The following is a 112,726-nucleotide window of genomic DNA, read 5'->3' on the forward strand; positions in this document are numbered from 1 at the left end:
AATAGCTCACTGGTCAAGTGATTTTGCGCCGACAATGTAGCGGGGCTCAAGTACACCGCCGAAGCCGCGGCACTCACATGTATCCCGTCCATCGTCTGCGGATGGTGGGCCAGGTGTGTGGGTGGGTAGGGGAGCGTCGTGTGGCCGGGGAAGCGCCGGAGTGATCCAGGTGTGGAGGCCACGCGAGTGAGAATGCAGGCATGAGTAGCGAAAGACGAGTGAGAAACTCGTCCGCCGAATGACCAAGGGTTCCTGGGCCAGGTTAATCCGCCCAGGGTGAGTCGGGACCTAAGGCGAGGCCGACAGGCGTAGTCGATGGACAACGGGTTGATATTCCCGTACCCGTGTATCCGCGCCCATGACGAATCAGGAGTACTAACCGTCCAGATCTTCCGTGAGCACCTTCGGGTGCCTGGTGGAGTGATGCACGGGACCTTTCCTGGTAGTAGTCAAGCGATGGGGTGACGCAGGAAGGTAGCTGGGCCAGTCAGTGGTTGTACTGGTGTAAGCCTGTAGGGCGAACGGTAGGCAAATCCGCCGTTCACATGAGCCTGAGAGGTGATGCGTAGCCGAATGAGGCGAATTCAGTGATCCTATGCTGCCGAGAAAAGCCTCTAGTGAGTTGGTACACGGCCCGTACCCCAAACCGACACAGGTGGTCAGGTAGAGAATACCAAGGCGATCGAGAGAACTATGGTTAAGGAACTCGGCAAAATGCCCCCGTAACTTCGGGAGAAGGGGGACCCCTGCTGGTGATCACTCTTGCAGTGTGAGCTGGTGTGGGTCGCAGAGACCAGTGAGAAGCGACTGTTTACTAAAAACACAGGTCCGTGCGAAGTCGTAAGACGATGTATACGGACTGACGCCTGCCCGGTGCTGGAAGGTTAAGAGGACCGGTCAGCCACCCTCGTGGTGGCGAAGCTGAGAATTTAAGCCCCAGTAAACGGCGGTGGTAACTATAACCATCCTAAGGTAGCGAAATTCCTTGTCGGGTAAGTTCCGACCTGCACGAATGGCGTAACGACTTCTCAGCTGTCTCAACCATAGACTCGGCGAAATTGCATTACGAGTAAAGATGCTCGTTACGCGCGGCAGGACGAAAAGACCCCGGGACCTTCACTACAGCTTGGTATTGGTGTTCGGTTCGGTTTGTGTAGGATAGGTGGGAGACTGTGAAGCATGCACGCCAGTGTGTGTGGAGTCGTTGTTGAAATACCACTCTGATCGTATTGGATACCTCAACCTCGGACCATGATCTGGTTCAGGGACAGTGCCTGGTGGGTAGTTTAACTGGGGCGGTTGCCTCCCAAAATGTAACGGAGGCGCCCAAAGGTTCCCTCAGCCTGGTTGGCAATCAGGTGTCGAGTGCAAGTGCACAAGGGAGCTTGACTGTGAGACTGACAGGTCGAGCAGGGACGAAAGTCGGGACTAGTGATCCGGCACCGGCAAGTGGAAGCGGTGTCGCTCAACGGATAAAAGGTACCCCGGGGATAACAGGCTGATCTTCCCCAAGAGTCCATATCGACGGGATGGTTTGGCACCTCGATGTCGGCTCGTCGCATCCTGGGGCTGGAGTAGGTCCCAAGGGTTGGGCTGTTCGCCCATTAAAGCGGCACGCGAGCTGGGTTTAGAACGTCGTGAGACAGTTCGGTCTCTATCCGCCGCGCGCGTGAAGAAACTTGAGGAAGGCTGTCCCTAGTACGAGAGGACCGGGACGGACGAACCTCTGGTGTGCCAGTTGTTCCACCAGGAGCACTGCTGGTTGGCTACGTTCGGAAGGGATAACCGCTGAAAGCATCTAAGCGGGAAGCCTGTTCCAAGATGAGGTTTCTCACCCCCCAGAGGGGGTAAGGCCCCCGGCAGACCACCGGGTTGATAGGCCAGAACTGGAAGCCCAGCAATGGGTGCAGGTGACTGGTACTAATAGGCCGAGGACTTACCACGAAGAAGCTACGCGTCCACTGTGCAGTATCTGAAACAACACACCACCCCCACCGACACCGGGGGATGTGACAGTTTCACAGAGTTACGGCGGCCATAGCGGAGCGGGAAACGCCCGGACCCATTCCGAACCCGGAAGCTAAGCCCTCCAGCGCCGATGGTACTGCACCCGACAGGGTGTGGGAGAGTAGGACACCGCCGAACAACCATTCCACCGAACCCCCCGACCACACGGTCGGGGGGTTCAGTGCGTTTCAGGCCTGTTCGTTGGAGCACCACCACGTGGTGCGGCCGCCGACCGTTCCACGCGACATCGGAGCCCCGCACCGCGGGCACGTGGCGTCGGCCTTCCGGAACGGAATGATCTCCCCCGTGTGCACGCCTCCCTTGGCGATCGCGGACCGGATTGCGCGGCGCAGCACCACCCGGAGCTCGTCGACGGTGTCGTCGTCGAGGGTTTTCGACCGTCGGGACGGGGAGATGCTTGCGCGCCACAGCACCTCGTCGGCCAGCAGATTGCCGATGCCGGCCACCACGGACTGGTCCAACAGACGCGCCTTGATCGGCGCGGTGCTCGCCTGGATCCGCGACCGGAACTCCTCCCGTCCGACCTCCGCCGCGTCGGGCCCGAGTGCGTCGACGTCGGGGTCGAGACGGACCCGTCCCAACCGTCGCTTGTCGAACAGTCGCAGCTGTCCGCCGTCCTCGAAGGTCAGGGAGAACCGCGTCCATTCGGGTTTGTCGGTCTCGCGCTCGCCGACGTGGGGATCGCCGCCGCCGTAGCGTGAGGTCGATTCACCGTCGGGTGCGGTCACGATGATGCGGCCACCCATCCCCAGGTGGATACCGAGTGCCGGCCCTGCGTTCCCGTCGGCGTCGACCGTGTCGCACCACATGGCCTTGCCGCGCCGATGCGCCGCGACGAGCTGCCCCCCTTCAGCGCGCCGGCGATATCGCCGGGCAGGTGCGGACGGCATTCGAACTCGTCGCGGTCGTCGACGTCCGTGATCACGCGATGCAGCGCCTTCTCGACGACCTGGCGCGCGTTCTCGACTTCGGGTAGTTCCGGCATGGGGTGGGGGTACCCCGCGGCAGCCTCCGCCTACGCCGGCTCGAGCCGGTCCGAGCGGAACCAGTGACCGCACGTCCGACAGGCCAGGTCGGGCCCGCTCGGGTCGAGAACGCATCCGCCGATGGGGACGTCGTCCGGCACCGGACCCGGGGGCATCCCGTAGAGAATCTCGACCGTGTCGCGGCTGCCGCACCGGGGACACACGGGCGCGTGATGGGCTGCCAGGCCGGCGACGGTCGGTCCGAACGGATGGTGCAGCGTGTCGTGGCAGCGGTCGCAGACGAAGGACAGGGCCGCACCCTCGAGGTGGGGGTGTGTTATCGACAGCGGGCGACGACAGACTGCGCACCGGCCGGTGTCCGCGACGTCGCCGTCCTCGAGGACGGCCCGCTGGATGCGGGCGGGATCGGTGCATGCGGACGCGTCGAGAACGGGCCAGGGCGCGGGGAGGTATCGGAGCCGCTCCAAGTCGTCCAGCCATCGCTCGCCGTCGTGCAGGATCACCGACCGGGTGGGGAGCGCGCGGGCGGTCGCCCGCCAGAAGGTCGTGTCCACGACCGGCCGCGACAGCAGGTCCTCGTGCGCGTAGTAGGCAGGTTCGCCTGCGCGCCGGACGACCGTGGCCACGCTGACCACCGCCGTTCGTCGGCCGCGCGCGACGTGCACGACCACGTCGCCGTCCTGCAGGTCGGCCGGGAAGTGCCACGCCATCCCGTCGAACGACAGGTCGCCCGTCGCGAGATCGAGAACGGGCTCGCCTTCGGACGCATGGGTCAGCAGAACGCGGGACGTGGTCATGGCCCGGATCATGACCCGGGGGTCCGACAACCGGGGTTCACGACGTTCGCGTTCTCCTGCGGCCCCGCCGTCAGCGACTCGGGTTACTCTCACCCCACCATGCCGCAGAAACCCCGCCGTTCCATCGCCCCGCTGGGCAGCCCGTTGCTGGGCCACACGGACGAATCGCCGCGCCGCCGCCGCATCCGCGTGCAGGTCCTGCTGACGGTGTTCCTGCTCGGCGCCAACGCCATCGGCGCGGTGATCGTCGGGGCGCTCATCAGCGTGGTGGTCCCCGGACCGAACGTGGTGACGCCACGGGAGTACTGGTGGGTGAACTTCATCCTCATCCCGACCTATCTGCTGGTGGCTTTCCTCATCGGTGTGTTCTGGGGGACCAAGCGCACGGTGAAGGGTCTGCGGTGGGCGATCGAGGACCGTCCGCCGACCCCCAAGGAACAGCGCCGCACCCTCGCGATGCCGTGGCGGTTGACGCGGCTGCAGATCGGCCTGTGGATCGTCGGCCTGATTCTGGTGACGACCGCGGACGGCATCATCGATCCCAACTCGATCCCGAAGGTGGCGTTCACCATCGCCTTCGGCGGCGCCACCGTGTGCGCGTTCAGTTATCTGCTCACCGAATTCGCTCTGCGGCCGGCCGCCGCGCGCGCCCTCGAGTACGGCGACCCCCGACGCATCCGGATCGCGGGTGTCATGGGGCGGTCGATTCTCACCTGGCTGCTGGGTACCGGCGTTCCGGTGGCGGGGTTGATGGTCATCGCGATCGCGTCGTTCATCCGGAACGACACGACGGCGACGCAATTCGCCGTGGCGATCCTGGCCCTCGGGGGCATTACGCTCGTCTTCGGGTTCGCACTCTCGTTACTCGGGGGTCTGGCGACGACCGCGCCGATCGACAACGTGCGCGCCGCGATGGCCGAGGTCGAGCGGGGTGATCTGGACGTCCGCGTCGAGGTCTACGACGGCACCGAGCTCGGTGAACTGCAGAGCGGGTTCAACCGGATGGCGGAGGGGCTGTCCGAGCGGGATCGCATCCGCGATCTGTTCGGTCGTCACGTCGGCATGGAGGTGGCCGAGGCGGCCCTGGCGAAGAATCCGGAGCTCGGGGGCGAGGAGCGTGACGTCGCCGTGTTCTTCATCGATCTCGTCGGGTCGACGGAGCTCGCCGCGTCCCAGCCGCCCAAGCAGGTCGTCGACCTGCTGAACCGTTTTTTCGCCGTGGTGGTCGAAGAGGTGGATCGTCACCGGGGCTTCGTCAACAAGTTCGAGGGCGATGCGGCGCTGGCGGTCTTCGGTGCTCCCGGCGCACTCGACGATCACTGCGGCGCGGCGCTGCGGTCCGCGCGAGCCATCATGGACCGGCTCGACCGCGAGGTACCGGACTGCACGGCGGCCATCGGCATCGCGTCGGGTCGCGCCGTCGCCGGCAACATCGGTGCCAAGGAACGCTTCGAGTACACCGTCATCGGCGATCCGGTCAACGAGGCCGCGCGGCTGTCCGAGCTGGCCAAGAGTGCCGACGGGCGACTGGTCGCGTCGGCGCGAACGGTGGAGCACGCGACGAGCATCGACGGGGACGACTGGAGTTTCGGCGAGTCCGTGACGTTGCGGGGACGTGCGGAGGAGACCAGGCTGGCCACCCCGCGAACATGACGTGCCGGGCAGGCCGGAGGCCGGTCGTGGGTTTCCGGGCAGGCCGGAGGCCGGTCGTGAGTATCCGCCTCGATAGGGTGATCCGGTGCGTCTGGTCATTGCTCGGTGTCAGGTCGACTACGTCGGACGGTTGACGGCCCACCTGCCGTGGGCGAAGCGTCTGCTGCTGGTCAAGTCCGACGGGTCGGTGAGCGTCCATGCCGACGACCGCGCCTACAAGCCGCTCAACTGGATGAGCCCGCCCTGCTGGCTCGAGGAAAGTGTGCCGGATCCGTCGACGACCGACGAGGATCTGGTGCCCGCCGACCGGCGCCTGTGGGTGGTGACCAACAAGGCGGGCGAGGAGCTGCGCATCACGCTCGAGGAGGTCGAGCTCGACACCAGCCACGACCTGGGCGTCGATCCCGGTCTGGTCAAGGACGGGGTCGAGGCGCATCTGCAGGAGCTGCTGGCCGAGCACGTCCACACGTTGGGCGCCGGGTGGTCGTTGGTGCGACGGGAGTACCCGACGGCCATCGGTCCGGTCGACCTGCTCTGCCGGGCCGACGACGGTGCCACGGTGGCGGTCGAGGTGAAGCGGCGCGGCGACATCGACGGCGTCGAGCAACTCACGCGCTATCTCGAGCTGCTCAATCGCGATCCGCTGCTCGCCCCGGTCCACGGGGTGTTCGCCGCTCAGCAGATCAAGCCGCAGGCGAAGACTCTGGCGATGGATCGCGGAATCCGTTGTCTCACACTGGATTACGACGCCCTGCGTGGCGTCGAGACCAGCGAGTTCCGACTGTTCTGACCGCCGGTCGCTAGGCTGTCGGTCATGCCCCGCCGCCACCACCGTCGGTCCGACCGGCCCGACGCGTCTCCGACGTTCGGCGGCGCGACGGCGCGCACCGAGACGGGCCCGTCCGGCGACGAGGACTACGCCGTCCGCTCGATTCCGGGGGCCCGCGCGGTCAAGCCCTACCGGTGCCCCGGGTGCGACCACGAGATCGCTCCGGGAGTTCCGCACCTCGTGGTGTGGCCGCTCGACCGCCCCGGCGGTGCGAACGACCGTCGCCACTGGCACACCGGATGCTGGTCCGGCCGGCACACCCGAGGACTCACCCGGCGCTGGTCCTGACCCCGCCGGTCGGGCGAGCCCGGGTCAGGAGCGAGCGTCGGCGGTGTCGCGGGCGGAACCGTCGGTCTCGGTGTCCCCGGACTCCGAGTTCTTCGGGATCTCCGAGGACTCGTCGGCCGGGTCGAGGTTCTCCAACGATTCGTCGATCTCGAGGTCGTCCGGTGCGAGCGGTGCGTCGAGGAGCTCGCTCTCCCGGTTGACCGACGCCAGCATGGCCGGCACCGAGTCCAGCTGTCCTCGGATACCCAGCAGCTGAGCGAGGACGCGACCTCGCAGGACCCGCAGTTCCTCGGCCAGCTCTTTCGCGTGCGCGATTCGCCGCTCGGACTGCTCGGTGGCGGCCTGCAGGCGCCGTTTTGCTTCCGCCGTGGCGTCGGCGAGTCGTCGTTCCGCCTCGGCCTTGGAGTCGGCCTCGAGGTCGTCGACGGCCTTCATCACCTTGGAACGGCGATCGGCCATCGCGATCTCGAAGTCCTCCTGAATCGTGCTGCGCTTCTTCTCCGCCTCGGCGTCCAGTCGGTCTCGCTCCGCCTGCGCCGCCTCGACGATGCGCGCGGCCTCGGTGCGAGCCTCGGCCATGGTCTGCTCGTGCTCGGTCTCGAGCGCGGACCGTCGGTCCTTCAGCTCGGCGACGAGCCCCTCGTACTCGCCGCGCATGCGCGTGGCGTCCTGCTCGGCGATGGAGACGATCTCGGCGGCGTCGGCCTCGGCCTTGGCACGGACCTCGGAGGCCTCGTCGGACGCCAGACGGAGCATGCGCGAGATGCGGTCGCTCATGCCCTCCGCGGTGGTGGGCGGAACGGACAGCCGATCGATGTCCTTGCGGAGATCGTCGATCTCGTCGCGGGCGTCCTCGAGCTGCACTGCCAGGTCGCGGGCCTGCGCGGCGGCCGCGTCACGATCGGTGGCGATGACGCGCAACTCGGCGTCGAACCGCTCGAAGTAGCGCTGGACCTCGTCCTTGTCGTATCCCTTGCGGACCACGCTGAACGGTAGGGAGTTGCTGCCGAAGGCGGTGTCGGGGGCCATGGTCGACAACCTACCGGCCGACGGCACGATTCGAACGTCGGGGAGCGCCCCGATTCGAGGGGTCGTCAGTGCGCGGGTTCGACCAGTTCGACCAGGACGCCGCCGGCGTCCTTCGGGTGCACGAAGTTGATGCGGGAGTCGGCCGTACCGCGGCGCGGGGTGTCGTAGAGCAGGCGTGCGCCGCGGGACCGGAGGAAGTCCGCGACCTCCTCGACGTCGGCCACCCGGAACGCCAACTGCTGCAGGCCGGGGCCGTTGCGGTCGAGGAACTTGGCGATGGTCGAGGTCTCGTCGAGCGGTGCGAGCAGTTGGATCTGGGCGGCGCCGACGTCGGCCCCGGGCACGGCGAGCATGGCCTCGACGACGCCCTGGCTGTCGTTGACCTCACGGTGGGTGACCTCGAGGCCGAAGTGCGACCGGTAGAAGTCGATGGCCTCGTCGAGGTCGGCCACGGCCACGCCGACGTGATCGATCGCGGTCACGAGGCCGGCGGCCACGGCATCGGACGTGGGGGTGGCGGCGGCTGCAGTGCTCATAGTTTGACGTTAGACCTTTTCCGGTGCGGGGACGATGGTGTCCTGTGTCACAACGCGCGAAGGGGTCTCATCGTGGGGAACGACACTGAAGGTGGCCACGTCACGTCGGGCAGAATGCAGGTATGTCCGATTCTCGGCCCGCAGCAGGCACCAGCGTCACCACCGGAGAACCGTCCACGGGTGGGGCGGTGACCCCACCGCGTCCGGCGGTCGTGCGCTGGTTCCGCATCGTCGCCGTCGCCGAGGCTCTCACCTGGCTCGCCCTGCTGATCGGCATGGCGATCAAGTACATCCCGGAACCGAACATCGACAGCGCGGTCCGCTACCCGGGCGCCGCCCACGGCGCGGTGTTCGTGCTGTACCTCCTCGTCACGGTGGCCACCGCGGTGGCGCTGCGCTGGAGCAAGGGACTGACGGTCGTCGCACTCCTGGCGAGCATCCCGCCGTTCGGCACCGTGATCTTCGAGATCTGGGCGAACCGGACCGGGCGACTCGACGTGCGGGACGCCCGGACCGCATCCACGCCCACTCCGCGCAAGTGACAAAATACGGAGCGTGACTCGACCCGGTTCTCGCCCGCCCGCTCGTCCGTCCGCCGCCGCGGCTGCCGCCATGTCCGGAGCCGTCGATCTGTCCGCGCTGAAGGCCAAGGCCGAGGCCGCGGCCGCGCCACCCGCGCCCACCGGCGCCGGTGGCGTCCCCGTCGTCGTGGCGGTGACGGAGCCGGACTTCGAAGCCGAGGTTCTGGTTCGGTCCAACCAGGTCCCGGTGATCGTCAACCTGCTGTCCCCGCGCTCGCCCGGCTCGCTGCAGCTCACGCGCACGCTCGAGGCCCTGGCGGCCGAGGGCAACGGCACCTGGATCCTGGCCAACGTCGACGTCGACGTCAGCCCGCGCATCGCACAGGCCTTCGGTGTGCAGGCGGTTCCCACGCTGGTCGCGGTCGCGGCGGGGCAGCCGCTGGCCGATCTGCAGGGCCCGCAGCCGGAGGAGAATCTGCGTCAGTGGCTCGCGGCGATCGCTCAGGCGGTCGAGGGCAAGCTCACCGGGCCGGTGGGCGAGACGGGTCCGGCGCCGGAGCCGGAGGATCCGCGGTTCGATGCGGCCGAGAGCGCGCTCGCCGAGGGTGATCTGGCCGGGGCGGAGGCGGCGTTCCAGGCGATCGTGGACGCGGAGCCGCAGAACAAGCAGGCGTTGAACGGGGTCCGTCAGGTGCGTTTCCTCGCGCGGACTCAATCCATTCCCGACGACGTCCTCGAACAGGCCGACGCCGACCCGGCCGACGTCGAGCTCGGGCTGCAGGCCGCCGACGCACTGCTCTACCAGCAGCGCACCGAGGAGTCCTTCGCACGGCTGGTCGACCTGGTCCGGCGCACGGCGGGGGATGATCGGGCCCGGGTTCGGGCGCGCCTGCTGGAGCTGTTCGACCTCTTCGACGCGGCCGACCCGCTGGTCGTGGCCGCCCGACGCAAGCTGGCCTCGGCTCTGTTTTAGACGCGCACCCCCGGGAGATCGCGCGATTCGGGGAGGGTGATCGATCCGCCGGACGCCGGTCAGGATTCGCCGCGGGACGGCTCGCCGCCCATGTGCGCGAGCATCGGCAGTCCTCCGCCGCGGACGAAGCGCGTCACCAGGACCGCGGCCAACGCCAGCGCGACGAGATTCAGCCAGGTCGTGTAGTTCCACGAGATTCCCTCGTCCGGAATGCGAGCGCTCGATGGGTCGGGCACGAGGCCGAGCGCGGAGAACACTGCGTCGACGATCCAGCTCGCCAGCACGATGGCCACGTAGAAGGTGCCGACGATCCGCACGGTCATCGCGGTGCCGTAGTACTTGCGGTAGATGTTCAGGATCGGCGCGATGAGCAGGTCGGCGAAGATGAATGCGATGACCCCGCCGAAGCTGATTCCTCCGGTCCAGAGAACCACGGCGAGGGGCACGTTGCCCACGGAGCACACAAAGCTGACCACCGCGACCAACGGTCCGACGATCGGTCCCCAGATGGCCGACACCAGTGGATGGTCCTCGAAGAAAAGGGCTCGCCAGACGCTGTCGGGAACCCACGCCGCCACCGCACCGGCGACGAGTACGCCCGCGATGATGTCCTTGTAGATCGCGGCCCACTCCATGGCGAAGATGTTCGACACCGCGGTGAACGCCTTGCGGGAGAACAGCCGTCGCAGGAATGTCTCGTCGGAGTCGACGGACATGTCCATTCCGGCGTGGCCTTCCATCGATCCGGCGACGCCCTTGTCCGCCTGTGCGCGCGCGGCGCTGATCACCCGCTCGCGCAGCACGATCCGGAAGACCACGGCGACCAGCACGATGATCAGTGGTCCTCCCACGAACTCCGCGAGGGTGAACTGCCAGCCCATCAGCAGCGCCAGGACGACACCGAGTTCGATCACCATGTTGGTCGACGCGATCTCGAATGCCATGGCCGAGACGAAGGACGCTCCGCGACGGAAGAGCGACCTCGCGAGAGCGACGGCGGCGTACGAGCACGACGACGAGGCCATGCCGAACCCCGTGGCGAGCACGAGTTCGCGGGGCCCGTCTCCACCGAGGGCGCGTGTGATCGCGGACTTGCGGACGACGGATTGGATGACGGCAGAGATCGCGAATCCGAAGACCAACGGCCACAGGATGGTCCACGCCATCGAGCCGGCGACCCCGAGAGCGTGCAGAACAGAGGGCATGGCCGGATCCCCCATCTGTCTCCCGCCGCCCCGGCCGCCGAAGGGTGCGGTGTCGCCGACAGAGTGGTCCGGTGCGGACGGACCCAAACATGGACCACCCGCTCGGTTCCGGTCGGGTCGACTACACGGTCAGCGGAAGCGCTCGTCGCACGAGTCGCGGCCGCCGAGCACACCCCAGCGGAACGCATCCACGCGCGCGAATCCGCTGGGGACGGTGCGTCCGTCGACGTCGCTCGCGGCGAGTCCGTCGGTCAGCAGCCCGGACACCGCTTCGTCCAGGTCGCCGGGGGAGAGCGTCACCGCCGCGTCCGGATTGCCTCCCGACGGGCCGAGCGCCGCGGTGACGACGCCCGCGAGGCATGCGGACCGCAGGCCGGCGCGCGCGTCGTCGAGCGCCTGGCCGGCCTGGTTCTGGACGGCCAGGACGTAGCGCGAGAGGAACAGCACGTAGGCCCCGTAGTCGCCGGTGACGTCGACGGGAACGACGAGGTCGTCGTCGTCCACCGCCGGTCGGCCGCGCTCGGCGAGGGCGTCGACGGACACCCCGATCGTGTTGGTGGCAGGACAATAGGAGACCGGTTCGGTGGCCGTTGCGTCGGGACAGCCGGTGTCGGCGCCGGAGTAGTCGACCGTCGGGGCCGGCGAGGTGGGCATGATGTCGCCGAACGTGGTCGCGAACGCCTCGAGAGTTTCGCGGGTCACGGGCAGCTCGCCGGTGTCCAGCGGATTGTCGAACTCGCGCGGCAGCGTCGACCGTCGGGTCTCGATGTCCTGGAGGTCGATGGCCGCGCAGGCCGGGACACCGTCGGTGAATCCGATCTGGGCGGCGGTGACGCGCTCGAACGCGGAGCCGTGGACGGAATCGGGGTCCCCGGGATCCTCGTCGCGCACGGCCACGGTCGCGGCAAGGACGTCGTTCAGTCCGTCGGAGGTGTTCAGCGAGAAATGGGTGGAGTCGCCCTCCGCGACGTGGCGCATGAACGCACCCGCGTAGCAGTCGGCCTGTTGCTCGGCGACGATGGTCGGATCGTCGTCACCGAGCGCCCCGGACTGCGTCTGCACGGCATGGCCGTACTCGTGCGCGAGCACCATGACGACGGACATCGGTCCGAAGGCGTCGACCATGGCGGGCATGAGAATGCCGCGGTCCCAGCCGATGCTGTCGTCGAGCGAGCAGTAGCCGGCGTTGACGAATCCGTCCGTCGGGTCGCCGCAGAACACCGGTCCCTCGCCGGGTGCGGCCGAGGCGTCCCAGGAGACCAGACGGCGTACCGGGGTGAATTCGCCTCGGAAGAGCATCGGGTACTGCTGTCGCCAGAACTTCTGGATGTCGTCGAGGGCGTCGGTCGCGAGCACGTCGACGTCGGATCCGGAGAATCCGACGACGTCGAGCTGCGCGTGCGACACCCCGGGCCGGGGCCCGGACGGCCCGTCGGTCACCGGCAGGCCGGCGACCGTGAAGGGATCCTCGTAGATCGAGACGGGCGTGCCGGTGACCACCGACCCGCACGCGGCCAGCGTCAGACCGCAGACGAGAGCGAGAACGGGGCTCGCGAACCGGTGTCGACGAGCCCCGTCCATCACTTCTCCAGTCTGAGCCAGATCGCTCCGTAGGCGGGGAGGGCGACCTGCGCCGAGGCGGGCCGACCGTGCCAGGAGTAGTCGGTGGCGGTGACCTCACCGAGGTTGCCGACGCCGGATCCTCCGTACGCCTCGGCGTCGGTGTTGAGGATCTCGACCCAACGCCCCGGCTCCGGCAGACCCACACGATACGTCCCGTGGACCGACCCCGAGAAGTTGAACAGGCACGCGGTCACGCTGCCGTCGTCCCCGTACCGCAGGAAGGACAGCACGTTGCTCGCGGTGTCGTTCGCGTCGATCCACGAGAACCCGTCGGGCGTGTGGTCCTGCGTCCAGAACTCGGGGCTCGCGACGTACGTGCGGTTGAGGTCGCCCACCAACTGCTGCACGCCGCGGTGGAGGTTGCCGACGCCCTCGGTGCCGATCTCCCACCAGTCCAGTCCGCGCTCGTCGGACCACTCGCCGGTCTGTCCGAACTCCTGGCCCATGAAGAGCAACTGCTTGCCCGGGTGCGCCCACATGTAGGCGAGCAGGCCGCGCAGACCGGCTGCCTTCTGCCAGTCGTCACCCGGCATACGGGACCACAGGGTGCCCTTGCCGTGGACCACTTCGTCGTGGGAGATCGGCAGGACGAAGTTCTCGCTCCACGCGTAGACGAGAGAGAACGTGATCTCGTGGTGGTGGTACGAGCGGTGGATGGGGTCGCGCCCGATGAAACCGAGCGTGTCGTGCATCCAGCCCATGTTCCACTTCATCGAGAAGCCGAGACCGCCGAGCGAGGTCGGCCGCGTGACGCCGGGCCACGACGTGGACTCCTCGGCCACGGTGACGACGCCGCGGTGCAGCTTGTGGACGGTCGCGTTCATCTCCTGCAGGAACGCCACCGCCTCGAGGTTCTCGCGGCCGCCGTACACGTTCGGGGTCCAACCGCCCTCGGGACGCGAGTAGTCGAGATAGAGCATCGAGGCGACGGCGTCGACCCGGAGCCCGTCGATGTGGAACTCGTCGATCCAGTACAGCGCGTTGGCGACGAGGAAGTTGCGGACCTCGGTGCGGCCGAAGTCGAAGACGTACGTGCCCCAGTCCAGCTGTTCGCCGCGCTTCGGGTCGCCGTGCTCGTAGAGCGGTGAGCCGTCGAACCGGGCGAGGGCCCACTCGTCCTTGGGAAAGTGCGCCGGCACCCAGTCGACGATGACGCCGATGCCGTCCTGGTGCAGGCGGTCGACGAACGCGCGGAACTCGTCGGGCGTGCCGAACCTGGAGGTCGGCGCGTAGTAGGACGTGACCTGGTAACCCCACGAGCCGCCGAAGGGGTGCTCCGCGACCGGGAGCAACTCGACGTGGGTGAAGCCGGTCTCGCGGACGTGGGCCGAGAGTTGTTCGGCCAGTTCGTGATACGTCAGGCCGGGCCGCCAGGAGGCGAGGTGGACCTCGTAGACGCTCATGGGCGCGCGATGCGGCTGCGCGTCGGCGCGGGCGGTCAGCCAGGCGTCGTCGTTCCAGGTGTAGGCGCTGGTGGTGACCACGGAGGCGGTCGACGGCGGCACCTCGGTGCGGAACGCCATGGGATCGGCCTTGTCCTTGACCGAGCCGTCCTTGCCGTGCACCCGGAACTTGTAGAGCGTGCCGTCCCCGATGTCGGGCACGAAGAGCTCCCACACGCCGGTCGAACCCAGGACGCGCATCGGCCAGGTCTGGCCGCCCCACCCGTCGAACTCGCCGACGACGGTGACACCGACGGCGCCGGGTGCCCACACGGCGAACGACGTGCCGTGGACCTCGCCGTCGGGCAGCGTGTACGAGCGCGGGTGGGCTCCGAGGATGTCCCACAACCGCTCGTGCCGACCCTCGCCGAACAGGTGCAGGTCGAGTTCGCCGAGGGTGGGCAGGAAGCGGTATCCGTCGGCGACGGTCACCTCGTGGACCGTGTCGCCGCCGGTGGGGTAGCGCACCCGGAGGCGGTAGTCGGCCGGATCCTCCATCGGCACGACGACGGAGAAGATGCCGTGCGCGACGTGCGAGAGCGGATATTCCTTGCCGCCGATCAGGGCGGTCACCTCGAGCGCGTTCGGGCGCAGGGCACGGATGGCGGTGCCGCCGGCGACGGAGTGCGCGCCGAGCACCGAGTGCGGATCGTGGTGGTGACCGCGGGCGAGCCGCGACAGATCCGCCTCGGACGGCGCTCCGACGGTGTCCTTCGGGGTCGTCATGACGGTTCCTTCCGGAAAGCGAGCGTGGTGCGCTCGGGCTCGGCGATGGGCGGGAGGGCCAGGATGTGCGCGACCTGCCGCCAGGGCTCGAGCTTCACGTAGTTGGCCTGACCCCACTCGAACTGCTGACCGCCGACCTCGTCGGTCACCGTGATGCGCGCCTGCCAGTCCCGACCGATGGCGGGCATGTCCAGCCAGACCGTGCCTTCCTCGGCGCCGAACGGGTTCAGGTTGACCACGACCAGGACGGCGTCGCCCGAGACGGCGTCGAACTTGGAGTAGGCGATCAGTGCGTCGTTGTCCACGTGGTGGAAGTGGATGTTGCGCAGCTGCTGCAGCGCGGGATGTGCCTTGCGGATCGCGTTCAGCGTGGTGAGCCACGGCTCGAGCGACTCCCCGCGTGCGCGGGCGGACTCGTAGTCGCGAGGGCGCAGCTGGTACTTCTCGGAGTCGAGGTATTCCTCGCTGCCCGGCCGCACCGGAACGTGTTCGTACAGTTCGTATCCCGAGTAGACACCCCAGAGCGGGGACATCGTGGCGGCGAGCGCGGCGCGCAGGGCGAACATGCCCGGCCCGCCCGTCTGCAGGCTCTCGTGGAGGATGTCCGGGGTGTTGACGAAGAGATTCGGGCGTCCCAGGTCGGCTTTCGCCGCGATCTCGGTGCCGAACTCCGTCAGTTCCCACTTGGCGACGCGCCACGTGAAGTACGTGTACGACTGCGTGAAGCCGCGCCGGGCCAGGCCGTAGAGGCGTGCGGGGCGAGTGAAGGCCTCGGCCAGGAACAGCACGTCCGGGTCGGTCTTCTTGACCTCGGCGATGAGCCACTCCCAGAAGTCCGGCGGCTTGGTGTGCGGGTTGTCCACCCGGAAGGTCTTGACGCCCAACGACACCCAATGCCGCACCACGCGGAGGACCTCGGCGTAGATACCCTTGCGGTCGTTGTCGAAGTTGACGGGATAGATGTCCTGGTACTTCTTGGGCGGGTTCTCCGCGTAGGCGATGGTGCCGTCCGGCAGGACGGTGAACCACTCCGGGTGCGCCTGCGCCCACGGGTGGTCCGGTGCGCACTGCAGCGCGAGGTCCAGCGCCACCTCGAGGCCCAATTTCTCGGCGGCGCGGACCAACTCGACGAAGTCTGCCTCGGTCCCGAGCTCGGGATGGACCGCGTCGTGGCCGCCCTCCTCGGCGCCGATCGCCCAGGGCGACCCGACGTCCGTCGGGCCGGGGGTGAGGGTGTTGTTCGGTCCCTTGCGGTTGACGCGACCGATCGGATGGATCGGCGGGAAGTAGACGACGTCGAAGCCCATGGCCGCGACGCGGGGGAGCGCGCCGACGGTGGTCGCGAACGTGCCGTGGCGTGGTGTGCCGTCCTCGTTCCAGCCGCCGGTGGACCGCGGGAACAGTTCGTACCAGGAGCCGACCAGGGCGGCGCGCCGGTCGACCCAGACGTTGACCGCCTCGCCGCGGGTGACCAGCTCGCGCAGCGGGGTCTCACGCAGGATGCGGCGGACCTCCTCGGTGAACGCCGGGGCGACGCGGGAGGGCAGGTGGGCGTCGCTGCGCAGCGCGGCGGCGACGGCCGTGAGGACGGGACGGTCGGCGCTGCGGGCCTTCGCGGCGGCGCGGTCGAACAGCCGGGCGCCGACCTCGAGGTCGTTGGCGAGATCCGCCGCCGTCTGACCGACGCCGAGCTTCGCCTCCACGGCGTGGGTCCACGTCGCGATGGGATCTCCCCACCCCTCGACACGCGCGATCCAGTACCCCTCGCGATCGGGGGTGAACAGGGCGTGGAAGACGTCCGGCTCGGTACCCGGGGTCATCGGGATGTGAACGGAGGTGCTCGACCCGGGAGCGCGCACCGCGAGCGTGGCGTTCACGGCGTCGTGTCCCTCGCGCCACACGGCCGCGGTGATCGGGAAGGCTTCTCCCACAACGGCCTTCGCGGGGTACTTACCGGACGAGGTGTTGGGTGATACATCGTCGATGCCGATACGGCCTGTCACCGGATCCCCTTTTCTGACGGATGTCGCAGGTGCACGGGCTGAGAGGTCCAACCGTAGACGAGCGAGCGCATGCCGGACACCCGAGCCACCCACGGTCTCGTCCGAAGCGATACCCGTCCGGCCCGTCGGCAAACGCGAAGCCGCGTGCGAGCGCGCCCGCGCCGCTAGGCTTCGGAATCGTGAAAGCTCTCCGTCGATTCACCGTGCGCGCGCAGCTTCCCGCCCGACTGTCCGGGTTGGCCGAACTCTCGGTCAACCTGCGCTGGTCCTGGCACACCCCCACCCTCGAACTCTTCGAGAGCATCGACCCCGCTCTCTGGGTCAGCGGCGAGCGCGATCCCGGCCGCATCCTGGGCGAGGTCGATCCGGACCGGCTCTCGGCGCTGGCCGAGGACGACGGGTTCGTCCGCCGGGTCGACGAACTGGTGGAGGACCTGCACTCCTACCTGGATCGGCCGCGCTGGTTCCAGAAGCAGGTCGACGGCGGCGCCGATCTGCCGTCCGGAATCGCGTACTTCTCCATGGAGTTCGGCGTCTCCGAGGTGCTCCCCAACTACTCCGGTGGCCTCGGCATCCTGGCCGGGGATCACCTCAAGGCCGCCTCCGACCTCGGCCTTCCGCTCATCGGGGTCGGCCTGCTGTACCGCTCCGGCTACTTCCGCCAGTCCCTGACCGCCGACGGGTGGCAGGCCGAGCGCTACCCGTCGCTCGATCCGCAGGGCCTGCCGCTGCGCCTGCTCACCGACGACGCGGGTGCCGCCGTACTGATCCACGTCGCCATGCCCGCGGGGCGGGTGTTGCGGGCCCGCATCTGGATCGCCCAGGTGGGCCGGATCCCCCTGCTCCTGTTGGACTCGGACATCGCCGACAACGACGTCGACCTGCGCGGCGTCACCGATCGCCTCTACGGCGGCGACCAGGATCACCGCATCAAGCAGGAGATCCTGGCGGGCGTGGGCGGCGTGCGGGCCGTGCGCGCGTTCACGCAGTACGAGAACCTCCCGGCCCCGTCGGTCTTCCACATGAACGAGGGCCACGCGGGCTTCCTCGGCCTCGAGCGCATCCGCGAGCTGCGGTCGGACGGCCTCGATTTCGACGACGCCCTGGCGGCGGTACGGGCCTCGACCGTCTTCACCACCCACACCCCCGTGCCCGCGGGCATCGACCGCTTCCCGGCGGACCTGGTGCGGCTCTACTTCGGCGACGGTGGCAGCGGCTCGTCGTTGCTGCCGGGTCTCGACATGGACCGCATCCTCGCCCTCGGGCGCGAGAGCGATCCCGCCCTGTTCAACATGGCCCACATGGGTCTGCGCTCCGCGCAGCGCGCCAACGGCGTCTCGCTGCTGCACGGCCGGGTCAGCCGGGGCATGTTCGACGAACTGTGGCCGGGTTTCGACGCCGACGAGGTCCCGATCGGCTCGGTGACCAACGGCGTGCACGCCCCCACCTGGGCGTCGCCGCGGTGGCTCGACCTGGCCGAGCGTGTCGCCGGCCGAGAGTTGATGGAAGAGGCGCGGGGCTGGGAGAAACTGCACGAGGTGCCCGCGAGCGAACTGTGGGCGACGCGGAACGACCTCCGCGGGGAGCTGGTCTCCGAGATCCGTCGGCGGCTGCGCGCGTCCTGCCTCGAGCGCGGGTCGACGGAGGCGGAACTGGCATGGACCGACGAGGCCTTCTCGCCCGACGTTCTCACCGTCGGCTTCGCTCGTCGCGTCCCCACCTACAAGCGCCTGACGCTCATGCTCCGCGACCCCGAGCGGTTGCGTGCGCTCCTGCTCGATCCCGACCGCCCCGTGCAGCTGGTGGTCGCGGGCAAGTCGCACCCGGCCGACGACGCCGGCAAGGCGCTCATCCAGCAGATCGTGCGCTTCGCCGACCGGCACGACGTGCGCCACCGCATCGTGTTCCTGCCCGATTACGACATGTCCATGGCGCGCTACCTCTACTGGGGTTGCGACGTCTGGCTGAACAATCCGCTCCGCCCGCTCGAGGCGTGCGGAACGTCGGGCATGAAGTCGGCGCTCAACGGCGGCCTGAATCTCTCCATCCGTGACGGATGGTGGGACGAGATGTACGACGGCCGCAACGGGTGGGCCATCCCGACTGCGGACGGGGTCGACGACGCGCGGCGCGACGATCTCGAGGCGGCGGCGTTGTACGAGCTGCTCGAGAAGTCCGTCCTGCCGACGTTCTACGAGCGCGGCACCGACGGCATCCCGGAGCGCTGGGTGGACATGGTGCGACACACGCTCGAGACGTTGGGGCCGAAGGTGTTGGCGTCGAGGATGGTTCGCGACTACACGGTGCAGTACTACGGTCCCGCGTCGCGGGCCGGTCACGCCGTCGCCGCCGACGGGTGGGCCGGGGCGCGGGCGCTCGCGGGATACCGACGACGGGTCGACGCCGCCTGGCTGGCGGTCACCGTGCGCGACGTCGAGGCGGAGGGCCTCCCGGACACCCCGGTCCTCGGGTCGGCGCTGACCCTGTCGGCCGGCATCGACCTCGGCGGGCTCACCCCCGCGGACGTGACGGTGCAGGCGGTCTTCGGCCGCGTCGACTCCGACGAGCAGCTGCACGACGTGGTCACCGTGCCCATGACCCACCGCGGACCGGTGGACGGCGTCGACCGGTTCGCGGCCGAGACGGAGCTGCCGCTCTCCGGCGCCGTCGGCTACACCGTGCGGGTGCTGCCGCACCACGAGTTGCTCGCCGGTGACGCCGAGCTCGGCAAGGTGGCGGGCCCGGCGACCGTCTGACGGCGGGGCTCGCCGCGCGTCAGCGCTCGGCGAGCCGGCGCAACGACCGGCGGACGACGTCGGGATCGGTGGTCTCCCAGAACGGCGGGAGCGACGCCCGGAGGTACCCGCCGTACCCCGCCGTCGCCAGGCGCGGATCGAGGACGGCCACCACCCCGCGGTCGTCCGTGCTGCGCAGCAGACGGCCGACGCCCTGCGCCAGCAGCAAGGCCGCATGGTTGGCCGCGACGGCGAGAAAGCCGTTGCCGCCGCGGGATTCGATCGCGCGCTGCCGGGCGACCAGGAGGGGATCGTCGGGCCGCGGGAACGGAATGCGGTCGATGAGCACCAGCGTCAGCGACGGCCCCGGCACGTCGACACCCTGCCAGAGCGAGAGGGTGCCGAACAGCGAGGTCGCCTCGTCGGCCGCGAAACGGTCGACCAGCGCGCCGGTGGCGTCGTCGCCCTGGCACAGCACGGGAGTGTCGAGCCGCTCGCGCATCTCCGCCGCCGCGGCCTTCGCCGCCCGCATCGAGGAGAACAGGCCGAGCGTCCGGCCACCCGCGGCGGCCACGAGCTGGGCGATCTCGTCGAGCTGCGCGGGCGCAGCACCGTCCCGTCCCGGTGCCGAGAGGTGTTTGGCGATGTAGAGGATGCCGGCGCGCCCGTGGTCGAACGGGGAGCCGACGTCGAGGGAATTCCACCGCACGGTGCCGGCGTCCGAGGGCGCCTCGCTGCCCGTGGCGAGCGCGGCGTCGACGCGCGACGGGTTCGCCGCCGGCAGGCCCCACGTCACGGCCAGGCCGTCGAAGCTGCCGCCGACCGTGAGGGTGGCCGAGGTGAGGACGACGGTGGACTCGGCGAACAGTCGCGTGCGCAACAGGCCGCCGACGGACAGAGGGGCGACCCGGACGACCCGGCGCACGACGCCGCGGAACTCGTCGACCGAGAGCCAGACGACGTCCCGTCGGGCGGCGGGGTCGGTCTCCTGGAACGTCTCGAGGATGCGCACGGCGGTGTCGTGGACGTCGTCGATCGCGGCGAGCGCGGCGGTCCGTGCCGCGGCCGCATCGGGGTCCGACGCCGCGGCGCCGCGCTCGGCGGGACCGATGGCGCTGCGGACGGCCCACGCCGCGTCCCGGACGGCGGCGAGGACGGATCCGGCGCCGCCGGGCAGTTCCTCCCACCGGCCGCCGCGCAGGTCCTCGATCAGGTCGGCCAGGCCGTCGCCCGCGCCGGCGAGGCGGTCGAGAATCTCCTCCTCGACCAGCTTCCCGCACCGACGCAGCGCCGCACTCACCGACGACGACGACAGTTCCGCCGTCGCCGCGGACGTGACCCGATCGACCAGTTCGTGCGCCTCGTCGACGACCACCACGTCGTGCTCGGGAAGCACGGCGATCCCGGTGATGGCGTCGATGGCGAGCATGGCGTGGTTGGTGACCACGACGTCCGACTTCGCCGCGTCGACCCGCGCGCGCTCGGCGAAGCAGTCCTCGCCGTAGGGGCATCGGGCCTTGCCGAGACATTCGCGCGAGGTGACCGACATCTGCCGCCACGCCTGATCGGACACCCCGGGGGTCAACTCGTCGCGATCTCCGGTCTCGGTGTCCGACGACCACTCGGTGATGCGCTTGACCTCACGGCCGAGCCGGGAGACGGCGAACGCGTCGAACAGCTCCTCGGCGGGGTCGTCCACGGGCGCGCCGTGCAGCTTGTTCAGGCACAGGTAGTTGCCGCGGCCCTTGAGGATCGCAAACTGCGGCTCGTGGTTCAGGGCGGGCGTGAGGGCCTTGGTCAGCCGCGGCAGATCGCGGTCGACGAGCTGGCGCTGGAGGGCGATGGTGGCGGTGGAGACCACCACGGTGCGCCCGCTCTCGACGGCGTGCCGCAGCGACGGAACGAGGTAGGCCAGCGACTTTCCGGTGCCCGTGCCGGCCTGCACGGCGAGGTGCTCACCGGTGTCGATGCTGTGGGCCACGGCCGAGGCCATGGTGAGCTGCGCCGTGCGTTCCGTGCCGCCGAGCGCCTGGACCGCCGTGCCGAGCAGGGACGGGACGGTGGGCAGATCGGTCTTCGGTGGCACCGGAGAAGGTTACGACGGACGGCCGTCAGCGGGTGGTGCGGCCACCCGCCTCGGTGATGGCCGCGAGCACCCCGGGAACGTTCTCCGGCGTCACGGCGGCGGTGTAGTCGACCAGGACCGTGACGTCGAATCCGTTCCGTAGCGCGTCGAGGGCGGTGGCTCGAACGCAGAAGTCCGTGGTGAGGCCGACCAGGTGGATCGCGTCCACGTCTCGCGCGCGGAGCCAGTCCGCGAGGGGAGTGCCGGCGTCGTCGACACCCTCGAAACCCGAGTAGGCGGCGTCGTACTCGCCCTTGGAGAAGACGGCCTCCACCGCGGAGGTGTCCAGGTCCGGATGGAACTCGCATCCCGCGGTGCCGGCGACGCAGTGCCGCGGCCAGCTGTCGACGTAGTCGGGCGTGTCCGAGAAGTGATCACCCGGATCGATGTGGTGGTCGCGGGTGGCCACGACGACGTCGTAGTCCGACCCCTGGATCAGCGTGCTGATCGCCGACGCCACCCGGGCACCGCCCTGGACGGCGAGGGAGCCGCCTTCGCAGAAATCGTTCTGGACGTCGACGACGACGAGCGCGGTGGTCACGAGTCACGAGAATACCGTCGGGATCGCCGCGTCTCCGCGGGACAGACCCAGGCCCTCCCACGGGAGCGAGGTGAGGCCCGCTGCCACCAGGTCGCGAGCGTCGGCGACGGTGGCGGTGGCCACCACGTCGCCGCCGCGGACCAGCGGCACGGCGACCTCGCGCGCGTCGTACGGATCCGTGGACGGCAGGGGTGCGTCGGCCGCCGTCACCAGTTCCTCGACCACGGTGCCGGTGCGGCGTGCCAGGCGCACCGCACGCTTGCGACCGCCGCGAGACTCCTTGTGCGCGCTCCGTTTCGCGACGGGTCGACCATCGACCTCGACGAGCTTGTAGACCATGCCGGCGGTGGGGGCGCCCGAGCCGGTGACCACCGACGTGCCGACGCCGTAGACGTCGACGGGTTCGGCGCGCAGCGAGGCGATGGCGTACTCGTCCAGATCGCCCGACACCACGATGCGCGTGGTCGGGGCCCCCAGGTCGTCGAGCTGCGCGCGGACCTGTCGGGCCAGCACGCCCAGGTCACCCGAGTCGATGCGGACACCGCCCAGTTCCGGACCGGCGACTGCGACGGCCGTCTCGACGCCCGCCGTGATGTCGTAGGTGTCCACGAGCAGCGTCGTGCCCACCCCGAGCGCGTCCACCTGCGCCCGGAACGCCGCCGCCTCGTCGGGACCGTCGGCGTCGGTGTGCAGCAGGGTGAACGCGTGCGCACTGGTGCCGGCACCCGGAATGCCGTGTCGCCGAGTCGCTTCGAGGTTGGACGTCGCGGAGAACCCGGCGATGTAGGCCGCCCGCGACGCGGCCACCGCGGCCTCCTCGTGCGCGCGCCGAGACCCCATCTCGATCAGGGGGCGCCCGTCGGACGCACTGACCATGCGGGCGGCCGCCGACGCGACGGCGCTGTCGTGGTTGAAGATCGAGAGCACCAGCGTCTCGAGGATCACGCACTCGGCGAAGGTGCCCCGCACCGACAGGATCGGCGAACCGGGGAAGTAGAGCTCGCCCTCCGGGTAGCCGTCGACGTCGCCGGAGAAGCGGTAGGTCCGAAGCCAGTCGAGCGTCTCGTCGGTGAGGAACTCCGCCACCGACGCCATCTCGTCGTCGGTGAAGCGAAACCGCGTCAGCGCCTCGAGGAACCGGCCGGTTCCCGCCACGACGCCGTAGCGCCGACCGCCGGGGAGCCGACGGGAGAACACCTCGAAGGCGCAGGAGCGATCGGCGGTTCCGTCACGCAGGGCGGCGGAGAGCATGGTCAGCTCGTAGCGGTCGGTGAAGAGCGCGGTGGAGGTCACACCGCGCAACAGTAGGGCGCTCGGGCGCCGCGGTGGGTGAACCGCACGCGGTCCATCCGTATCCTGGGGGCCATGGGTGCCCCCGAATCCGTCTCGACCGCCACCCTCGCACCGCTCGCGACGGTCCCGCAGGCCGTCCCGGAGGAGAGCGTGGCGGTCTTCGAGGACGTCGCCGCGGACACACCGTGGGTCACGATCGTCTGGGACGATCCGGTGAACCTCATGCACTACGTGACCTACGTGTTCCAGAAGGTGTTCGGCTACAGCAAGGACAAGGCCACCGAGCTCATGATGCAGGTGCACTCGGAGGGCAAGGCCGTGGTGTCCAGCGGCCCCCGCGAGAAGATGGAGAGCGACGTCTCCAAACTCCACGCGGCCGGCCTGTGGGCCACGATGCAGCACGACGTCTGACGCAGGTTCTCGAGCGACGACACAGTTCTCGACGCAGTAGTTCTCGACGACAGAGCAGGGAGACCTTTCGGTGCGAGTGTGGACCCGGAAATCGTCGTTGGGCGGGGTGAAGTTCCGGTCCGAGATGGACGCGCGGGAGGTCGCGGTGCTGCGGTCGCTCGTCGAGTCCGTGGTCGGGCTGCTGGACGAGCGCAGCGCGCAGGCGCCGACGGACGACCTGTCCGCTCTCACCGGCATCCGCTCGGGCAACACCAGTGCGCCCGAGGACGCCACCCTCGCGCGGCTGCTGCCGGACTTCCACCGTCCCGAGGGCGCCGACGCGGCCGACACCCCGGACGCACTGGCCCAACGCGCCGACCTCAACGGGGCCCTGCGCGGGATGCACGAGCCCGAGATCATCGACGCGAAGCGGGCCGCGGGAACGGCGATTCTCGGGTCGCTGCCCGCCGACGGAGGCCGAATCACGCTGACCCCCGAGCAGGCCGAGCTGTGGTTGACCGGACTGAACGACGTGCGGCTCGCGCTCGGAACCACTCTGGGTATCGACGCCGACACCCCGGACGAGCTGCCGGCCGACGATCCACGCGCACCGCACCTCGACGTCTACCACTGGCTCACCTGGATGCAGGACTCGCTGGTCCAGGTCATGATGGCCTGATGCAGGACCGCCTGACCGACGTCGCCGGCCTGACCGTCGGTCATCACCGGGCGTGGACGCCCGACGTCACGGTGGCCACCGACGACCGCGACGGGGTCGGCTGGGCCACCGGGACCACCGTCGTGCTGGCGGACGGGCCCGCCGTCGCCGCGGTGGACGTGCGGGGCGGCGGACCGGGCACCCGCGAGACCGACCTGCTCGACCCGTCGCATTCCGTCCAACGCGTCGACGCGGTCGTGCTCACCGGCGGCAGTGCCTACGGACTCGCTGCTGCCGACGGCGTCATGCGGCACCTGGAGGAGCGCGGGCGCGGTGTCGCGATGGGGCGTCCCGACCGGGTGGTCCCCATCGTTCCCGCGGCCGTGATCTTCGATCTCCCGCTGGGCGCCTGGGCATCGAGGCCCGACGCCGCGTTCGGGTACGCCGCGGCGACGTCGGCGGCGTCGGAGTTCGAGCAGGGCAGCGAGGGTGCCGGCACCGGCGCACGGGCCGGCGTGCTCAAGGGCGGCGTCGGTACGGCGTCCGCGACGGCCACCGACGGTCCTGCCGCCGGACTCACCGTCGGCGCCCTGGTGGTGGCCAACCCCGTCGGCTCGGCTTTCGACCCCCGCACCGGGGTGCTGTGGGGCGACCCGGGGGTCGCCCTGCCCGCCCCGACCGCCGACGAGGTGGCAGCGGCCGCGGCGCTCGCCGCCAAGGACACCTCCCTGAACACCACCATCGGCGTCGTCGCCACCGATGCCGACCTCACGGCGTCGGGCTGCCGCCGGTTGGCCGTCGCCGCGCACGACGGGCTGGCGCGCGCGATTCGTCCCGCGCACTCGCCGCTCGACGGCGACACGTTCTTCGCCCTCGCCACGGGTCGGGCGACGCCGCGGGGCGAGGCCGTTCCCGTCGACGCGCGCATGATGCCGGACCTCGCCGTCCTCGACGCCCTCTGCGCGCTGGCCGCCGTCGTCACCGAACGGGCGATCGCTCGCGCCGTGCTCACGGCCACGTCGATCGCCGGGATCCCCGCCTACCGTGACGTCTTCACCTCCGTTCGCGCCTGATCCGCGCCGGTACCGTGGAGGGATCCTCCCGACCGACCAGCGCGGGAGGGGAACCCTTCCCGACCGACCAGGACGGCGACCATGAGCGTGACTCCCTCCCGCACCCCGGGCTCGACGCCCCCGAGCGCCCGGTCGCGGTGGAGCGCCGCGGCGATCGGCATTCTCGGTTTCCTGGCGGTGCTGTACGTGATCGAAGCCGTCGACGTGGCGCTGGGGCAGCGCCTCGACACGGCGGGAATCCGGCCGCGCGACGTCGACGGTCTGAGCGGCGTGGTCTTCGCGCCGGTCCTGCACGACGGATGGGATCACCTGTTCGCCAACACCGGCCCGCTGCTCGTCCTCGGCTTCGTGCTGTTGCTCTCCGGCATCGGTCGGGCCGTCGCGGTCACGGCCGTGATCTGGATCGTCGGCGGGCTCGGCACCTGGCTCACGGGAGCATCGGGATCCATCCACATCGGGGCGTCGATCCTGGTGTTCGGCTGGCTGGCGTACCTCATCGTGCGTGGCGTGTTCACGCGCGACATCGGGCAGATGGCACTGGGTTTCGTGGTTCTCGTGGTCTACGGCGGCCTGTTGTGGGGCGTGCTGCCCACCGAGGAACGCGTGTCGTGGCAGGGGCATCTGTTCGGTGCCCTCGCGGGGGTGCTCGCGGCGTGGATGTTCGCGTCCGGACGCCGCCGATCCGATCCGACCCGGGCGCTGTCACCGCACGGTCGGTGAATCATCGGATCGGACACGACACCGTCGGGGACCGATCCTGCTCGGAGCGGCGCGATCACATGGCAGCATGACCCCCATGCGTCTCACGGTCCTGGGTTGTTCGGGCAGCGTGTCGGGTCCCGACTCACCGGCGTCCGGGTATCTCCTCGAGGCGCCCGACACCCCGCCGCTGGTCCTCGACTTCGGACCGGGAGTGCTGGGGGCACTGCAGAAGTACGCCGATCCCGTCGACGTCCACGTCCTGCTCTCGCACCTGCACGCCGACCACTGCCTCGACGTCCCGGGGTTGCTCGTGTGGCGTCGCTACCACCCGGTGCCGGCCGAGGGGCGAGCGCTGGTGTTCGGCCCGTCCGACATGGCGTTCCGGCTGGGGGTCGCGTCCGCGGAGAGCGGCGGCAAGATCGACGACATGTCCGACACCCTGGACCTGCGCTACCTCCGCGACGGCGGCGTCATCGAGTTCGGCGCCCTGTCCATCGAGACGCGTCGGGTCTACCACCCGCCTGAGTCCTACGGCATGCGTGTCACCACCGAGAACGGCACCGTGCTCGCCTACACCGGGGACACCGGGGTGTGCGACGCCGTCGAGACTCTCGCCCGCGGTGCCGACGTCCTGCTGGCGGAGGCGTCCTGGACCGACTCCGCCGACCGGCCGCTGGGCGTTCACCTCTCCGGTGCCGAGGCCGGCCGCCTCGCCGCCACCGCCGGCGTCGGCGAGCTCCTCCTGACCCACATCCCGCCCTGGACGTCCCGTGAGGACGTGATCGCCGAGGCCAAGGCGGAGTTCCACGGCCCCGTGCACGCGGTCTCGCCCGGGTACGTCGTCGAACTCTGACCGGCGGCCGCACCCGATAGGGTGGGCCGGTGGCCACACGCGAAGACGGACGAGACGACGACGAACTGCGCCCCATCACCCTGACGCGGGGTTTCACCTCCCACCCGGCCGGGTCGGTGCTGGTGGAGTTCGGCAACACGCGGGTCATGTGCACCGCGAGCGTCGAGGCGGGGGTGCCGCGCTGGCGCAAGGGCTCCGGGCTCGGCTGGCTCACCGCCGAGTACGCGATGCTGCCCGGCGCCACGCACACCCGGAACAGCCGAGAGTCCGTGAAGGGCAAGGTGTCCGGACGCACTCAGGAGATCAGCCGACTGGTCGGCCGCTCCCTGCGTGCCTGCATCGACCTGGCCGCCATCGGGGAGAACACCATCGCACTCGACTGCGACGTGCTCCAGGCCGACGGCGGCACCCGGACCGCGGCGATCACCGGCGCCTACGTCGCGTTGGCCGACGCCGTGACCTACCTCGGAGCCCACGGTCGCCTCGCCGACCCGCAGCCGATCTCCTGCGCCATCGCGGCCGTCTCCGTCGGCGTCGTCGACGGTCGGGTGCGTCTGGACCTGCCGTACGAGGAGGATTCGCGCGCCGAGGTCGACATGAACGTCGTGGCCACCGACACCGGAACGCTCGTCGAGATCCAGGGCACGGGGGAGGGCGCGACGTTCCCCCGGTCGACGCTCGACGCGATGCTCGACAGTGCGCTGGCCGGCTGCGAGCGCATCTTCGCGGTGCAGCGGGAAGCTCTGGCGGCGCCGTACCCCGGTGAGCTCCCCGGTGCCTGATCCGGTGCGCCTGCTGGTCGCCAGCCGCAATCCGAAGAAGCTGGCCGAGTTGCGGCGGGTGCTGGACGCCGCGGCCGTCGAGGGGATCGAGCTGGTCGGGCTGGACGAGGTGCCGGAATATCCGGAGACCCCCGAGACCGGCGCCACGTTCGAGGAGAACGCACTCATCAAGGCGCGTGACGGCGCTGCGGCGACCGGGTTGGCTTGTGTTGCAGACGATTCCGGGATCGCCGTCGATGCCTTGAACGGCATGCCCGGAGTGCTGTCCGCCCGCTGGTCCGGGCGACACGGCGAGGACGAGGCCAACACCTCCCTGCTCCTCGCACAACTCGCGGACGTGCCGGACGAGCGGCGCGGTGCGGGCTTCGTCTCCGCGTGCGCGCTGGTCCTGCCGAACGGAACCGAGACCGTCACCCGCGGGGAATGGCGCGGCGTCGTGGCGCGGGAACGTGCGGGCGGGGGTGGCTTCGGCTACGACCCGGTGTTCGTGCCCGACGGTGGTGACCGGTCTGCCGCAGAACTGAGCCCGCAGGAGAAGGACGCCGCCTCCCACCGCGGTATCGCCCTCCGCGCGTTGGTGCCGGCGATCGCGGCGCTGCGGTAGCGCGTTCGACTTGCCTGGTTGCACACAGGTCGGATGATCCGGCGGGTTTCCGGTAATCGGGGCAACTTGTGTGCGGGGAGGCATGGTCGGGGGTGTGGGTGCTCGACCTGCCTGGTAGCACACAGGTCGGGGGATCCGGCGGGTTCCCGGTAATCGGGGCGTCCTGTAAATACTCCGGCAGGTCCATCCACAGGGTTGGGTTCTCGACCTGCCTGGTTGCACACAGGTCGGGGGATCCGGCGGGTTCCCGGTAATCGGGGCGTCCTGTGGATACTCCGGCAGGTCCATCCACAGGGATGGGTTCTCGGGGCTGTACAAGCGGCCGTCACGGTCAAGCTTGGCCCGTGACCGCGTACAGACGAGACGAACTGCTGCGCAACGGGATCGGGAAGGGCGCCCTCGAGCATCGCGTGCGCACCGGAAGACTGCACCGCGTGCTGCCGGCGGTGTACTGCACCCGCCCGCCCACCTACGAGGATCGCTGCAGCGCGGTGGTGGCGTGGAAGCCCAAGGCGGTGTTGAGCCACGACACCGCGGCGTGGCTCTGGGGCCTGCTCGTCCCCGAGCCCGAGGTGGTGCACGCCACCGTTCCGATGTTTACCTCGCCGCGCTGCCCGCCGGGGTTCAGGCTCCACCGTCGAGTAGTGGAGCCCGTGGTCTACCGCGCACTGTTGCCGGTGGTCACGCAGGAACAGTGTTTCGTCGACGTGGCGACCACCCTCGATGCCGAGGCTCTCGAACGGTTCGTCGATCACGCTCTGTCGCACCGAGTGCGGTGGCGGGCGGTCGCGGAACTCTGCGACGCCGCGCGGGGCATGCACGGTGTCGCGGCGGTGCGGCGGCAGTTGCGGACGGCGTGCCCCCGGACCCTGTCCGAGGCGGAGCGCCAGGTCGCCCGAGCCCTCAGCGCGAGACACGCCGGCATGGAGATCAACGCCGCGGTGGGGAAGTACTACGGCGACCTGGTGTGCCGGCGCGCGCGGGTGATCGTGGAGATCGACGGGCGGGAGTTCCACATCGACCCGCACACGTTCACCCGTGACCGAATCCGCCAGAACGAGTTGGTGCTCGACGGGTGGCTCGTGCTGCGCTATTCGGTGGCACGGGCGTTGGCACACACGGACGAGGTGGCCGACGAGATCCTCGCGGTGGTGCGGAAGCGGCGGAAGTCCCGTGCCTGAGTGCACACAGGTCCGCGGAATGAACGGGTTCCCGGCAGTCGGGGCGACTCGTGTGCGGCGGCGCAGGTCCGGCGGGGGGCGGGTCGGGCGGTGACGACTACACGTGCCTCAGTGCACACAGGTCCGCGGATTGGACGGGTTCTCGCCGCCCTGGGCGTGTTGTGTGCAGCGGGGCAGGTCGGGACGCGTCAGACGGCGAAGTCGCGCTTGACCTGCTGGGTGCGCCGGTGCTCGATGACGAAGGAGAGGAACGGCACGGTGCCCGCGAGGAGGGTGCCCACCGTGCGACCGACGGGCCAGCGCACCTTGACGGCCAGGTCCAGGGTCACGAGGAGGTAGACGAAGTACACCCAGCCGTGCACGACGGCGATCCACCCGGGCAGGTCCTGCACGCCGAAGCCGTACTTGGCCACCATCTCCGCGGTCAGCACCAGCAGCCAGAGTCCGGTGGCGTACGCGAGCACGCGGTACCGGAGCAGCGCAGGCGCCACCCGCGAATCCTTCGTGCGAGCGGGGGCGGCGGATCCGGAATCGGCGGTGCTCACGAACTGCTCCTGTCCTCGCGGCCGAGCTCCGCGAGATAGCGGTTGTATTCCTGCAGGCTGCGGGACTCGGCGTCCGTGCCGAGTGTCTCCGCCGGGGTGACGGTTGGCCGCTGCGGCAGCAGATCCGCGGGGATCTCCGTCGGCTCGGCGGTGGGATTCGGCTCCGGCTCCTCGGGCGCGTCCTCGAGCTGCACGAACCGGCGGTAGGCGAAGACGACGAACGCGGCGAACAGCGGCCACTGCAGGGCGTAGCCGAGGTTCTGACCCGAACCGGTCGACGATTCGAAGCGCTCCCACTGCCACCAGCCGAGCGCCAAGCAGCCGCCGGCGGCGACCACGACCAGCAGAATCAGGGCAGGTCGACTCCTGGCCCGAGTTCCGTCGCCGTGTCGATCCACACGGCCAGGCTACCGGAGCGCCGGTGTGTCAACGACGCGGCGTCGTACTTCGCCGCGCGTCGATTCGGTGCGCGAGGGGGGACTCGAACCCCCACGTCCTTCGGACACCAGAACCTAAATCTGGCGCGTCTGCCATTTCGCCACTCGCGCGTGCGGGCCGAGTCTAGACGCCCGCGCCACCTCCGACGGAGAGGTGACGCGGGCGTCCGAGCTCAGGCCACGGGCGGCGGCGCGGGAGAACGCCGACCGGTGACGACGCGCTGATGGCGCCACAGCGCGTGTCGCACGGTGGGGACGTCGACCGCGAGCTCACCGGCGATCGCACCGAGAAGATCGTCGACCGCGGCCGTGTCCAGATCGTCGGTGGACCCGGTGACCTCCCGCAGGAACGACGCGACCAGCGCCTCGGCATCGTCCGTCACCACCCCGAGGGCGCCGAGGAAGCACAGCCACGTGCGCTCACCGAGGCCGGGGACGTCGACGACGGCGCGTCGGAGCGCCTCGGTGTCGGTCACGTCCGCGGCGCTCCGGACGCCGGCCTCGGTGAGCGCGGCGGCCGCAGCCACCACCGCTGCTGCCTTGGTGGTGCGATTGCCGGGCACCCGCTGTCGGTTGCCGAGGAGGTCGGCGAGCCCGTCTCCATCGCAGGCGGCGAAGGCCGAGAGATCGTCGGTCCGTCCCTGCCGATGGGTCCGCCACGTGGCGACGACGTCGCGGACTCCCGTGGTCGGCCCGCCGTACGACGCGCGGGCGGAGAAGACGGCGTCGAGCAACGCCGCCTCGGTGTCCCGCCAGCCCGGGAACCAGAACGGCGACGACTCGCGCGGGACGGCGCGCAGAACCGATGCGGTGAGGTCCGACGGCGCGGCGACGGGTGCGGCGGCGCCGACTTCGGTGGTGTTCGGTTCGGTGGTGTCCGGTTCGGTGGTGATCGGTTCGGTGGTGATGGATGCGGTCACGAGATTCCCCCCGGATCTGCGTGCGGCACGAGCGTGCCGATGTGGGGCACGGCGGGCGCCGTGCGTCGCGGACGGTAGCGCCGGGGTCCGACAGGGCCGGCGGCCCGGACGGGACCGACACCCAGTCAGAGCCGACACGGAACCGGACGCCGGGTCACAGACAACTGCAGGTCGTGACATGCATCACGCAGGCTCGAACCCGAATCCGAGGGTTTCCTCGAGTTCGACGGCGCGGAGATACCCCCTGGTCTGCGACGACTTCGGCTACTCGCCGGTCACTTCGCGCCCTCCGTCGGGGTGGCGTCACGACGTACCCGCGGGTAGCACTAGGACGTCAAACAGAACGTGAGGATTTCCTCATGATTTTGTGTCACGCTGGTCCGCACGAGGCGACGGCTCCCCGCCAGGGATCGAGCGCGCGTCGTCTCACCGGACTCGTTCGACCGACCGGATCCACGAGAACCGAGGTCGCCGCCCCCAGCGGCCCCGACCCCCATCGCCTCGCACCCGAGGTAGGAGAGGACACGCACGCGTGACGATCAACGAGAGCACCCCATCCCGCCCGCGGTCCGGAGACCGCAGCAGCTCGCTCGCCGAGCGCGTGGTCGACGGCGAGGCGTACGCCCTCGCCTTCGGCGGTCAGGGCGCCCCGTGGCTGCCGACGCTGGACGAACTGACGCGCGACTGCGCGCTCGAGCCGCAGATCACCGATCTGGTGAACTCGTCCGCGCGGGTGCTCGCGCCCGTGGCCGCCGAGCTGCTGGTCGTGCGCCCGCTCGGGTTCGATCCGATCGCGTGGATGCTCGAGCAGGAACTGGCCGACGATCCCGCCGCCGGGCCGTCGGACGCCGCTCTGCTGTCCGCCGCCGTGTCGGTGCCCGGCGTGCTGCTCACCCAGATCGCCGCGCTGCGTGCCCTCGCCGTGCAGGGTCTCGACTACACCACGACCGCCCCGGTCGCGGTCATCGGTCACTCGCAGGGCGTTCTCGCCGAGGCCGTCGTCGCCGACCGCGGTGACAGCGACGTCGAGCTCCTCGCCCTCGCCCAGCTGATCGGCGCCGCCGCCGGTCTGGTCGGCCGCCGCCGCGGTCTCATCGGTGCCGGCGATCGCGCCCCGATGGTCTCGGTGTCCAACGTCGACCCGACCCGTCTGCAGACGATCGTCGACGAGGGTGACGAGGGTGGGGCGTCCGCCGTCGTCGCGATCCGCAACGGCCGTCGCCGCGTCGTCCTCAGCGGGCCCTACACCGCGCTGATGCGCATCCAGCAGCGGTGCGAGGAGATCGCGGACCGCGAGACCCGCGAGCGCGACGCCAAGAAGCGTGGCGGCGACGTGTTCTCGCCCGTCTTCGAGCCCCTCGCCATCGAGGTCGGCTTCCATCACCCGCAGCTCGCCGAGGCCGTCGAGATCGTCGAGGGCTGGGCCACCCGCTGCGGTCTCGACGTCGACCGCGCCCGGTCGCTCGCCGCCGCCATCCTGGTCGAGCCGGTCGACTGGGTCGCCGCGGTGGATTCCGTCGTCGCCGCCGGTGCCGCCTGGGTGCTCGACCTCGGCCCCGGTGACGCGCTCACCCGCCTGACCGCGTCGAACATGCGCGGTCACGGTGTCGGCGTCGTCGCCGCCTCGACGCGCACCGGCCATCGCCACCTGCTGACGCCGGGCGCTGCCCCCGCCGTCGACCGCCCGTGGACCGACTTCGCGCCGCGCGTCGTCACGCTGCCGAACGGCCGCACCGTCGTCGAGACCTCCTTCACCCAGCTCACCGGTCGCTCGCCGATCCTGCTCGCCGGCATGACGCCGACTACGGTCGATCCGGCCATCGTCGCCGCCGCCACCAACGCCGGCCACTGGGCCGAGCTCGCCGGTGGCGGCCAGGTCACCGAGGAGATCTTCGCCGGTCACGTCGACCGCCTGAAGGATCTGCTCGAGCCGGGCCGCTCGGTGCAGTTCAACTCGCTGTTCCTCGACCCGTACCTGTGGAAGCTGCAGCTCGGCGGCAAGCGCCTCGTGCAGAAGGCCCGCACCGCGGGTGCACCGTTCGACGGCGTGGTCGTCACGGCCGGGATCCCCGAGCTCGACGAGGCCGTCGCGCTGATCGAAGAGCTGACCGAGGTCGGCATCAGCCACGTCGCGTTCAAGCCGGGCACCGTCGCCCAGATCCGCAGCGTCATCCGTATCGCCACCGAGGTGCCCGACTACCCGGTGATCGTGCACATCGAAGGCGGGCGCGCCGGCGGCCACCACTCGTGGGAGGACCTCGACGACCTGCTCGTCGCCACCTACGCCGAACTGCGCGCGCACGACAACATCGTCATCTGCGTCGGCGGTGGCATCGGCACTCCGGAGCGGGCGGCCGAGTACCTCACCGGCCAGTGGTCCGTCGACGCCGGCTTCCCGGCGATGCCGCTCGACGGCATCCTCGTCGGCACCGCCGCCATGGCGACCCTCGAGGCCACCACGGCCCCCGAGGTCAAGCAGTTGCTGGTCGACACCCCCGGGTGCCCGGACTGGGTGGGCGCCGGAACCGCCACGGGCGGAATGGCATCGGGCCGCAGCCAGCTCGGCGCGGACATCCACGAGATCGACAACGCCGCGTCGCGCACCGGCCGTCTGCTCGACGAGGTCGCCGGTGACGACGACGCCGTCGCGGCGCGTCGCGACGAGATCGTCGCCGCGCTGGACGCCACGGCCAAGCCGTACTTCGGCGACGTCGCCGACATGACGTACCTGCAGTGGCTGAACCGTTACGTCGAGCTCGCCGTGGGCGACGACCCGCGCGTGGAGAACCCGTGGCTCGACATCACCTGGCGCGTGCGCTTCCGGGACATGCTGCAGCGCAGCGAGGCTCGCCTACACCCGGCCGACCGCGGACCGGTTCCCACGCTGTTCGCGGACGACGACCTGCTCGAGCGTCCCGCCGACGCCGTCGCGGCGCTGCTGCGGGCGTACCCCGACGCCGAGTCGGTGCGCCTGCATCCCGCCGACGTCCCGTTCTTCGTCGCGCTGTGCCGCCTGCCGGGCAAGCCGGTCAACTTCGTGCCCGTCGTCGACAAGGACGTGCGCCGCTGGTGGCGTAGCGACTCCCTGTGGCAGGCGCACGATCCGCGCTACAGCGCCGATCAGGTCTGCATCATCCCCGGCACCGTTGCCGTCGCCGGCATCGACCGCGTCGACGAGCCCGTCGGTGATCTGCTGAACCGCTTCGAGAAGGCCACGACGGACCGGCTGCTCGCCGAGGGCGCCGAGCCCGTCGCCGTCGCCACGCGTCGCCACCCCGAGGTCGCCGGTGGCGCCATCGGTGTCGTGCTCGCCGCGCCGGACATCACCTGGGCATCGCGCTTGGCGCCCAACCCCGTTCGCCGTCTCGGCGCCGTGAGCGAGTGGGAGGTCACCTCCGACGAGCAGGCGACGCACCCCGGCACCGGAGCCACCCTCACCACGTCCGGTGACGACGCCGTGCTGCTGTCGGTGCCGCTGACCGCGGGCCGCTCGGTCGACATCCGCATCACCGTCCCGGCCTCCGCCGTCGACGGCGGCGCGCCGCTGGTGACCGACGCCGACGCCGAGACCGCCATGTCCGCCCTCCTCGGAGTGGCTGCGGGACAGGACCTTCCGACCGTCAAGAACGGAACCGCGCGTCTCAACATCGCCTGGTCGCCCGATCTGACCGCCGATCACGCCGGGGTCACCGGCTCCGGCCTGCCCGCCGAGTACGGCGTCGGCCAGTCGGTGGTGCCGGACGTGCTCGTCGGGGCCTGCTGGCCCGCCGTCTTCGCCGTGCTGGGCGCCGCTCGCACCGCGGACGCCGGCTCGGTCATCGAGGGCATGCTCGACCTGGTCCACCTCGACCACCGGATCGACCTGGTCGGCGAGCTGCCGGACCACCACAGCATCCTCGTGGTCAAGGCCACCGCCGGTGAAGTGATCGACACCGACCTCGGCCGCGTCGTGGAGGTCTCGGTCGAGATCGGCGCGATGCTGGGCGAGGGCCTCGACGCCCCCGCCGTCGCGACGCTTGTGGAGCGCTTCGCCATTCGCGGCCGCACCGGTGCCGGCACGCTCACCGATCCGCCGCGTGCGGGTGGGTCGCTCACCGGCGCCCTGGTGGAGACACCGCGTCGACGCCGTCGGGACGTCACCGTCACCGCGCCGCGCCACATGGGTGCCTTCGCCCAGGTGTCCGGCGACCACAACCCGATCCACACCTCCGACGCCGCCGCGCGTCTGGCCGGTCTGGGCAGCCCGATCGTCCACGGCATGTGGCTCTCGGCCGCCGCACAGCAGGTGGTGACGGCCGTCGATCCGTCGGCCACCACTCCGCCGCGTCGCCTCACCGCGTGGACCACCCGCTTCCTCGGCATGGTGCGCCCCGGCGCGTCGATCGACGTGCGCGTGGACCGTATCGGGTTCGAGGCCGGCCGTGAGGTCGTCGAGGTCTCCTGCAAGGTCGACGGCGACCTGGTCATGCAGGCCACCGGCCGCATCGCGGCGCCGAAGACGGTGTACGCCTTCCCCGGTCAGGGCATTCAGACCCGCGGCATGGGTCTCGACGCGCGCAGCCGGTCCAAGGCCGCCCGCGAGATCTGGGAGCGTGCCGACAAGCACACCCGGTCCGCGCTGGGCTTCTCCATCCTCGCGGTGGTGCGGGACAACCCGACCGAGCTGCGGGCGCGCGGCGTCACCCACAAGCATCCCGACGGCGTGCTGCACCTGACGCAGTTCACCCAGGTGGCCATGGCCGTCCTCGGTGTCGTCCAGGTCGCGGAGCTGCGGGAATCCGGTGCGTTCGTGGAGGACTCGTTCCTCGCGGGCCACTCGGTGGGCGAGTACAACGCCCTCGCGGCGGTCGCCGGCGTGCTGCCGCTCGAAGCCGTCCTCGAGGTGGTCTTCCAGCGCGGGTCCGCGATGCACCAGCTCGTGCCGCGTGATGCGCAGGGCCGCAGCGACTACCGCATGGCCGCCATCCGCCCGTCGCAGATCGGCCTGGCGGACGACGACGTCATCGCGTACGTCGAGTCCATCGGTGCCCGTGTCGGCGAGTTCCTGCAGGTGGTGAACCTCAACCTGCGCGGGTCGCAGTACGCCATCGCCGGCACGGTCGCCGGTCTCGAGGAGCTCGAACGCGACATCGACCGTCGCCGTGCGGAATTCGGCGGCAAGCGCGCGTTCATCCTGGTCCCGGGTATCGACGTGCCCTTCCACTCCACGGTCCTGCGCGGGGGAGTCGACGACTTCCGCAACCGCCTGCTCGACCTGCTGCCGGAGACGATCGATCCGTCGATTCTGGTGGGGCGCTACATCCCCAACCTGGTGCCGCGCCTGTTCTCGCTCGAGAAGGCGTTCGTGCAGGAGATCGCCGACCTGGTGCCGTCCGAGCCGCTCGCCGACGTCCTCGGTGCGTGGGACGACTGGGCCGCCCGCCCGTCCGACCTGTGCCGCGTGGTGCTGACCGAGTTGCTCGCGTGGCAGTTCGCCAGCCCGGTCCGGTGGATCGAGACGCAGGATCTGCTGTTCGCCGACACCGCGGACGGCGGCCTGGGCATCGAGCGGTTCGTCGAGGTGGGCCTCGGCGCCATGCCGACGGTCGCCAACCTGGCCACCAACACGCTGAAACTGCCGGGCCGCGTGGGCCATCCGGTGGAGGTGCTCAACATCGAGCGCGACGCCGCCGTGGTGTTCTCCACCGACACCGACCCGGAGATCGTCGACGAGCCGGAGGAGACGCCGGCAGCGGACCCGGCCGCCGCCGCGCCCGCGGCGGCTCCCGCAGCGCCCGCGCCCGCCGCGGCACCGGCGGGCGGTCCTCGCCCGGACGACATCGCCTTCACCGCGTCGGACGCGACCACCGTGCTCATCGGCCTGTGGACCAAGCTCCGCCTCGACCAGATCGGCCCCGCCGACACCATCGAGGCGCTGTGCGACGGCGTGTCCTCGCGTCGGAACCAGCTGCTGGTCGACCTCGGTTCCGAGCTCTCGCTCGGTGCCATCGACGGTGCTGCCGACGCCGACATGGGTGCTCTCGCCGGCACCGTCAACAAGCTCGCCCGCACCTACCGTCCCTACGGCCCGGTGCTGAGCGACTCCATCAACGATCACCTGCGCAAGGTGTTCGGCCCGTCGGGTCGTCGTCCCGGCGCCGTCGCCGAGCGGGTGACCAAGGTCTGGCAGCTCGGCGACGGGTGGGCACACCACGTCACCGCCGAGGTCGCTCTCGGCACCCGTGACGGACAGTCCGTCCGCGGTGGGGCGCTCGGTGGTCTCGGGGAGACCGCTCCGTCGGACGGCGCCGCCGTCGACGCGCTGATCGACGCCGCCGTGACGGCCGTCGGCCAGCGCCGCGGAGTCCAGGTCTCGATGCCGTCCAGCGGGGGCTCCGGCGGTGGGGGCACCGTCGACGCCGCCGCGCTCGGCGAGTTCACCGAGAACATCACCGGCCGGAGCGGCGTGCTCGCCTCGGCGGCGCGTCTGGTGCTCGAGCAGCTCGGATTCGCGGACGTCGAGACGACGCCGGAGGCCGACACCGCCGAGTCCGACCTGATCGACCTGGTCTCCGCCGAGCTCGGCAGCGACTGGCCGCGGCTGGTGGCGCCGTCGTTCGACGCGCGCCGCGCGGTCCTGATCGACGATCGATGGGCGACGGCGCGTGAGGATCTCGCTCGCCTGTGGATCGGCGACGAGGCCGCTCGCGCCCTGGCGGTCGACGCCTTCACCGGTGCCGGCGAGGCCGTGGCCGCGCAGGCCGTGTGGTGGCAGCGTCGTGCCGACGCGCAGGGTCTGGCCGACCTGGCGTCGTCGTACGCCGCCATCGCCACGGCCGCGACCGCGACCGAGAAGCCCGGACAGTGGGCCGATCAGGTGGCCGTGGTGACCGGGGCGAGCAAGAACTCCATCGCCGCGGCGGTGACCGGTGAGCTGCTCTCGGGCGGGGCGACGGTCTTTCTGACCACGTCGCGTCTCGACGAGGAGCGCGTCGGGTTCTACCGCGAGCTGTACCGCACGCACGCCGTTGCCGGTGCCGCCCTCTGGGTGGTCCCCGCGAACATGGCGTCCTACGCCGACGTCGATGCGTTCGTCGAGTGGGTCGGCACGGATCGGATCGATTCGGCCGGCGGCGCCAAGAAGCTGGTCAAGCCGGCGATGACGCCGACGATGCTGTTCCCGTTCGCCGCACCGCGGGTGGCGGGCGAGCTGTCCGACGCCGGCGCCCGCGCCGAGATGGAGATGAAAGTTCTCCTCTGGTCGGTCGAGCGTCTCATCGGCGGACTGTCCACGATCGGGTACGACCGCGATGTCGACAGCCGACTGCACGTGGTGCTGCCGGGCTCGCCGAACAGAGGCCTCTTCGGTGGCGACGGCGCGTACGGCGAGGCGAAGGCCGCGCTGGACGCCGTGACCAACCGCTGGAAGGCCGAGCGCAGCTGGGCCGAGCGAGTCACGTTGGCGCACGCCCGCATCGGGTGGGTCCGGGGCACCGGACTCATGGGTCACAACGACGTGGTCGCCGAGGCCGCGGAGGCGGCCGGCGTGCGGACGTGGTCGACGCAGGAGATGGCCGAGCAGCTGATCGCGCTGTGCGACGAGCAGTCTCGCCGCGACGCGGTGAACGCTCCGCTCGAGGTCGACCTCACCGGCGGTCTCGCCGAGGCCGGACTCGACCTGGCGGCGCTGGCCAAGGAGGCCGCCGCCGCGGCCGTCGCCGAGGAGGCCCCGGCCCCCGCGCCGGCCACCGTGGACGCGCTGCCCGAGCCGCCGCGCATCACCGGCGAACTCGACGCCCCGGCCTGGCCGGAGCTCGACGTGGACCCGTCGGAGCTGGTCGTGATCGTCGGTGCCGGCGAGCTCGGACCGTACGGCAGTGCGCGCACGCGCTTCGAGATGGAGGTCGACGAGAAGCTCTCGGCGGCAGGCGTTCTCGAGCTGGCGTGGAGCACCGGCCTGGTTGTCTGGGAGAACGATCCCAAGCCGGGCTGGTACGACGTCGAGTCCGGTGATCTGGTGCCGGAGGCCGAAATCGCCGATCGCTACCACGACGTGGTGGTCGAGCGGTGCGGCATTCGCCGGTACGAGGACGACGGCGCCATGGTGAACAACACCGCGCCGCTGATGTCCTCGGTGTTCCTCGACCAGGATCTGACCTTCGTGGTGGGCAGCGAGGCCGAGGCCCGCGCGTTCGTCTCGGCAGATCCGGACCGGACCGTGGTGACCACCAACGCCGACGGCGACTGGCAGGTCACCCGCAAGGCGGGCACCGAGATTCGCGTGCCGCGTCGGATGAAGTTGACCCGCAGCGTGGGCGGCCAGATCCCCACCGGCTTCGATCCGGTCAAGTGGGGCATCTCGCCCGACATGGCGAGCTCGGTGGACCGCGTCGCGCTGTGGAACATCGTGTGCACCGTCGACGCGTTCATCACCTCGGGCTTCGAGCCGTCGGAGCTCATGCGCTGGACCCACCCCTCGCTGGTGGCGAACACGCAGGGCACCGGCATGGGCGGCATGGAGTCGATGCGCTCGCTGTACATCGACACGCTGCTGGGCGACGCGCGGGCGAACGACATCCTGCAGGAAGCCCTGCCGAACGTCGTGGCGGCACACGTGGTCCAGAGCTACGTCGGCTCGTACGGCGCGATGGTCCACCCCGTGGCCGCGTGTGCCACGGCGGCGGTGTCGGTCGAGGAGGGCGTCGACAAGATTCGCCTCGGCAAGGCCACGTTCGTGGTCGCCGGCGGTTTCGACGACCTGAGCAACGAGGGCATCATCGGCTTCGGCGACATGTCGGCCACGGCCGACACGGAGGCCATGCGGGCCCAGGGCATCAGCGATCGGCGGTTCTCGCGGGCCAACGATCGTCGACGCGGTGGCTTCGTCGAATCGCACGGTGGCGGAACGATTCTCCTCGCCCGCGGCGATCTCGCCCTGGAGATGGGTCTGCCCGTCCTCGGTGTGGTCGGCTGGGCGCAGTCGTTCGGCGACGGTGTCCACACCTCGATCCCGGCTCCGGGCCTCGGCGCCCTGGGTGTGGGTCGCGGTGGCCGGGACTCGGCCATGGCGCTCTCGCTCGCGGCGCTCGGCGTCGCGGCGGACGACATCGCCGTGATCTCCAAGCACGACACGTCCACCAACGCCAACGATCCCAACGAGGCCGAGCTGCACACGCGTCTGGCGCGGGCATTGGGGCGCAGCGAGGGCAACCCGCTGTTCGTGGTGTCGCAGAAGTCGCTGACCGGCCACAGCAAGGGCGGCGCCGCCGCCTTCCAGCTGATCGGTCTGTGCCAGGTGTTGGCGCAGGGCGTCGTGCCGCCGAACCGCAGCCTCGACTGTGTCGACGACAAGATGGCCGAGTTCGAGCACCTGGTGTGGGCGCGTCGGCCGCTGACGTTCGGTAACTCGTTGCCGCTCAAGGCGGGTCTGCTGACCAGCCTCGGGTTCGGCCACGTGTCCGGGCTGATCGCGGTGGTGCACCCGCAGGCGTTCGTCGCCGCGATCCCGGCCGACCGACGCGAGCAGTACCTGCGCACGTCGCGGGACCGCGTCGTCGCCGGCCGCCGACGGCTCGCCGACGCCATGTGCGGCGGAGACGCGCTGTACCGGCGCCCGGAGGATCGCCGATTGGGCCACGACGGCACCCCGTCGGCCGTCAAGCACCAGCTCGAAGCCGACCTGCTGCTCAGCGAGGCCACCCGACTCGGTGCGGACGACGTCTACCGCGTCGCCGTCCAGGATGGCACGGTGACCGAATGAGCATCCTCGGAGTCGGACTCGACCTGGTGTCGGTGACGGAGTTCGCCGAGCAGATGGAGCGCGTCGGGACCACCATGGTCCGCGACAGCTTCACTGCCGGCGAGCGCCGCCACGCGGCCACCAAGAGCAGCGACCCCGCGCGGCACTACGCCGCGCGGTGGGCGGCGAAGGAAGCGGTGCTGAAGGCATGGGCCGGATCCCGCTTCGCGCGGGCACCGCAGATCGGTGACAACCCCTACCCGTTGATCGAGGTGGTCAACGACGCCTGGGGCCGCCCGTCGATCAAGCTGCACGGAATGGCGGCGGAGTTCCTGCCGTCGGTGAAGATCCACCTGTCGCTGACGCACGACGGCGACATGGCCGCCGCGGTGGCGATCCTGGAGGAGTGAGAACCGAGTGACTCGGGGGAGAGAGCCGGCGCTGTCAGCGCCGGCTCTCTTTCTCTGCCAGGGACAGGTACGCGGCCATGATGCGCTTGAGTTCCACCACCGCGTCGGCGTGCGTCTGGCCGTCCTGGACCGAGAAGTTCAGCATCGAGTAGACGACGTGCACGAGCACCTCGGCCATGAGGTTGCGACGCTCCCGCGGCGTCCGCGGGGTGAGCGGCGCGAGCATCCGCTCGATCTGTGCGGCGAAGGCCCGCTCGTGGATCACGCCCGTCGCCCGCGTCGCCGGCGTGCTCTGCATCGCCAACCACACCTCCCGGCGTGACGGGTCCGACGACCACAACCCGGACATGTGGTCGAGGAAGTCGTCGAGGAACCGCAGCCAGTCGATCGACGGGATCTCGCCGTCGAATTCCGCCAGCTCCCGCTGCACACCCTTGAGGTCCTGCCGGTTGAGCTCGCAGACGATCACGTACTTGTTGGCGAAGAACTGATAGAGCGTGCCGATCGGCAGGCCCGCCCGCGAGGCCACTTCCTCGCAGGTGAACGATTCGAACCCCACGTCGACCAGGAGTTCTCTCGACGCGGTGAGCAGGGCGTCGAACTTGCGCTTGCTCCGCTCCTGCGTCGGGCGACGCCGGGGGAGCAGTTCCACGGGCTCGTTGGTGTCCGCGTTCTCGCTGGTGTCGGCGCCGTCGCGCACGTCCGACTCGTCGAGGGTGTCGGGTTCGCCGGGTGTGCTCGGCTGGTGCGGCCACGGTGACCCGGCGGTGGACTCCACGACATCGAGACTATCGGTCCGGTGCGTCCTCACCACCGAGCATCCCCGATCGGCCCCGCCGTTTGTGAACATCCGGTATGTTTGGACAGCGTTGAGAGGGAGATGGACCGAAAAGGTCCGCCTCGTTCGCCCTCGCGCCCCGGATCGACGGGGGTGGTTCGGACTGCGTGAGGTTCCGGGTGCGCTGCGCCCGCGTCGCTCATCCCTGTGGATGGCGGCGTGGCCTGCGGCGGCACCGCCCCGACACGCGTCGAGACCAGGGAGGGCTCGCCATGAAGGACACCACGCCGGCTGCAGTGCTGGCCTACCACGTACAGGGCAGCACGGTGACCGCCGAGTTGCTTGCCGCGGCCGACGGATCGGTCGTCGGCCCGCCGGCCGTCGTCACGCTGGACGACCTCACCGCCGAGCAGATCGGTCTCTCCGTGCCCTCGCTGTGGCGCCTGATCGACGACGCGGACGTCACGGTCACCGGCGTCGTCGTCACCGGACTCGCGGCCGACGTCGACGCCGCGCCACCGATCCTCGAACTCGCCCTGGACGTGCCCGTCCACCGCGCGCCGTCGCCGACGGTCGTCGTCGACTCCCGCGGGTCCGCCCCGTGGGATCGCAGCGCGCCGCAGCGGTTGCGTCCCGCGCGTCCCGTCCCCGCGGCACCCGGCCGTCGACCCGCCGAGCCGACGCGGGAGTCCGTGCCCGCCTCCGATGCGTCCCGGCCCGGCCGGGTGGCGTCCGCCGCGCTCACGCAGGCGGGCGAGACCTTGCCGGCACCGCCGGCCGACGCCCGTCCGGCACCGGCGGACGACGACGCTCGAGCGCCGGACGTCGCCGGTCCCGCATCGTCGGACGACGTGACCGAGGCCTTCGCCGTCGTCGTCGACGACGAGCCCGCTCCCGTCCCCGTGTCGACGACGGACGGACGCCGGACCCGACGCGCGGGCACGCTGGTCGCCGCGTCGGCCGCCGCGATCCTGGTGGCCGCGGGCATCGCGGGGGCTGCCGTCGTCGTCGGCAAGCCGGGGGACGAGCCGGCCCGCACGGCGTCGGTGACCGACGCCGCCCCCGAGACGGCGCAGCCCGTGGCCGATGTGCCGGCGGCGGGCACCGGCGCCGCGGCCGTTCCGCCGCCTGCTCCGCCGGCGCCGGTCGTCGCGCCTACCAGCGAGACCGCAGAGCCGGATCCGGAGGCGACCGAGGAGTCGTGGCCCACGCCGACGTCACCGAGCGTCCCGCCGCAGACCACGTGGTCCCCGCCGCCGCGCACCTCCACCGTGCCGCCGCCGGTGTTCGCGGTGCCGGTGCCGGACCAGGATCCGAACAAGTCTCCGCAGCAGCTCCAGGACGAGGCGTGGGCCCGGCACTGGGAGCAGACCGGCGAGTGGCTGAACCAGGAGTTCGGCGGTTGACCGTGTGAGGCAGACTCGGGTGCCATGACTGCCTCTCTCGACCGCTTCCGCGCGTCCGTGTCCGCCGACATGCCTCGGGTGCGGGAGGAACTGGCCGCGCTGGTCGCGTTCCGGTCCGTGGCCGACGATGCCTCGGTCGCCGGAGACAACCGCGATGCCGCCGACTGGGTGCGTCGGGCGTTGGTCGACGCGGGAATTCCGGACGTCGACCTGCACGAGACGTCGGACGGGTCGCTGGCGGTGATCGGTCGTCGGCCCGCGCGCGAGGGCGCCCCCACGGTGTTGCTCTACTCGCACTACGACGTGCAACCCGCCGGTCCCGAATCCGCCTGGGCCAGTGACCCGTTCACGCTCACCGAGCGTGACGGTCGCTGGTACGGCCGGGGTGCGGCCGACTGCAAGGGCAACCTGGTGATGCATCTCGCCGCGCTGCGCGCCGTGGGGGAGTCACCGGTGGGCGTCGTCGTGGTGTGCGAGGGATCCGAGGAAACCGGCACCGGCGGACTCGAGCACCTGGTGGCCGAGCGTCCCGACCTGGTGGCGGCCGATGCCGTCGTGATCGCCGACGCGGGGAACGTCGCGGTGGGCGAGCCGACGGTCACGACGTCGTTGCGCGGCATGGCCATCGTGCGTGTCGACGTCGAGACCCTCGGCGGCGCTGTGCATTCCGGCATGTACGGCGGTCCGGCACCCGATGCCCTGGTGGCGTTGATCGGCATGCTCGCGACGCTGCACGACGACGCCGGAAACACCACGATCGACGGGGTCGACGCGTCCGGAACGTGGTCCGGCGCCGACTATCCCGAGGATCGGTTCCGTGCCGACGCCGGAGTCCTCGACGGGGTCGGGCTCGCCGGCGACGGGTCCATCGCCGACCGGTTGTGGGCGCGGCCGTCCGTGACGGTCATGGGGATGGACTGCCCGCCCGTCGTCGGGAGTGCGGCGGCCGTCGTACCGAGGGCGTCGGCGCGGCTGGGCCTGCGCGTCCCGCCGGGCGCCGACGCCGACGCGGTCCGGGACGCTCTGATCGCGCACCTGCGTGCGCGGGTGCCCTGGTCCGCACGAATCACCGTCGCGGAGGAAGCCGTCGGGCAGCCGTTCGCGGCACGTACCGACGGGCCGGCCTACGCCGCCCTCACCGAGTCCCTACAGGAGGTCTACGGGCGAGAGGTGGCCGTCGCCGGGCAGGGCGGGTCGATTCCGCTGTGCACCGCCCTGCAGGAGGCGCTCCCCGACGCCGAGATCGTGCTCATGGGCGTCGAGGAACCCCTGTGCCGCATCCACGCGCCGAACGAGAGCGTGGACCCGTCGGAGATCGAGAATCTCGCCGTCGCGGAAGCGCTGTTCCTCGAGCGGGTGGTCAGAGCTTCAGATCGCGGATGAGCTTGGCGACGTGGCCGGTCGCGCGCACGTTGTACTGCGCGACCTCCACGGCCCCGTCCGGATCGATGACGAACGTCGAGCGGATGACGCCGCGAACGGTCTTGCCGTACATGGTCTTCTCGCCGAACGCGCCCCACGCCTCGAGCGTCGTCTTCTCCGGGTCGGACAGCAGCGGGAAGGTCAGGCCCTCCTCGTCCCGGAACTTCGCCAGCTTCGCGGGCTTGTCCGGCGAAACGCCGAGCACCTCGAGGCCGGCGTCGTTCAACTGCGCCAGGCTGTCGCGGAAATCGCAGGCCTGCTTGGTGCAGCCGGGCGTCCCGGCGGCCGGGTAGAAGTACACGACGACCCGCTTGCCCCGGTAGTCCGCCAACGACACCGTCGTGCCGTCGGCGTCGGGCAGGGAGAGTGCGGGCGCGGGATCACCGGGGGAGAGTCTCGAGTCGGTCACACCGGCAAACCTAGTCGAGAAGGGCGCGGCAGCCGTGCTCTAGGCTCGAGGTTCGACCGGGCAACGATCACCTGTGGAGGGCCACGTGGCACGCAACACCGACAACATCGAGCGGGACATCGAGGCCGCACGCGACCAGCTGGCCGCCACCCTCGACGAACTGAGCGTGCGGGTGGATCCGAAGCGCCTCGCCGAGAACACCAAGCGCAGCGCCGTCGCCACCCTCAACGAGCCGGCCGTGAAGTTCTCCCTCATCGGAGTCGGTGTGGTCGTCGCGATCCTCGTGGTCCGCAAGATCGTCAGCTGACCCGTTTCCCCTGATCAGGGCGCCGATTTCACTCCGCGCGCCGGCAGGTGTTAGTGTCTTTCTCGCACCACGGAGCGGGCAACCGCTTCGGCGCCTATAGCTCAGTTGGTAGAGCAAGTGACTCTTAATCACTGGGTCCGGGGTTCGAGTCCCTGTGGGCGCACAGGCAAAGCCCCCCATCGCTGATGGGGGGCTTTTCTGTGTTCGGGTTCCGGGCGCTGCGCAGCGCGGGAGTCGATCCGGAACTATGCCTCCGTACCGTCGCCGTCGACCGGTGCTGCAGGACCGATCAGGGCGAGGACGGCCGGCTCGACGTCGACGGTCGGGTCGAGTACCGGTGCTGCGCGGAGGCAGCCGGCGACGAGGTGAACGAGCGTTTCGACGACATCGGTCACGCGCATCGCGTCGGTTGCGTCGTCGTCGAGGTGCAGCCACTGGACGGTGGCTTCGTCGATCGCCGCGACGGCGGTGCGACCGACCAGCCGCACGGCGGGCCGGTCGGCCTCGAGCCCGAGGAGGTGCGCGGCGGCCTGCAGTGCCGCGGTGCGGGCGTCCTCGAACACCTGCCAGGCCTCGGGGTCGGCGCCTCGTCCGCCCAGAACCAGGCGCAGGGCGAGACCCCGATGGCCACGCAGGTAGTTCAGATGAGCCGTCAGGGCCGCTCGGACTGCCACATCCGGCGTCGAGACGGGAATGTCGGTGAAGACTGCCGTCATCGACTCGGCCGTTGCGCGCATGGCTTCGAGGTAGATCCCACGCTTGTTCGTGAAGTAGTGGAACAGGAGGCCGTGCGCGACATCAGCGGTGTCGGCGATGTCGCCGACACCCACCTTGTCGTAGTCGTTCTCGGAGAACAGGGCAACCGCCGTCTCGATCAGCCGTCGACGGGTTTCCGCGGCCTTGGCGGTGCGGGCTTCTCTTCTCGTGGCGGGCCGGGACATCGGCTCATCGTAACGAGGTGGGGGCTACCGCCACGTCCGCGGAAGTCCGCGACGTCGCCATCAGATGATGGGGGTGATGTGGTCGTGCAGCTCGACACCCAGCAACGCCTTGCCGTAGGTCTCGACGGACACTCGAGGAAGCATCACCGCGTGCCGAGCTCCGACGTTCGAGTCGCGCCAGATCCGTTGGAGGGCATTCACATCGGCGAACGCACCGGCCCCGGTGGCGTCGAGAAGGATGTTGAGCGCCTCGGTGACGCTGCGCAGCGCCACCGCCGCGTCACCACGCACGCGGGCTCGGGAGACGAGGTCCGGGTACACCCCGGCTTCGGCCCACCGCATCACGTCGTCCGCCGCCCGGTGAGCGTGCAGATGCGCGGTGTCGATCTTCAGTGCGGCCTCGGCGACCATCATCTGGAACGCGACCGAATCCGCCTGCCGCTCGAACACGGTGTAGGCGAGTGACTTCTCCGCTGCCTTGGTGGTGACGAGATCGAGTGCAGCGCGGCCCATTCCGAGCTGCGGGCCGACCAGAACCATCACGAGCATCGGGCCGAAGGCCGACCGTGCGAACGCCGAGTCGGTGCGTTCGGCCACGTAGGACCCGCTGAACGCGCCCATCATCGACAGCATCCGGTGCTCGGGAACGAACACGTCGTCGGCCACGACGGTGTTACTGCCCGAGGCCCGCATGCCGGCGACGTACCAGGTGTCGTCGACGGTGTAGTCGCTGCTGGGGATCAGCGCCATGCCCTGGTCGAGCACGGAATCGTCCTCGTCGAGTACCACCACTCCACCGGTGCACCACGTCGCGTGCAGGCTGGCCGAGGCGTAGGGCCACTGGCCGCTGACTCGGTAGCCGCCCTCGACGCGGCGGGCCGTGGCGGTCGGTGAGACCACGCCGGAGATCACGACGTCCGGCCCGTCGGCGTAGACCTCGGCCTGCGCGCGCTCGTCGAACAGCCCGAGCGCCCAGTGGTTGATGTTCGACAGGGTGGTCACCCAGGACGCTCCGCCGTCGCCCTCGGCGATGGTCGAGGAGACGTCGAGCATGGTGCGCAGGTTCGTCTCGAGCCCGCCGAAACGGGCGGGTGCGGCGATGCGGAAGGCGCCGGCACGACGCAGAGCCGCCACGGTGTCGTCGGAGAGTCGACGCGCCTGCTCGTTGGCCGCGGCACCTGCTCGCAGGTCAGGGAGCAGGGCGCGCAGGTTGTCCAACACATCCGCCCCGCTGTCGAGGCGAGGGGCGGTGGTCGAGGGCTCGAATGCAGTGGTGGTCATCGGACCGCCTTCCGATCGGGCGCCTTTTCAGACGAGGCGCGGTGGTCGATGGGCCCGAACGTAAGACAGTTTTGACTCGAGGTCAATATTGACTTCGAGTCACAAAAGTGGCTCACTGAGCTTCCCCGTTTCGAAAGGAAGGCCCGCATGGTCGCCATCTACTGCGACAAGATCGTTCCCGCGCCGCAGCAGCGTGTGTGGGACGTCATCTCCGATGTCTCCACGTTCGAGCATTGGCACGCCCTGCACGAAGGCTGGGAGGAGATGCCGTCGGGCCCCATCGACGTGGGATCGACGATGGTGGAGAAGATCAAGGTGGCCGCCCTCGTCGACACGATCACGTTCGAGGTGAAGACGTGCCGGACCCCCAGTGAGGTCGTCTTCCGGGGCGCCGGATCGACCGGCTCGAAGATTCACATGCGACTCGGCCTCGAGCCCACCGGCGAGACCACGACGGTGACCATCGACCTCGACGTCACCAGCCCGCTTCTCGTCGGTCCCATCGGCAAAGCGCTCAACGGAACGTTCACGAAACGGCTGAGGCAGACGCTCGACGGCCTCGCGACGTACGTGGCGTCGGTCGACGGCAGCACCGAGACGCCCTCCCGGCACTGACCTCCACCGACCGTCGCAACCGACCTCGACGTCGGTCGCCCCACCTCACGAAGCAGGAGTCGTCGAATGTCCCGACCGGTTGCTCTCCACGACGAGTTCGACGCCGGCCCGTACCCGTTGTACGACATGATGCGGGAGGCGTCGCCGGTGACGTTCATGGAGGAGGTCGGCGGGTTCGACGCGTGGCTGGTCACGCGCTACGACGACGTGTCCTTCTGCATGAGGAAGCCGGCAATCTTCGGTCACGAGAGCTTCTGGGACGAGCCTGTGTCGATGCACGATCCGTCCGACGCCGTGCAGAAGTCCGTGGTCGAGAGTTTCTCGAACATCATGATGTACAAGGACGATTCGCCCCACTCGGCGATGCGGAAAGTGCTCGGTCCCCCGTTCGCTCCGCCGAAAGTGGCATCGCGGCGTGGCCAGGTGGAAGCCCTGTGTCGAGGCCTCCTGCAGCGGTGCCGCGAGAAGGGCACTTTCGACTTCGCGCAGGACTTCGCCTACCTGCTGCCGAGCTTGGTCGTGGCGGACTATCTCGGCATTCCGGAGGAGGATCGTGAGTTCGTTCGGCTCCTCGCGGATCGCTTCCGGGTCGTCTTCGAGCCCGAGGTGCAGGGCGACGCCCGCGCCGACATGCTCCGAGACGTGGCGCCGCTCGTGTCCTACCTGGACGATCTGATCGCCCGGCGCAGAGCCGAGCCTCAGGACGACTTCCTGTCCGCCCTCACCGCCATCGACGAGGCCGACGGCGGCATGACGACGGACGAGCTGCGTGGCAATCTCATGCACCTGCTCCTCGCGGGTAACGAAACCACGACGAACCTGCTGAGCCACATGGCCGTTCAGCTCGCCCGAACCCCCGAATTGCGCGAGATCATCGCCGCGGACCCGACCAGGGCGCGGCACTTCGTCGAAGAGACATTGCGGTTCGAAGCACCACTGCAGATCATCGCCCCAAGACACGCGAGCCGGTGACGATCGGTAACACCGAGATTCCCTCCGGCGCGATGGTGGCGCTGGGAGTCGGATCGGCCAATCGGGACCCCGCCCGCTTCGACGACCCCGACCGATTCGACCTCGACCGCGACGACAAGGCGCACCTGTCCTTCGCCGTCGGAGCCCACTTCTGCATCGGCGCGCCGCTGGCGCGCCTCGAGGGGCAGATCGCCGCGGAGATGCTGGCGAGCGAGTTCCGCGACCTCGAGATCGTCGCGGATGCGAAACCCGAGTGGAAGCCCGACCTCATCTCGCGGGGATTCATTCACCTCCCGGCGCGGAGCACGCAGTCGCCGTAGGCGCACTAGCGACGCACCGAACACCACCAATTCGATTCACCGACAGGAAGGTTGCACGATGATCCTCATCACCGGCGCCGGCGGGAGCGTGGGCCGCTCGCTGCTGCGAGGTCTGCACGAGCGCGGGATTGCGAGTCGGGCTTTCGTGAAGAACGCCGACCAAGGGCGCGTTGCGCTCTCGGACGGTGCGACGGAGATCGTCGTGGGCGATGTCCGATCGCGAGACGACATCGTCGCTGCCGCGGACGGCGTGACGAGGATCTACCACGCCAACCCCACGAGCATCGTTCGTGAGGTCTTCATCGCGGAGTACATCGTCGAGGCGGCGCGCAAGCACGGCGTCGAGCACGTGGTGTACCACTCGGTGATCCACCCCGATATCGCCGAGATGTTCCACCACCAGGAGAAGGGTCGCGTCGAGACCGTGTTCGAGGACTCGGGCATTCCGTCGACCTTCCTGCGCGCGTCGCACTTCATGCAGAACTACCTTGATTTCTGGGAATTCGTTCGTGGCGGCGCGCTTCCGTACCCGACGTCGCCGAACTCGGTGATGGGCGTCGTCGACGCCGAGGACGTCGGCGAGGTCAGTGCCCGCATCCTGGCCGCTCCCGTCGAGAAGCACGCCGGCGGCGTGTACGACCTGTCCACGCAGGAACTCACCCGCCACGAGATGGCCTCCGAGTGGAGTGCGGTTCTGGGGCACAAGGTCTCGGCCGTGAAGTTCTCACCGAACGTGGTCACCAACCCCCTGTGGAGCGTCGCGTCCCTCGGCGCGCTGGTGGGGACGACGCTCCGGAACAACCCCGTCGCGGCGCCGCTGCAGATCGTGCGCGGGGCACGCCAGTCGTCGAATGCGAAGGGTGTTCGGAACTGGCCGCGGGAATCGCAGGACTGCTACGTCAGGATGATGCAGTACTACGACAAGAACGGGCTCCCCGCCGGTGACCTGACCGTCCTGCCGGAACTGTTGGGGCGTCCCGCGACCAGTTACCGGGAGTTCGCGCGGCGCGAAGCCCGTCGGCGGGGACACGCGACCGCGGACTGACCTGGTTCGGGTGCGCAGCGCCCGCCGGCGCGCGCAGGGTGCACCCTGCGCGTGGTCGGTGGCGCTGCGCCGCCGGGCGATATGGCACGGCAGGCCACGAACCGCGGTCAGTGGAACCGGTGCAGTGCGTTCCACTCGTAGTTGTGGGGCAGTCTCATCCACGCGGTACTGACGGTGGACCAGGGTCCGACGCCGGCCCATGGGCTGGATTGACTGTGGCGGTACCCGTCGCGACTGTCGTTCGGGGGTACCTCGGATAGCCGGGGGTGCGCTGCGAGGAGACCGGCCATCGAGAGGTGCACGGCGTCCAGGTTCTGCGCTACGTGTTTCCAATCCGGGCGCGAGGTGTCGGAACCGTGTCGGGGGTGCGCGGTGATCAGGCGCCGCCAATCGTCGTGACTGTCGATCCGCGCGACCTTCACCGATGTCGGCGCGAAGCGGAGTTCGCAAACGAACTCGGGCTCGCTCTCACGGCTATGGGTCCAGGTGTCGACGCCGTCGTCGAGGGGTGTTGCCGTCCACAGGGCGCCGTCGGGTAAGACCTCGGTCGAGCCTGTCCTGTTGCGGACCGACGGCGGCGCCAGCGTCTCGACTCGGCCCGAGTGTCGCTGGGGTGAGGTGAATGTGTCCCGCGTAGGCGATCCGAGTTCATCGGCGATCGCCGCCGCCATGGCGACGATTGCCGGGTCGCGCGTATTCACCTGGAGGGCGTCGTCCATCTCGGTGCCGTACAGGTACGTGCTGATGTCTTTCTGCGCTTCCCAGAGGAGGGTGTCCATGGACAAGCTTCGAAGAAACTCGTTGATGGACAGATCTTGTGCGTCTCGGTCGAAGTCCCGGGCGAAGCCGGCGACGAAGTTTCGGCCGGGCACCGTATCCACGAGGTCGGAACCCCTCAGTCGACTGGACATGGGGGCAGACTACCGAGAGCGCGTTTTGCTGGGTGATGTCGTCGGCGCCGACTGTGACGCCGCAACCACGGGGGGCCGACACGGCCGGTGGTGTCCCTCCGACTTCGTCGACTCGGGCGTCGGGGTTGCAGTACGTCCTCATGTCGGTGCGAAACCCCCGATGTCGAGTGACACGACGAAGACTGCGATGGGGACGTAGCCGACTAGGAAGGTCAGCGTCCCGACGAAGGCGATCCAGCGAATGCGCCCCGCGAACATCATGGCTGCGCCGCCGAGTAGTGCGATGGTGAGTGGAGGCGCGCACCAAATGACCCAATAATTGGTCGGCGGCGGCGGGAGGTCGGCGCCTCGCCGAAGGTGGGAAGGGACGGCGTATCCCGGGTGCAGGTCCGGAGCAAAGCCGGCCGCGCACATCGCCGCGTAGAAGCCGAGGACGAGCGTCCCGAGTACCGCCGCAATGGCGGCAACGGGTCCGATGACCTCACCGCGCCAGGTGAATTTCGGTGTCCCGGATGCCGTCATCGGGTCACCGTAGTGCAAGGGAGCGCAGGGTCACCGGCGGACCGGTACGAGATCGGCGTCCGCGTCGGACCTGGACGCGCGCCAGGACAGGGTGTCGAAAACGCATGCCCCGATCGAACGTTCGTGATCACGAGGCGCTGGATAGGGCGGTGAGCGCGGCCGGCGGTGTCACGCGGTAGTCCCCGAGTCCGGCGACCCGGCGGCATCCGTCGAGTTCGAACGACACCGGCGTCGATCCCGACCCGTCCGGACGCACGAGTTCGGTGGAGGCGACGCGGGTGCTCGATTGGTCGCAGGCCGGAGCCAAGGGAGCATCGACGATCGATCGGACGAGTTCCGCACTGCTGCCTCGGTCGAGGACAGTGCGCGTGCCGGCGACCACGTCCCCTCCGTCCGGTGCGGCTTCGCTGTCGGGCGGCTCATAGGTGCAGAGGACCAGTGCGTCGACGTCGTCGACGGGGAGCGTCAGTGTGGGAGCGGTTACGCGGCCATACTCTCGCTCGTGCTCTTCGGCGGCGGCCACGTCGTCCGCGGTTGTCGGCTCGAATGATGCCGCGTGGGAATCCCGTTCGCAGCCCGTGGTGAACCGGTCGTCGAGTCCGGTGGGGTGCGAGGACCGTCCGATTTCGGTGAGTTTTCGAAGGGCTAAGTAGGGACCGTCTTGCAGGTTGCACGGGTCCGACGGCCATGCCGGACGGAACGCCGCTCCTGTGTCGTCGACGAGCCACAGACCTACCGGGGCCACACCGAAGAACATGCAAGTCGAAGCTGTCCCGTCCGTTGATCGGTACGAGTCGGCGGTGAAAGATGAGAGCACGGCGGCCATGTCGCCGTCCAAACGCACCGAGTCGATGGTCCTCATTCCGCTGGCGTCGGTTCCGCGTTCACAACGCAGCGCTCCGACCACGCGGAAGTCGGCGGGCGGGTAGCCCGGCTCGGGTGCGTTGCCGGCAAGTGCCTGATCCCACGGCCCCAGTCCGGTCAAACCGGTGACGATGTTCTCCGCGAGACACGTCGGGGACGACGTGACCACCGCCGTGGGTGGACGGAAGGCGATGCGGTCGACGAACGGATTCGAACACCCCACCGCCGTCATAACGACGAGTAACCAGGCGAGTGCCGAACGCGTCGAGCGTGACGCACAGAGTCGCTGGATGCGCCGACGCCTGTCCATGGCCGCTCGGCCCCAGAGCCGTCTGCTCATAGTGTCCGGACCGTCACGGCTTGGAACCGAAACCCGTCCTGTATCGCCGGCTCGTAGTTGAACTCGACCCGTTGTCCGGGGTCCAGTCTCCGGAAGCCTTCGCCGACAATCGTGGAGAAGTGCGCCCAGGCGCCGCCGGGGGTGCTGTCGGCATCGAGTACACCCCACCCCTGCTCGTCGTGCCAGAGGCGCACCGTCCCGAGTGCGGTAAGAAAGGGCCGCGGTTCGATCGCCGCGGTCTTCATGCTGTCGCGGGCTGACTCTTCCCGCATGACGGTGAGGCCATCGGGGCCCGGGGCGTCGACGCTGTGCCAGAAGCTCGTCTGGAACGCCCCTTCTCGCGCAGACGGTGCGGTCGTCCCCCGCGGCCAGACGCACTCGACGTGATAGTGCATTCCCCGGACGGGCTCGTGTGCGGTGGCCCACTCGAAATCAACTTCGGTGCCGGGGCGCAAGCCCCGAATCGGGGACCGGTCGAGGTCGGCGACGCCCTCGACGCGCACCGCGTGGGGCCGCGCGTAGGCGCCGCCCGGGGTGTCATCAGAGTCGATGACTCCCCACCGGCCGTCGAAGTGCCACTCGCGGACAACACCCGTCGACACCATCGCATCAGAGTAAGGCGTGTGGCGCCGGGGAGGGGCGCCGATCGAACTCGCCGCTGCGCAGAGGGCCTAGGATTGCGGAATGACATCCGAGAGAAGGCATGCCGCACACTGACGGTCCCGCCAACGCTACCGATGTCGCAGCGCGTATCCGAACTCGTCATCCCGGACCGATCACACTGCTGCAGAACGATATTCGATCGATGGTGATGTCCGAGGGGCGGTCGGACATCCGGCTGCGACCGGATCAACGCCTCTACGGTCCGTCGGTGTACGACGACGCCACGCGCATCGTCGTCGGCCACAGCTTTCACCCGTATACCGCTGATCTCGGTACCTTCCCGGCGGATAGCGGCCCGATGTTCGTTCGCGCCGTGGTGTCTTCGTATCGACTGGCGCCGTCCGCGCCGCCGTTGCGTCTGCAGTCGGACCCGACGGCGGAGGTGTCCCTTGTCGAGGCCGAGGGTTGGTTTCGTGCCGGTGTGGGCGAGGAGTGGGCCGACTACGCATACCTGCGGGCCGCGGACGACGGGATACCGGCGCGTGCGGGCTTGTACCGGTTCGGACTCATCCTGGACGCGACGGGTGCCCCGATGCTGGCGCCGACCAATTTCGAGTGGTCTCGGGTGGACCGCCGGGCCGAGCGTGGGATACACAAACTGGCACCCTCCGATGCGAACACTGTGCTGCGCGAACGAATTCTGCGTGAGGGTCCGTTCGCCGACCCCAGCGCCTACCTCGATCCACGAACCACTCCTGACGGTCGGTGGCGCATCGAGACGAGCGTGCGCGACGCCGACGACGACACGGCCGCGACGTTTTGGATGCTCACCGATCTGCTTCGCGTTCGCGGCGGGGTGCACACGCGGTTCGTTCCCGTCGCCTTCCATCTGGTGGGGCGGTCGGCAACGCTGACCTACCGCCTCGTCGGTCGCCCCGGGATCTATGACGCCACGGTGCCCATTCCCTCGTCGACCGACCTCGCGAGCACACCGTCGCAGGGAGACCACGTCGGTCGGTACGGGTACCACCCACCCGTGTTTCCGATGACCGCCGGGCAATGGGCGCACGGTCTGTGCGCGTTCTGGATGGAGATGGTCGCCTATGGGCGCATCGGCGACGTGAGACCGCCTTGGGCGCGTTAGCGAGGTCGAGAAAGGACCCTTGTCTGGGGCTGGCCGAAGGCGGATTCTGATCATGCGAGCGTCAATCGTTCGCAAGTACTCGTAGACGGTTCCGACGATAGCGGAGGCCAATATGCCCGACGTACCTGGCGAATTCGAGGCAGGCGACATCGTCTCCGGCGTCGACCCCGAAGAAGCGGGGATAGCTGATTCACCACCTCCCGTGTCCGACAGAGACTTCGCCGAAGGCGCGCGTACGGGCCGGTCGCCGAATGAGAAGCCGACCGCCTTGCGGGGTCGGGGAGGATTTCGGCGGGTCCCCGACGAGGACATCTGGAAGTAGACTCGTTCCGCTTCTCGCTCGCGGCACGAGACGGACGATCACTGACGGTTCAGCGACGCTTCGAAGGCGCCGGCAATTGCCGCCACCATGAGCAGGAAAGCCTGCCCGTTCTTAGCGGACGCCAGGCCCGGGTCTGCGTCGTCACGGTGGGCCGCCAGGTACAGCCCGCCGTTGTGTTGAATGATGATTTGCGGAAGCATCACGGCGTTCTCGAACTCCGCCTGTAACCCCGCGCTCACCGCCAACCGCTCGATCTGAATCGCATAGGCACCGACTCGACTGCGCATGGCTTCGGTATCAACGTGGGATCGAGTGAGTCGACCCAGCGAGGGAAGTCCGAACCCACCAACGTCGCGAGTGCATCGATGACGTCGAGCCAGCGCGTACCAAGGTGGGAGCTTGACCCGGTTTCCCGGACACCTGATATGTAGCGTTGATGCTGCAGGAGAGGAGTCCGAGCTATGCCCGCTGCACATCCAGAGGAGTTCCGCCGCCGGGCGGTCGACCTGACCCGTCAGCCGGGGGCGAGCGTCATGCGCATCGCGTCTGACCTCGGCATCAGCGAATCGTGCCTGCGTCGGTGGATGAAACTCGACGACGTCGACACCGGCCGCGCCGACGGGCTGTCCACGAGCGGACGCGCCGAGCTGGCTCAGTTGCGGCGGGACAAGAAGCGCCTCGAGACCGAAGTCGAGATATTGAAGCGCGCGAGCGCGTATTTCGCTCGGGAGAACATTCTCCCAAAATAGGGTTCCGGCTGGTCCACGAATTGGCCGTAGACGGGTTTCCCGCCCTAGGTGACCTGCCGGATCCTCGAGGTGTCGAGGTCCGGGTTCTACGAGTGGCGACACCGCCCACCGTCCGACCGATTCACGTGGATGCGGTGCTGGCCGACAGCATCCGAGATATCCATGCAGGCTCACGCGGGTGCTACGGCGCGCCGCGGGTCCACGCCGAACTCCGCCTCGGCGGTGGCATCCGGGTCGGGCGCAAACGTGTCGCACGGGTGATGAGGTTGCTCGGCGTTGCCGGCATCGGCGCACGCCACAAGCGTCGCCACCGACCAGTACCAGCGGTGCACGACGACCTCGTCGCCCGCAGGTTCGTCGCCGAGCGGCCTGATCAGATCTGGTGCACCGACATCACAGAGCATGCGACCGCGACTGGAAAGATTTATTGCTGCGGAGTCCTCGACACATTCTCCCGGCGGATCGTAGGGTGGTCGATCGCCGATCACATGCGCACCGATCTGGTCGTCGATGCCCTGCAGATGGCGTTGTGGCGCCGCCACCCGGATGCCGGGACCATTGTGCACTCGGATCGCGGATCTCAGTACACCAGTTGGCTTTTCGGCCAGCGCCTGCGTTCTGCGGGCCTGCTCGGGTCGATGGGTCGGGTGGCGTCGAGCGTCGACAACACGATGATGGAGTCGTTCTGGTCGACGATGCAACGCGAGCTGCTCGACACTCGATCATGGGACAGCAAGGACCAGCTGGCGTCTGCGATTTTCGAATGGGCCGAAGCCTGGTACAACCCGCAGCGCCGGCACTCCGGGATCGGCTACTCCTCGCCAGTGGATTACGAACACGCCTACCATCGACAAGTCACCTCAGACGTGGCCTGAACACCCGACCCGAACTGTCCGGGAAACCGGGTCAAGCTCCCATCGTTTCGGACCGAGGTTGCGGACATGTGGCGGGCCGAGCTTCGCCGCCAGCAGAACGAGAACGACTAGAGGCGCCCGGTTTCGGCCGTTGTGCGGTGCCCGTCGAGCGCGATAGCCGAATGCCCAGCGAAACAGCTGTTCTCGGCAACCGACGACGCAGACCGGCTCAACAATGCGCAGTCACGACCACTCCGAGGTGCTCGACCTCGCCTCGTAACGTCGTCAGCAACTCCGCAGCCTCGTGCTGGTGGAAATCTTCCGCCGCGGTCGTTCGCCACCCGGTCAGTACGTCATAGTTTTCGTCGAAGTTGTGCTGGAACCGGTGGAGCCGCTCTATCAGGTTGTTGCTCAGCTGCAGTTCGTTGGTAGTGACGTTCATCGGTCCCCGCCGCCCGGCGAAGGGGTAATCGAAAAGCCACACCGGAAAGTCGGAGCCGTACTCGACGAACAACGACACGGTCGGCTGGCCAGGCGCACGCATGAGTCGATCCTGGCACCGGGGCCGATATCGCACCAACTAGTTCGGGCGCCGCGCTCGCGCACAGGGCGTCGAACTCGCGCGCACCCGTCAGGCGCGCCGACGTCACACGACGTTCAGAGGCTCGGCGAGCCGCCCTTGGTTCGGCGCGGCCACGGCGCCCACCCGCCGGGCAAATCACGCAGAACAAGTGCGGCAGCCTTGACTCTTTCCGCGTGTACATCGCGCAATCCGGATCCCCCCGAGCCGCTGCTACCGCCGTCGGGGTAGGTGAACGAATACCCGATCGATGGACGGAAGCGTCCCCTGACCGTCTCCGTGTAGTTGCCGGTGACGACCGCGAAAACTTGCTCTTCGAAGCTATCGGCCTCGTCGTACCAGGTCGTGTCACATGCGTCGCAACCGCACGATGGGTACACGAAGTCGTGAAGCAAGCCGGCATGCATGGCGATGCCCGGGTAATCGGTGAAGGCGAACGTCACGGGCGCGCACGTCGCGTCCCTCGGGCGCAGACGAACCGACCGGATGACACCACGATGCGGGCCCATCAAGTCCGACGCCGTGTCGAGGCCCTCGTCGACCTCGACGTCGTATGTTTCACAGAGATGCTCGACGAGAGCATCCGCAACGAGATGCAACGGTGCGTACCGTTCCGGATGTGCCGTGACGGAATAGGCATCTTCCGGGGGCGGGCCATCCCACTGGTTCCCGTACTCGATGATCTCGCCGTCGGCGTTGCGGAACTCCGGCGTCGCGACCGGGGGCCGTTGGTACGCGCTCATCTCGCCATTCTCATCTACATGCGGTGAGCTGGGCGATCGAAATAGGTCAGCCGGGCCGAGTGTCTCCGTCGTGAGCTGTCATGCGGTGCCACATATCGCGGGTGTAACACAGTCAGTGGACCGCAGAACCGTTGCTGGAAAGGGGTTCTCACGCTCCCCGTTACGGTGCGACGAGCTGAGTCAGAACGTTCGACGACACGAAGTACACAGCTGCTCCCACCGCTTGGATCGAGCCCGATACCGGAAATCCGTCCGCGTCTTTGGGCACGTTCCATGCCCAGAGCGTCTCGCTGGTCCCGGAATCCGACGCCAACACGGACGGACCCGTCACGGTGTAGATCGTGCCGTCGACGTTCATCTCGGTGTCGCCGGGCTCGTCGAGTTGCCACACTTCGTTCCCGGCGGCGGTGTCGACGACGGTGCCCGACGCCTGCAGTTCCAGGCCGTCGACGGGTTCGCCGGTGAGGAGATCGAAGAAGCGCGCCTCGCCGCCGAGGGTGACCACACCGCGGCCGTCGGCAACATGGATCAGCGTTCCCTCCACACCCTCCCAGGGCGCGAAGGCATTGACCGGGAACGTCCAGGCTCCGGCGAGGGCGTCGAGGTCACCTCCGTGCAGGACGGACTCACTGTCCTCGGGGTTCCCCTCGAGGACGAAAAGGCGGTCATCGTCGGCAGCGATGGCATACGGGAACCACCCCGTCGGGATGGGTACTCGTCTGATCGCGCCGTCTCGGACGTCGATGGCGACGAACCCGGGATCGTCCGAGTAGGGATCGAAGCAGATGATCTCGCCTCGGATCGGTTTGTCCGCGCAACTGTCGAGGCCGCCTTCGGGCGCCACCGACCACCGCACGGTGCCGTCGGAGGCATCGATACCCACGAGCCGGGCTTGGTCGAGCATGTACGTGCGCGGGTTCGGTAGTCCGACAGCGGCGACCACCGTGCCACCGGCGTCGATGACCTCCGATACACCGGAGTCGAATTGCAAATTCTCAGTGGGAGAGACGAATGCGGCGAAGGTGCGCCCGAACACATCGGCGGCGTCCAGTTGCCACCGCGCGTTGTGAGCCGGTACGGATGGGTCGCTAATCAACGGGTCCGGGGACGTCGTCACCTCGGACCCACCGTCCGGCGATGCAGCCGTTCGGTTCTCGTGGGTGACGAGGACGGCCGCGGCCGCGGAGACGGATACGACTGCGATCGCCACGGCGACGCCGGCCCGTACGGCGCTCGCGGGGGTGGACGCGTCCTGTTCTCGCCGTGTCATGGCCACTCGGCGATCGGTGCCTGCGCCAGGGTCTCCAGGATGTCGAAGCCCAACGGTTCGGGCAAGGCGAGAGGCGCGGTGCGCAATCCCGGATCCACGTCGGCGGTGGACCGAGCGGTGATCTGTAATCCGTTCGGTCGGGTGAGGGACACCGACCGCGCCAGCCGGGTGGCGCCGTCCTCGGACACCAACCCGTCGACGATGGTCGAGTCTTCGATTTGCACAACCGCCCCGTCCGGCAGTGTCCGCGTGACCGGGAGCGGACCGTACGCGGTCGCCGGATCGTAGGGATCGACCGGGGACGGCAGCACTTGCCCTCCGATCACGCTGACGGACAGCCCGATTCGGGTATCGACGACGTCGGCGTCGGTACAGGCTCCGGCGGAAAAGCCGTCGGGAACCAGAGATCCGATCGGTCTGCTGAGCCGAGGCGCATTCGGAATCGACTCCCACGCGGCGGTCAGTGCCGCATTGGCCGCGTCGAGCGAGTCCTCACGGATGTCATCCACCGTCCCAGCAGGAGAGGCGGCGTACACCGAGCAGTCCTGCCGGGGTGCCGGCGTTCCGGGTGGAACCGGGGCGGTCAGAGCGAGCTCGGGAAGCGCCGCGATGTTCGCGACATCCGTGGTTTCGAGGGGCAGCGTGTTCGGGTCCGGCCCGGACAGGCTGACGTGCACGCGGGTGCCGTCCGGGTGATACGCGGAAGCGCTTCTCGTGTACGTGCGGGTGCCGGATACCTCGTACCAGGTGTCGAGGATGTCCACGACAGTGCCGTCCGGCCCCGTGGTGCGAACGTCGAGATCCCCTGCGACACAGTCGGGCACCCCGGTTTCGGATGGTGTGACGCTGATGCTGGCGTACGCCGAGGATCCGTCGCGGACCACCTGGCCCGTCGCCGACGTCAATGGCTGCACTCCCTCGGGGGCGTCCTCGCCGAAGTCCTCGACCGGTTGAAATACGAAGGATTGCGATGGCGGCGCCAAGGCCACGTCGGCCTCAGCAGGAAGTGCCGCGCGAACCGCCTCCGACATGGCCGTCGCCTTTCCTGCCGTCAGCCAGGGATACGCGGGGTTGTCGTACTCGGCGTCGACCCCGCCGACGGTGGCGAAGGAGAACCGCAGGCTGCCGTCGCCCTCGGGTGGTGCCTGGACGGTGTCGCAGCCGGGAATATCGACCGGGTACCGGACCGGTTCCGACACGACCTGCTCCCCAGGGTTTTGTCCCGTGGCGTCCTCTGTGGCGGCGTCGTCCCGAGGCAGGAGACCCGCGACCACAATGCCGGCGGCCACGATCGTGATGACCACGGAGGTGTTGACGATCAGGTCGTGCCGCTTTGCGCCGGTCATGGGAGGACAGTACCGAGACCGAGCGGTTCGGTCCGCTGTCCACTGGTTCGAACTCGGTCTGACAGCACATGGTGCGGCAGGTTCGCGTCGCTACTGCGTCCAGAGCCGACGTCGCAGCGGGTGCATGACTAGCGATCGTCCGGCGGTCGCCCCGACAGTTGCCGGTGTTCGTGGCGAAGCGCCTCGACATCGGCTCTGAGCGCGCCGCGTTCACTCGTCGTCAGACGCCGCAATTGCATGGCCAATACGGCGTTGGCGCCTGACTCCGACACTTGCAGCAGTTCTCTGAGCGAACGGCGCGCTGCGGCGGGATCCGGGGCGGCCTCGATGATGTGGAACACGTCGGTCCGCCATTCGGTGGCCAGGTCGATCGCTTCGAGTACGTCCAAGCGGCTTTCGAGTGACGCCAGAATGTCCTGCCTGTCCGGGAGATCGACTGTCGACCCCCGTGACGCGGTGGATGTGGATCGCGACAGAGACCAGACGTAGGCAACGAGTCCGAGCACCGCGACAGCGAGCCCCGCGACGACGGCCGCGGTGAGAGGCCCGTTCACGACATCGACGGCGCCGCGATAGCTGGGGCCGGTGTTGCCGTCACCGTCGATGATTGGGCTGACCGTGGCTCTGCAGGTGGCGCCCACGACCGGGAACGCGCGGCGGGTGTTGTCGAATTCGGTTGCGACCATTCCACGGCTCTCGGCGACCGAGTCTCGTTCCGTCCAGGGGATGTCGTCATCCCAGTCGACGGGAACACACAGCAGGAACGTGTCTTTCGCAAAATAGGCGATCAGTGATGCGATCGAGCCGAGAACGACAAGCGCGAGGGGCAGAACGCGTTTCATCGAGGCTCCTTGTCGGTCGGGTGTTGATCGTGTCCGAAGCGCGCGGTGACCGCAGTCAGGGTGCTGCTCCCCTCGTGCCGTTGTGGACGCGATCGGTGAACGTGCCCGTACGTCGCCACAAGCGAACGAGCACAGAGGTATTGGCGGCGACCCCGATCGCGTAGGGAAGGACGACGAGCGCCGCAGCGCCGGGTGTGAGTACAGGGCCCCAGCTGTTCGGATCACGGATTTCGGGGGCGACAACGGTTTCTACAACCGAGAACACGAACGAGGCATACGTCAGAATCGCCGCGGTCGCGCCGATCGAACCGAGCCACCGCCCGAGCCACGGACGAGCGCGGCGAAGTGCGGATGCCCCGAGAGATCCCACCACGGCGAGTGGAATGAACACCACGAGCGAGAACACGCCGAGGAGCATCCACCAGGCGACCGCGTCACCGATGACCGTTCGCGAGTTGGCGACGATGAGACCGACCGGGAGACACAGGCCGACGAAAAGCAACGGAGACAACGAAACCCACTGCACCCGAGAAGCATCGCGTGAACGGCGTTGCGCGTCGCAGACGAACATGTCGACGGTTCCGGCGTCGCTCGTGTCAACCGACACATCGGTCTCGTCTCGGTCGACCATGCACCAAGGATGCCATGCGGTCCGTTTCGTCGGGTTCAGAACCTAGGGTGAGGTCATGACCAGCACCGGTGTCATCGCAATGTGGGGGGACGAGGGATGGGGCGTGGTGGAGTCGCCCGACACACCCGGCGGGTGTTGGGTCCACTTCGGCCACTTGTGGGCGATCACCCTGCCTCCTACACGCAGGAACGAGTCCATTCACATCTCCAGAACAGGCGTTCCCGACCCGATTGCGGGAGAGACCGTGGACTTCGAGTGGGAGCGAGTGCGGCAGGACGGTTACGACTATCGCGCCGTCAGCGTGCGGCCTCGCCGCAGCGGGCCCACGACAACCATCCGATGGGAGTACGGCAGCGACCGCCACCCGGGAGTCGTCTTCCGCACCGTCGCCCGACCGGAGTCACTCGAGGCCGACGGCTGATGAACGCCTGCGGGAGCGGCATTCACTCCTGACGTCGTAGTGCTCAGAATCGGCGCAGGAAGGTGTACCAATCGCCGTCGAGTTCGGCGTAGCCGATCTCCTGTTCGCCGGCGGGTGGGCCGAGGCGGGGTGCACCGTCTGGGAGGTAGGCGAATCCGACCTGGTCGACGACTCCGCCCTCGACGTAGATCAGGCATCCACCGTCGGCTGCCTCGAGGCCCTCGAAGACGCACGCCGCACGCCCTGTCGCATTGAGACGTACGAGGGCGCTCCACGAAGGGTCTGACCCGTAGCGCCGGCAGCGTGAGAGTCAAACCTCTCCGCGCCGGGTTCCTCGCACAATCTTCGATGCTAGTTCCTCGTACTCCTCGGCAGATACTTTCGCTCGACCACGTATGAACGCCCGGCCTTCTGGCCCGACTTCCGATCGGTTGGTGCAGAAGCCGGTGGCGTAGCTGATCGGCTCATGCTCTAGACCAACCCACTCGACACGAATGTGCTGAACAGACGGATCGTAAATCTTCCCGGGATGACCCGCAGTCAGAATTCGAGGACGCGACCAGTCCTCGTATATCTCTTCTGCGTTGTCAGGTCCGATGTACACAACACATTGACCTTTCGCGACGTCTTCTTCGGCGAGCTCTGTGCGCTGCTGCTCCATGCCCCCATTGTCAACGAGCTCGTGGCGTATCGGCTGCGACGATGTCGAGTCGGGTCTGGGCGACGAGTCGCGAGATCGTGGCCTCGGATCCGCTGATGCCTGCCCAGGTCGGGTCGACGTTCGATGCCACACACCAGGCATGGTCGGCCGGCCAGATGAACGCCGCCGGCGGCATGTCGGGAGTGGGCTGGGCGCACCACTGTCCGACGTCGCTCAGCGGGCCGGAGAACAGGTGGTAGATGCGATTCGGGATGGCGACGACGGGTGGACCCGTGGTGATGGTCTCGTCGATCTCCGGCCACCCCTCCCACAGGCATAAGTAGCAGAGTTGCGGCGTGGTGGTGTCCGCGGCCAGCATGTCGCAGAGCTCGGCCATGACGGGGCCGTCGCCCTGCTCGCCGAGGGGCCGCGGCGGAATCTCCGGCCTCGGGGCGTCGCCGTCGTCGGGGATGTATCGCAGGCGGGCGTGCGCCGGGTACAGGGTGTGCGGTCCGAAGGTAGCGAGCACGTCCCACGCGATTCCTGAACGGGTGAGCCACGCGGCCGGCGCGGGGTCTTTCGGAACTTGCAGGACCATTCTCGTAGTCAAACAGCAGGAGAGCGCCTGGAACATATCGTGTACGGCGAGATCAGCGGTGATCCGATATGGCCACGTCCCGCTCGCACGAGGTTCAGCTCTGGTCGTCGCCGGTACCCGTGAGATACCCTCATCTAAGGTGACCCCGAGTCCGCCGCCGTCGTGCGGCGTTCCTCCTACTACTCGGGGCTTCGACATGTACGAGTCCGTACCGTCCGAATCGTATTCTGCTGCACCATTTTCGATAATTCTCCCACCGTTCCGTGTTCTCGTGTCGCGGTGGGTGATCGGGGACGGGTCTTTTCCGCGGGCGTCCGTCGGTGACGACGTCGAGGTGTTCGCCGAGCTGATCACCGGGACGTCGTCGCGACTGAACCATTCGCTGACCGCGTTCGCAGTTCCTGCCTACGGGATGGCGCCACGCGAGAGCGGTGACGGCAGGCGACATTGGTGGCATCTGCTCTACGGCGAGGGGTGGAGCGCCGGGTGGTGGTCGGATGCGCCGCGTTCCGGTCGGGTGGCGGTCCAGAGGTACTTCGTGGCGACTCTGGGTAACGATCCCGGCGGCCCGGTCGCGGTGCGCGGTCGTGTGTCGTCTCTGCAGTCCGTGCAGGTCCGCCTGGATCCGATCGAGGGTGGGGGGCGGCGTGAAGTCGGTGGTACCGAGTCGCTGACCGAGGTGGACGAGGTGCCCGTCGAGTTCAAGCCGTTCTCCTTCCCAGACGACGGCCTGCCCCACCGCGGTGTGACAGGTGTGCTCGTCGACCTCGAGTTGGGGGACCCTCCGACAGACCGGCCCTCGTTCGACCCGGGGGGCGATCGACGCCGGCGCCGGGGTGGTGTGAATGATGCACCGGTCGGACCCGATCGTGCTGCGCATCCACCCGCGTCAGGATCCGCCGGTGGTGCGAGAGTTCCTACTGCCGTTGCCCATCGAGGAGCCGAGCGGCGACGTCACCCGCCGTGTACACGCTGCTGACGATGGATGCTGGATCGTCGGAATGCACGACGTGCATCGCGTCGTCGTCGACGGCGAGGACGCGGTCACCGTTGAGCGTGTGTGCGCCGGCGGCGGTCAGCCGAGTGGCCTCGTCGACGGTCAGGTGTACGTGTTCGGGTCGACGTCGGATCGCCTCGTGGCGGATCGACGGCACGGAATGATCCGACGTCCCGCCGATGCGGTGGCGTTGTGGGTGTGCGATCCGGCTACGAAGTCGTTGCGGGAGGTGACCGATCGGCAGACCGTGTTCGAGGTGCGGCGACGTGGTCGGCGGCCGGACGTGGTGACCGACGCCGACGGTGTCCAGTGGATGTCGGGGCGCCGCGGAGTCCTTCGCCGCACGGGCGGCGAGACGACCGTCGTCGACGTCGGTGATGCGGCGGTCGGGACGGCGGTGTGGGTGAAGTCGCGGCCCGAGGACGACCCGGCGACTGCGGCCCTGCTGACCAATATCACCGCTGGTGCCTGGTTCGTCCACGCCCCCGGCGCCGACGACAATCCGGAACCTGGCGGTCCTACCGAAGGGAACGCCGCGTTCGAGCGGGGTGAGCGGACGTGACCGGTCCACGCAGCTTGATTGTCCGGATCGAGTCGTGGGTTATCGGCGACGGGGAGATCGCGGTGCCGCGCCGCGGCGAAGTGTTGGCCGGGCCATTGCAGTTCATCGAAACCGGTGCCGAAGCACCGCATGCGGTGCGGGTACGGGCCGAGTTGGTGCCGTCGGAGCGGCCCCCTATCTGGCAGTACACGGGCGAAAATCCCCGCGCCGCTGGGAGTGGTCGGGGTTGCTGCGTGGGGACGGGTGGACGGCGTCGTGGCGGGGTGCCGTTCCGCGGACCGGGCAGGTCGACCTCACCGGGGTGTTCTGGGGTTCGTTCGGGCCCGACATGCGAGGTCGGTTCCGCGGCCGGGTGACGCGGGTGCGGATGGCGTCCGAACGGTACGAGCGCCGCGGCGCCGGGGGTTGGTATTCCGTCCCCGGTCACTACCGGCTGCGTGAGGTGGACACCGCTCCGCGGTTCTTTGGCTTGGGGGACACCGAGCACGACGGAGACAGTGCCGATATGGAGACCAGTGTGGTGGTCGATCTGGACCTGGACGACGTTCCGGCGCTGCCGGTTCGGCCGGAGCTGGTGCCCGGTGATGTGAGTGCCGCGGGTGGTGTGTTGTGGGTGGTGGATTCCGCGTTGCCGGTGGTGCTGCGCATCGACGCCGACGACCGCGCGACTCGCGTGATGCTGCCGGGGGCGATCGGAACACCGCGGAGGGTGTACGCGACCCCGTCGGGATGCTGGGTCACCGGCCAGGACGGCACGTTCTGGGTGACCGAGGGTGCGGATCCGGTGCGGGTGGACGATCAGCCAGTGGTCGCCGGTGCCGCGGCCGGTGGGAGTCTGGTGGCGTGTACCGGTACGGCGGTGTGGCGGCAGTATTCGCCCAGTCGCGAACCGGTCGACCTTGCCGCCGTCGCCGGTCATGTCAGTTCGATCGTGGTGGTGGATGATTACGTCTACGCGGCGGTGCTTCCACGGGGGAGGTCGGAGCTGCATCTGGTGCGGGTGTCGTCTTCGGGCGAATGCACGGTCGGATCGGCGATCCCGCTGGTGCGAAACCGGCACCGGAAGCCCTTTCTGATGGGCGATGCGCTGCGCTTGGTGCACGGTGCAGACGTCGGGGTGGTGGAGTCCGACCTGAGCGTGCGCAGAGAACGCATCTTCGCGAGACACCCCGTCGGAGGAGGTCGAACGGACGAGTTGTCCTGGACCGTGACGCCCACCCCGAACGGCACGTCGGCCGGGTGGTGGCCGTTGCCAGGACCTGTCGTGGTGGATCGGACGCGGGCGTCCTGGGTGCTGACCGTGCACGATTCGGCCAGCCTCGAGCCGGTGACGAGTGTGCCGGTCTCTACACACACGGCACGGGTCGCTGCCGGCGCCGACGGAGAGGTGTTCGTCATCGACGGTGCGGTGCGCCGGTTCCGCACGGACAGCCCCGTGATGGCCGACCCCGAGGTGATCGACGTGGCGGGTATCGCTGCGCGACTCGTGTGACACGGCAATCGGTGGGGGCCGTCGTCGTCTGTCTGGGATGGTGAAGCGATGAGTGTGGTCGAGACGTTGTTGGCGGGTCCGCGTGCTCGACGGTTGCTGCTCGAATATGCAGATGCGGCGGAACGGTTGTCGGAGGTGCAGTCGGACAACTCGTTTCACAGGGCGGTGTTCCTGGCGGCGTATCTCCTCGACGTCGATCGGGGCTCCGGGGTGGTCATGTTCGGTCCCGGTGCGGAGGAGGCGCGGCGGACGGTAGTGACCGCCGAATAAGTAGCGGACCGACTCACCCGCGTGGTGTTGCCGGAGATGACCGCGACCGCGGTGCGGCAAGCGATGGAGTTCTCGATGGACTTAGCGCGGTACTGGCAGGAACCGGATGGCGCGGACGTTCTCGCCGCGACCGATGCCGTGCGGGGAGCGCTGCGGCGGGTCGCCGAGCACGTCGCGCAGTCCCCGTGGACCGAGTGGTGGTCGGCGGATGCGGCGCTGAACGAGCAGTGGGCGGTGGGATGGAGCTTCGGTGACGCGGACCTTCTCGACGATTCCGCGGTGGGGCGGCCGGCGGCGGAGGTGTTGTCCGAGTGGTCCGTTCGCACCGCAGTGGAGGAGGAGCGCGCCCTGCGGGAGCGGCCCACGGATCCCACCGCCAGCGTTGGGGGTGAGTGGTGGTCGACGCCGCCGACGCTGTGTTCGTCTCGTCTGTTGGCCGATGGGACGCCTGCGGGTTGTGGTTCGTCGAGGACAGCTCGGACCCGCCGCGAGCGGTGTCGCGGCGCGTCACCGTCGCGGAGGGTGCTCGGGTGTTCGAGGTCGACGGGCCACAGGCGTGGGCGCAGTTGTGCCGGCGATTTTCGCTCGAGGTGACGGCGCAGAAGCGACACGAGTGGTACCGCACCACCGGTCGGGCGGGCAGGTGGGTCATCCCGGACTGGTTGCGGGTGGGCGAAGTGTACGACGGCGTCCACCTCACCGCAGCGGGATACCTCTCCGCTGCGACGACAGAGATTCCGGTCGACGACGACTGTGCGAGCGTCATCGCCGGGTGGGCACCGGACTAGACGTACTGGTTCACCGACGCGGCGAGGATCGTCGCCGACGATGTCCGCCTGTGGGTGAGTGAGTCAAACGGGGAGCGGCTCGACTGGGTCGAGGACGACCAGCCACCGGCTTAGGCTGAGGCGATGACAGCGGCGATGCACGGCGAAAGGTCAACTGCCGGGGCTTCGGCGCGGTGGGCGTGGTTGGTGCTGGCCTCGATCGTGGCCATTGTCGCCGCGGTGGGTGTCGTCGCCGGGTCGATTCGCGAGTACCAGGTGAGCTCGTGCGAGATCATCGACGCCACCGCCACCTGCATGATGTCCACCCTCGACATCGTCGGGTGGGGTGCGACCGCGGTCGTCGTGGGCGCTGCGTTGCTGTGTGCGGTGCCGGCGTTGTGGCCGCGCCCGGCCGCGCGCTGGGGGAGCGTGGCGGCACTGGTGCTACTCGGCGTCGGATCACTGATCATGTTGGGCCGCATCGGATTCTCTGTGGTGGCGGTGGCGCTGTTGGGTGCGGTCCTGGCCGCGGCGCAGGGGTGGCACACCTCGAGGAGACGCAGCATTCACGTCGGCGAGATCGAGGTTCCTCTGGGAACGCTGTTGGGCAGGTCCGTCGGCCCAAACGAGACGAACGGTAGCTCGTAGGGGCTTATCGGGAGGCTCAATCGACTCGGCCGCGGCGGGGTGGATCGATGCGTCGCTGGCGGTCGACGGGGACGCCCGGGTGGAGGATGTTCTGCAACGCGTGCACGGTGTCGTCGTCGATGTCGACCTCGTTCATCGCGGCCGCCCAGTCCCAGTCGGGTGTGGACCACACGTAGTGCAGCGGGCCCCATCTGGGTGCCCAGCTCCCGTCGGGGGACCGTGGGTTCCGGGCTAGCATGGTGTGCTCGTTGTACCCCTCGAATGCGCCGGTTTCGTCGTCCGCGGCCGGCACGGTGGTGGGGGTGAAATCGACGGGGACGCGCGCGATGAGCGGCTCGGCGGTCACGGTGCCCGCAAACCACTGCGCCTGATGTCTCTTCACGTCGTCGCTGCGGCGACGGAGTTCGTCCTGACGCTCTCGTTGCGTCTGTGTGGGACCGCTCCAGGCGAATATCGAGGAATCGATAGGCTCTCCGACCGTCAGGTCGACATAGTGCGCGCCGACGCCGACCGCGTCGACGCGGTAGCCGAGTATGCGGCCCGTCTCGATGTCGACCCAGATGCGCATCGGGTGCGGCTTGCGTTCGGGCGGGGCGAGTTCGACTGTCCAACAACGACGGTCGACAAACGTCTCTTCGGTGATGGGCCCGGTCGGTCTGGTGAAGTCGTCACCGGCCCATTCCGCGGCTGCGCGTCGCTTGATCAGGAACTGATTCTTACCGAAGTAGTGCACCCGATCCGTCGGCCCCACCAGTGGGCGCTGCGGATCGGGGGTGAAGTCCCAGGCGGTGGTGCCGTCGGTGATGAACACGGGGTCACCGTCGTACTCCACGCGCGTTGCGGGACCGTGGAGCCAAACGATGCAGTCGTCGACAGCCCGGACGAACATCGGCCGGTACCCAGCGGTCTTGAACATGACCGGGTCACGCTGGGAACCGGCGTCTTCGCGGATGGTCCCGTGCAGCGGTGCGTCGTTCGGTGTGGTGAGGGCGCGCAGGACTTCCACCCATTCGGTCACGATTCACCCTTTCGGTACCCGACGGAGAGTATCGCCGCGACGACGGCGCCGGCCAGGAGGAGCAGGACGACGTCCGCGCTGCGTTGGGCCGCTGAGGTCCCCGACCACGTCAGGACGCGCACGATCACGGCCAGCACGTACAGACCGATGGCGGCGGTGCGCGGATTGCCCACGGTGATGACCGTAAGCGCGAGCCGGGGTGTGCGCACGTGAACGACAGTGCGGTCCCTGCTCTGGCTCGGAATCCACGGGCAGGTGAGCCTCTACTGGCTGTCCCATTGCAACGGCGTCTACATCACCGTCGATCCGCGCACGAACGGGCTTTTGTGGACGACGGCGCGCTGACGAGACACGGGGCCGTAGGGTGACCACGTGTCGTTCTCGTTCCCAATCCTTCTCCGCTCGAGTGCAATTGCCGGGACTGCACTGGTGGCTGTATGGGCTCTGAGCAATGCCTGGCCGATCGACCTGTACCAGGCCGAAACCGCCACTCGCACCGAGTACGCGTTCGGCAACAATTGGTCCGACCTGTTCTTGAATTCGTCATGGGCAGCGGGCGTTGCCCTCGTGGTGGCTGCGGTCGTGATTCAGTTCGGCGCGGGTAACCGGGCTGCCCTTGTTATCGGCGCTGTTGTCGGACTCGCGGTGCTTGCGGCGCCGTCGGTGGTCTCGGTGCCCACGGGTCTGGCACCGACGACAACGGGGGTGGCGGCCGGTCTGCTCCTGAGTTTCGCGGTGTCCGCTGCTGGATCGGAACGATCCTGCCTGACCGCTCTGGTTCTCGGTGCGGCGTCCGCTGACTTCGCACGGCGAGAAGTCGATGCGCGCCTGGGTTCACCGCGGGACTGGTCGATCAGCCTCGGAGGCAATTCCGCGACCACGCTGGTTCCGATCGCGGTGCTCGTTCTGGTCGGTGTGGTCATCCTAGCGACGTTGAAGTGGTTGCCGCCGTTGCCTGCACGGCCGCCACTATCGCGGTCGGCCGCAGCACCGATTGCAGCGGTGGTCATCTGGGGTGTCTACGTGTCGTTCGGTGACAGCGCCTCGTCCCCAGGGCAATGGGTGGCTGCCGTCGCTGTGACTGTGGGCGTCGTGACAGTTGTCGCGCTGCGGTCCGGTTCGGACGGCCGATTCCTCTGCGCAGGCCTGGCAGTCGCCGCCACGGCGGTCAACGACGTGATCTGGAGTGGGTGGTGGTTGGCGCCGCTCGCGCTGGTGGGAATCGCCGCGGGTTTCGTCATGGCCCGCCGAATTCCGTCGACGGTGGCGGGGTGCTGCGCGCTGGCGGCAGTGTGCGTTTCCGGACTGTTCTGGGACAACACCGTATCGACAATCGCCTACACCGCGATTCTCCCCGTGGCCGCCGCCTACTCCTTCCTGTCGACGCCGATATCGGACCCCTCTATCAAGGCACTGGGGATACTGCTGCCGGTAATGCTTGCGGTCCTGGGCTTCTCGGCATTGGGGAGGCGGCCGAGCGGTGTGCTGATGTGGGTCACGGGTGAACCAATCGAGCTTCCCGAGGCCGGCACCGTCATCGCGGCGAGCTCGGGTGCGATCACTCTCGCTGCGCTGACGTGCGTGACCGCAGCGTTGGTCTCGTTCGTGATCGGTCGCCGCGCGGCGCGCGCGGTCGAACGGTGACGGGGCCCGACAACAGGCCGGTGCGGCACGATCGAGCCCATGACGCCCTGCACCGTCGACCACGGTGATCTTCTACCGCCCGGGTGGACGTACTTCGACAGGGAGCAGGACGACGAGGCGTGGTCACGGTTCCGGGCCGCGTTCGGCGCCCTCCGGCCAGGTCTGCACGCCGACGCCTGGCCGGCGATCACCGAGCCGACACCGTCGGTGACGTTCGACCTTCGGTTCGACGCAACCACCGTGCCCGGTGTTGGAGCGGAAGTGTGTCGAGGTCGATGAACTCGCCTGGATCCGCGGGCGCAGCTGATCAGGCAGAAGGGCGATGGATAGTTCTGCTGACGAGTGTCAGTTGGTCGATGGCCACCAGGACTGGTGGTGCGACCAGGCCGTGCTCCCGCTCGCGCGGAAGCTCCGCTAGCATCGCCCGCCCGTTGGCGTCGACCAGCCACACCAGCGGGACGGGTGAGGCATCGACGTCGGTGAAGCTGAACCATGACGCCGGTCGCGACGGCGCTGCTATAGCGGCGACCAGCCGACGGAGATCCCCTGACCGATGTTCCTCGATCACCTCCATTCCCGCCGAAGTGATGTCGCCTTGCAAGCACAGCACGACGTCCACTGGAACGAACGTAGGGGGAATTGTCCCGGCAGCAGGAAGGGGTGAAGCGTTCGACCGGGGGCCACTGGTCAACGCGGCAGCTACGCCGGGAGCTACGCAGGTCGGTTCTGAAACAAGGGAAGCGGGCTCACGGGGAATGATGCGCAGGTATCTGTCGTACCAGTATGGCGACGACACGACGGCCGCCACGAGGGCTACTTTCAACAGCCCGGGCACCCACCAGAGCCGGCTTCTCACCGACCGACTCACGTCCACGAGTCGAGTCTATGGCGCAAAGGCCTCGGAGAGACTGGTCAGGCTGATCCGCATGCTGTGGATTCGAGACTGTTGCTGCCCGTCGAACCGGGTGTAATCACCCATGGAGGGAATCGGGGACCTCTTGGCGGCGCCCACTAATGAGCAGCGATCGGCGATTACCTCCGACCTCCGGTCACCGGGTGGTTTCGGTTGTGGCGCAGGGTCATGACAAGCGGGGGCAGCACGCAGCCACCGAGCGCGACAATGGCGGAGATTGAAAGCGCCCAGCCTGGTCGCATGTCCCACAGGACGTCCAAGAGCTGCCACGCCCCAGCAAGAATCGCGACGGCCCCCAGGAGTCGGCGTCGCAAGACGCCCCGTGACGGACGTACGGCGAACCGCCCGAACAGGATCGGCAGCCGGAAACCCCGATTCGACTGTGAAATTTCCAGGTTCGAACGCACGGTCAGCGTCTGCCCGAGTGCGAGGAGGACTCCAGCGATCGCGAGACCACTCATCGGATAATCTCTTCCCTCCCTCCTCAGTGATGGAGAAGCTCGTAATCCGATAGTAGATGCCGACCTTGGTCCCGGTGATGTCCCGCCGGTCCCGCGGCGTGCGTAACGAGTTGTCCGATAAGGTACGCATTCCGGTTCGTCGTAAAGAACATGCGGTGCGTCCGCCCCTCGCCATAGGCTCCCGACATGTCATCTGCCAGGGGAGTGTTCGACCCGACCGACGGTGACCTGTTCGCAGCGCAGCGACAGCAGTTCGATTGGTGCCTCCTGCAGAACGCGTTCGTACGCCGCTACGACACACCGTTTCAGCTCGGCAGCGCCTGTACCCGTTTGAAGAACCTCGGGTACCTCGTTCACCGGTTGGATGCCGACGGATGGGGCAGCATCGCCGACATGCACGCCGCGCTGGCGGACGCGATGTCGTTCCCCAGCTACTACGGGGCCAATTCGGACGCGTTCAAGGATGTTCTGCGCGACGTGGCCCAGTTTGACTACGGCAGTGACCCGGACAGCACCGGCACGGTTGTCGCGATCGGCGGCTTCGACACCGTCGTCGAGCTCGATCCACATACCGCGCACACGATGCTCGATGCCTTTGCGAAACAGGCACGCCTGGCGGCGCTGTACACGCACCCGATGCTGTGTCTCGTCCACGCGGCCACACCGAACCTGCCCGCGGTCGGCGGTATGCCCGTGTACCGCGGCCCGGTGTGGGACGTCGAACCCTTCCCACCGTGGCCGTTCGACCGTGGCGACATCCTTGAGCTGGAGTACCAGGTCTATGCGGACGGCCGTGGGATAGAGGACTACGTCCAAACGTTGCGGGAGGTCTTGGGTGGCACGCTGGACGCAGTCGAGCGATGTCAGATCAGCGACCCCGTTCTGGCGTCGGAGAGGGCGGCCGCTCTGAACGCCGCCCACCGGCCCGTTCCGCCCCCGGAGAACACACAGTTGTGGGTCGTCGCGGTCGGTGTTCGAGGTCAAGCGCTCAACAACGATCGAACAGGAGTCGGGAATTGGTGGCACTAAGAGCGATATCGGTGGGTTGGGTTCTGTTGGGTGCAGTGACAACCGCGTACATGCTCATAGTCGGCAACTACCCACTGCTTCAAATTTCGAGCTGTGAGGTGTTTGACACCGGGTTGGATTGCGATGAGTCGCTATTCGACTATTTCGGTTTCAGCTACATTGCAATTATGGTGCTGGTGGTTGCTCTCTGTGTGACAGCGGCACTACGTGTCGACAAGCGAACTTCCAACGCAGTTTCGGCAGCTCTCGCAATACTCTGGCTCATCGGCGTCGGCGGAACGCTTTCGGGTGGCGCGCCGAACGTCGTCAACATACTTGGTTTCATACTACCTACGGTGGCGCTGGCCTTTGTCCTGTCCATCATGCGAAGCCTGCAATCGGAATGACGCCGAATTAGACCACCGGGTCGGTCGCTGCACAAGGGCCGCGGCTTCTCAGGGCTGCTGCTCCGTGCTTCGTCAATCAGAGGCGGAGAATGGTTCACATCCGAGTCATTCTGAGGCCGTCGTAGCCAACACAGTCAGCCCTGCCCGTGCGCGGTCGGGTCCGTGTCGCCGTATCCATTCCGCCAGGAACTGCGAAAGTGGCTGCCCCAACCATAGGACGATGCGCTCGCGCAACCCCTCGTCCGTTCCTTCCAGCAGTGGAGCGAGCCTGGAGTCGCCACCCTCGGGTGGCACCCACACGTTCACGCGGACGTCGGATCCGACCGTCATGTCCGTTGTGGGAAGGAGGTATGTGCGACCGACGTAGTCGGCAATCGTTCGCGGGCTGATACGGGGCGGGACTCCCCTGACCACGGCTCCGGACTCGGTGGCCACGATCGTGGAGGCGAGGTCGAAGTCTGTGGGCTGCCCGTCGACGTAGGACTGGAGGTCGCCGCGAGCGACCGCACCGGAAGCGACACACAGGTCGAGGTGGTCGGTGTCGATGGGCTCGTTCGTCAACGCGCGGTCCATGGCGTAGGCGACGGCTTTGGCAGTGAACGCAATTCGTGCGCCACCCCGATGAATCGACCCGTTGAGCAGGTCCCACGGTACCGGCGGACCTGTCCCCGAGACCGCGTCGGCGGCGGCCCGGCCGAGTCCCGTCAGGGCGACTCGCGTGTTTTCTGGCGAGTCCGCTCCGTCATCCCATGTGCCCCCGTTGCCGTGAAAGCTGAAGAGCGGGAATTGGAGGCGAACGGGTAGTGCCAGGGTGGTGAGAGCCGTGTGCACGGAATCGACGCTGCCGCCGCCTCCCCTCATTCTCAGAACGCGTTCGATCACGTCGAGAGTGGAGGCGCGTGGCTTCGCCGATGCGACCGCGCCGAGCAGGTCCGCTTCGAGGGCGACAAGCCCGGACGGACCCAGTGGTAAAGGGGGTTCCGGGAAGGAAGCGGACACGTCGGAGATCATCGCCCCACGCTAGAAGCTCGTGATGCGGCAGCGGCACCTCCCGTCGCACCGGCGTGTCGAGCGCGACTGCGGACGGCGTTTTTGTCTCGTCTCCGGCTAGTGCTCGTTCACCGACGTGTCGTCGGGGTCTACGGGGTGAGGTGCGGCTGGAACCCATTCACGCAAGGGCTGCAGAACGTCTGCGTAGAAGGAGTCGACGGCGCAGGTGACGCTGTGCACGAAACCGGAGCCCATTCCCGACCTCTTGGTGCCCATGGTGGAGCTGCACTGCAGCGTGAACGTGTCCAACGTGCCGCTGCCACGGGCAGTCAACTTCTTGGGGTCCGATTGCACCACGTCGAGCCGTTCACACGGCGGTGGGAAACGCAGCGCCTGATGGTGTGCGCAGGTGCTACGTGGGGGCGGTCGGCGGCGCCGTGTTGGTGTTGCCCTGCCGGCAACCCCCGTTCGTCTGCAGACACACCGCCTTGTCCCGAGGCAAGATCGAGCTCATGCCCGTCGAACGCCAACTGCCCAACCCCGCCGAACTGCGCGAGCTGCTGTCCTTCAAGAAGCCGGATCTGCACCCGCGCCGCCGTCGGCTGAATGCTGCTCTCACCATCGAGGACCTCCGCAAGATCGCCAAGCGGCGTACTCCGCGGGCCGCCTTCGACTACACCGACGGCGCGGCCGACGCGGAGATCTCGTTGTCCCGAGCACGACAAGCATTCCGCGACATCGAGTTCCACCCGTCGATCCTGCGTGACGTCTCCCGAGTCGACACCTCGACCACCGTCTTCGGCGGTCCCTCGTCCCTCCCGTTCGGTATCGCACCGACCGGGTTCACCCGCCTCATGCAGACCGAGGGCGAAGTCGCGGGGGCCGGTGCCGCGGGGGCCGCCGGCATCCCCTTCTGCCTGTCCACTCTCGGAACCACCTCGATCGAGGACGTACGCGCAGCCAACCCGACGGGCCGAAACTGGTTCCAGCTCTACGTCATGAGGGAACGCGACATTTCCTTCGGGCTCGTCGAGCGAGCCGCCCGCGCCGGCTTCGACACGCTGCTGTTCACCGTCGACACCCCCGTCGCCGGAGCGCGACTGCGCGACAAGCGCAACGGGTTCTCCATCCCTCCGCAACTGACGGCGTCGACCATCGCCAACGCGATCCCGCGGCCGTGGTGGTGGTGGGACTTCCTCACCACCGCCAAGCTGGAATTCGCATCCCTGTCGACGACCGGGGGAACGGTGGGCGAGCTTCTGAACTCCGCCATGGACCCGAGCATCTCCTTCGCCGATCTCGACGTGATCCGCAGCATCTGGCCGGGCAAGATCGTCGTCAAGGGCGTTCAGTCCGTGGCGGATTCGGTCGAGCTTGCCGAGCGCGGGGTCGACGGCATCATCCTGTCGAACCACGGTGGGCGCCAGCTCGATCGAGCGCCCGTGCCCTTCCATCTCCTGCCGTCGGTGGTGCGAGAGGTCGGGCCGGACTTCGAGGTCGCCGTCGACACGGGCATCATGCACGGCGCCGACATCGTCGCCTCGATCGCGATGGGAGCGTCGTTCACCCTGGTCGGTCGGGCCTACCTGTACGGCCTGATGGGCGGCGGCCGCGCGGGCGTCGACCGCATGATCGACATCCTGCGCGAGGAGATCGTCCGCACCATGCAACTGCTGCAGGTGAACTCGCTCGCCGACCTGACCCCGGAGCACGTCACGCAGCTCACTCGGCTGGTTCCGAGGGATTCGGCAGGACGGGCCGCATCGACGCTCGAGGCCCCCTGACCAGACATGCACACCGTCGGTGAGGACGGGGTCAGCGGCGATCCGCCACCACCGGAGGCGGGAAGTCGGGAGTCGAGGTGCTTCCGTCGGGTCGTGCTGCGATGCGTCGGGGGTCGTCCGCGTCGAGGGCGTCGATGGGGACACGTATCGGGTGCGACGAGGTCCCGGCGACGACGTACTTCTGCCCGGGTCGCATCTGGGCTGCCTGCTCGGTGGTCTCGTCCTTCGTGACCGGCGACGGTTCCTCGAGGGCGTCGCGCACGATTCTGCGCGGGTCGTACTGGCGCAGGTTCACCGACTCCCACTCCGAGCGCCGCAGGGGCATGCCGAGGTCCTGCTCCGCCGCAGCGCGGGTGGTGTCGACGAACTGTCTCAGGCTGCGGACACTTCGGGCGAGGTGTCGGGCGTAGTCCGGCAGGCGGGCGGGCCCGAGGACGACGCCGGCGATGACAGCGACGAGGAACAGCTTCTCGAGGGTCAGACCGAACATGCCGGATCTCCTACGGGTGTCGGGTCGGTGGGTGTCACGGCGCGGGTGCGTCGTTGGATTCGGTTGTCGCGCAGAGTGGTGACGGCGACGGCGGCGCCGAAGAGTGCCGACATGGGGAGCGCGACGAGGAACATCGACATCACGTCCGCGGCGGGGGTAACGAGTGCGCTGAACACGACGATGACGATGACGATGACGCGCCAACTGCGTCGCAGCCGGTGTGCGGACAAGACACCGAGGACATTGAGCGTCACCACGATCACCGGCAGCACGAAGGCGATCCCGGTGGCGAGGACGATCTTCATGACGAAATCGACGTAGTACGACGCGTCGAGGATGGTGCTGTCCTGGTCGGACGAAAACCCCGCCAGGACGGTGACCATGCGGGGGAAGAGGAGCAGCCCGAAGGTGCAGCCGGCGACGAAGAGCGGCACCGCGGCCGCGGAGAACCCCAGGACGTACGTCTTCTCCCGCCAGGTGAAACCGGGGGTCAGATAGGCGAGGAGTTCCCGCAACCAGATCGGGCTTGAGAGGACGACGCCGGCAACGAGTGCGATCCGCACGTGCAGATCGAAGGCGCCGGTGACGGTGTCGTAGTTCAAGCTGGCCTGACGGGACTGTGCGAGTTCCTCCACGGGGGCGCGGAGAACGTCCAGTACCTGATCGGCGAGAACGAAGCCGAGGATCAGAGCGACCGTGAAGGCCACCGCCGCGCGGGTCGCGCGACGGCGTGCCTCGGTGACGTGCCCGGCGAGCGGCATGGTGCCGCGCGCGGCGGTGGCTGCGGTCACGACGCGTGTCGGATCGGAACCGGCGCACCGTCGTCGGCGGTCGGGTCGGCCGATGTCACGCGCTCCGTTGGGGCGGTGGACGTGTCGCGTGCTTCGTCCTTGAGTATGCGCAGCGACTGGCCGACTCCCTTGGCGAGGGAGGGGAGCTTGGTGGAGCCGAAGACGAGCAGCAGGATCGCGAGGACGATCAGCGCGTGCCAGCCGGTCAGGTTGTGCAACATGGTGTTTCCTTGGGGTGTCGTGGGGTGGGGTCAGGGGGTCGGGGCGACGGGCGGGCCGCCGGCGGGGGGAGTGCCACCGCCCATCGGAGGCATTCCGCCGCCGGGTCCACCGCCGCCGGGCGCTGCGCCGACGGTCGGTTCCGTGGTGGTGTCGACGGCGACGGCGAGGGACCCGACGTAGCCGGCGGCGGGGTCGCCGGTGAAAGTGCCCATCTGCAGGTCGTATCCGTCGCCGAACACGTTGTCGTCGTCGAGAGTCCCGATTCGAGCGAGGTTGGACGCCGATCCCGGGTAGGTGTCGAGCTGGTAGACCGCGTCGAGCATGTCCCGGGGGAAGGCGACCTGCGAGGTGGCGATCGCGTTGTCGGCCGTGGTGGCGGAGGCGACGTCCGGGTAGACCTCGAAATGGATGTGCGTCCACCGGCCGGAATAGCAACCGGGAACAATGGTGTCGACGGTGACGGTGCCGGCGGCGTCGGCGACCTGGACGCCGCGCAGGTACGTCTCGTCCTCTGCGCCTTCGGAATACATCGAGTAGAGACCGGCGGCGTCGCACTGCCAGAGATACACGGCCACGCCCTCGAACGGCCGGTTGCCGTTCGCGAGGTCGGTGACGGTGAACGTCATCGACAGCGGTACTCCCGCCACGGTGGTGCCGCCGTCGAGACTCGAGGTGATGTCGGAGCGCACGATTCCCGATTCCTCGAGGATGTTCACGCCGTTGCTGCCGTCGGCGGGGTAGGGGCCGTTGGTCTCGTCGGGGATCTCCGTGCCGGCGGTCGCGGCGGTCGTGGCCGACGATGCGGTGGACGCCGTCGAGGCACCGGACGAGTTCGAGCACGCCGCCAGGGCCAACGCGCCGGCGCCCGCGCCGAGGATGCTCAGAACGCGGCGGCGGCTGATCAGGGTGGTGACGTCGAACCCGGCGCCCTGGTCCACGACGTCCTCACCCGGGCGGGGGAGCAGGCGTCCGTCGTAGGCGGGTCCGTCGGGGGTGTTCGTGGGGGTGGGAACGGTCATGTCGGTAACTCCTGGTCGTCTCGGTCGATCTCGTCGATGCGATCGATACTTCCGGGGTGACCATGGAGGACCCTGACCCTCCGCTGTGAGGTTCCCGGGAGCGGTCGACGCCGACCGGTGAGGTGGGAATCGGCGCACAGGAGGTCGAGCGACCACCTCGTCCGTCGGAGAATCGTGCGCACCGGGTTGCACCCGTCGAGCCAGATTCTCGGTGTACTGCCCGGGGCCTACCTCGGGCCGATCACTGCGGCGTTCCTGGTGGCCGCCGTGGTCGACGGCCGCGCCGGTCTGCGTGCATAGGGGAGGAGGCTGTGGCACCACCTTCGACATCGACGACTACGTCTTCCGCGCGCTCGAAGCCGGCGTCGCGGGACGGGCACTCGATCTCCTCACCGCGCGGGAGCGGGAGATTCTGCTCCTCCTGGCCGAAGGGATGTCGAACGAGGAGATCGCTGCCGCGTTGGTCGTCGAGGTGGGTACGGTCAAATCCCATCTCGCCCGGCTACTTCCGAAACTGGGAGTGCGGTCGCGACTGCAGGCGGCGGTGTGGGCGTATCGACATCACGTGGTCACCGTGGACGACCCCCGGCCCTGAGACGCCTGGGTCGACCCCATGTCCGCCGCAGGGCCAGTTGCGTGAGCGGCGTGACGGCGAGCGCCACCGCGAGTCCCACGAAGAAAGCCAGGATCACGTTGTCCTGCAGCGCTTGTCCGCCGAGATAGCCGGCCATGACGATGTAGATGCTCCAGGTGAGCACCGCGATCGCGGTGTAGGGACCGAAGATGCGCCACGGCAGCCTGCTGATCCCGGCGCTCAGCGTGACGACGTAGCGCCCGACCGGAATGTATCGCGACGTGACGAGTGTCAGCCCGGGGCGGTCGGCGAGTTGTGTGCCCACCCAGTCGAGAGTTCGTCGACGACGCGTGCCGGGTGGTAGGCGTCGCAACACGGGATCGACGAGCGCGCGACCGGCGAAGTAGGGCACGAGATCCCCGCCGAACGCCCCGAGTGCCGTCGCGGCGACGACGAGCATTACGTTCGCGTCCCCGTTCGCCGCGGCGATTCCGGCGACGACGAGGAACGGTTCACTGGGAATCGCGGGCAGAAACGAATCCAGGAACGACACGACGAGCAGAATCACGTAGAGCCACGGGGACAGCACGAGTGCCTCCGCGGCGGCGAGCCAATCCATCATCGTCGGGGGCTCAGGTCCGGTCCTGGAGGGCAACATCATCGGAGGAGACGAAACGGTGGACCTCCTCGACGAAACGGCGCGGGCGCTCGATGTGCGGCCAGTGCCCGGTGTGGGCGAACCGCACCTCGTCCGCCGACGGGACGCGAGACAGGAACGTCTCGACGTCCTCCGGTGGGGACAGGGCGTCGCCGTCGCCCCGCAGGATCCGAGTGCGGCACCGCACCTGCTCGAGATCGCGGCCGGGATCGCGAGTCACGGCGGAGACCAGGGCCGGGAACGTGGCGGGTGCGCCCAGATCGTGCATCGTGGCGCGTACGACCTCGGTGTCGAGCAGGTCCGGCCGGGCGACGAAGCCGCCCAACAACGCTCGGCGCAGGCGCTCCGACTCGGCGACGAACCGGGCGGCCGACGAAGGCACCGGGAATCCCACCATCGCGGATTCGGCGACCAGGGTGGCGACCGAGCGCGGGTTTCGCCGGAACGTGGCGACCGGGCGCCGGCCGAGGTGGACCAGCGAGAGAATCGGTCCGCCGGTGATGATCAGTCCACCCAACCGCGACGGGTGCCGCACGGCCGCGCGCGTCCCCACCAGGGAGCCCATCGAATGGCCCACCACCACGGGTGCGTCGACGTCGAGTGCGTCGCACAGATCGACGACCGAGTCGCCCAGTCCGTCGAACGTGACGTGGCGACGCGAGAACTGCGATGCGCCGAACCCCGGAAGGTCGACCGCGATCACACGATAGTGCTCCGACAACGCCGGAAAGAGGTGTGCGAACCACCGCCACCCGGCCGAGATGCCGTGCAGCAGAACGAGCGTCGGCGCATTCTCGCGTGGGAGGTCGACGCAGCTCACCGGGGTGGAGGCTGTCTCCACGACGCGAACGTGGTCCTCCCACCGGCTCGCCGGCAACGCACCGGGAAGGCGTTCGCCGTATCCGTCCCACACGTCAGCGCCGCCCCCCACTGCACACCTCCACACGCCCCGAAACCGGACCGTCATCGTTGCGCGTCGTTGATTCGAAGTCAACGGGCGCTGGGCTCAATACAGGTAGTCGACGATCGAGGGCAGTGAGGCGGCGCAGCGCACCTCGACGTACGCATGCTGCAACCTGCTCGTAGCCGGGCGCGCTGCGCGCCGGGCCCGAAGGGGTGCGACAAATAAGCACCTATTGTCATCTTCGGATACGCGTGGTTTAGTTCTGTCACCAGGAGCAGAACTCATCACCGAGGCGGTAGTCGTCATGCGCGTTCGCGACACGATCATCACGAAGGCTCAGGCCGTGGTTCCGATGGAACGTCAGATCCAGGGACTGCATCTGTGGCAGCGCGCCAAGCGCCTCGTGGTCGACGACGGGCAACCGCACTTCACCGAGTCCCCGCTTCCCGACGTCGCGGGCCTCGATCTGACCGACATCGACGTCAGTGACCCGTTCCTGTGGCGTCAGGGGGCGTGGGAGTCCTACTTCCGTCGTCTGCGCGACGAATCGCCCGTCCACTACCGGGCCGACAGTGCGTTCGGGCCGTTCTGGTCGGTGACCCGGTACGACGACATCGTCCGCGTCGACAAGGACTTCGAGACGTTCTCGGCCGAACCGCAGATCATCCTCGGTGCGCCGCCGGAAGGTCTGGACATCGAGATGTTCATCGCCATGGATCCGCCGCGTCACGATCAGCAGCGTGCCGCGGTCCAGGGAGTGGTCGCACCCCAGAACCTGGAGGAGATGGAGGGGCTCATCCGCTCCCGCGTCGCGGAAGTCCTCGACGAACTCCCGGTGGGTGAGCCCTTCGACTGGGTCGACCGCGTCAGCATCGAGCTGACGTCCCGCATGCTCGCCACACTGCTGGATTTCCCGTACGACGAGCGTCGCAAGCTGGTGGAGTGGACCGACCTGGTCGCGGCGAGCGCGTCCGCGACGGGCGGGTCCACGGACACCGATGCGTCGTACCGGGCGGCGGCGGAGGCGGCCCGCAGCTTCAGTGCGCTCTGGCACGACAAGGCCGCACGGCTGGCCGCCGGGGAGACGCCGGGGTACGACCTCATCACCCTCATGCAACTGTCCGAGGACACGAAGGACCTCATCGACCGACCGATGGAGTTCCTGGGCAACATCGTGCTGCTCGTGGTCGGCGGCAACGACACCACCCGCAACTCGATGACCGGCGGACTGCTGGCCCTGAACCGGTTCCCCGAGCAGTTCGACCGCCTCCGTGAGAACCCCGCGCTCGTCCCGAAGATGGTGCACGAGATTTTGCGGTGGCAAACGCCGCTGGCGTACATGCGTCGCGTCGCCACCCGCGACACCGTTCTGAACGGTCAATTCATTCGCAAGGGCGACAAGGTCGTCATGTGGTACGCCTCGGCCAACCGGGACGAGCGCACGTTCGAGAACCCCGACGACTTCGTCATCGACCGGCGCAACGCCCGCCATCACCTCGCGTTCGGCATCGGGACGCACCGGTGCATGGGAAGTCGACTGGCCGAGATGCAGCTGCGCATCCTGTGGGAGGAACTGCTGACGCGCTTCGACGACATCGAGGTGGTGGAGGAGCCGACGCGGGTGCAGTCCAACTTCGTCCGCGGCTACGGCTCGATGTCGGTGGTGCTCACTCCGAAGGGTGGCGAGCGCCGGCAGTACGGCACCTGGCGTGAACGCAATGCCACGAAGGCCGACCGCAACAGCACCACGCCCGACGCGGGTGGGTCCACGGCGAGCGCACCCGCACCGGAGGTCCCGCGCGGCGGGCGCAGCGCCGAACGGACGCAACTCGACCTGCGCGTGACGGGACGGCGAGCGGTCGCGGAAGGCGTCGTCGAACTCACGCTCACCGACGCCGGCGGCGGCTCGCTCCCGCCCTGGACCCCTGGCGCCCACGTCGAACTGACGCTGAAGCCCGGTCTGGTCCGGCACTACTCGCTGTGCGGGGACCTCGCAGATCGGTCGTCGTGGACTGTGGCCGTCCTACGGGAACCGGACGGCCGCGGCGGATCGGCGCACGTGCACGACGAGCTGGTCGAAGGCGCCACCCTCCGGGCCCGCGGTCCGATCGACAATTTCGCGCTGGTTCCCGCGTCGCGCTACCTCTTCCTCGCCGGCGGTATCGGCATCACGCCGATCCGCGCGATGATCGCCGCGGCGCGGTCCGCCGGGGCCGAGTGGAACCTGGTGTACGTCGGCCGGTCTCGGTCGTCGATGGCGTTTCTCGACGAGTTCGACGGCGACGATCGGGTGACCGTCTGGGCCAAGGACGAGCGCGGCGAACGCCTCGATCTGGACACGGTGCTGGGCGAGCCGCGCCCGGACACCCTCGTCTACTGCTGCGGACCGGCTGCTCTTCTCGACGCCGTCGAGACGCGGTGCACCCCGTGGCCGGGGGAGATCCTGCACCTCGAGCGCTTCGCGGCCCGGACCGTCGCTGTGCCCGACGGCGCCCTGGACTCGTTCGAGGTCGAATGCGCGCGGACGGGCGTGACCGTCACCGTCGCCGACGGCGCGACGATCTTCGACGCGGTCGAGCAGGCCGGCGCCGACGTCATCGGATCCTGCATGGAAGGCATCTGCGGCACCTGCGAGGCCGACGTCCTGAGCGGGACGCCCGATCACCGCGATTCCGTGCTCTCCCGCGCCGAGCGCGAGCGAGGTGACACCGTGATGACGTGCGTGTCGCGATCGCTGTCGTCCAAGCTGGTTCTCGACCTCTAGGACACCGAAACGGGATGCGCAGCAGTGGCTCTGGGGCGAATCACTCGAAGCTGCGGACCACCCGATCGATGCGGTCGACCGCCTCGTCGACGTCCACGGTCGGCTGCACGAGGTGGCTCAGCGTCAGTCGGACCACGCAGTCGACCAGTGCCTCGGACGCCCGATCGCCGACGAGTGCGCGCACGGCAGCGCTCGCTTGACCCAGCACGGCATCGGGGTTGACGGTGACCATCGCGAGCAGGCCGGAATCGTGTCCCGGACGCAGGACGGCGGCCAGGGCGGCGTTGGATCGGCCGTGGTCGAGGACGCCTCGCACCGCCGCCGAGATGCCGTCCTCGAAGCTGTCGGGGTGTGCGGCGAACCCGCTGCCGACCTGTTCGAGGAAACGGCCGACCTCCCGATCGACCACGGCGCGTCCGAGCTCGGTGCGGGTGCCCACCTCCTTGTAGAGGCTCTGGCGGGGGACTCCGGAGCGCTTGGCGACCTCGGTCATGCTGAGAGCGTCCCAGCCCCGTTCGGTGATGATCTCCACCGAGGCGTCGAGAACCCGTTCGAGTCGCAGGGCCCGCAGTTCGGAGTAGAAGTCGGGCGCGGTCACGCCCGTGAGCCTAGGTCAGAACCCGTGCGCCGCCACTCGTGGACTCGGGCTCGGTTCCGTTCCGTCGGATCGGGAAAGGAATGTGACCCGAACAACGGTACCCATCCATTCTTTTGGTACCCACGAATGCTGCGGTGACTGCTCGACGTTCCGACGGCTGCCGCGCCTCCACGGCGTGCGCGACGGTGCCGTTGGCGGCCGCGTCGGCGTCGTTGCTGTCGATACCGTGGCACGATCCCGGCCCGCGCGAGCTGCTCACCCTCGCGGCGGCTCTGGGTCTGGTGCGGCGTACGACGGAGGACTCGTCGCCACTGACGACCACGATCTCGACGGCCAGAGAGGCCGCCGATTGCGCCGCGGCGTCCTGGTACGACGAGCTCGGGTTCACCGTCGACGACGCGCGCCGCGAGGCGCACGCCGTGGCTGCCGAGATTCGCGAGGTCGTGGCCGTCTCCGACTGCACCTGCGACAGTGCACTCTCGGAGAGCGCCGTCGTCGCTGCGGCGGTGGCCGGTGCGGCCGCCGACCTCGCCGGGTACGTCGCGTCGCAGTCGGGTCCGCCCGTGCCGTGGGAAGTCTTCACGTCACCGCGCGTGCTCGATCGGTTGCGGCGTGTCGCGTCCGCGCTCGTCCTGGTTGCCGAGAGGCTCGACGAAGCCTGACGACGTCGCGAAGGACGCCCCGAGTTCACGGCAGGCCCGTATAGTGCGAGCGGTTCCGTACCGAACGTTCCGAATCGACGAGGTGACTTCCGTGCCGTATCTCGGTCTGCTGACGATGGCCTTGCTGGTCTTCTGTCTGATCGACGTGATCACCGCCGACGACGGGGGAGTGCGCCACATCCCGAAGATGGCGTGGCTCTTCGTCGTTCTGCTCCTTCCGCTGATCGGATCGCTGCTGTGGCTGACGGTCGGCAGGCCCATCGGTGCCGGAATCTGGGGTGGCAGCGAGCCGTCCCGGCCCCGCTCGGGCTTCGCGGAATACGACGTCCGGCCCGGCCGCGCCGTTGCGCAGAGTCCGGAGGCCGACGCCGAGTTCCTGCGCCAGTGCCGCGCGCGGGCCGAGGAACAGCGCCGGGTGGAGCGGGAACGCCGTCGCGCCGAAGAGTCGTGAGCGGCCCGATCGCCCTCGTTCGCGAGAATATCGGCGTGCACGCGACACGAGATCGCCCCTAAGGTCGACGCGTCCGTTCCCCCACACCCCGCGAGGTGCCCGATGGTCGTCCATTCCTCCCGTCCGGCCGGGGCGGCGTCGCTGCACATCGCCATGATCGGGACCACGGCCCCGAGTCACATCTACCCGTCGCTCGCTGTGATCGCGGAGCTCGTGCGGCGTGGGCACCGAGTCACCTACGCGGTCGGGGAGTCGCTGGCCTCCCTCGTCGAGCCGACCGGTGCGCGGGTGGTGCCGTTCGATTCGCTTCTCCCGCAGGGCGAGGAGTCCTGGCCGGACGATCCGGCCGCGGCGATGCACGTGTTCCTCGACGAGGCGATCGCCGCGTTTCCCGTGTTGACGACGGCGTACGACGACGATCGTCCGGACCTGCTGCTCTACGACATCGGCGGATTGGCCGCACCGATACTCGGCGTCCGCTACGGCGTCCCCGCGGTCCAGCTGTCGCCCGCGTACGTGGCCTGGGACGGGTACGAGGACGATCTCGCCGACGTCCTGACCCCGATGCGGACGTCGGCGACCGGCGTCGCCTACCGTGAGGCGTACGCGGAGTGGTTGCGCGACAACGGGATCGAAGCCGACCCGTGGGACTGGGTCACGTATCCGGAGCACTGTCTGTCCCTGGTACCGAGAATCATGCAGCCGCACGCGGATCGCGTCCGTGAGTCCGTGCGCTTCGTCGGCCCTTGCCTGGATCCTGCCCGCCTGGCGGACCGGAGTTGGTCGGCTCCGTCGGGGCCCGTGCTCTACGTGTCCTTCGGGACCGGTTACAACGACCGCCCGGACTTCTACCGACTGTGCATCGAGACCTTCGGGAACACGCAGTGGCAGGTGGTGATGTCGATCGGGCGCCGTGTCGACCCCGCCGTCCTGGGGCCGCTTCCGCTGAATGTGCAGGTCCACGAACACGTTCCGCAGCTGGCGGTGCTCGAGTCGGCACGCGTGTTCGTCACCCACGCCGGCATGGGCGGGTGCACGGAGTCACTGTGGTTCGGAGTGCCGACGGTCGCGATCCCGCAGGGCGTGGACCAGTTCGCCAACGCGGCGATGCTCGACGAGATCGGGACGGGCGTCCACCTCCCGTTCGACGAGGTGACGGCGGAGACGCTCCGGGCCGCCGTCGAGCGGGCGCTCGACCGGGGACCCCGCGCGGCCGAGATCCGCGCGGACGTCCGGGCGCACGGCGGTGTCGACGCCGCGGCCGACGCCGTCGAGTCCTACGCTCGACTCCGCTGACGACGCGGCGGAAGCCGACTACCGTGCCGGTCATGCCGATCCGTATGGACAACGTCGGGATCGCGGTGCGGGACCTCGACGCCGCTGTCGCATTCTTCACCGACCTCGGCCTCGAGGTGGTCGGTCGTGACACCGTGCAGGGCGAGTGGACCGACACGGCGGTGGGTCTGGACGGGAACCACTCCGACATCGCGATGCTGCAGACGCCGGACGGTCACAGCCGTCTCGAACTGTTCCACTACCGGCACCCGGAGCCGATCGAGACGGAACCGACCCGCCCCAACGAGATCGGGATGCATCGAGTCGCGTTCGAGGTCGACGACATCGAGGCCTCGCTGGCCATCGCGGCGCGGCACGGGTGTCACCCTCTCCGCGGTATCGCGGAGTACGACGGCATCTTCCGCCTGACCTATCTGCGCGGTCCCAGCGGCATCATCGTGATGTTCGCGCAGCGCATCGGCGGCTGAGCCACCCGATCACCGCGGCCGGCCGCGGATCTACCCGATCGCAGCAGCGAGCCGCGGGACGAGCGACAGCGGTGTGGCGTTCTCGATCAGCCCCCGTTGCGGCCCGTCGAACACGTCGGACAGTCCCGGCGCCGGATCGGCCGTCTCGGCCACCGCGAAGGTGGCGCCGCTGAACGGCCAATCGGTGCCGAAGACCACCTGACCGACGTCCGTGACCTCGAGGACGCTCCGCATCGAGGACGCCGAGGCCGACAACGCGGTGTCGTAGTAGAAGCGGCGCAACGCCTCACCGATCCCGAGCAGGGAAACCGACGGCACGGCGTCGGGAACCACCGTGCGCGGCGTCGACAAGCGAGTCGCGAGGAACGGCAGGCACCCGCCGGCGTGGGCGAGGACGAATCGGATGCGCGGATACCGGTCCAGCGTGCCGGACAGGATGAGACTCGTCGCGGTCCGCGTGGTGTCGAACGGGAATTCCAGCAGGAAGTCCGGCAGGGGCAGTTCGGGTTTCGACGGTGCCGGCATCTCGCCGGGGTGGACGAACACGGTGGCCGAGCGTGCGTCCAGCAGTGCCATCACCGGCTCGAACCGCGGGTCGCCCAAGTACACACCGTCGTACGACGACAGCAGCGTGACCCCGTCCATCCCCACCACGTCGAGCGCGTAGGCGATCTCCGTCAGCGTCGCCGCGACGTCCGGGAGAGGAACCGTGGCGAAGGATCCGAAACGCCGGGGCCATCGACGCTGGAGATCTCCGGCGTAGTCGTTGCACGAGCGCGCCAGCCGGATCGCGTCCCCGCCCGAGGCGAAGCGCACGCCCGGATCGGACACCGAGAGCACCTGCGCGGCGATGCCGAACCGGTCCATGAAGTCGAGGGCGCCCTCCGGCGACCAGGCGGGGAACGGAAGACCACCGGGAGCGAGGAGGCCGGCGCGCAGGACGGCGGCGCGGTAGTCGGGCGGGATCATGTGTCCGTGCAGATCGATCCGCCGCCCGGTCGCGCCGGAGGAAGTCGCCCCTGCCGTCCCACCGTGGGACAGCGCGAGCGCCCCGCCCGCCGCGATCGCCTGGACGAGCCGACGCCGGCCGATGCGGAGTGCGTCGGACGGTCGTCCGCTCGACGAATCGTCGTGTGTCATGGTCGCCCCCCGAGACGATGAACGCCGGCCGCCCCCGACCGACGCCCGGCACGGTAGCAAGGTTTCGGGGGTCGGTCGGGGTGCTGCTTCACAGAACTGTCCGGCTGGACCGGGACGGATCCCGGGCGGCGGCGAGGCGCCCTCTTGACCGTCCGCGAACCCCTAGGGTCGGCCGCGTGCACTTCGAGGAGTACCGCCGGTACGACGCCCTGGGTCTCGCCGCGCTGGTGCGGGACGGTGAGGTGACCTCGGGCGAGTTGGTCGAGGTCGCTCTCGATCGCGCGCACCGCACTCACGCCGCGCTGAACGCCGTCGTGCAGTGGCAGGACGACGATGCCCGGTCCCGCTCACGGACCGCGCTGTCCGGGCCGTTCGCCGGAGTGCCGTTCCTGCTCAAGGATCTGGCGCAGGCCCAGGCCGGCGTGGTCGAGACGGCGGGATCACGCGCCTACCGGGACGCGCGGGCCGCGGAGACGGACACCGTGGTGCAGCGGTGGCTGGACTCGGGTCTGGTGGTCATCGGACGGACCGCGGTCCCGGAATTCGGGGCGAAGGGTGTGACGGAATCCGATCTCTTCGGGCCCACCCGCAACCCGTGGGACACCTCCCGCTCGCCGGGTGGATCGTCGGGTGGCTCCGCGGCGGCGGTGGCCGCCGGTGTGGTGCCCGCCGCCGGGGCCAACGACGGCGGCGGGTCCATCCGCATCCCGGCCGCCTATTCGGGTCTCGTCGGGCTCAAGCCCGGTCGCGGGGTCGTCCCCTGCGGACCGCGCTCGAGCGAGTACTTCCACGGCGGTGCGGTGACCGGGGTGCTCACCCGCTCGGTCCGGGACTCCGCGGCCATGCTGGACGTCCTGCGCGGCTCGGACCCGGCGGCACCGTACGTCACGCCGACCCTCCCGGAAGGGCATCTGTCCGCGCTGGACACCACGGGGCCACGTCTGCGTATCGGCATGCAGAGCACGTCGGCCCTCTGCGACGCTCCGGACCCCGAGGTGGTGGACGCTCTCCGGCGCACCCGCACGCTGCTGGTCGACCTGGGGCACGTCGTCGAGGACGTGCCGCCGCCGGTGGACGAGGAGGCCCTGGCGCGGGATTTTCTGCTGCCCTGGTTCGTGAACGTCGCGAGCGAGGTCGCCGCCATCGGATCGCCGCGGTCCGCGGACGTCGAGCTGGACACGATGGTGATGGCCGAACTGGGCCGACGCACCACGGCCGTCGACCACGACGCGGCGCTGGCCCGGTGGCACGACCACGTTCGCGCTCTGTCGGACTTCCACCGTCGGTTCGACCTGCTGCTGACCCCGACCACCGCGACGCCCGCGCCGCGGATCGGCGAGTTGGCGACGTCCGGGCTCGAGCGACTCGGGGCGCGTGCGGCACTCGCCCTGCGTCTCGGGTCGGTGCTGGCCCGCGTGGGGGCCGTCGAGGCGGGCGTGATGAGAAATCTGTCCGTGGTGCCCTTCACGCAGGCGGCCAACCTGACCGGGCGGCCCGCCCTGAGCGTGCCGTTGTTCCGCACCGCGTCCGGGCTGCCGGTGGGTTCGCACTTCGTCGCCCCACCCGGCGGGGAGACGCAACTCCTGCGTCTGGCCCGTGAGCTGGAGGAGGCGATGCCGTGGTTCGATGTCACGCCGCCGAACGTCGGGTAGCGATGGCCCTGCATCCCGCGTCGGCCGGTCGATGTGCAGGCCCACAATGGAGTCGGTGATCACTCACAATGCGGAACAATGAAGCCACGCAATGGATTCCGTCCATACTGGGCGCACGCGAGACCGATCGCGACATCACCAGAAGGAGACATTCGTGTTCAGCTTCCTCAATGGCCTGAGCTTCCTCAACTTCGACTTCGGCAACCTGCTGCCGTTGACGGATTTCCTCAAGATCGCGTCCTGATCGCGACCCGACGCGGTGCGTGCGCCGGCGGCTCTCGTCGCCCGCGCACGCACCCGGTCGGGGCCTCAACCGTCGATCAGACAGATCCACCCGTCCAGCAGCGAGACCCGCCGCGTCGACAGCGGAACCAGCGACCCGATCGCCCGCACCCCCGCGGAGTAGGGCGGGAAACCGAAGATCATTCCCTGCGGACCGGTGACCATCTTCCCGGTTCGAACATCGTATTCGGCTCGGTGCCACGGACATTCGAGACAACCGCGGTCTGTGACCCGGCCCCGTCCGAGCTTGGCCAATTGATGCCGGCAGACGTTGCCCACGGCGAAGGGTGTGCCGTCGGGCAGCATGCCGACTGCGAGGTCCACGCCGTCCTCGGTGCGCACCTCCACCACGCGGCGATCGCCGAGTCGGGACACCTCGACCAACCGTCGCCCGCGCGCCCGGATCGGATCGGCGGGGAGCACCGGCGGTAGCACACCGGATCGGTCCGCCGACACGGCGTCGTCGCGGTCAGGGCCACGTCGCTCCTCGCTCATCGGAGCGACATACCCACGGCGGTCGCCCCCAATCGGCGCCGTCGACAATGATGCGATGACCGTTTCGGTGGTGACCCTGGCCGATCGTCCCGACCTGTTCGACTCGATGTGGTCGATGCCCGATTCCTGGCCAGAGTTCATGCTGCAGGACCCCGTGTCGTCGTTCTTCTACCGGCCCGACGTCGTGACCCGCGTCGCCGATCACGTGGTGATCGCGCTCGACGGCGACGAGGTCGTGGGGAAGGGGTACGCGCTTCCGCTGCGCCTCGACCCGGACGCCCTCCCCGCCGACGGCTGGGACGCCGCGATCCGACTCGGCGTCACCCAGTCCTTCGCGGGAGTGGCCCCGACGGTGCTCTGCGCGCTCGAGATCGCGGTGCGGCCGGACCGGCAGGGAGACGGACTGTCGTCCCTCCTCCTGGCCGAGGTCCGGCGATGCGCCGCACGGACGGGCCTGTCGGAGGTGATCGTCCCCGTTCGGCCGAGCGGGCCCGTCGATCCCGGCGTTCCGATGAGCGAGTACGCGTCGCGTGTGCGTGACGACGGCCTGCCGGTCGACCCCTGGCTTCGGGTTCACATCCGTGCGGGCGGACACATCGCCGGTATCGCTCCACGGTCGATGGTGATCGCCGGCACGCTCGACGAGTGGCGCCGGTGGACCGGACTGCCGTTCGATCGATCCGGCCCGATCGAGGTGCCGGGCGCTCTCGCCCCGGTGCTCTGCGACGTCGTCCATGGCACGGCCGTGTACGTCGAAGCGAACGTGTGGGTACGACACCGGGCCGCCTCGACCGGCTAGCGTTCCGCGCATGGCGTGGTGGTTCCTGGTGGGTGCGATCGTGGCGGAGGTCGCGGCGACGTTGTCGATGAAGGGGTCGGAGAACGCCCCTGCCCTGTACGCGGTGGTGGTGATCGGCTACGCGACGGCGTTCCTGATGCTGGTGCAGGTGTTGAAGCGGGGCATGGGAATCGGTGTCGCGTACGGCATCTGGGGGGCGAGCGGGGTCGCCCTGACCGCGGTGCTGGCATGGGCTATCTTCGGCGAGACCTTCACGCTCGTCATGGCGGGCGGCATCGCGCTCATCATCGCGGGAGTGCTGCTGGTCGAGACGGGCTCGCACCCTGCGGCGGAGGTGGACTCCTGATGCAGTACGCCTTCCTCGTCGCGGCGATCCTGTTCGAGGTGACCGCGACCCTGTCCCTGCGCGGTGCGGTGGGCGGACGACGGGCGCTCTACGCGGTGGTGGCCGTCGGCTATGCCGTGGCGTTCGCGTCGCTGCTCGGGGCGCTGCGCGCCGGGCTCGCGCTCGGGGTCGCCTACGGCATCTGGGCGGCGGCGGGCGTGGCGCTCACCGCGGTCGCGTCGCGCTTCCTGTTCGCCGAGCCGCTCACCCGCCGCATGCTCGCGGGTATCGGACTGATCGTGGTGGGCGTGCTTCTGGTGGAACTGGGCGCGGCAGCGCATACGATCACGCCGTGACCGATCACGACCGTGCCGCCGCCCGCCGCGAGATCACCGCGGCCCTGCTGGCTGCCTTCGACCGCCGCCACGACGTCCTGGACGCCATCGTCGAGGCCGACGACCGCGACCAGGCGGTGGCCGCCATCGCCGGTCTGCTCGAGACGTCCCGTCTCGGCGGGGAAGCGGTCATGGGGATGGCGTTCGACCAGCTCACCAAGGACGCCCGCCGCAACAACGCCGCCGAGCTCGAGGACCTGGACGCTCGTCTGACGTTCACGCTCGCCGAGCGGCCCGCGAGCGCCGGTGACGGACTGACTCTGCGGGCGTTCTCCGACGAGAGCGACCGGGAGCTGTTCGCGGCCCGCCTCGCCGACGTCGGCAGTGCCGGGGACGGCTCCGGCGGCGCGGCCGGCGACCTGGACGCCGAGATCGCCTCCGCGCGGGATCGCTCCGATTCGGAGCAGGCCGCGTGGTTCGTCGCACGCGAGGGCGAGGACAGCGTCGGGCTGGTCTTCGGCGAGCTGAAGAACGGGGAGATCGACCTGCGGGTCTGGATCCACCCGGACCACCGCAAGAAGGGTTACGGGACTGCGGCGCTGCGCAAGTCGCGGTCCGAGATGGCCGCGGTCTTCCCGGGTGTGCCCATCGTGGTGCGCACGCCCGGCGCCCTGCCTTCCTGATCGACGAGCCCGAGGACGGGTAGTCGGGGAGGATGCAAACCTTCCTCCCCGACCCCGGATTCAGTCGGAGCGCCCGGCTTCTCGACGACCGCCGCCTGGGCAAGCAGCGGGTCGAGACCTTCCAGATTCTGCGTGCGTTGATCTGGCCGAGTTACGGCTGGAAGAACCACCCGGCGGTGGTGATGTGGCGGGGATTCACCCCCGCGCTGGTGGCGTACGGCGTGGCGATGTGCCGCGAATGGGCCGCCCGGGGTCACGCCGACGCGCTCGAGGCGCAACTGCTCGACTACACCGGCGGTGCCCGACCCGACGTGGACCGGCTGCGGCGGGCCGGCCTGCTGCCGCCGTGGCTCGGCGACGACGCCGTCCACGCGAGCCACCGCCGCGCCCTGGCCGACAAGGGCCCCGATCTCTACCCGGCCGAGTGGCGGGGACCCACCGGCTACGTGTGGCCCGGCTCGATCCATCCGCGCTGGCCCCTGCCCCTGCCGCCGGACCCGGTGACCCCGAGCGCGGCGGTCTCGCTGCTCGGGGAGTGGGGTATGCCCGCCGACCGGTTCGACCCGGGTGCTGCGGAATGGTCGACGCTGCGTCGGCTGGCGCGCGGACTCGGCGACGACGCCCCCGACCCGCCGGATCGGTGGGCGCTGCTGGCGTGCGCCCTCGTCGTGCCCGGCCGCGTCGCAGTACTGCTCGACCGGCCCGCACTCGCTCCCGACGAGCCCCTCCCGCCACCGGCCGAGCCGCGTGGTTCGGTGTCCGGCTCGATCGCCAGAACGCCGACCGACGCGGACGTCACCGCGATGGGCGAGGAGGCGGCGTCGTCGTCACGCTTCGGCTGGTTCCGGCACGGCGACGAACCCGATGCGGCCGACGTGGCGTTGGTGGTCGCCGACGGGGCGCCCGTGCCCGACACGCTCGCGTCGGTCCCGATCCTGCGGTCCGCTCGACCCGGCGAGCGTGCGACAGGCTAACGGTCCGCGAGGGACTCGCTCCACGCCGACCACAGGTCGTGGTAGCGGCCCCCGGCCTGCACGAGGTCGTCGTGCGACCCCTGCTCGACGATGCGTCCGTGCTCGAGCACCACGACTCGGTCCGCCGCCGCGGCCTGCGTGAGTCGGTGGGCGACGACGACGGTGGTGCGACCGCGGGTGGCCGCGCGGGCCGCGTCCTCGAGATCGCGGGCGCCGGCGCTCCCGGCCTCGGCGGTGGCCTCGTCGAGCACCGCGACGGCCGGATCGGCGAGGACCAGGCGAGCCAACGCCACGTGTTGGGCCCGCGCGGCGGTCAGGGCGAGGCCGCCCTCGCCGACCACGGTGTGCACGCCGTCGGGTAGGTCGGCCACCCACCCGGCACCGACCAGGTCCAGGGCCGCCTGCACCTCGTCGTCCGAGGCGTCGGGCGCGGCCAGACGCAGGTCGTCGATCAGCGGACCGGCGAAGACGTGGACTTCCTGGCTGACGACGGCGACGTGCCGGCGGACCCGGTCCGCGGCGAGCTCGGTGAGCGGGACCCCACCGATTCGGACGGTCCCGGTGGTGGGCTCGGTCGAACCGGCGACGATCGCGGCGAGCGTCGACTTGCCCGCGCCCGTGGATCCGACGAGGGCGACGGTGTCGCCGTCGGCGACGGTGAGGTCGAGCCCGTGGATCACCTCGTGCACGCCGTCGTAGGAATGGCGGATGCCCACGAGTTCGATTCGGCCGGAATCGGGTTCGCGGCCGGTGACGGCGCGCCGCTCGTCGGGCAGGTCGAGGACGCCGACCAGGCGGGCCAGCGACGCGCCCGCGGACTGCACGTCGTCGAACGAGTACATGAGCATGCCGATCGGGTTGAACAGGCGATGGAAGAGCAACGCAGCGGCGGTGGTCTCGCCGACGGTCACCGACCCGTCGCGCACCAGCAGGAACCCGGCGAGGAGAACCACCGACAGTCCGACGCACTCGGCGCGATTGCTTCTCGAGCCGAACCGCGTGAACAGCCGGAACACCGTGACGGCGATGTCGCGGGCGCCGGCCGACGCCGCGTCGATGCGCGCGAGGTGTTCGGACTCGACGCCGTAGGCGCGGACGGTGCGCGCGCCCTGCATGCTGCTGACCAGAGCCTGCGCCCGCTCGCCCATGGCGACGCGCTCGCTCGCGTACAGCGGTGCGGATCGGGGCAGATACCAGCGCAGCGCCATCACGTAGAGCGGGATCGCCACCATCCCGGCCAGCCCGAGTCGCCAGTCCACCCCCAGCATCGCGGCGATGCTGACCGCCACCAGGAGGACGGCGGCGAGGATCTGCGGAACCACCTCGCCGAGGGACTTGGCCATCACCGCGACGTCGTCACCCACGCGGGAGAGCAGATCGCCGCGGCCGGCGCGGTCGAGCCGCTCGACGGGCAGGATGAGCGCACGGGCGACGACGCGTTCGCGCAGCGAGGCCAGGATCCGCTCGCCCAGCAGTGCGACGGTGTACGCCCCGAGGCCGGTGAACACGCCGCCGACGACCGCGGCGACCACGATCACCGCCACGACACCGACGATCGTCGACGCCGGTGCACCCTCGGTCACCCGGTCGACGAGAACGCCGAACACGTACACCGGAACCACCGTCGCGGCCGCGGCGACGATGCCGAGGACGACGGCGCCGAGCGTCGCGGCGCGATGTCCGGCCAGTTCGCGCAGCAGGAATCGGCCCGAGCGGGCGCCGGACGCAATGGGGAGCAACTCGGTCCCGGTCATCGCAACACCCGCTCGCGGTAGGTCGGGTCCGTCGTCGACAACGAGCGGTGGGTGCCGCGCGCCACGACCCGGCCGTCGTCGATCACGACGACGCGATCGGTCACCGCGAGCAGAGCCGGACTGGTGGAGACGACGACGGTGGCGCGGTCGGGTCCCGCCCGCAGGGTGCGGATGCCGTCGGCGATGGCGTGCTCGGTCACCGAATCGACGGCGGTGGTGGGATCGTGCAGCACCAGGAGCGGGGGATCGGCGGCGAGGGCGCGGGCGAGGGCGACGCGTTGGCGCTGGCCCCCGGACAGGCTCGCACCGCGGTCGGTGACGGGATGGTCGAGGCCGGCCTCGTGCAGGTCGATCAGGTCGGTCACCGCGGAGGCGGTCACGGCGGCGTCCAGTCGGGCCTCGTCCGCCGCGCGGGTGACGATGTTGGTCCGCACGGTTCCGGCGAAGAGGTCGGCGGCGTGCGGCTCGACCAGCACGGTGCGACGGACCTCGGTCAACGGGAGTTCGCGCACGTCGGTGCCGCCGACGCCGACACGGCCCGCCGACGGGTCCAGCGGAACCTGACCGGAAAGCACCGAGACGAGGGACTCCGCGTCGGCCGGGCGGTAGGCGACCACTCCCACGGTCTCGCCCGGCGCCACGTCGAGATCGATGCCGCGGAGCGAGCCGTGCGCGACGGCGTGGAGATCGAGCCGGGGCGCGCGGACCGACGGGCGGGCGTCGGTGGCAGCGGCGTCTCCGGCGTCTCCGGCGTCGGGGTCGGGCACTGCGCCCTCGACGAGAGGCGGTGCCCCGAGGACCGTGGCGACACGGTCGGCGGACCCTCGCACGACGGCCGTGACACCGGGCAGCCGGGAGAGCGACGACAGCGGCTCGACCAGGAACTGGGCGAGGCCGACGACGGTGACGAGTTCGCCGAGCGTGAGCCGTCCGGTGAGGGCCAGGTAGCCGGCGCCGCCCGCGACCCCCGCCGCGAGCAGGGAGCCGACGGTCGCCGACAGGCCGAGGTAGGCGCTGTTGCCGCGGGCCAGGCGCAGGGTGGCGTCCAGTGCGCGTCGGCTCGCCTCGGCGTAGCGCCGAGCGGCCGCGCCCTCGCCGCCGATGCCGCGCAGGGGCCGCACGCCGCCGACGAGGTCGGTCGCGAGCCCGGACACGCGGGCGATCTCGGTCTGCGAGGCGGTCGCCGCGCGGGTCAGCACGGGCGCGCACCACTGCAGGACGAGCAGCAGCAAGGGGGTGCCGATCACCACGGCCAGGCCCAGGGGAACGTCGACGACGAGGAGCGCCACGGCGGTGACCACCAGCGCCGTGGTGGCCGACGCCGAGCGGGCCACGACGTCGAGAATCCACGACGTCTTCTCCGCGTCCGAGGTGCCCACCGTCAGCAGTTCTCCCGCAGACAATTCGGTGTCGATGCCGCGGGGATCGAGCACGGTGCGGGCGACCTCGACGCGCAGCAGGTGCGCCTCGCGCTCGATCGCGACGACGATGATGCGGGCGCCGATGCGGTACGCGAAGGACAGGACGACGAACAACGCCGCGAGCCCGACGAGCGAGAGAAGCATCGCCGTGACGTCACCCGTCTCGACGGCGCGGGAGACGATGATGCCGATCGCGACCGGGACCATGGTCTCGCAGAACTGGTGGAGGCAGAACAGCAGCGACGACCCGATCATGCGGGCGCGATGTCGGACGAGCGCGCGGCGCAGAACCCCTCCGCCGCTGATCGCCATTAGCCGACCCTAACCCACGGGTGTGGGCGGCTCGTGGCCTGTCGTCGGTGTCACACGCAACGTGCGGACGGCGACCGCAACCGGACCGGATCCGAATACAGCGTGTGCGTCCCTCCCGACGCCGGTGAACTCCCCACGATGCGGAGTTTCCCGGCACCGGGGCCGGGGCACCCCGCAGCCGACGGCGTTGCGGTGATCACCAGACGAAGGGACAGTGTCGTGCCCGATTACGAGCGCGAGAACGAGCACCCCCAGGACGATGTGCGCACCATCCGCGCGCACGCCGGTGAGGCCATCACCGACAGCCGCAACTGGCCGGGGTACGTGTTGATGGCCCTGGGTCTGGCGGCGTTGGGCCTGGCCCTGACGGCGGCGGGCGGTGGTTTCGAGGGCTGGGTGTTGATCACGGGCATCGCCTCGCCGGTCCTGCTGCTGGCCGGACTGGCCGTGGTGCTGCTCGAACGCAAGCGTGTCAAGGCCTCCGAGGGCAAGTCCCTCCTGGACCCCGGTGGTCACTGACCACGATGCGATCTCGGGCCCCGGCGCGCCGGGGTCCGATCCTCTCTCCGGCCGTCGCCGTCCCGTCGAGCCCGTCCCGACGGACCGCGACTCCTACCTTCGGGCCTGGTCGGCGCTGCACGGCGACTACGTCGTCGAGTCCTCGGTGCTGGTGCGCGGCTGGCTCGGTCTGACGTACCGGGTGGCGCGGCCTCTCGTGCGTGGCCGCGTCACACCCGGCGCCGTGACCACCGCCGGGGTTCTGTTGGCGCTGGCCGCACTCGGCGTCGCCGCGCTCGGTGGGCCGTGGTCGGCGGTGTTCGCGGCCGTCCTTCTGATCCTCAGCGCGTTGACCGACAGCCTCGACGGGGCGGTCGCGCTCCTGCGCGGACGGTCGAGCGCCCTGGGCTACGTGGCCGACTCGGTGGCCGACCGCATCTCCGACCTCGCTGCCCTCGGCATCCTCCTCGTGCTCGGCGGACCCGTGGCCGCCGTCCTCGCGGTCGCGGCGCTCACCTTGCTCCACGAGACCCTGCGCGCGCGGGCCGTGTCCGCCGGAATGGACGACATCGGGGTGGTCACGGTCTGGGAGCGGCCCTCACGGATCATCGCGGTGACCGTGACGCTGATCGGCTGCGCCTTCGTCGGCGACACCGCACTCTTCGCCGCCGTCGGCACCGCCGTCTCCGCCGCGCTGGCGCTGATCGGGTTCGGTCAGCTCGTGGTCACCGTGCGGCGGCGGCTGCGGGGTCACGACGCACCACGAGTCGGTCGCACTCGAGCGTGAAGACCCAGCCGATCAGCACGATGACGTGCAGGAGAAACAGCCACAACACCGTCGCGACGGCGGCGCCCACCGGTTCCAGGCCCCCGAACGGGCCGGACCAGTCGATCGGGATCGCGAGGAACAGAACGTAGCCCTGGAGGAAGCCGGCGACGAACGACGCCGTGGTCAGGGTGCCCACCACCACGGCCAGCCGGGACAGGGCGATCGGGGCGACCACGCGGAACGTCCACCCGAGGGGCACGGACAGCACGAGCCAGACGGTCACGAAGCCCAGCCACACCCGGAACAGGCCCCCGGCGACACCGCCGTCGATCGAGGCCAGCGCGTTCCCGACCACGAGCACCGGCACGGTCAGCAGGGGAGTGATCACCAGCACCGGCAGCGACAACGCGCGGCCCCGCCACCCGATGTAGGTCTCCTCGTGCGGTGCGTAGACGAGCAGGGCGCGGCGCATGCCCTCCCCGTAGAAGGTGGCCGGGAGAATCGCCACCGCGACACCGATCCACCCGATCGACGTCCCGGCGAGGAACAGGGCGCGGACGGCCTCCGGCGCCCCCGCCGGGTCGGGGAGAATCGAGGCGATCGCATCGCCGTACCGCAGGACGGTCGGGGTGCCGAGGAGCATCGCGGTCGCCTTCAGGCCGAGCAGCAGCATCGGCACGACGGCGATACCGCCGTAGAAGGTGACGCCCGCCGCGACGAGGGCGGTGTCCCGCGACGCCATCCGGCGACGCACGCCGGACCGGATCGCGACGCGGGACCGCACCAGTTCCGGCCACACGCTCGCGAAGGTCAGGGCGTGCGGCATGGCCTGTCGTTACCCGCCCGTACGGTCGGCCAATCGTTTCGAGTCGGACGGACGCGGGTAGAAGCCTGCGGTCCGTCCCTGCAGCTTCGCCGACGAATCGAGAAACATTCGTGAGTTCCGCCGATCGCCCCTCCCACGCGTCCACCCCGTACCCGCTCGGCGTTTCCCTTCGTGCCGACGGAACGGCCAACGTGGCGGTGTACTCCGAGACGGCGGAGACCGTCACGGTGGTGACGTTCGACGAGTCGGGATCCGAGCTCGAGTCGACCGCGCTTCCCGAGTACACCGGCCACGTGTTCCACGGTCTGGTCCCGATGACCGTCGGCACTCGCTACGGGCTGCGCGTCGACGGGCCCTGGAACCCCGCCGAGGGTCTGCGGCACAACCCCGCGAAGTTGCTCCTGGACCCGTACGCGAAGGCGATCACGGGCGCCGTGGAGTGGGACGAGGCGGTCTTCGGTCACCACCACGACGAGCCCGAGTCGCGCAACGACGCGGACTCCGCACCGTTCATGCCCCGGTCGGTGGTGGTGGACGACGACTTCGACTGGGGTGACGACGAATCGCCGCGTGTTCCGCTGTCCGAGACCGTCGTGTACGAGACCCACGTCAAGGGATTCACCGCCCTCGACCCGGACGTCGACGAGGCCATCCGAGGGACCTACGCCGGACTGGCGCACCCCGCGGCGATCGAGAAGCTCACCCGGCTGGGCATCACCTCGGTCGAACTGCTGCCGATCCACCAGTTCGTGCAGGACTCGCACCTTCTCGAGGAAGGGCGCCGGAACTACTGGGGCTACAACAGCATCGGGTTCCTCGCACCCCACAACGAGTACAGCTCGGCCGGTGACACCGGTGGGCAGGTCACCGAGTTCAAGGCCATGGTCAAGGCGCTCCACGCTGCCGGTCTCGAGGTGATCCTCGACGTGGTCTACAACCACACGGCCGAGGGCAACCACCTGGGACCGACGCTGTCCCTCAAGGGAATCGACAACGGCTCGCACTACCGGCTGGTGCCGGACGAGCGGAGCGCCTACTTCGACACCACGGGCACCGGCAACAGCCTGAACGTCGGTCACCCCGCCGCGCTCGCCCTGATCATGGACTCACTGCGCTACTGGGTCACCGAGATGCACGTGGACGGGTTCCGCTTCGACCTCGCCAGCACCCTCACGCGGCAGGACGAGGACCTCGACCGGCACTCGGCGTTCCTCGACATGGTGCACCAGGATCCGGTTCTGGCGCCGGTCAAGCTCATCGCCGAGCCCTGGGACACCGCCGGCTACCAGGTGGGCGGCTTCCCGGCACGGTGGTCGGAGTGGAACGGCAAGTTCCGGGACGACGTGCGTGACTTCTGGCGCGGCACCGACGGCGCGCTTCCCGCTCTGGCCCAACGCGTCTCGGGCAGTCCCGACGTCTACGAGAACGACCGGCGTCCCACCCTGGCCAGCGTCAACTTCGTCACCGCGCACGACGGCTTCACGCTCGCCGATCTCACGATGTACGACGAGAAGCACAACGATGAGAACGGCGAGGACAGCCAGGACGGCGAATCCGACAACCGGTCCTGGGGCTGTGGTGCGGAGGGTCCCACCGACGATCCGGAGATCAACGCGTTGCGTGATCGTCAGCGCCGGAACTTCCTCGGCACCCTCCTGCTCTCGGCGGGCGTCCCCATGATCCTCGGCGGCGACGAGCTCGCCCGCAGCCAGGGCGGTAACAACAACGCGTACTGCCAGGACAACGAGATCTCCTGGTACGACTGGGACAAGGCCGACGACGCCCTGGTCGCCTTCACCACGGAGCTGATCACCCTGCGTCGTGAACACCCCGGGCTACGTCCGGTGTGGTACCGCCACGCCGAGTCCGACGGTGATCGCGACACCGTCGACTTCCAGCGTGCCGACGGCGCGGCGATGGGCGACGAGGACTGGAACGACGGCGCGAGCAAGTCCCTCGCCGTGCTCTACAAGTCCTCCGCCGAGGACACCGTGTTCCTGTGGTTGCTCAACGCCGCCGAGACGCCCGTCGAGTTCACGTTGCCGGACGAGTCGTGGACGCTCGCCATCTCGAGCGACCCCGACCAGCAGGTGGGGGAGAAGCCCGCCACGTTGTTGGTGCGAGACCGCTCCTTCACGCTCCTGCAGAGCGTCTGACGTCCGACGCAGAAAGGCGGGCCGGGAGCAGGAGTGCTCCCGGCCCGCCTTTGGTCGGTGCGTCAGGCGCTGCCGGTTTCCTCGCGCTCGTGTTCGGTGCGCTCCTCGAGTTCGGCGTCGTCGACGGGGTGCGGCATCTTGCCGTGCTCGTGCTGATCGGGGTGCGGCGTCTCCGTCGGAACGATGACGTCGTCGAGAGTCGGTGTGTCGTGGTCGTTCTCGGGTGTGGTCATGTCTGTCGCGTACCCCGCGAATCGGCTGTCAATCGTCACCGACGCGTCGGGTACAGCCGTACCTCGGTCGCCTTCACGACGAGGAACACCTCGGATCCCGGCCGCAGGTCCAGTTCGGTGGCCGCGGCCGAGGTGATGTCGGCCGCGAGGACGCCCGGGGCTGCCCGAGCCGTCACCCGCACACCCGACCCGACAGCGTCCACTTCCTCGATCCGAGCGGGAATGACGTTGCGGGGGCTGCCGACCGGTCGCACGGCGAACACCGAGACGGTGGTCGGCGCGATCGAAGCGATTCCCGGGCGGCCGGAACCGGGGTGGTCGATCGCGTTCCCGTGCACCACGGTGTCGCCTTCCGCACGGAGGGTGTCCCCGTCGCCGAACACGCCGTGGATCACCGTGGTTCCGGCGAGCGCCGCGGCGAAGGAGCTGCGGGGAGTCGCGAGGACGTCGGCCACCGGCCCCTCCTCGACCACCCGCCCGCCGTCGAGGACCACCACGTCGTCCGCGAGGGAGAGCGCATCCACGCGGTCGTGGGTGACCACCATCGTCGTACATCGGCTTCCGCTCACCACGTCCCGGACCAGTCGGCGCAAGGCCGGTGTCGCGTCGGCGTCCATCGCGGCGAACGGCTCGTCCAGTAGCAGCACGTCCGGGTCCGCCGCGAGCGCGCGGGCCAGGGCCACCCGCTGGGCCTGACCGCCCGACAGCTGTCGGGGCAGACGATCCGCGAGATCGTGGGCCTCGACCCGCGCCAGCCAGTCGTCCGCGATCGCTCGCGCACGCCGGCGATCGTGCCGGACGCGCGGCGCGAAGGCGACGTTCTCGCGAACGGTGAGGTGCGGGAACAACAGTGGGTCCTGGGCGAGCAGCGCGACCCCGCGGCGATGCGGCGGGACGTGAACGCGGCTCGCGGTGTCGGTGAGGGTGCGGGTGCCCACCCGCACCGTCCCGTCGTCGGGCCGCACGAGCCCGGCGACGACATGTACCAGAGTGGACTTCCCCGCACCGTTGGGTCCGAGGAGGGCGAGAACCGACCCGGCCGGCGCGGTGACGGACAGGTCCAGTCCGCGAACGGGCACGCGAGCACGGACGCTGATCGTGGTGTCGGTCCCCGTGTCCCCGGTCACGGCACTCACCGGACCTTCCGGGGTCGCCCGGCGCCGGTGGCCAAAACCACCGCGACCGCGACCACGATGAGGACGACCGACAGGGCCACCGCAGCGTCCGGGTCGGTCTCGCGCTGCAGGTAGATCTCCAGCGGGAGGGTGCGCGTGACGCCTTGCAGCGACCCCGCGAAGGTCAGGGTCGCGCCGAATTCTCCGAGCGCCCGGGCAAAGGCGAGCACGGCCCCGGACGCGAGTCCCGGGAGGACCAACGGAAGGGTGATCCGCAGCAGGACCGTGGTGGGTGGGGCACCCAGAGTGGATGCCACCTTCTCGTATCGGGTTCCGGCAGTGCGTAGCGCACCCTCGAGTCCGACCACCAGGAACGGCAGCGCGACGAAGGTCTGGGCGAGCACCACCGCCGTGGTGGAGAAGGCGATCTCGATTCCCAGCGCCTGCAGGCGGTCCCCCAGCAGACCACGCCGGCCGAACGCGTAGAGCAGTGCGAGTCCGCCCACCACCGGCGGCAGGACCAGGGGCAGCAGCACCACCGCGCGCGTGATCGCGGCGGCACGCCCCCGCGACCGGGCGAGCACCAGCGCCAACGGAACGCCGAGCAGGACGCAGAGTCCGGTCGCGGCCGCGGACGTGCGGAGACTCAGCAAGATCGCCTCGCGCGAGGACTCGCTGGTGACGAGAGACGGGAAGCGAGACCACTCGACCGAGAGCACGATCGCGACCAGAGGCAGGGCCACCAGCGCGAGGCCCACCGCAGCGGGCAGGAGGACCCACCGGGGCAGTGTCCTCACGGTCCCCACGCCGCTCGTGCTCTCACCCGACCCACACTAGCGACGATCGCGGACGCGGGAATGATCGGTGGGGACGGTGCGTTGTGGAATTCGACGGCGCCGGATCCATGCCCCGGGTACCACCCCTTTCGCCGCTGCGAGCGGCCTTCTGCCGAGAGGCGCACGGCCGGCGCCGTCGCCCTTCTCTCACTCGGCCGGTCGAGTGGCCGCTGTGACGTGCCACTGCCGGTTCGGTACCGGACCGTGACCCCCGATTCCGCCGCGGGAGTGGTGACTCTCCGCTGGTGGCTGGCATCATGTGCAGCGGGTCGGTGGTCGTGCGTGTCGAAGTGGGGTTCTCGTGAAGGTGTTCTCGTCCGTCGCTGCTGCTCGCGGGCGTGTCGTGCTGGTGGCGTCGGCCGCCGTGATGTCGCTCGTCGTGGCGGGATGCACCGCCGGCGCCGGTGACGACGCCGCTGCGCCGCCCGCGCCGATCGATTCGAATCCGTTGTCGGAACTCATGAAGCCGAAGGTCACGCTGCCGGCCCCCGACGCGTCGGTCGGCTTCTCTCCTTCCGCTCCCGTGACGGTGTCCGTGGTCGACGGCAGCCTGTCGCGCGTCACTCTCACCGATTCCGCCGGGCAAGCCGTCGACGGCACCCTCGCCGCCGACCGTGCCTCGTGGACCGCCACGGCACCCCTGGACTACAACGAGACCTACACGGTCGACACGCGCGCCTACGGGCTGGGCGGTGAGGCGACGTCGACGACCTCGTTCACCACCACCTCACCCGGGAATCTCACCAAGCCGTACCTGCTGCCCTCGGAAGGCGAGGTGGTCGGTGTGGGTCAGCCCGTCGCCGTGCAGTTCGACGAGCCGGTGCCGGACAAGGTCGCGGCGCAGAACGCCATCACGGTGACCACGAATCCGCCCGTCGAGGGTGCCTTCTACTGGGTGAACCAGAAGGAGGTGCGCTGGCGGCCGCAGAACTACTGGGCGCCCGGCACCACCGTCGACGTGGCCGTCGACGTGTTCGGTCGTGACCTCGGCGACGGACTGTTCGGCCAGGAGAACGCCCGGTCGTCGTTCACCATCGGAGACGCGGTGATCGCGGTGGCGGACGACGCCACCAAGCAGGTCACCTTCACCGTCAACGGCGAGCAGGTCATGACCATGCCGACGTCGATGGGCAAGAACAGCAGCCCGACCCCGAACGGGGTCTACACGATCGGCGACAAGTTCGCCTCGATGGTGATGGACTCGTCGACCTACGGCGTGCCGGTCGACTCGGCCCAGGGCTACCGCACTCCCGTGGACTGGGCGACCCGAATGTCCTACTCCGGCATCTTCTTTCACTCCGCACCGTGGTCCGTGGGGTCGCAGGGATACACGAACGTCAGCCACGGGTGCCTGAATCTCAGCCCGGCCAATGCCAAGTGGGTCTACGACAACATGAAGCGCGGGGACATCACCATCGTGAAGAACACGGTGGGCGGAACGCTGCCGGGCACGGACGGACTGGGCGACTGGAACATTCCGTGGGAGGAATGGAAAGCCGGTAACGCCCAGTCCGTCTGAACTCGAATCGCGGACGTCGTCTAGACCCGAAGGCCGAGCGCCGTCAGGTAGCCGACGGGATCGACCGCCTCACCGCCGCGCCGTACCTCGAAGTGCAGGTGCGGACCCGTGGAATCGCCGGTGCTGCCGACCGCGCCGATGGCCTGGCCGGGAGCGACGGTGTCGCCCACCGAGACGTCGATGCGGCTCTGGTGGCCGTAGAGCACCTCGGTGTCACCTTTCTTGACGATCACGAGGTTGCCGTAGCCGTCGCCGTTGTCGCCGGCTCGGGTGACGGTTCCACCGGTGACGGCGAAGATCGTGGTGCCCGACGGCGCCGCGAAGTCGATGCCTTGGTGGTTCTGCCAGCCGCCGCCCGTCGGGTTGCCCCGTCCTCCGAAGCCCGACGACACCTCGAACGATCCCGGCGCGAGCGGAAGGCGCGAGCCCCCGATGCCCGGGGTGGACGTGAACGGCGGTACCGCCGGCGCGGCGCCGGGCCCGGCCGATCCGCTGGGCGGCGTCAGGAACTGATCGCCGAGCACCAGCCCCGCGACCTCCTGGACCAGCACGCCCGTCGCGTCGAAGACGGCGGCCAGGATCGCGGCCTGCTGCTTCGCGGTGAGGGGCAGACCCGGAATCGCCGGCAGGCCGGGGATCGCGGGCAGGGGCGGCAGAGCGGGTGCCGCGGTGGCCGGAGCGGCCCCCAGGACGAGGCTCCCCGTGAGCGCTGCGCCGAGCACGGCGCCCCCGATCGCCCGCCTTCCCCGGCGGGTGGTGACGGAACGGGACCCCGATTCCCGAGTGGACGTGTCGATTTCGTGATGCACGTGCTACCTCCGGTTGCGCCCGCATGCGGGCGTCGTCGATACGACCGGCGCAGACGGAGGAGGTGAGCCGAGCAGACGTCGCCGACGACCGTCGGGACCGGGAGGTCCGACGGACGCACGAGGCCGGTCGACGTCGATGTCCTTCCCTTGACATCCACACTCGACAGGTCTCACGAACAACACGAGTATCTGTGCGGCGCACCTTCCCCAAGAGCGCCAGCGGCCACTTTACGTCACAGAAGTATCTCGCGGTCACACCAATGCCCAATTACATCACCGTAATTCGCGCGGTCGGCGTGATGCGCTCGTAACCGGCAGTCGATCCGAGACCGTCCCGCGAAACGGGGTCGATGACGTGATGCGGCGAATGTCGTGCCATCATCTGAGCGGCAGAACCGCGTCTCGGACCGAGGCGCGGCCGGGGATGACGTGGGGGACGACCGAACGTGCGCGGAAACTTCAGGCTGGCCGCTGCTCTGACGACGACGGCAATCGTGGTCGGCACGCTGATCACGGGGGCGGTGGTCGGACCGGCGGTCGCCTCCGCAGAACCGTGCGGCGGCATCTCCGGCACGGGCATCACCGGGATCGGTGGGCTCGGACAGCAGGCCGCGGGACCGCAGGGCGCACCCCCGCGATACGACGGCCCCAACACCCGCATCGTCGACTGGGTCAGCGGACAGGCCGGGCCGAACCGCACCTTCGACCGCTTCGGCGTCACCGGAACCGATCTCGGCGTCTCCTGGGACAACGGCGCCGGACAGACGTTGCTCGCCTTCGGTGACACCTTCGGCAGCTGCGTCGTTCCCGGCGGACAGTGGCGGCACAACGTCGTGCTGCGCAGTGACGACGCGAACCTCGCCGACGGTCTGACCGTGCACGACGCCGCACCCGGCGACGTGCGCTCGGGTGCGGTGGTGACGGGCTCGGAACCGCGGTTCGCCCAGCAGGCCGTTCCGGCGCTGGGACTCGCGCCGGTGGAGCAAACGGTGGTGCCGACGGCCGGTATCGCCGTGGACGGGGTGCAGTACCTGCAGTTCATGTCCGTCCGCGGCTGGAACGGATCGGTCTGGTCCACCAACTACGCCTTCACCGCGACGTCGCGGGACAACGGCCAGACGTGGACGCCGGAGCCGAGCACCACCCGATACAACACCGGGGTCACGCTGCCGGGCGCCGAGCAGCTCGACGGCAAGTTCCAGCAGTCCGCCTTCGTGCGCGGACGGGACGGCATGGTCTACCAGTACGGCACTCCGAACGGTCGCCTCGGCGCGGCCTACCTCGGCCGGGTCGCGCCCAACGAGATCCTGAACCTGCAGCGCTTCGAGTACTGGAACGGATCCGGGTGGTCCCCGGACGTCGCCGCGGCGGCTCCCGTCGTCGAGCAGCCCGTCGGCGAGCTGTCGGTGACGTGGAACGACTACCTCGGTCGGTTCGTCATGCTCTACGGCAACGACGTCGAGGGCCGCATCCTCGCCCGCACCGCCCCGTCGCCGCAGGGTCCGTGGTCGGCGCCGACCACCCTGGTGACCAACAACGACATCGGCAATTACCCGGGCGGCGGCCTGTACGCGCCCTTCGTCCACCCGCGGTCCTCGGGTGACAAGCTGTACTTCACCGCGTCCCAGTACTCGTCATACCAAGTTCTTCTGCTCGAAACGGATCTCGACGCCCTGCGGTGACGTCACGCAGGTGACGGCGTGACCGACCGGTTTGGAAAACGGCCGGATTGGTGACTCGGTCGGGTGAACGGATAGCGTTCCCCTGCCCATCGGGTCCAAACGCGCCCGCTCCTGCGAGAAGAACCGAGGTCCCATCACCATGTCGTCCATCAGGTCCGCGTGGCGAGGTCTGACGAAACCGGTGTTCGTCCCGGCCGCCGTCATCATCGTCGCGATGATCCTGTTCTCCGTCGTGTTCGCGTCCACGGCCGAGGGAGCCTTCGAGGAACTGAACGCCGCCATCACCAACGGCGTCGGTTGGTGGTACATCCTCGTGGCCACCCTGTTCGTGGCGTTCGCGATCTACTGCGGTGCCAGCCGAATCGGCAACATCAAGCTCGGTCGCGACGACGAGTCTCCCGAATTCGGAGTGCTCTCGTGGTTCGCGATGCTGTTCAGCGCCGGTATGGGTATCGGCCTCGTGTTCTACGGGGTGGCCGAACCCCTGTCGCACTACATCGATCCGCCCGAGGCCGGCGGTGTCGCCGGTGCCACCGATGCCGCCGCCAACCAGGCGATGCAGCTGACGCTGTATCACTGGGGTCTGCACGCCTGGGCAATCTACGTCGTCGTCGGCCTGGGTCTGGCCTACATGACCTACCGCAAGGGCCGACCGCTCTCGGTGCGGTGGTTGCTCGAACCTCTGCTGGGACGGCAGCGCATCGAAGGCCCCATCGGCCACGCGATCGACGTCGTCGCGATCGTGGGCACTCTCTTCGGTGTCGCGACGTCCCTCGGTTTCGGAGTCCAGCAGATCTCCGCGGGCCTCGACTTCCTGGGATGGATCGAGACCACCAACTGGCTCGTCGTCGCCCTCATCGTGTTCGTCACCGGACTCGCGACGTTCTCGGTCGTCTCCGGTGTGTCCAAGGGCCTGAAGTGGTTGTCGAACATCAACATGGGACTTGCGGCGATGTTGGCGCTGTTCGTGCTGATCGCTGGTCCGACGCTCTTCCTCATGCAGACCTGGGTCCAGAACCTGGGCGGCTACATCCAGGCGTTCCCCGGCCTGATGTTGCGGACGTCCCCGTTCGCCGACGACGGCTGGGCCGGCGCGTGGACCATCTTCTACTGGGGATGGTGGATGAGCTGGGCGCCGTTCGTGGGCATGTTCATCGCCCGGATCTCCCGCGGCCGCACCATTCGTGAGTTCGTCTTCGGTGTTCTGCTGGCGCCGACCGTGATCGGCTCGCTGTGGTTCACGTTCTTCGGCGACGCAGGAATTCTCCGTCAGCGCGAACAGGGCGACATGTTGCTTCCGGACGGAACGGTGGGCACGGACACTTCGTTGTTCCAGCTGCTCGACGGGTTTCCGTTCGCCACGGCTACCAGCGTGCTCGCGATTCTGGTCGTGATCTTCTTCTTCGTCACCTCGTCCGACTCCGGGTCGCTGGTGATCGACATCCTGTCCAGCGGCGGCAATCTCGAGACGCCGAAGATCACCCGGGTGTTCTGGACCGTGCTCGAAGGTGTGGCGGCCGCGGTGCTCCTGCTGATCGGCGGGGCGGGATCGTTGACAGCCCTGCAGACGGCGTCCATCGCCACGGCCGTGCCGTTCTCGATCGTGCTGGTGCTCGCATGTGTGTCGATGCTGAAGGCATTCCGCTACGACGTCGCGACCACCCCGCGCTACATCCGCGTGACCCAGGCGGGCGGCGAGGCCGTGGCACAGCCCGGATCGACGCGCAACGGGTCGGGAGGCTTCTCCGCCACCTTCGCCGGCCTCCGACCGTCGACGGACGGGGTGGCATCCCCGGCTGGGAACGACCACGTCCTGCTGGCGGTGCACGACGTGCCGCAGTCGGCTGTCGACGTCGACGCCGAGACGGGCGAGGCGCAGTACGTCGCGGACGCCGAACCGACCGATCCCCTCGGCGACGAAACCTTCGACACGCCGGAGTTCGAGGAGTCGGCGCAGGCGCAGACGGTGAACAAGAACTAGCCGAACACGAGCGAAGGGCCCCGGTCGGATGACCGGGGCCCTTCGCGTATGGGGTGGACGACGGGACTCGAACCCGCGACAGCCAGGATCACAACCTGGTGCTCTACCAACTGAACTACGCCCACCATCGCGACGCACCCACCGGGCGCGCAGCGCGTTCGATACTAGCCTGACCCGGCGGCCGGAAGCCAATCGGTCCCCGCCGCCGGCCGATGTCAGGCGTCTCCGCCGGTGAGGGATCGCGTGACCGCCCCGATCTGCTCGGTGCTGGGGCCGGGCGGGGCCACGAACGCCGTCTGCCGGTAGTACTTCAGCTCCCGGATCGATTCCTCGATGTCCGCGAGGGCTCGATGCGCGAGGCCCTTCTGCGGCTGACCGAAGTAGATTCGGGGGTACCACCGGCGGCAGAGTTCCTTGATGGAGCTGACGTCGATCATCCGGTAGTGCAGGTAGTCGTCGAGCTCGGGCATGTCGCGGGCCAGGAATCCCCGGTCGGTGGCGATGGAGTTGCCCGCGAGCGGGCCCGCCTTCTCCGGGACGTGCGCCCGGATGTACGCCAGAACCTGCTCCTGCGCCTGCTCGAGGGTCACGGTCGACCGGCGGACCTCCTCGGTCAGTCCCGATTTGGCGTGCATCTCGGTGACCACGTCGGGCATGGCAGCGAGAGCGTCGTCGTCGGCGTGGATCACGATGTCGACCCCGTCGCCGAGGACGTTCAGGTCGCTGTCGGTCACCAGCGCGGCGATCTCGATCAGCTTGTCCGAGGCCAGGTCGAGACCCGTCATCTCGCAGTCGATCCAGACCAGAAAATCCTTGCTCACGTCGTGCCTCACGTTCGGTGCCGTTGTCCTGCTCACCCTAGACCTCGACGCTAGGGTCGTCCCATGACCGATGCCGCATCCCGCTCCGCTGCCATCGCCGCCGGTTACGCCACGGAGGGCGCGGCCGTCGAACTCGGGAGCGTGGTGCTCGGCGGCGCGGCGGACCCGTCGGCGCGGGTGCGGCTGCCGTTGGCGACCATGAATCGGCACGGCCTCGTCGCCGGCGCCACCGGTACCGGCAAGACCAAGACGGTGCAGGTGATCGCCGAACAGCTCTCGCTCGCAGGCGTTCCCGTGGTGCTCGCGGACGTCAAGGGTGATCTGTCCGGTCTGTCGCAGGCGGGCGCGGACTCGGAGAAGATCCGGGCTCGCGCCGCCGAGACCGCCGCCGAGGGGTGGCAGCCGGGCGCCTTCCCGGTGGAGTTCCTCTCCCTCGGCACCGAGGGCGGCGCGATTCCGGTCCGCGCCACGATCACCTCGTTCGGTCCCATTCTGCTCTCGAAGGTGTTGGGACTTAACGCTACCCAGGAGTCCACGCTGGGGTTGATCTTCCACTGGGCGGACACGCAGGGTCTGGCGTTGCTCGATCTGAAGGATCTGCGTTCGGTGATCACGCACCTGACCAGTGACGAGGGCAAGGCGGATCTGAAGGGCATCGGCGGAGTGTCGTCGTCCACGGCCGGCGTGATCCTGCGGGCGCTGGTCAATCTGGAGGCGGACGGTGGTGACACGTTCTTCGGCGAGCCGGAGATCCGCACCGAGGACCTGCTGCGGGTGACGCCGGACGGGCGCGGCGTGCTGTCGCTGTTCGAGCTCGGCCCGCTCGCGGCCCGGCCCGCTCTCTTCTCGACGTTCCTCATGTGGATCCTGGCCGACCTGTTCCAGACGCTGCCGGAGGAAGGCGACCTGGACAAGCCGAAGCTCGTGTTCGTCTTCGACGAGGCGCACCTGCTGTTCGCGGACGCGTCGA

General features: G+C 69.1%; 109 protein-coding genes, 3 tRNA genes and 2 rRNA genes (2 of these 114 only partly in view). 60 read left to right on the plus strand and 54 right to left on the minus strand.

Going from position 1 to position 112,726, the window contains the following annotated elements:
• Together A3Q40_RS04050 and rrf are read left to right on the plus strand one after the other, a co-directional pair.
• A 23S ribosomal RNA gene (locus tag A3Q40_RS04050) occupies positions 1-1,944 on the plus strand; it begins 1,196 nt to the left of the window's first position.
• An 83-nt stretch (positions 1,945-2,027) separates the two neighbouring features.
• Positions 2,028-2,145, plus strand: a 5S ribosomal RNA gene (rrf, locus tag A3Q40_RS04055).
• Between the two features lie 50 nt (positions 2,146-2,195).
• Here the strand turns inward: rrf and A3Q40_RS04060 are convergent.
• Together A3Q40_RS04060 and A3Q40_RS04065 are read right to left on the minus strand one after the other, a co-directional pair.
• Complete coding sequence (locus A3Q40_RS04060; protein ID WP_308127618.1) at positions 2,196-3,128, minus strand: DNA-formamidopyrimidine glycosylase family protein; 933 nt, start codon at positions 3,126-3,128, stop codon at positions 2,196-2,198.
• Positions 3,044-3,811, minus strand: a complete 768-nt coding sequence (locus A3Q40_RS04065; RefSeq protein ID WP_157889493.1) for a hypothetical protein — start codon at positions 3,809-3,811, stop codon at positions 3,044-3,046. The genes A3Q40_RS04060 and A3Q40_RS04065 overlap by 85 nt, the downstream gene beginning before the upstream one ends.
• 99 nt (positions 3,812-3,910) lie before the next feature.
• Here A3Q40_RS04065 and A3Q40_RS04070 point away from each other — a divergent pair, with 99 nt between their 5' ends.
• From A3Q40_RS04070 to A3Q40_RS04080, 3 genes are all read left to right on the plus strand, one after another.
• Positions 3,911-5,464 carry an adenylate/guanylate cyclase domain-containing protein gene (locus A3Q40_RS04070; RefSeq protein ID WP_068099895.1) on the plus strand — a complete coding sequence of 518 codons (1,554 nt, stop codon included), beginning with the start codon at positions 3,911-3,913 and terminating at the stop codon, positions 5,462-5,464.
• A gap of 85 nt (positions 5,465-5,549) precedes the next feature.
• Positions 5,550-6,254, plus strand: a complete 705-nt coding sequence (gene nucS, locus A3Q40_RS04075; RefSeq protein ID WP_068099896.1) for an endonuclease NucS — start codon at positions 5,550-5,552, stop codon at positions 6,252-6,254.
• Positions 6,255-6,278: 24 nt separating this feature from the next.
• Positions 6,279-6,581 carry an ATP/GTP-binding protein gene (locus A3Q40_RS04080; RefSeq protein ID WP_068099897.1) on the plus strand — a complete coding sequence of 101 codons (303 nt, stop codon included), beginning with the start codon at positions 6,279-6,281 and terminating at the stop codon, positions 6,579-6,581.
• A 24-nt stretch (positions 6,582-6,605) separates the two neighbouring features.
• Here the strand turns inward: A3Q40_RS04080 and A3Q40_RS04085 are convergent, their stop codons facing one another.
• Both A3Q40_RS04085 and mce read right to left on the minus strand, forming a co-directional pair.
• A complete protein-coding gene (locus A3Q40_RS04085) occupies positions 6,606-7,610 on the minus strand; it encodes a hypothetical protein (RefSeq protein ID WP_068099898.1) in 1,005 nt (334 codons plus the stop codon).
• A 65-nt stretch (positions 7,611-7,675) separates the two neighbouring features.
• Complete coding sequence (gene mce / locus A3Q40_RS04090) at positions 7,676-8,146, minus strand: methylmalonyl-CoA epimerase (RefSeq protein ID WP_068099899.1); 471 nt, start codon at positions 8,144-8,146, stop codon at positions 7,676-7,678.
• A gap of 122 nt (positions 8,147-8,268) precedes the next feature.
• On the opposite strand from mce, the gene A3Q40_RS04095 reads away from it, so the two are divergent.
• A complete protein-coding gene (locus A3Q40_RS04095) occupies positions 8,269-8,688 on the plus strand; it encodes a DUF3817 domain-containing protein (protein WP_082833744.1) in 420 nt (139 codons plus the stop codon).
• A 70-nt stretch (positions 8,689-8,758) separates the two neighbouring features.
• Positions 8,759-9,640 (plus strand): tetratricopeptide repeat protein, encoded by an 882-nt coding sequence (locus A3Q40_RS04100; RefSeq protein ID WP_068099901.1) that lies wholly within the window; start codon positions 8,759-8,761, stop codon positions 9,638-9,640.
• A 59-nt stretch (positions 9,641-9,699) separates the two neighbouring features.
• Here the strand turns inward: A3Q40_RS04100 and A3Q40_RS04105 are convergent, their stop codons facing one another.
• The 4 genes from A3Q40_RS04105 to A3Q40_RS04120 all read right to left on the minus strand — a co-directional run bounded on the left by A3Q40_RS04105 (position 9,700) and on the right by A3Q40_RS04120 (position 16,639).
• Positions 9,700-10,860, minus strand: coding sequence for a permease (locus tag A3Q40_RS04105; protein WP_068099902.1), 1,161 nt, complete (start codon positions 10,858-10,860; stop codon positions 9,700-9,702).
• Between the two features lie 114 nt (positions 10,861-10,974).
• The gene (locus A3Q40_RS04110; RefSeq protein ID WP_068099903.1) at positions 10,975-12,426 is read right to left on the minus strand and encodes a metallopeptidase; all 1,452 of its coding nucleotides are present in this window, start codon (positions 12,424-12,426) and stop codon (positions 10,975-10,977) included.
• Complete coding sequence (gene glgB, locus A3Q40_RS04115; RefSeq protein WP_068099904.1) at positions 12,426-14,636, minus strand: 1,4-alpha-glucan branching protein GlgB; 2,211 nt, start codon at positions 14,634-14,636, stop codon at positions 12,426-12,428. The genes A3Q40_RS04110 and glgB overlap by 1 nt, the downstream gene beginning before the upstream one ends.
• Positions 14,633-16,639: an alpha-1,4-glucan--maltose-1-phosphate maltosyltransferase gene (locus A3Q40_RS04120; RefSeq protein ID WP_068099905.1), complete on the minus strand. Its 2,007-nt coding sequence runs from the start codon at positions 16,637-16,639 to the stop codon at positions 14,633-14,635. The genes glgB and A3Q40_RS04120 overlap by 4 nt, the downstream gene beginning before the upstream one ends.
• Positions 16,640-16,818: 179 nt before the next feature.
• Between A3Q40_RS04120 and glgP the strand changes: the two genes are divergently transcribed.
• On the plus strand, positions 16,819-19,395 hold the full coding sequence (glgP, locus tag A3Q40_RS04125; RefSeq protein ID WP_068099906.1) for an alpha-glucan family phosphorylase: 2,577 nt from the start codon (positions 16,819-16,821) through the stop codon (positions 19,393-19,395).
• A 19-nt stretch (positions 19,396-19,414) separates the two neighbouring features.
• Here the strand turns inward: glgP and A3Q40_RS04130 are convergent, their stop codons facing one another.
• Genes A3Q40_RS04130 through A3Q40_RS04140 form a run of 3 tightly spaced genes read right to left on the minus strand, consistent with a single transcriptional unit; the run spans position 19,415 to position 23,291 of the window.
• Positions 19,415-21,460, minus strand: coding sequence for an ATP-dependent DNA helicase (locus A3Q40_RS04130; protein WP_068099907.1), 2,046 nt, complete (start codon positions 21,458-21,460; stop codon positions 19,415-19,417).
• 25 nt (positions 21,461-21,485) lie between these two features.
• Positions 21,486-22,040 carry an isochorismatase family protein gene (locus A3Q40_RS04135; protein WP_068099908.1) on the minus strand — a complete coding sequence of 185 codons (555 nt, stop codon included), beginning with the start codon at positions 22,038-22,040 and terminating at the stop codon, positions 21,486-21,488.
• Positions 22,041-22,043: 3 nt separating this feature from the next.
• The gene (locus tag A3Q40_RS04140; protein WP_082834064.1) at positions 22,044-23,291 is read right to left on the minus strand and encodes a nicotinate phosphoribosyltransferase; all 1,248 of its coding nucleotides are present in this window, start codon (positions 23,289-23,291) and stop codon (positions 22,044-22,046) included.
• Between the two features lie 114 nt (positions 23,292-23,405).
• Here A3Q40_RS04140 and clpS point away from each other — a divergent pair, with 114 nt between their 5' ends.
• From clpS to A3Q40_RS04180, 8 genes are all read left to right on the plus strand, one after another.
• Complete coding sequence (gene clpS, locus A3Q40_RS04145) at positions 23,406-23,744, plus strand: ATP-dependent Clp protease adapter ClpS (protein WP_068105166.1); 339 nt, start codon at positions 23,406-23,408, stop codon at positions 23,742-23,744.
• Positions 23,745-23,814: 70 nt separating this feature from the next.
• Positions 23,815-24,402 carry an oxidative stress transcriptional regulator AosR gene (gene aosR, locus A3Q40_RS04150; protein WP_068099909.1) on the plus strand — a complete coding sequence of 196 codons (588 nt, stop codon included), beginning with the start codon at positions 23,815-23,817 and terminating at the stop codon, positions 24,400-24,402.
• The gene (locus tag A3Q40_RS04155; RefSeq protein WP_068099910.1) at positions 24,402-25,454 is read left to right on the plus strand and encodes a P1 family peptidase; all 1,053 of its coding nucleotides are present in this window, start codon (positions 24,402-24,404) and stop codon (positions 25,452-25,454) included. The genes aosR and A3Q40_RS04155 overlap by 1 nt, the downstream gene beginning before the upstream one ends.
• 81 nt (positions 25,455-25,535) lie before the next feature.
• Positions 25,536-26,174, plus strand: coding sequence for a rhomboid family intramembrane serine protease (locus A3Q40_RS04160; RefSeq protein ID WP_082833745.1), 639 nt, complete (start codon positions 25,536-25,538; stop codon positions 26,172-26,174).
• 76 nt (positions 26,175-26,250) lie between these two features.
• Positions 26,251-27,009: a cyclic nucleotide-degrading phosphodiesterase gene (locus tag A3Q40_RS04165; protein WP_201133011.1), complete on the plus strand. Its 759-nt coding sequence runs from the start codon at positions 26,251-26,253 to the stop codon at positions 27,007-27,009.
• 29 nt (positions 27,010-27,038) lie between these two features.
• Positions 27,039-27,791, plus strand: coding sequence for a ribonuclease PH (rph, locus tag A3Q40_RS04170; RefSeq protein WP_068099912.1), 753 nt, complete (start codon positions 27,039-27,041; stop codon positions 27,789-27,791).
• On the plus strand, positions 27,784-28,395 hold the full coding sequence (gene rdgB / locus A3Q40_RS04175; protein ID WP_068099913.1) for an RdgB/HAM1 family non-canonical purine NTP pyrophosphatase: 612 nt from the start codon (positions 27,784-27,786) through the stop codon (positions 28,393-28,395). Before rph ends, rdgB begins: the two co-directional genes overlap by 8 nt.
• Positions 28,396-28,739: 344 nt before the next feature.
• Positions 28,740-29,576 (plus strand): DUF559 domain-containing protein, encoded by an 837-nt coding sequence (locus A3Q40_RS04180; protein ID WP_068099916.1) that lies wholly within the window; start codon positions 28,740-28,742, stop codon positions 29,574-29,576.
• Between the two features lie 188 nt (positions 29,577-29,764).
• Here the strand turns inward: A3Q40_RS04180 and A3Q40_RS04185 are convergent, their stop codons facing one another.
• The 4 genes from A3Q40_RS04185 to A3Q40_RS04200 all read right to left on the minus strand — a co-directional run bounded on the left by A3Q40_RS04185 (position 29,765) and on the right by A3Q40_RS04200 (position 31,478).
• Positions 29,765-30,121 (minus strand): DUF3817 domain-containing protein, encoded by a 357-nt coding sequence (locus tag A3Q40_RS04185; protein WP_068099917.1) that lies wholly within the window; start codon positions 30,119-30,121, stop codon positions 29,765-29,767.
• Complete coding sequence (locus A3Q40_RS04190) at positions 30,118-30,519, minus strand: transcriptional regulator (protein ID WP_074922326.1); 402 nt, start codon at positions 30,517-30,519, stop codon at positions 30,118-30,120. Before A3Q40_RS04190 ends, A3Q40_RS04185 begins: the two co-directional genes overlap by 4 nt.
• 68 nt (positions 30,520-30,587) lie before the next feature.
• Positions 30,588-30,669, minus strand: a tRNA-Leu gene (locus tag A3Q40_RS04195).
• A gap of 62 nt (positions 30,670-30,731) precedes the next feature.
• Positions 30,732-31,478, minus strand: coding sequence for a hypothetical protein (locus A3Q40_RS04200; protein WP_157889494.1), 747 nt, complete (start codon positions 31,476-31,478; stop codon positions 30,732-30,734).
• Positions 31,479-32,010: 532 nt separating this feature from the next.
• On the opposite strand from A3Q40_RS04200, the gene A3Q40_RS04205 reads away from it, so the two are divergent.
• Both A3Q40_RS04205 and acpS read left to right on the plus strand, forming a co-directional pair.
• On the plus strand, positions 32,011-41,217 hold the full coding sequence (locus A3Q40_RS04205) for a type I polyketide synthase (RefSeq protein ID WP_068099918.1): 9,207 nt from the start codon (positions 32,011-32,013) through the stop codon (positions 41,215-41,217).
• A complete protein-coding gene (acpS, locus tag A3Q40_RS04210) occupies positions 41,214-41,606 on the plus strand; it encodes a holo-ACP synthase AcpS (protein WP_068099921.1) in 393 nt (130 codons plus the stop codon). Before A3Q40_RS04205 ends, acpS begins: the two co-directional genes overlap by 4 nt.
• Positions 41,607-41,640: 34 nt before the next feature.
• On the opposite strand, the gene A3Q40_RS04215 is transcribed toward acpS, so the two are convergent.
• Positions 41,641-42,306 carry a TetR/AcrR family transcriptional regulator gene (locus A3Q40_RS04215; RefSeq protein ID WP_068105175.1) on the minus strand — a complete coding sequence of 222 codons (666 nt, stop codon included), beginning with the start codon at positions 42,304-42,306 and terminating at the stop codon, positions 41,641-41,643.
• A gap of 350 nt (positions 42,307-42,656) precedes the next feature.
• On the opposite strand from A3Q40_RS04215, the gene A3Q40_RS04220 reads away from it, so the two are divergent.
• On the plus strand, positions 42,657-43,790 hold the full coding sequence (locus A3Q40_RS04220; protein WP_068099923.1) for a hypothetical protein: 1,134 nt from the start codon (positions 42,657-42,659) through the stop codon (positions 43,788-43,790).
• A 24-nt stretch (positions 43,791-43,814) separates the two neighbouring features.
• On the plus strand, positions 43,815-45,173 hold the full coding sequence (locus tag A3Q40_RS04225; RefSeq protein ID WP_068099925.1) for a dipeptidase: 1,359 nt from the start codon (positions 43,815-43,817) through the stop codon (positions 45,171-45,173).
• On the opposite strand, the gene bcp is transcribed toward A3Q40_RS04225, so the two are convergent.
• Positions 45,151-45,621: a thioredoxin-dependent thiol peroxidase gene (gene bcp / locus A3Q40_RS04230; RefSeq protein WP_068099926.1), complete on the minus strand. Its 471-nt coding sequence runs from the start codon at positions 45,619-45,621 to the stop codon at positions 45,151-45,153. The two genes, A3Q40_RS04225 and bcp, sit on opposite strands and share 23 nt — an antisense overlap.
• A gap of 85 nt (positions 45,622-45,706) precedes the next feature.
• On the opposite strand from bcp, the gene A3Q40_RS04235 reads away from it, so the two are divergent.
• Together A3Q40_RS04235 and A3Q40_RS04240 are read left to right on the plus strand one after the other, a co-directional pair.
• The gene (locus A3Q40_RS04235) at positions 45,707-45,928 is read left to right on the plus strand and encodes a DUF3618 domain-containing protein (protein WP_068105176.1); all 222 of its coding nucleotides are present in this window, start codon (positions 45,707-45,709) and stop codon (positions 45,926-45,928) included.
• A gap of 90 nt (positions 45,929-46,018) precedes the next feature.
• Positions 46,019-46,091, plus strand: a tRNA-Lys gene (locus A3Q40_RS04240).
• Between the two features lie 82 nt (positions 46,092-46,173).
• On the opposite strand, the gene A3Q40_RS04245 is transcribed toward A3Q40_RS04240, so the two are convergent.
• Positions 46,174-46,869, minus strand: coding sequence for a TetR/AcrR family transcriptional regulator (locus tag A3Q40_RS04245; RefSeq protein WP_068099928.1), 696 nt, complete (start codon positions 46,867-46,869; stop codon positions 46,174-46,176).
• A 60-nt stretch (positions 46,870-46,929) separates the two neighbouring features.
• Positions 46,930-48,150, minus strand: coding sequence for an oxidoreductase (locus A3Q40_RS04250; RefSeq protein ID WP_068099930.1), 1,221 nt, complete (start codon positions 48,148-48,150; stop codon positions 46,930-46,932).
• Positions 48,151-48,297: 147 nt separating this feature from the next.
• Between A3Q40_RS04250 and A3Q40_RS04255 the strand changes: the two genes are divergently transcribed.
• From A3Q40_RS04255 to A3Q40_RS04270, 4 genes are all read left to right on the plus strand, one after another.
• A complete protein-coding gene (locus tag A3Q40_RS04255; RefSeq protein WP_068099934.1) occupies positions 48,298-48,765 on the plus strand; it encodes a type II toxin-antitoxin system Rv0910 family toxin in 468 nt (155 codons plus the stop codon).
• Between the two features lie 66 nt (positions 48,766-48,831).
• Positions 48,832-49,737: a cytochrome P450 gene (locus A3Q40_RS20960; RefSeq protein ID WP_068099936.1), complete on the plus strand. Its 906-nt coding sequence runs from the start codon at positions 48,832-48,834 to the stop codon at positions 49,735-49,737.
• The gene (locus tag A3Q40_RS20965; protein ID WP_068099938.1) at positions 49,734-50,057 is read left to right on the plus strand and encodes a cytochrome P450; all 324 of its coding nucleotides are present in this window, start codon (positions 49,734-49,736) and stop codon (positions 50,055-50,057) included. Before A3Q40_RS20960 ends, A3Q40_RS20965 begins: the two co-directional genes overlap by 4 nt.
• 58 nt (positions 50,058-50,115) lie before the next feature.
• Positions 50,116-51,102: an SDR family oxidoreductase gene (locus A3Q40_RS04270; protein ID WP_068099940.1), complete on the plus strand. Its 987-nt coding sequence runs from the start codon at positions 50,116-50,118 to the stop codon at positions 51,100-51,102.
• Between the two features lie 107 nt (positions 51,103-51,209).
• Here A3Q40_RS04270 and A3Q40_RS04275 read toward each other — a convergent pair whose 3' ends face one another.
• From A3Q40_RS04275 to A3Q40_RS19550, 4 genes are all read right to left on the minus strand, one after another.
• Positions 51,210-52,013 (minus strand): hypothetical protein, encoded by an 804-nt coding sequence (locus tag A3Q40_RS04275; RefSeq protein ID WP_069972897.1) that lies wholly within the window; start codon positions 52,011-52,013, stop codon positions 51,210-51,212.
• A 138-nt stretch (positions 52,014-52,151) separates the two neighbouring features.
• A complete protein-coding gene (locus A3Q40_RS20095) occupies positions 52,152-52,535 on the minus strand; it encodes a hypothetical protein (protein WP_157889495.1) in 384 nt (127 codons plus the stop codon).
• Positions 52,536-52,662: 127 nt separating this feature from the next.
• Positions 52,663-53,631 carry a hypothetical protein gene (locus A3Q40_RS04280; protein ID WP_235606440.1) on the minus strand — a complete coding sequence of 323 codons (969 nt, stop codon included), beginning with the start codon at positions 53,629-53,631 and terminating at the stop codon, positions 52,663-52,665.
• Positions 53,632-53,735: 104 nt separating this feature from the next.
• Complete coding sequence (locus tag A3Q40_RS19550; RefSeq protein WP_069972898.1) at positions 53,736-54,344, minus strand: cold-shock protein; 609 nt, start codon at positions 54,342-54,344, stop codon at positions 53,736-53,738.
• A gap of 200 nt (positions 54,345-54,544) precedes the next feature.
• On the opposite strand from A3Q40_RS19550, the gene A3Q40_RS04295 reads away from it, so the two are divergent.
• The gene (locus A3Q40_RS04295) at positions 54,545-55,486 is read left to right on the plus strand and encodes a hypothetical protein (RefSeq protein ID WP_068099943.1); all 942 of its coding nucleotides are present in this window, start codon (positions 54,545-54,547) and stop codon (positions 55,484-55,486) included.
• 360 nt (positions 55,487-55,846) lie between these two features.
• Here the strand turns inward: A3Q40_RS04295 and A3Q40_RS04300 are convergent, their stop codons facing one another.
• Positions 55,847-56,095 (minus strand): hypothetical protein, encoded by a 249-nt coding sequence (locus A3Q40_RS04300; protein WP_068099944.1) that lies wholly within the window; start codon positions 56,093-56,095, stop codon positions 55,847-55,849.
• Positions 56,096-56,269: 174 nt separating this feature from the next.
• Between A3Q40_RS04300 and A3Q40_RS04305 the strand changes: the two genes are divergently transcribed.
• Together A3Q40_RS04305 and A3Q40_RS04310 are read left to right on the plus strand one after the other, a co-directional pair.
• Positions 56,270-56,557, plus strand: a complete 288-nt coding sequence (locus A3Q40_RS04305; protein WP_068099945.1) for a transposase — start codon at positions 56,270-56,272, stop codon at positions 56,555-56,557.
• Positions 56,558-56,682: 125 nt separating this feature from the next.
• Complete coding sequence (locus tag A3Q40_RS04310; RefSeq protein ID WP_157889496.1) at positions 56,683-57,432, plus strand: IS3 family transposase; 750 nt, start codon at positions 56,683-56,685, stop codon at positions 57,430-57,432.
• Positions 57,433-57,640: 208 nt separating this feature from the next.
• Here A3Q40_RS04310 and A3Q40_RS04315 read toward each other — a convergent pair whose 3' ends face one another.
• The 6 genes from A3Q40_RS04315 to A3Q40_RS04340 form a co-directional block, all read right to left on the minus strand.
• Positions 57,641-57,955 carry a hypothetical protein gene (locus A3Q40_RS04315; RefSeq protein ID WP_157889497.1) on the minus strand — a complete coding sequence of 105 codons (315 nt, stop codon included), beginning with the start codon at positions 57,953-57,955 and terminating at the stop codon, positions 57,641-57,643.
• Between the two features lie 113 nt (positions 57,956-58,068).
• The gene (locus A3Q40_RS04320; protein WP_068099947.1) at positions 58,069-58,734 is read right to left on the minus strand and encodes a DUF6226 family protein; all 666 of its coding nucleotides are present in this window, start codon (positions 58,732-58,734) and stop codon (positions 58,069-58,071) included.
• Between the two features lie 160 nt (positions 58,735-58,894).
• Positions 58,895-60,004 (minus strand): PQQ-binding-like beta-propeller repeat protein, encoded by a 1,110-nt coding sequence (locus A3Q40_RS04325; RefSeq protein WP_157889498.1) that lies wholly within the window; start codon positions 60,002-60,004, stop codon positions 58,895-58,897.
• A complete protein-coding gene (locus tag A3Q40_RS04330) occupies positions 60,001-61,350 on the minus strand; it encodes a hypothetical protein (RefSeq protein ID WP_068099950.1) in 1,350 nt (449 codons plus the stop codon). The genes A3Q40_RS04325 and A3Q40_RS04330 overlap by 4 nt, the downstream gene beginning before the upstream one ends.
• Positions 61,351-61,478: 128 nt before the next feature.
• Positions 61,479-62,192, minus strand: a complete 714-nt coding sequence (locus A3Q40_RS04335; protein WP_068099952.1) for a DNA gyrase subunit A — start codon at positions 62,190-62,192, stop codon at positions 61,479-61,481.
• A 55-nt stretch (positions 62,193-62,247) separates the two neighbouring features.
• Entirely contained in the window at positions 62,248-62,823 is a 576-nt protein-coding gene (locus A3Q40_RS04340; protein ID WP_068099954.1) for a hypothetical protein, read from the minus strand.
• Positions 62,824-62,878: 55 nt separating this feature from the next.
• On the opposite strand from A3Q40_RS04340, the gene A3Q40_RS04345 reads away from it, so the two are divergent.
• Positions 62,879-63,244 carry a hypothetical protein gene (locus A3Q40_RS04345; RefSeq protein WP_068099956.1) on the plus strand — a complete coding sequence of 122 codons (366 nt, stop codon included), beginning with the start codon at positions 62,879-62,881 and terminating at the stop codon, positions 63,242-63,244.
• A 310-nt stretch (positions 63,245-63,554) separates the two neighbouring features.
• Here A3Q40_RS04345 and A3Q40_RS20100 read toward each other — a convergent pair whose 3' ends face one another.
• Together A3Q40_RS20100 and A3Q40_RS20580 are read right to left on the minus strand one after the other, a co-directional pair.
• Entirely contained in the window at positions 63,555-63,905 is a 351-nt protein-coding gene (locus A3Q40_RS20100; RefSeq protein ID WP_157889499.1) for a hypothetical protein, read from the minus strand.
• A 10-nt stretch (positions 63,906-63,915) separates the two neighbouring features.
• A complete protein-coding gene (locus tag A3Q40_RS20580) occupies positions 63,916-64,413 on the minus strand; it encodes a hypothetical protein (RefSeq protein WP_201133143.1) in 498 nt (165 codons plus the stop codon).
• A 914-nt stretch (positions 64,414-65,327) separates the two neighbouring features.
• Here A3Q40_RS20580 and A3Q40_RS04355 point away from each other — a divergent pair.
• The 5 genes from A3Q40_RS04355 to A3Q40_RS20110 all read left to right on the plus strand — a co-directional run bounded on the left by A3Q40_RS04355 (position 65,328) and on the right by A3Q40_RS20110 (position 69,218).
• Positions 65,328-66,041 carry a hypothetical protein gene (locus tag A3Q40_RS04355; RefSeq protein ID WP_068099958.1) on the plus strand — a complete coding sequence of 238 codons (714 nt, stop codon included), beginning with the start codon at positions 65,328-65,330 and terminating at the stop codon, positions 66,039-66,041.
• 442 nt (positions 66,042-66,483) lie between these two features.
• Complete coding sequence (locus tag A3Q40_RS04360; RefSeq protein WP_157889500.1) at positions 66,484-67,533, plus strand: hypothetical protein; 1,050 nt, start codon at positions 66,484-66,486, stop codon at positions 67,531-67,533.
• 48 nt (positions 67,534-67,581) lie between these two features.
• Positions 67,582-67,803 (plus strand): hypothetical protein, encoded by a 222-nt coding sequence (locus A3Q40_RS20755; protein ID WP_235606441.1) that lies wholly within the window; start codon positions 67,582-67,584, stop codon positions 67,801-67,803.
• 395 nt (positions 67,804-68,198) lie between these two features.
• Positions 68,199-68,591 (plus strand): hypothetical protein, encoded by a 393-nt coding sequence (locus tag A3Q40_RS20760; protein ID WP_235606442.1) that lies wholly within the window; start codon positions 68,199-68,201, stop codon positions 68,589-68,591.
• 123 nt (positions 68,592-68,714) lie between these two features.
• Positions 68,715-69,218: a hypothetical protein gene (locus A3Q40_RS20110; protein WP_157889501.1), complete on the plus strand. Its 504-nt coding sequence runs from the start codon at positions 68,715-68,717 to the stop codon at positions 69,216-69,218.
• Positions 69,219-69,234: 16 nt separating this feature from the next.
• On the opposite strand, the gene A3Q40_RS20585 is transcribed toward A3Q40_RS20110, so the two are convergent.
• Entirely contained in the window at positions 69,235-70,236 is a 1,002-nt protein-coding gene (locus tag A3Q40_RS20585; protein ID WP_068099964.1) for a hypothetical protein, read from the minus strand.
• The gene (locus tag A3Q40_RS04380; protein WP_068099966.1) at positions 70,233-70,445 is read right to left on the minus strand and encodes a hypothetical protein; all 213 of its coding nucleotides are present in this window, start codon (positions 70,443-70,445) and stop codon (positions 70,233-70,235) included. Before A3Q40_RS04380 ends, A3Q40_RS20585 begins: the two co-directional genes overlap by 4 nt.
• Before the next feature lie 163 nt (positions 70,446-70,608).
• On the opposite strand from A3Q40_RS04380, the gene A3Q40_RS04385 reads away from it, so the two are divergent.
• Together A3Q40_RS04385 and A3Q40_RS04390 are read left to right on the plus strand one after the other, a co-directional pair.
• Positions 70,609-71,880 carry a hypothetical protein gene (locus A3Q40_RS04385; protein ID WP_157889502.1) on the plus strand — a complete coding sequence of 424 codons (1,272 nt, stop codon included), beginning with the start codon at positions 70,609-70,611 and terminating at the stop codon, positions 71,878-71,880.
• A gap of 39 nt (positions 71,881-71,919) precedes the next feature.
• Positions 71,920-72,159 carry a DUF2716 domain-containing protein gene (locus A3Q40_RS04390; protein WP_068099970.1) on the plus strand — a complete coding sequence of 80 codons (240 nt, stop codon included), beginning with the start codon at positions 71,920-71,922 and terminating at the stop codon, positions 72,157-72,159.
• 28 nt (positions 72,160-72,187) lie between these two features.
• Here A3Q40_RS04390 and A3Q40_RS04395 read toward each other — a convergent pair whose 3' ends face one another.
• The gene (locus A3Q40_RS04395; RefSeq protein WP_068099972.1) at positions 72,188-72,499 is read right to left on the minus strand and encodes a hypothetical protein; all 312 of its coding nucleotides are present in this window, start codon (positions 72,497-72,499) and stop codon (positions 72,188-72,190) included.
• Between the two features lie 941 nt (positions 72,500-73,440).
• Here A3Q40_RS04395 and A3Q40_RS04405 point away from each other — a divergent pair.
• Together A3Q40_RS04405 and A3Q40_RS20120 are read left to right on the plus strand one after the other, a co-directional pair.
• A complete protein-coding gene (locus tag A3Q40_RS04405; RefSeq protein WP_235606443.1) occupies positions 73,441-74,283 on the plus strand; it encodes a barstar family protein in 843 nt (280 codons plus the stop codon).
• 11 nt (positions 74,284-74,294) lie between these two features.
• On the plus strand, positions 74,295-74,669 hold the full coding sequence (locus A3Q40_RS20120) for a hypothetical protein (RefSeq protein WP_157889503.1): 375 nt from the start codon (positions 74,295-74,297) through the stop codon (positions 74,667-74,669).
• Between the two features lie 105 nt (positions 74,670-74,774).
• Here the strand turns inward: A3Q40_RS20120 and A3Q40_RS20125 are convergent, their stop codons facing one another.
• Positions 74,775-75,680, minus strand: a complete 906-nt coding sequence (locus tag A3Q40_RS20125) for a hypothetical protein (RefSeq protein WP_157889504.1) — start codon at positions 75,678-75,680, stop codon at positions 74,775-74,777.
• Positions 75,681-76,171: 491 nt separating this feature from the next.
• Between A3Q40_RS20125 and A3Q40_RS04420 the strand changes: the two genes are divergently transcribed.
• Positions 76,172-77,443, plus strand: a complete 1,272-nt coding sequence (locus A3Q40_RS04420; RefSeq protein WP_068099983.1) for an alpha-hydroxy acid oxidase — start codon at positions 76,172-76,174, stop codon at positions 77,441-77,443.
• A gap of 31 nt (positions 77,444-77,474) precedes the next feature.
• Here A3Q40_RS04420 and A3Q40_RS04425 read toward each other — a convergent pair whose 3' ends face one another.
• Genes A3Q40_RS04425 through A3Q40_RS04440 form a run of 4 tightly spaced genes read right to left on the minus strand, consistent with a single transcriptional unit; the run spans position 77,475 to position 79,965 of the window.
• Positions 77,475-77,933, minus strand: a complete 459-nt coding sequence (locus tag A3Q40_RS04425) for a twin-arginine translocase TatA/TatE family subunit (protein ID WP_069972900.1) — start codon at positions 77,931-77,933, stop codon at positions 77,475-77,477.
• On the minus strand, positions 77,921-78,724 hold the full coding sequence (tatC, locus tag A3Q40_RS04430; protein WP_235606444.1) for a twin-arginine translocase subunit TatC: 804 nt from the start codon (positions 78,722-78,724) through the stop codon (positions 77,921-77,923). The genes A3Q40_RS04425 and tatC overlap by 13 nt, the downstream gene beginning before the upstream one ends.
• Positions 78,721-78,945, minus strand: a complete 225-nt coding sequence (locus tag A3Q40_RS04435) for a twin-arginine translocase TatA/TatE family subunit (protein ID WP_068099985.1) — start codon at positions 78,943-78,945, stop codon at positions 78,721-78,723. Before A3Q40_RS04435 ends, tatC begins: the two co-directional genes overlap by 4 nt.
• Before the next feature lie 30 nt (positions 78,946-78,975).
• Positions 78,976-79,965, minus strand: a complete 990-nt coding sequence (locus tag A3Q40_RS04440) for an intradiol ring-cleavage dioxygenase (protein WP_068099987.1) — start codon at positions 79,963-79,965, stop codon at positions 78,976-78,978.
• A gap of 174 nt (positions 79,966-80,139) precedes the next feature.
• On the opposite strand from A3Q40_RS04440, the gene A3Q40_RS20980 reads away from it, so the two are divergent.
• Positions 80,140-80,265 carry a hypothetical protein gene (locus tag A3Q40_RS20980; protein ID WP_256365929.1) on the plus strand — a complete coding sequence of 42 codons (126 nt, stop codon included), beginning with the start codon at positions 80,140-80,142 and terminating at the stop codon, positions 80,263-80,265.
• Positions 80,258-80,560, plus strand: a complete 303-nt coding sequence (locus A3Q40_RS19705) for a response regulator transcription factor (RefSeq protein ID WP_235606445.1) — start codon at positions 80,258-80,260, stop codon at positions 80,558-80,560. The genes A3Q40_RS20980 and A3Q40_RS19705 overlap by 8 nt, the downstream gene beginning before the upstream one ends.
• On the opposite strand, the gene A3Q40_RS04450 is transcribed toward A3Q40_RS19705, so the two are convergent.
• Positions 80,535-81,161 carry a DedA family protein gene (locus tag A3Q40_RS04450; protein ID WP_069972901.1) on the minus strand — a complete coding sequence of 209 codons (627 nt, stop codon included), beginning with the start codon at positions 81,159-81,161 and terminating at the stop codon, positions 80,535-80,537. The genes A3Q40_RS19705 and A3Q40_RS04450 overlap by 26 nt on opposite strands.
• 10 nt (positions 81,162-81,171) lie before the next feature.
• Complete coding sequence (locus A3Q40_RS04455) at positions 81,172-82,128, minus strand: alpha/beta fold hydrolase (RefSeq protein WP_068099991.1); 957 nt, start codon at positions 82,126-82,128, stop codon at positions 81,172-81,174.
• 277 nt (positions 82,129-82,405) lie between these two features.
• Here A3Q40_RS04455 and A3Q40_RS04460 point away from each other — a divergent pair, with 277 nt between their 5' ends.
• A complete protein-coding gene (locus A3Q40_RS04460; protein ID WP_068099992.1) occupies positions 82,406-84,865 on the plus strand; it encodes a cytochrome P450/oxidoreductase in 2,460 nt (819 codons plus the stop codon).
• 40 nt (positions 84,866-84,905) lie between these two features.
• Here the strand turns inward: A3Q40_RS04460 and A3Q40_RS04465 are convergent, their stop codons facing one another.
• On the minus strand, positions 84,906-85,463 hold the full coding sequence (locus A3Q40_RS04465; RefSeq protein WP_068099994.1) for a TetR family transcriptional regulator: 558 nt from the start codon (positions 85,461-85,463) through the stop codon (positions 84,906-84,908).
• A 134-nt stretch (positions 85,464-85,597) separates the two neighbouring features.
• On the opposite strand from A3Q40_RS04465, the gene A3Q40_RS04470 reads away from it, so the two are divergent.
• The 4 genes from A3Q40_RS04470 to A3Q40_RS04485 all read left to right on the plus strand — a co-directional run bounded on the left by A3Q40_RS04470 (position 85,598) and on the right by A3Q40_RS04485 (position 88,339).
• Positions 85,598-86,125 carry a hypothetical protein gene (locus A3Q40_RS04470; protein ID WP_157889505.1) on the plus strand — a complete coding sequence of 176 codons (528 nt, stop codon included), beginning with the start codon at positions 85,598-85,600 and terminating at the stop codon, positions 86,123-86,125.
• A 91-nt stretch (positions 86,126-86,216) separates the two neighbouring features.
• A complete protein-coding gene (locus tag A3Q40_RS04475) occupies positions 86,217-86,576 on the plus strand; it encodes a PLDc N-terminal domain-containing protein (protein ID WP_068105209.1) in 360 nt (119 codons plus the stop codon).
• Positions 86,577-86,678: 102 nt separating this feature from the next.
• Positions 86,679-87,872, plus strand: a complete 1,194-nt coding sequence (locus A3Q40_RS04480; protein WP_068099997.1) for a macrolide family glycosyltransferase — start codon at positions 86,679-86,681, stop codon at positions 87,870-87,872.
• 32 nt (positions 87,873-87,904) lie between these two features.
• Complete coding sequence (locus tag A3Q40_RS04485; protein ID WP_068105211.1) at positions 87,905-88,339, plus strand: VOC family protein; 435 nt, start codon at positions 87,905-87,907, stop codon at positions 88,337-88,339.
• A 30-nt stretch (positions 88,340-88,369) separates the two neighbouring features.
• Here A3Q40_RS04485 and A3Q40_RS04490 read toward each other — a convergent pair whose 3' ends face one another.
• Positions 88,370-89,479, minus strand: a complete 1,110-nt coding sequence (locus A3Q40_RS04490; protein ID WP_068100000.1) for an amidohydrolase family protein — start codon at positions 89,477-89,479, stop codon at positions 88,370-88,372.
• A gap of 176 nt (positions 89,480-89,655) precedes the next feature.
• On the opposite strand from A3Q40_RS04490, the gene A3Q40_RS04495 reads away from it, so the two are divergent.
• A complete protein-coding gene (locus A3Q40_RS04495) occupies positions 89,656-91,131 on the plus strand; it encodes an amidase (protein WP_068100002.1) in 1,476 nt (491 codons plus the stop codon).
• A gap of 309 nt (positions 91,132-91,440) precedes the next feature.
• On the opposite strand, the gene A3Q40_RS04500 is transcribed toward A3Q40_RS04495, so the two are convergent.
• Positions 91,441-91,908, minus strand: a complete 468-nt coding sequence (locus tag A3Q40_RS04500; RefSeq protein ID WP_068100005.1) for a Rieske (2Fe-2S) protein — start codon at positions 91,906-91,908, stop codon at positions 91,441-91,443.
• Between the two features lie 55 nt (positions 91,909-91,963).
• Here A3Q40_RS04500 and A3Q40_RS04505 point away from each other — a divergent pair, with 55 nt between their 5' ends.
• The 5 genes from A3Q40_RS04505 to A3Q40_RS20135 are packed head-to-tail and all read left to right on the plus strand — an operon-like array spanning position 91,964 to position 95,024.
• Positions 91,964-92,707, plus strand: coding sequence for an acetyltransferase-like protein (locus tag A3Q40_RS04505; protein ID WP_068100007.1), 744 nt, complete (start codon positions 91,964-91,966; stop codon positions 92,705-92,707).
• Between the two features lie 10 nt (positions 92,708-92,717).
• The gene (locus tag A3Q40_RS04510; RefSeq protein WP_068100010.1) at positions 92,718-93,053 is read left to right on the plus strand and encodes a DMT family transporter; all 336 of its coding nucleotides are present in this window, start codon (positions 92,718-92,720) and stop codon (positions 93,051-93,053) included.
• A complete protein-coding gene (locus A3Q40_RS04515) occupies positions 93,053-93,388 on the plus strand; it encodes a DMT family transporter (protein WP_068100012.1) in 336 nt (111 codons plus the stop codon). Before A3Q40_RS04510 ends, A3Q40_RS04515 begins: the two co-directional genes overlap by 1 nt.
• Positions 93,385-94,050, plus strand: a complete 666-nt coding sequence (locus A3Q40_RS04520) for a GNAT family N-acetyltransferase (protein ID WP_068100015.1) — start codon at positions 93,385-93,387, stop codon at positions 94,048-94,050. Before A3Q40_RS04515 ends, A3Q40_RS04520 begins: the two co-directional genes overlap by 4 nt.
• 32 nt (positions 94,051-94,082) lie before the next feature.
• Positions 94,083-95,024 (plus strand): MSMEG_6728 family protein, encoded by a 942-nt coding sequence (locus A3Q40_RS20135; RefSeq protein WP_069972902.1) that lies wholly within the window; start codon positions 94,083-94,085, stop codon positions 95,022-95,024.
• Here the strand turns inward: A3Q40_RS20135 and A3Q40_RS04530 are convergent.
• Both A3Q40_RS04530 and A3Q40_RS04535 read right to left on the minus strand, forming a co-directional pair.
• Positions 95,021-96,778: an ABC transporter ATP-binding protein gene (locus A3Q40_RS04530; RefSeq protein ID WP_068100017.1), complete on the minus strand. Its 1,758-nt coding sequence runs from the start codon at positions 96,776-96,778 to the stop codon at positions 95,021-95,023. The two genes, A3Q40_RS20135 and A3Q40_RS04530, sit on opposite strands and share 4 nt — an antisense overlap.
• Positions 96,775-98,511: an ABC transporter ATP-binding protein gene (locus A3Q40_RS04535; protein WP_068100019.1), complete on the minus strand. Its 1,737-nt coding sequence runs from the start codon at positions 98,509-98,511 to the stop codon at positions 96,775-96,777. The genes A3Q40_RS04530 and A3Q40_RS04535 overlap by 4 nt, the downstream gene beginning before the upstream one ends.
• A 219-nt stretch (positions 98,512-98,730) precedes the next feature.
• Here A3Q40_RS04535 and A3Q40_RS04540 point away from each other — a divergent pair, with 219 nt between their 5' ends.
• Both A3Q40_RS04540 and A3Q40_RS04545 read left to right on the plus strand, forming a co-directional pair.
• Entirely contained in the window at positions 98,731-99,030 is a 300-nt protein-coding gene (locus tag A3Q40_RS04540) for a hypothetical protein (protein WP_139203723.1), read from the plus strand.
• Complete coding sequence (locus tag A3Q40_RS04545; protein ID WP_069972903.1) at positions 99,020-99,796, plus strand: CDP-alcohol phosphatidyltransferase family protein; 777 nt, start codon at positions 99,020-99,022, stop codon at positions 99,794-99,796. Before A3Q40_RS04540 ends, A3Q40_RS04545 begins: the two co-directional genes overlap by 11 nt.
• On the opposite strand, the gene A3Q40_RS04550 is transcribed toward A3Q40_RS04545, so the two are convergent.
• The gene (locus tag A3Q40_RS04550) at positions 99,735-100,604 is read right to left on the minus strand and encodes a YhjD/YihY/BrkB family envelope integrity protein (RefSeq protein ID WP_082833755.1); all 870 of its coding nucleotides are present in this window, start codon (positions 100,602-100,604) and stop codon (positions 99,735-99,737) included. The two genes, A3Q40_RS04545 and A3Q40_RS04550, sit on opposite strands and share 62 nt — an antisense overlap.
• A 110-nt stretch (positions 100,605-100,714) precedes the next feature.
• Between A3Q40_RS04550 and glgX the strand changes: the two genes are divergently transcribed.
• Entirely contained in the window at positions 100,715-102,760 is a 2,046-nt protein-coding gene (gene glgX / locus A3Q40_RS04555; protein WP_068100021.1) for a glycogen debranching protein GlgX, read from the plus strand.
• A gap of 62 nt (positions 102,761-102,822) precedes the next feature.
• Here glgX and A3Q40_RS20140 read toward each other — a convergent pair whose 3' ends face one another.
• Genes A3Q40_RS20140 through A3Q40_RS04565 form a run of 3 tightly spaced genes read right to left on the minus strand, consistent with a single transcriptional unit; the run spans position 102,823 to position 104,914 of the window.
• The gene (locus A3Q40_RS20140; protein ID WP_157889506.1) at positions 102,823-102,993 is read right to left on the minus strand and encodes a hypothetical protein; all 171 of its coding nucleotides are present in this window, start codon (positions 102,991-102,993) and stop codon (positions 102,823-102,825) included.
• A gap of 35 nt (positions 102,994-103,028) precedes the next feature.
• On the minus strand, positions 103,029-104,120 hold the full coding sequence (locus A3Q40_RS04560) for a sulfate/molybdate ABC transporter ATP-binding protein (RefSeq protein ID WP_068105226.1): 1,092 nt from the start codon (positions 104,118-104,120) through the stop codon (positions 103,029-103,031).
• A gap of 5 nt (positions 104,121-104,125) precedes the next feature.
• Positions 104,126-104,914: an ABC transporter permease gene (locus tag A3Q40_RS04565; protein WP_068100023.1), complete on the minus strand. Its 789-nt coding sequence runs from the start codon at positions 104,912-104,914 to the stop codon at positions 104,126-104,128.
• A 397-nt stretch (positions 104,915-105,311) separates the two neighbouring features.
• Here A3Q40_RS04565 and A3Q40_RS04570 point away from each other — a divergent pair, with 397 nt between their 5' ends.
• Positions 105,312-106,463: a L,D-transpeptidase gene (locus tag A3Q40_RS04570; protein ID WP_082834069.1), complete on the plus strand. Its 1,152-nt coding sequence runs from the start codon at positions 105,312-105,314 to the stop codon at positions 106,461-106,463.
• 20 nt (positions 106,464-106,483) lie between these two features.
• Here the strand turns inward: A3Q40_RS04570 and A3Q40_RS04575 are convergent, their stop codons facing one another.
• Positions 106,484-107,272, minus strand: coding sequence for a M23 family metallopeptidase (locus A3Q40_RS04575; RefSeq protein ID WP_235606449.1), 789 nt, complete (start codon positions 107,270-107,272; stop codon positions 106,484-106,486).
• A 446-nt stretch (positions 107,273-107,718) separates the two neighbouring features.
• Between A3Q40_RS04575 and A3Q40_RS04580 the strand changes: the two genes are divergently transcribed.
• Positions 107,719-108,954 carry a DUF4185 domain-containing protein gene (locus A3Q40_RS04580; RefSeq protein ID WP_235606450.1) on the plus strand — a complete coding sequence of 412 codons (1,236 nt, stop codon included), beginning with the start codon at positions 107,719-107,721 and terminating at the stop codon, positions 108,952-108,954.
• A gap of 139 nt (positions 108,955-109,093) precedes the next feature.
• Positions 109,094-110,935: a BCCT family transporter gene (locus A3Q40_RS04585; protein ID WP_068100025.1), complete on the plus strand. Its 1,842-nt coding sequence runs from the start codon at positions 109,094-109,096 to the stop codon at positions 110,933-110,935.
• Positions 110,936-110,984: 49 nt separating this feature from the next.
• Here A3Q40_RS04585 and A3Q40_RS04590 read toward each other — a convergent pair.
• Positions 110,985-111,060: transfer RNA gene (locus A3Q40_RS04590), tRNA-His, on the minus strand.
• 90 nt (positions 111,061-111,150) lie between these two features.
• Positions 111,151-111,720 carry an oligoribonuclease gene (gene orn / locus A3Q40_RS04595; RefSeq protein WP_068105236.1) on the minus strand — a complete coding sequence of 190 codons (570 nt, stop codon included), beginning with the start codon at positions 111,718-111,720 and terminating at the stop codon, positions 111,151-111,153.
• A gap of 99 nt (positions 111,721-111,819) precedes the next feature.
• Between orn and A3Q40_RS04600 the strand changes: the two genes are divergently transcribed.
• Positions 111,820-112,726, plus strand: partial view of a helicase HerA-like domain-containing protein gene (locus A3Q40_RS04600; RefSeq protein WP_068100028.1) — the 5' portion only. 671 nt of this gene lie beyond the right edge of the window; 907 of the gene's 1,578 nt are visible here — the first part of the coding sequence; its start codon is at positions 111,820-111,822; the stop codon falls past the right edge of the window.

The organism is Rhodococcus sp. PBTS 1 (assembly GCF_001620025.1).
GTDB classification, from domain to species: Bacteria; Actinomycetota; Actinomycetes; order Mycobacteriales; family Mycobacteriaceae; genus Rhodococcoides; species Rhodococcoides kroppenstedtii.

What these genes read in the sequence shown, in the direction of transcription:
- A3Q40_RS04320 (WP_068099947.1), bottom strand. Translation starts at nt 58,734, where the DNA reads ATGAGCGCGTACCAACGGCCCCCGGTCGCGACGCCGGAGTTCCGCAAC.
- A3Q40_RS04440 (WP_068099987.1), bottom strand. Translation starts at nt 79,965, where the DNA reads ATGACCGTTCCCACCCCCACGAACACCCCCGACGGACCCGCCTACGAC.
- A3Q40_RS04515 (WP_068100012.1), top strand. Translation starts at nt 93,053, where the DNA reads ATGCAGTACGCCTTCCTCGTCGCGGCGATCCTGTTCGAGGTGACCGCG.
- clpS (WP_068105166.1), top strand. Translation starts at nt 23,406, where the DNA reads ATGGGTGCCCCCGAATCCGTCTCGACCGCCACCCTCGCACCGCTCGCG.
- A3Q40_RS04250 (WP_068099930.1), bottom strand. Translation starts at nt 48,150, where the DNA reads ATGACCACCACTGCATTCGAGCCCTCGACCACCGCCCCTCGCCTCGAC.
- A3Q40_RS20960 (WP_068099936.1), top strand. Translation starts at nt 48,832, where the DNA reads ATGTCCCGACCGGTTGCTCTCCACGACGAGTTCGACGCCGGCCCGTAC.
- A3Q40_RS04275 (WP_069972897.1), bottom strand. Translation starts at nt 52,013, where the DNA reads ATGTCCAGTCGACTGAGGGGTTCCGACCTCGTGGATACGGTGCCCGGC.
- A3Q40_RS04425 (WP_069972900.1), bottom strand. Translation starts at nt 77,933, where the DNA reads ATGTTCGGTCTGACCCTCGAGAAGCTGTTCCTCGTCGCTGTCATCGCC.
- A3Q40_RS04485 (WP_068105211.1), top strand. Translation starts at nt 87,905, where the DNA reads ATGCCGATCCGTATGGACAACGTCGGGATCGCGGTGCGGGACCTCGAC.
- glgB (WP_068099904.1), bottom strand. Translation starts at nt 14,636, where the DNA reads ATGACGACCCCGAAGGACACCGTCGGAGCGCCGTCCGAGGCGGATCTG.
- orn (WP_068105236.1), bottom strand. Translation starts at nt 111,720, where the DNA reads ATGACGGGTCTCGACCTGGCCTCGGACAAGCTGATCGAGATCGCCGCG.
- A3Q40_RS04435 (WP_068099985.1), bottom strand. Translation starts at nt 78,945, where the DNA reads ATGTTGCACAACCTGACCGGCTGGCACGCGCTGATCGTCCTCGCGATC.
- A3Q40_RS04450 (WP_069972901.1), bottom strand. Translation starts at nt 81,161, where the DNA reads ATGATGGATTGGCTCGCCGCCGCGGAGGCACTCGTGCTGTCCCCGTGG.
- A3Q40_RS04510 (WP_068100010.1), top strand. Translation starts at nt 92,718, where the DNA reads ATGGCGTGGTGGTTCCTGGTGGGTGCGATCGTGGCGGAGGTCGCGGCG.
- A3Q40_RS04480 (WP_068099997.1), top strand. Translation starts at nt 86,679, where the DNA reads ATGGTCGTCCATTCCTCCCGTCCGGCCGGGGCGGCGTCGCTGCACATC.
- A3Q40_RS04280 (WP_235606440.1), bottom strand. Translation starts at nt 53,631, where the DNA reads ATGACGGCGGTGGGGTGTTCGAATCCGTTCGTCGACCGCATCGCCTTC.
- A3Q40_RS04420 (WP_068099983.1), top strand. Translation starts at nt 76,172, where the DNA reads ATGCCCGTCGAACGCCAACTGCCCAACCCCGCCGAACTGCGCGAGCTG.
- A3Q40_RS04060 (WP_308127618.1), bottom strand. Translation starts at nt 3,128, where the DNA reads ATGCGTTCTCGACCCGAGCGGGCCCGACCTGGCCTGTCGGACGTGCGG.
- A3Q40_RS04300 (WP_068099944.1), bottom strand. Translation starts at nt 56,095, where the DNA reads ATGCGCAGTCGAGTCGGTGCCTATGCGATTCAGATCGAGCGGTTGGCG.
- A3Q40_RS04390 (WP_068099970.1), top strand. Translation starts at nt 71,920, where the DNA reads ATGACGCCCTGCACCGTCGACCACGGTGATCTTCTACCGCCCGGGTGG.
- A3Q40_RS04550 (WP_082833755.1), bottom strand. Translation starts at nt 100,604, where the DNA reads ATGCCGCACGCCCTGACCTTCGCGAGCGTGTGGCCGGAACTGGTGCGG.
- A3Q40_RS04085 (WP_068099898.1), bottom strand. Translation starts at nt 7,610, where the DNA reads ATGGCCCCCGACACCGCCTTCGGCAGCAACTCCCTACCGTTCAGCGTG.
- A3Q40_RS04500 (WP_068100005.1), bottom strand. Translation starts at nt 91,908, where the DNA reads ATGAGCGAGGAGCGACGTGGCCCTGACCGCGACGACGCCGTGTCGGCG.
- A3Q40_RS04315 (WP_157889497.1), bottom strand. Translation starts at nt 57,955, where the DNA reads ATGCGTGCGCCTGGCCAGCCGACCGTGTCGTTGTTCGTCGAGTACGGC.
- A3Q40_RS04530 (WP_068100017.1), bottom strand. Translation starts at nt 96,778, where the DNA reads ATGACCGGGACCGAGTTGCTCCCCATTGCGTCCGGCGCCCGCTCGGGC.
- A3Q40_RS04505 (WP_068100007.1), top strand. Translation starts at nt 91,964, where the DNA reads ATGACCGTTTCGGTGGTGACCCTGGCCGATCGTCCCGACCTGTTCGAC.
- mce (WP_068099899.1), bottom strand. Translation starts at nt 8,146, where the DNA reads ATGAGCACTGCAGCCGCCGCCACCCCCACGTCCGATGCCGTGGCCGCC.
- A3Q40_RS04165 (WP_201133011.1), top strand. Translation starts at nt 26,251, where the DNA reads ATGCGTCTCACGGTCCTGGGTTGTTCGGGCAGCGTGTCGGGTCCCGAC.
- A3Q40_RS04355 (WP_068099958.1), top strand. Translation starts at nt 65,328, where the DNA reads ATGATGCACCGGTCGGACCCGATCGTGCTGCGCATCCACCCGCGTCAG.
- A3Q40_RS20125 (WP_157889504.1), bottom strand. Translation starts at nt 75,680, where the DNA reads ATGATCTCCGACGTGTCCGCTTCCTTCCCGGAACCCCCTTTACCACTG.
- A3Q40_RS04155 (WP_068099910.1), top strand. Translation starts at nt 24,402, where the DNA reads ATGCAGGACCGCCTGACCGACGTCGCCGGCCTGACCGTCGGTCATCAC.
- A3Q40_RS04065 (WP_157889493.1), bottom strand. Translation starts at nt 3,811, where the DNA reads ATGACCACGTCCCGCGTTCTGCTGACCCATGCGTCCGAAGGCGAGCCC.
- A3Q40_RS20135 (WP_069972902.1), top strand. Translation starts at nt 94,083, where the DNA reads ATGCAAACCTTCCTCCCCGACCCCGGATTCAGTCGGAGCGCCCGGCTT.
- A3Q40_RS04405 (WP_235606443.1), top strand. Translation starts at nt 73,441, where the DNA reads ATGTCATCTGCCAGGGGAGTGTTCGACCCGACCGACGGTGACCTGTTC.
- A3Q40_RS04535 (WP_068100019.1), bottom strand. Translation starts at nt 98,511, where the DNA reads ATGGCGATCAGCGGCGGAGGGGTTCTGCGCCGCGCGCTCGTCCGACAT.
- A3Q40_RS04305 (WP_068099945.1), top strand. Translation starts at nt 56,270, where the DNA reads ATGCCCGCTGCACATCCAGAGGAGTTCCGCCGCCGGGCGGTCGACCTG.
- A3Q40_RS04270 (WP_068099940.1), top strand. Translation starts at nt 50,116, where the DNA reads ATGATCCTCATCACCGGCGCCGGCGGGAGCGTGGGCCGCTCGCTGCTG.
- A3Q40_RS20100 (WP_157889499.1), bottom strand. Translation starts at nt 63,905, where the DNA reads ATGGAGCAGCAGCGCACAGAGCTCGCCGAAGAAGACGTCGCGAAAGGT.
- A3Q40_RS04100 (WP_068099901.1), top strand. Translation starts at nt 8,759, where the DNA reads ATGTCCGGAGCCGTCGATCTGTCCGCGCTGAAGGCCAAGGCCGAGGCC.
- A3Q40_RS04345 (WP_068099956.1), top strand. Translation starts at nt 62,879, where the DNA reads ATGACCAGCACCGGTGTCATCGCAATGTGGGGGGACGAGGGATGGGGC.
- A3Q40_RS04325 (WP_157889498.1), bottom strand. Translation starts at nt 60,004, where the DNA reads ATGACACGGCGAGAACAGGACGCGTCCACCCCCGCGAGCGCCGTACGG.
- A3Q40_RS20140 (WP_157889506.1), bottom strand. Translation starts at nt 102,993, where the DNA reads ATGACCACACCCGAGAACGACCACGACACACCGACTCTCGACGACGTC.
- A3Q40_RS04160 (WP_082833745.1), top strand. Translation starts at nt 25,536, where the DNA reads ATGAGCGTGACTCCCTCCCGCACCCCGGGCTCGACGCCCCCGAGCGCC.
- A3Q40_RS04335 (WP_068099952.1), bottom strand. Translation starts at nt 62,192, where the DNA reads ATGAAACGCGTTCTGCCCCTCGCGCTTGTCGTTCTCGGCTCGATCGCA.
- A3Q40_RS04245 (WP_068099928.1), bottom strand. Translation starts at nt 46,869, where the DNA reads ATGTCCCGGCCCGCCACGAGAAGAGAAGCCCGCACCGCCAAGGCCGCG.
- A3Q40_RS04220 (WP_068099923.1), top strand. Translation starts at nt 42,657, where the DNA reads ATGAAGGACACCACGCCGGCTGCAGTGCTGGCCTACCACGTACAGGGC.
- A3Q40_RS04255 (WP_068099934.1), top strand. Translation starts at nt 48,298, where the DNA reads ATGGTCGCCATCTACTGCGACAAGATCGTTCCCGCGCCGCAGCAGCGT.
- A3Q40_RS04105 (WP_068099902.1), bottom strand. Translation starts at nt 10,860, where the DNA reads ATGGGGGATCCGGCCATGCCCTCTGTTCTGCACGCTCTCGGGGTCGCC.
- A3Q40_RS20110 (WP_157889501.1), top strand. Translation starts at nt 68,715, where the DNA reads ATGACAGCGGCGATGCACGGCGAAAGGTCAACTGCCGGGGCTTCGGCG.
- A3Q40_RS04295 (WP_068099943.1), top strand. Translation starts at nt 54,545, where the DNA reads ATGGTGATGTCCGAGGGGCGGTCGGACATCCGGCTGCGACCGGATCAA.
- A3Q40_RS04110 (WP_068099903.1), bottom strand. Translation starts at nt 12,426, where the DNA reads ATGGACGGGGCTCGTCGACACCGGTTCGCGAGCCCCGTTCTCGCTCTC.
- A3Q40_RS04070 (WP_068099895.1), top strand. Translation starts at nt 3,911, where the DNA reads ATGCCGCAGAAACCCCGCCGTTCCATCGCCCCGCTGGGCAGCCCGTTG.
- A3Q40_RS04080 (WP_068099897.1), top strand. Translation starts at nt 6,279, where the DNA reads ATGCCCCGCCGCCACCACCGTCGGTCCGACCGGCCCGACGCGTCTCCG.
- A3Q40_RS20095 (WP_157889495.1), bottom strand. Translation starts at nt 52,535, where the DNA reads ATGACGGCATCCGGGACACCGAAATTCACCTGGCGCGGTGAGGTCATC.
- A3Q40_RS04570 (WP_082834069.1), top strand. Translation starts at nt 105,312, where the DNA reads ATGTCGCTCGTCGTGGCGGGATGCACCGCCGGCGCCGGTGACGACGCC.
- A3Q40_RS20755 (WP_235606441.1), top strand. Translation starts at nt 67,582, where the DNA reads ATGAGTGTGGTCGAGACGTTGTTGGCGGGTCCGCGTGCTCGACGGTTG.
- A3Q40_RS04460 (WP_068099992.1), top strand. Translation starts at nt 82,406, where the DNA reads ATGCGCGTTCGCGACACGATCATCACGAAGGCTCAGGCCGTGGTTCCG.
- A3Q40_RS19550 (WP_069972898.1), bottom strand. Translation starts at nt 54,344, where the DNA reads ATGGTGTCGACGGGTGTTGTCCGCGAGTGGCACTTCGACGGCCGGTGG.
- A3Q40_RS04585 (WP_068100025.1), top strand. Translation starts at nt 109,094, where the DNA reads ATGTCGTCCATCAGGTCCGCGTGGCGAGGTCTGACGAAACCGGTGTTC.
- A3Q40_RS04095 (WP_082833744.1), top strand. Translation starts at nt 8,269, where the DNA reads ATGTCCGATTCTCGGCCCGCAGCAGGCACCAGCGTCACCACCGGAGAA.
- A3Q40_RS04140 (WP_082834064.1), bottom strand. Translation starts at nt 23,291, where the DNA reads ATGCTCTCCGCCGCCCTGCGTGACGGAACCGCCGATCGCTCCTGCGCC.
- A3Q40_RS04330 (WP_068099950.1), bottom strand. Translation starts at nt 61,350, where the DNA reads ATGACCGGCGCAAAGCGGCACGACCTGATCGTCAACACCTCCGTGGTC.
- A3Q40_RS04490 (WP_068100000.1), bottom strand. Translation starts at nt 89,479, where the DNA reads ATGACACACGACGATTCGTCGAGCGGACGACCGTCCGACGCACTCCGC.
- acpS (WP_068099921.1), top strand. Translation starts at nt 41,214, where the DNA reads ATGAGCATCCTCGGAGTCGGACTCGACCTGGTGTCGGTGACGGAGTTC.
- A3Q40_RS04340 (WP_068099954.1), bottom strand. Translation starts at nt 62,823, where the DNA reads ATGGTCGACCGAGACGAGACCGATGTGTCGGTTGACACGAGCGACGCC.
- A3Q40_RS04225 (WP_068099925.1), top strand. Translation starts at nt 43,815, where the DNA reads ATGACTGCCTCTCTCGACCGCTTCCGCGCGTCCGTGTCCGCCGACATG.